At 54.0% G+C, this 107,944-nt stretch carries 102 protein-coding genes, 2 tRNA genes and 1 other RNA gene; 52 read left to right on the forward strand and 53 right to left on the reverse strand.

From position 1 onward, the window contains the following. Positions 1-255 precede the first annotated feature (255 nt). Complete coding sequence (gene folE, locus JI62_RS18620) at positions 256-807, reverse strand: GTP cyclohydrolase I FolE (RefSeq protein ID WP_088701599.1); 552 nt, start codon at positions 805-807, stop codon at positions 256-258. Positions 808-1,171: 364 nt separating this feature from the next. On the opposite strand from folE, the gene JI62_RS18625 reads away from it, so the two are divergent. Beyond that, entirely contained in the window at positions 1,172-1,732 is a 561-nt protein-coding gene (locus JI62_RS18625; protein ID WP_088701600.1) for a hypothetical protein, read from the forward strand. Between the two features lie 41 nt (positions 1,733-1,773). On the opposite strand, the gene JI62_RS18630 is transcribed toward JI62_RS18625, so the two are convergent. Both JI62_RS18630 and JI62_RS18635 read right to left on the reverse strand, forming a co-directional pair. After that, on the reverse strand, positions 1,774-2,748 hold the full coding sequence (locus JI62_RS18630) for a serine/threonine protein kinase (RefSeq protein ID WP_088701601.1): 975 nt from the start codon (positions 2,746-2,748) through the stop codon (positions 1,774-1,776). Between the two features lie 54 nt (positions 2,749-2,802). Beyond that, positions 2,803-3,507: a ComF family protein gene (locus JI62_RS18635; RefSeq protein ID WP_240513297.1), complete on the reverse strand. Its 705-nt coding sequence runs from the start codon at positions 3,505-3,507 to the stop codon at positions 2,803-2,805. A gap of 82 nt (positions 3,508-3,589) precedes the next feature. Between JI62_RS18635 and JI62_RS18640 the strand changes: the two genes are divergently transcribed. The 3 genes from JI62_RS18640 (at position 3,590) to JI62_RS18650 (ending at position 5,721) form a co-directional block, all read left to right on the forward strand. After that, positions 3,590-3,674 (forward strand) — tRNA-Leu (locus tag JI62_RS18640). Between the two features lie 349 nt (positions 3,675-4,023). After that, positions 4,024-4,683: a hypothetical protein gene (locus JI62_RS18645; RefSeq protein ID WP_088701602.1), complete on the forward strand. Its 660-nt coding sequence runs from the start codon at positions 4,024-4,026 to the stop codon at positions 4,681-4,683. A gap of 51 nt (positions 4,684-4,734) precedes the next feature. Then, positions 4,735-5,721, forward strand: a complete 987-nt coding sequence (locus JI62_RS18650; protein WP_088701603.1) for a hypothetical protein — start codon at positions 4,735-4,737, stop codon at positions 5,719-5,721. Between the two features lie 95 nt (positions 5,722-5,816). On the opposite strand, the gene JI62_RS18655 is transcribed toward JI62_RS18650, so the two are convergent. Then, the gene (locus JI62_RS18655) at positions 5,817-6,578 is read right to left on the reverse strand and encodes an SDR family NAD(P)-dependent oxidoreductase (protein WP_088701604.1); all 762 of its coding nucleotides are present in this window, start codon (positions 6,576-6,578) and stop codon (positions 5,817-5,819) included. Between the two features lie 181 nt (positions 6,579-6,759). On the opposite strand from JI62_RS18655, the gene JI62_RS18660 reads away from it, so the two are divergent. The 4 genes from JI62_RS18660 to JI62_RS18675 all read left to right on the forward strand — a co-directional run bounded on the left by JI62_RS18660 (position 6,760) and on the right by JI62_RS18675 (position 10,428). Continuing rightward, on the forward strand, positions 6,760-7,245 hold the full coding sequence (locus JI62_RS18660; RefSeq protein ID WP_088701605.1) for an FxsA family protein: 486 nt from the start codon (positions 6,760-6,762) through the stop codon (positions 7,243-7,245). 233 nt (positions 7,246-7,478) lie between these two features. Continuing rightward, the gene (locus tag JI62_RS18665) at positions 7,479-7,772 is read left to right on the forward strand and encodes a co-chaperone GroES (protein WP_027959273.1); all 294 of its coding nucleotides are present in this window, start codon (positions 7,479-7,481) and stop codon (positions 7,770-7,772) included. An 81-nt stretch (positions 7,773-7,853) separates the two neighbouring features. Beyond that, complete coding sequence (gene groL, locus JI62_RS18670) at positions 7,854-9,497, forward strand: chaperonin GroEL (RefSeq protein ID WP_041158428.1); 1,644 nt, start codon at positions 7,854-7,856, stop codon at positions 9,495-9,497. 199 nt (positions 9,498-9,696) lie between these two features. Beyond that, positions 9,697-10,428 carry an RNA methyltransferase gene (locus JI62_RS18675; RefSeq protein WP_088701606.1) on the forward strand — a complete coding sequence of 244 codons (732 nt, stop codon included), beginning with the start codon at positions 9,697-9,699 and terminating at the stop codon, positions 10,426-10,428. 66 nt (positions 10,429-10,494) lie between these two features. Here the strand turns inward: JI62_RS18675 and JI62_RS18680 are convergent, their stop codons facing one another. Then, the gene (locus JI62_RS18680) at positions 10,495-11,841 is read right to left on the reverse strand and encodes a Na+/H+ antiporter family protein (protein ID WP_088701607.1); all 1,347 of its coding nucleotides are present in this window, start codon (positions 11,839-11,841) and stop codon (positions 10,495-10,497) included. Positions 11,842-12,047: 206 nt separating this feature from the next. Here JI62_RS18680 and JI62_RS18685 point away from each other — a divergent pair, with 206 nt between their 5' ends. The 5 genes from JI62_RS18685 to JI62_RS22680 are packed head-to-tail and all read left to right on the forward strand — an operon-like array spanning position 12,048 to position 15,520. Next, a complete protein-coding gene (locus JI62_RS18685; protein WP_088701608.1) occupies positions 12,048-13,445 on the forward strand; it encodes a GntP family permease in 1,398 nt (465 codons plus the stop codon). Positions 13,446-13,504: 59 nt separating this feature from the next. Continuing rightward, on the forward strand, positions 13,505-14,713 hold the full coding sequence (locus JI62_RS18690; protein WP_088701609.1) for an MFS transporter: 1,209 nt from the start codon (positions 13,505-13,507) through the stop codon (positions 14,711-14,713). Next, positions 14,710-14,835, forward strand: a complete 126-nt coding sequence (locus JI62_RS23105) for a hypothetical protein (RefSeq protein WP_276206581.1) — start codon at positions 14,710-14,712, stop codon at positions 14,833-14,835. Before JI62_RS18690 ends, JI62_RS23105 begins: the two co-directional genes overlap by 4 nt. 56 nt (positions 14,836-14,891) lie before the next feature. Beyond that, entirely contained in the window at positions 14,892-15,311 is a 420-nt protein-coding gene (locus tag JI62_RS18695; protein WP_240513298.1) for an ion channel, read from the forward strand. Positions 15,312-15,346: 35 nt separating this feature from the next. Further along, complete coding sequence (locus JI62_RS22680) at positions 15,347-15,520, forward strand: hypothetical protein (RefSeq protein WP_170938594.1); 174 nt, start codon at positions 15,347-15,349, stop codon at positions 15,518-15,520. A gap of 35 nt (positions 15,521-15,555) precedes the next feature. On the opposite strand, the gene JI62_RS18700 is transcribed toward JI62_RS22680, so the two are convergent. From JI62_RS18700 to JI62_RS18710, 3 genes are read right to left on the reverse strand one after another with little or no spacing between them, the layout of a single operon-like run. Next, a complete protein-coding gene (locus JI62_RS18700; RefSeq protein WP_088701757.1) occupies positions 15,556-16,479 on the reverse strand; it encodes a metal ABC transporter permease in 924 nt (307 codons plus the stop codon). A 17-nt stretch (positions 16,480-16,496) separates the two neighbouring features. After that, positions 16,497-17,324: a metal ABC transporter ATP-binding protein gene (locus JI62_RS18705; protein WP_088701611.1), complete on the reverse strand. Its 828-nt coding sequence runs from the start codon at positions 17,322-17,324 to the stop codon at positions 16,497-16,499. A 6-nt stretch (positions 17,325-17,330) separates the two neighbouring features. Continuing rightward, complete coding sequence (locus JI62_RS18710) at positions 17,331-18,251, reverse strand: metal ABC transporter solute-binding protein, Zn/Mn family (RefSeq protein ID WP_088701612.1); 921 nt, start codon at positions 18,249-18,251, stop codon at positions 17,331-17,333. Positions 18,252-18,410: 159 nt separating this feature from the next. Between JI62_RS18710 and mntR the strand changes: the two genes are divergently transcribed. Beyond that, complete coding sequence (gene mntR / locus JI62_RS18715; protein WP_088701613.1) at positions 18,411-18,890, forward strand: manganese-binding transcriptional regulator MntR; 480 nt, start codon at positions 18,411-18,413, stop codon at positions 18,888-18,890. Between the two features lie 14 nt (positions 18,891-18,904). Here the strand turns inward: mntR and JI62_RS18720 are convergent, their stop codons facing one another. The 3 genes from JI62_RS18720 to JI62_RS18730 form a co-directional block, all read right to left on the reverse strand. Continuing rightward, positions 18,905-19,597, reverse strand: coding sequence for an RES family NAD+ phosphorylase (locus JI62_RS18720; RefSeq protein WP_205737549.1), 693 nt, complete (start codon positions 19,595-19,597; stop codon positions 18,905-18,907). Beyond that, positions 19,591-19,989 (reverse strand): antitoxin Xre-like helix-turn-helix domain-containing protein, encoded by a 399-nt coding sequence (locus JI62_RS18725; RefSeq protein WP_088701614.1) that lies wholly within the window; start codon positions 19,987-19,989, stop codon positions 19,591-19,593. Before JI62_RS18725 ends, JI62_RS18720 begins: the two co-directional genes overlap by 7 nt. 101 nt (positions 19,990-20,090) lie before the next feature. Beyond that, on the reverse strand, positions 20,091-20,849 hold the full coding sequence (locus tag JI62_RS18730; protein WP_088701615.1) for a DUF3750 domain-containing protein: 759 nt from the start codon (positions 20,847-20,849) through the stop codon (positions 20,091-20,093). Between the two features lie 317 nt (positions 20,850-21,166). Between JI62_RS18730 and pgaA the strand changes: the two genes are divergently transcribed. The 4 genes from pgaA to JI62_RS18750 are packed head-to-tail and all read left to right on the forward strand — an operon-like array spanning position 21,167 to position 27,189. Beyond that, the gene (gene pgaA / locus JI62_RS18735; RefSeq protein ID WP_088701616.1) at positions 21,167-23,593 is read left to right on the forward strand and encodes a poly-beta-1,6 N-acetyl-D-glucosamine export porin PgaA; all 2,427 of its coding nucleotides are present in this window, start codon (positions 21,167-21,169) and stop codon (positions 23,591-23,593) included. Further along, positions 23,590-25,551: a poly-beta-1,6-N-acetyl-D-glucosamine N-deacetylase PgaB gene (gene pgaB / locus JI62_RS18740; RefSeq protein WP_088701617.1), complete on the forward strand. Its 1,962-nt coding sequence runs from the start codon at positions 23,590-23,592 to the stop codon at positions 25,549-25,551. The genes pgaA and pgaB overlap by 4 nt, the downstream gene beginning before the upstream one ends. Continuing rightward, positions 25,548-26,798, forward strand: a complete 1,251-nt coding sequence (gene pgaC, locus JI62_RS18745) for a poly-beta-1,6-N-acetyl-D-glucosamine synthase (RefSeq protein ID WP_088701618.1) — start codon at positions 25,548-25,550, stop codon at positions 26,796-26,798. Before pgaB ends, pgaC begins: the two co-directional genes overlap by 4 nt. Continuing rightward, positions 26,788-27,189: a hypothetical protein gene (locus tag JI62_RS18750; protein WP_170938595.1), complete on the forward strand. Its 402-nt coding sequence runs from the start codon at positions 26,788-26,790 to the stop codon at positions 27,187-27,189. The genes pgaC and JI62_RS18750 overlap by 11 nt, the downstream gene beginning before the upstream one ends. Before the next feature lie 142 nt (positions 27,190-27,331). Here the strand turns inward: JI62_RS18750 and ffs are convergent. The 3 genes from ffs to JI62_RS18765 form a co-directional block, all read right to left on the reverse strand. After that, positions 27,332-27,428: signal recognition particle sRNA small type (gene ffs / locus JI62_RS18755), an RNA gene on the reverse strand. 77 nt (positions 27,429-27,505) lie between these two features. After that, positions 27,506-27,582 (reverse strand) — tRNA-Met (locus JI62_RS18760). Positions 27,583-27,681: 99 nt separating this feature from the next. Beyond that, positions 27,682-28,617, reverse strand: a complete 936-nt coding sequence (locus JI62_RS18765; protein ID WP_430750727.1) for a choline ABC transporter substrate-binding protein — start codon at positions 28,615-28,617, stop codon at positions 27,682-27,684. Between the two features lie 219 nt (positions 28,618-28,836). Between JI62_RS18765 and betI the strand changes: the two genes are divergently transcribed. The 11 genes from betI to JI62_RS18820 all read left to right on the forward strand — a co-directional run bounded on the left by betI (position 28,837) and on the right by JI62_RS18820 (position 43,685). Further along, positions 28,837-29,457: a transcriptional regulator BetI gene (gene betI, locus JI62_RS18770; RefSeq protein WP_205737550.1), complete on the forward strand. Its 621-nt coding sequence runs from the start codon at positions 28,837-28,839 to the stop codon at positions 29,455-29,457. Positions 29,458-29,485: 28 nt separating this feature from the next. Beyond that, complete coding sequence (gene betB, locus JI62_RS18775; protein WP_088701621.1) at positions 29,486-30,955, forward strand: betaine-aldehyde dehydrogenase; 1,470 nt, start codon at positions 29,486-29,488, stop codon at positions 30,953-30,955. Between the two features lie 222 nt (positions 30,956-31,177). Beyond that, positions 31,178-32,851, forward strand: coding sequence for a choline dehydrogenase (gene betA, locus JI62_RS18780; RefSeq protein ID WP_088701622.1), 1,674 nt, complete (start codon positions 31,178-31,180; stop codon positions 32,849-32,851). 217 nt (positions 32,852-33,068) lie between these two features. Next, a complete protein-coding gene (locus tag JI62_RS18785) occupies positions 33,069-35,564 on the forward strand; it encodes an acyl-CoA dehydrogenase (RefSeq protein WP_088701623.1) in 2,496 nt (831 codons plus the stop codon). Positions 35,565-35,784: 220 nt separating this feature from the next. Next, the gene (locus JI62_RS18790; RefSeq protein WP_088701624.1) at positions 35,785-36,882 is read left to right on the forward strand and encodes an ABC transporter ATP-binding protein; all 1,098 of its coding nucleotides are present in this window, start codon (positions 35,785-35,787) and stop codon (positions 36,880-36,882) included. Further along, a complete protein-coding gene (locus JI62_RS18795; protein ID WP_088701625.1) occupies positions 36,875-37,984 on the forward strand; it encodes an ABC transporter ATP-binding protein in 1,110 nt (369 codons plus the stop codon). The genes JI62_RS18790 and JI62_RS18795 overlap by 8 nt, the downstream gene beginning before the upstream one ends. Continuing rightward, a complete protein-coding gene (locus JI62_RS18800; RefSeq protein ID WP_088701626.1) occupies positions 37,977-38,864 on the forward strand; it encodes a carbohydrate ABC transporter permease in 888 nt (295 codons plus the stop codon). Before JI62_RS18795 ends, JI62_RS18800 begins: the two co-directional genes overlap by 8 nt. Before the next feature lies 1 nt (position 38,865). Further along, entirely contained in the window at positions 38,866-39,762 is an 897-nt protein-coding gene (locus JI62_RS18805; RefSeq protein WP_088701627.1) for a carbohydrate ABC transporter permease, read from the forward strand. Between the two features lie 12 nt (positions 39,763-39,774). Then, positions 39,775-40,047 carry a DUF2160 domain-containing protein gene (locus tag JI62_RS18810; protein WP_088701628.1) on the forward strand — a complete coding sequence of 91 codons (273 nt, stop codon included), beginning with the start codon at positions 39,775-39,777 and terminating at the stop codon, positions 40,045-40,047. Between the two features lie 108 nt (positions 40,048-40,155). Further along, positions 40,156-41,922: an ABC transporter substrate-binding protein gene (locus tag JI62_RS18815; RefSeq protein ID WP_088701629.1), complete on the forward strand. Its 1,767-nt coding sequence runs from the start codon at positions 40,156-40,158 to the stop codon at positions 41,920-41,922. 119 nt (positions 41,923-42,041) lie between these two features. After that, positions 42,042-43,685, forward strand: coding sequence for a glycerol-3-phosphate dehydrogenase/oxidase (locus JI62_RS18820; protein WP_088701630.1), 1,644 nt, complete (start codon positions 42,042-42,044; stop codon positions 43,683-43,685). 71 nt (positions 43,686-43,756) lie between these two features. Here the strand turns inward: JI62_RS18820 and glpK are convergent, their stop codons facing one another. The 4 genes from glpK to JI62_RS18840 form a co-directional block, all read right to left on the reverse strand. After that, on the reverse strand, positions 43,757-45,241 hold the full coding sequence (glpK, locus tag JI62_RS18825) for a glycerol kinase GlpK (protein ID WP_088701631.1): 1,485 nt from the start codon (positions 45,239-45,241) through the stop codon (positions 43,757-43,759). 110 nt (positions 45,242-45,351) lie between these two features. Continuing rightward, the gene (locus tag JI62_RS18830; protein ID WP_088701632.1) at positions 45,352-46,110 is read right to left on the reverse strand and encodes a DeoR/GlpR family transcriptional regulator; all 759 of its coding nucleotides are present in this window, start codon (positions 46,108-46,110) and stop codon (positions 45,352-45,354) included. A gap of 132 nt (positions 46,111-46,242) precedes the next feature. Next, positions 46,243-48,201 (reverse strand): SLC13 family permease, encoded by a 1,959-nt coding sequence (locus JI62_RS18835; protein ID WP_088701633.1) that lies wholly within the window; start codon positions 48,199-48,201, stop codon positions 46,243-46,245. A 384-nt stretch (positions 48,202-48,585) separates the two neighbouring features. Further along, positions 48,586-49,563, reverse strand: coding sequence for an NADPH:quinone reductase (locus JI62_RS18840; RefSeq protein ID WP_088701634.1), 978 nt, complete (start codon positions 49,561-49,563; stop codon positions 48,586-48,588). 226 nt (positions 49,564-49,789) lie between these two features. Here JI62_RS18840 and JI62_RS18845 point away from each other — a divergent pair, with 226 nt between their 5' ends. The 3 genes from JI62_RS18845 (at position 49,790) to JI62_RS18855 (ending at position 52,958) form a co-directional block, all read left to right on the forward strand. Then, the gene (locus tag JI62_RS18845) at positions 49,790-50,545 is read left to right on the forward strand and encodes a glycerophosphodiester phosphodiesterase family protein (protein WP_088701635.1); all 756 of its coding nucleotides are present in this window, start codon (positions 49,790-49,792) and stop codon (positions 50,543-50,545) included. Between the two features lie 43 nt (positions 50,546-50,588). Continuing rightward, entirely contained in the window at positions 50,589-51,431 is an 843-nt protein-coding gene (gene nfo / locus JI62_RS18850; protein ID WP_088701636.1) for a deoxyribonuclease IV, read from the forward strand. Between the two features lie 111 nt (positions 51,432-51,542). Continuing rightward, complete coding sequence (locus tag JI62_RS18855) at positions 51,543-52,958, forward strand: amidase (protein ID WP_088701637.1); 1,416 nt, start codon at positions 51,543-51,545, stop codon at positions 52,956-52,958. 70 nt (positions 52,959-53,028) lie between these two features. On the opposite strand, the gene JI62_RS18860 is transcribed toward JI62_RS18855, so the two are convergent. Continuing rightward, on the reverse strand, positions 53,029-53,463 hold the full coding sequence (locus JI62_RS18860; protein WP_088701638.1) for a hypothetical protein: 435 nt from the start codon (positions 53,461-53,463) through the stop codon (positions 53,029-53,031). 254 nt (positions 53,464-53,717) lie between these two features. Here JI62_RS18860 and JI62_RS18865 point away from each other — a divergent pair, with 254 nt between their 5' ends. The 6 genes from JI62_RS18865 (at position 53,718) to JI62_RS18890 (ending at position 60,614) form a co-directional block, all read left to right on the forward strand. Continuing rightward, positions 53,718-55,436 (forward strand): proline--tRNA ligase, encoded by a 1,719-nt coding sequence (locus tag JI62_RS18865; protein WP_088701639.1) that lies wholly within the window; start codon positions 53,718-53,720, stop codon positions 55,434-55,436. Then, positions 55,420-56,013 (forward strand): transglycosylase SLT domain-containing protein, encoded by a 594-nt coding sequence (locus tag JI62_RS18870; protein WP_088701640.1) that lies wholly within the window; start codon positions 55,420-55,422, stop codon positions 56,011-56,013. The genes JI62_RS18865 and JI62_RS18870 overlap by 17 nt, the downstream gene beginning before the upstream one ends. A gap of 114 nt (positions 56,014-56,127) precedes the next feature. After that, the gene (locus JI62_RS18875) at positions 56,128-56,817 is read left to right on the forward strand and encodes a Cupredoxin (protein WP_088701641.1); all 690 of its coding nucleotides are present in this window, start codon (positions 56,128-56,130) and stop codon (positions 56,815-56,817) included. Between the two features lie 50 nt (positions 56,818-56,867). After that, positions 56,868-59,237: a bifunctional diguanylate cyclase/phosphodiesterase gene (locus tag JI62_RS18880; RefSeq protein ID WP_088701642.1), complete on the forward strand. Its 2,370-nt coding sequence runs from the start codon at positions 56,868-56,870 to the stop codon at positions 59,235-59,237. Then, a complete protein-coding gene (locus JI62_RS18885; RefSeq protein ID WP_240513299.1) occupies positions 59,234-60,124 on the forward strand; it encodes a DUF3034 family protein in 891 nt (296 codons plus the stop codon). Before JI62_RS18880 ends, JI62_RS18885 begins: the two co-directional genes overlap by 4 nt. A gap of 10 nt (positions 60,125-60,134) precedes the next feature. Continuing rightward, positions 60,135-60,614, forward strand: a complete 480-nt coding sequence (locus JI62_RS18890) for a group I truncated hemoglobin (RefSeq protein ID WP_088701644.1) — start codon at positions 60,135-60,137, stop codon at positions 60,612-60,614. Here JI62_RS18890 and JI62_RS18895 read toward each other — a convergent pair. From JI62_RS18895 to JI62_RS18905, 4 genes are all read right to left on the reverse strand, one after another. Then, the gene (locus tag JI62_RS18895; protein ID WP_240513300.1) at positions 60,598-61,746 is read right to left on the reverse strand and encodes a GGDEF domain-containing protein; all 1,149 of its coding nucleotides are present in this window, start codon (positions 61,744-61,746) and stop codon (positions 60,598-60,600) included. The genes JI62_RS18890 and JI62_RS18895 overlap by 17 nt on opposite strands. Next, entirely contained in the window at positions 61,740-62,246 is a 507-nt protein-coding gene (locus JI62_RS18900) for a hypothetical protein (protein ID WP_240513301.1), read from the reverse strand. The genes JI62_RS18895 and JI62_RS18900 overlap by 7 nt, the downstream gene beginning before the upstream one ends. Positions 62,247-62,473: 227 nt before the next feature. Next, a complete protein-coding gene (ccoM, locus tag JI62_RS22685; RefSeq protein ID WP_170938589.1) occupies positions 62,474-62,629 on the reverse strand; it encodes a cytochrome c oxidase subunit CcoM in 156 nt (51 codons plus the stop codon). 109 nt (positions 62,630-62,738) lie between these two features. Continuing rightward, on the reverse strand, positions 62,739-63,257 hold the full coding sequence (locus JI62_RS18905; protein ID WP_088701645.1) for an FKBP-type peptidyl-prolyl cis-trans isomerase: 519 nt from the start codon (positions 63,255-63,257) through the stop codon (positions 62,739-62,741). A gap of 114 nt (positions 63,258-63,371) precedes the next feature. Here JI62_RS18905 and JI62_RS18910 point away from each other — a divergent pair, with 114 nt between their 5' ends. Beyond that, positions 63,372-64,733 carry an AmpG family muropeptide MFS transporter gene (locus tag JI62_RS18910; protein WP_088701646.1) on the forward strand — a complete coding sequence of 454 codons (1,362 nt, stop codon included), beginning with the start codon at positions 63,372-63,374 and terminating at the stop codon, positions 64,731-64,733. A 47-nt stretch (positions 64,734-64,780) separates the two neighbouring features. Here JI62_RS18910 and JI62_RS18915 read toward each other — a convergent pair whose 3' ends face one another. Beyond that, the gene (locus JI62_RS18915; protein ID WP_088701647.1) at positions 64,781-66,598 is read right to left on the reverse strand and encodes an SEC-C domain-containing protein; all 1,818 of its coding nucleotides are present in this window, start codon (positions 66,596-66,598) and stop codon (positions 64,781-64,783) included. Between the two features lie 144 nt (positions 66,599-66,742). On the opposite strand from JI62_RS18915, the gene JI62_RS18920 reads away from it, so the two are divergent. Next, a complete protein-coding gene (locus JI62_RS18920; RefSeq protein WP_088701648.1) occupies positions 66,743-67,336 on the forward strand; it encodes a GNAT family N-acetyltransferase in 594 nt (197 codons plus the stop codon). A gap of 21 nt (positions 67,337-67,357) precedes the next feature. On the opposite strand, the gene JI62_RS18925 is transcribed toward JI62_RS18920, so the two are convergent. Continuing rightward, complete coding sequence (locus tag JI62_RS18925; protein ID WP_088701649.1) at positions 67,358-68,596, reverse strand: ABC1 kinase family protein; 1,239 nt, start codon at positions 68,594-68,596, stop codon at positions 67,358-67,360. Positions 68,597-68,786: 190 nt separating this feature from the next. On the opposite strand from JI62_RS18925, the gene JI62_RS18930 reads away from it, so the two are divergent. Continuing rightward, a complete protein-coding gene (locus JI62_RS18930) occupies positions 68,787-70,736 on the forward strand; it encodes a DNA topoisomerase III (protein ID WP_088701650.1) in 1,950 nt (649 codons plus the stop codon). 21 nt (positions 70,737-70,757) lie between these two features. On the opposite strand, the gene JI62_RS18935 is transcribed toward JI62_RS18930, so the two are convergent. Then, a complete protein-coding gene (locus JI62_RS18935) occupies positions 70,758-71,702 on the reverse strand; it encodes an AraC family transcriptional regulator (protein WP_088701762.1) in 945 nt (314 codons plus the stop codon). Between the two features lie 208 nt (positions 71,703-71,910). Between JI62_RS18935 and JI62_RS18940 the strand changes: the two genes are divergently transcribed. Then, the gene (locus JI62_RS18940; RefSeq protein ID WP_088701651.1) at positions 71,911-72,651 is read left to right on the forward strand and encodes an SDR family oxidoreductase; all 741 of its coding nucleotides are present in this window, start codon (positions 71,911-71,913) and stop codon (positions 72,649-72,651) included. A 58-nt stretch (positions 72,652-72,709) separates the two neighbouring features. Further along, on the forward strand, positions 72,710-73,066 hold the full coding sequence (locus tag JI62_RS18945; RefSeq protein ID WP_170938596.1) for an Atu4866 domain-containing protein: 357 nt from the start codon (positions 72,710-72,712) through the stop codon (positions 73,064-73,066). A 53-nt stretch (positions 73,067-73,119) separates the two neighbouring features. On the opposite strand, the gene JI62_RS18950 is transcribed toward JI62_RS18945, so the two are convergent. After that, the gene (locus tag JI62_RS18950; protein WP_088701652.1) at positions 73,120-73,635 is read right to left on the reverse strand and encodes an MgtC/SapB family protein; all 516 of its coding nucleotides are present in this window, start codon (positions 73,633-73,635) and stop codon (positions 73,120-73,122) included. 155 nt (positions 73,636-73,790) lie between these two features. Further along, positions 73,791-74,696 carry a LysR substrate-binding domain-containing protein gene (locus JI62_RS18955; protein ID WP_088701653.1) on the reverse strand — a complete coding sequence of 302 codons (906 nt, stop codon included), beginning with the start codon at positions 74,694-74,696 and terminating at the stop codon, positions 73,791-73,793. Positions 74,697-74,815: 119 nt separating this feature from the next. Here JI62_RS18955 and JI62_RS18960 point away from each other — a divergent pair, with 119 nt between their 5' ends. After that, positions 74,816-75,517: an FMN-dependent NADH-azoreductase gene (locus tag JI62_RS18960; RefSeq protein WP_088701654.1), complete on the forward strand. Its 702-nt coding sequence runs from the start codon at positions 74,816-74,818 to the stop codon at positions 75,515-75,517. A 68-nt stretch (positions 75,518-75,585) separates the two neighbouring features. Here JI62_RS18960 and JI62_RS18965 read toward each other — a convergent pair whose 3' ends face one another. The 5 genes from JI62_RS18965 to JI62_RS18985 all read right to left on the reverse strand — a co-directional run bounded on the left by JI62_RS18965 (position 75,586) and on the right by JI62_RS18985 (position 80,318). Next, positions 75,586-76,221 carry a LysE family translocator gene (locus JI62_RS18965; RefSeq protein ID WP_088701655.1) on the reverse strand — a complete coding sequence of 212 codons (636 nt, stop codon included), beginning with the start codon at positions 76,219-76,221 and terminating at the stop codon, positions 75,586-75,588. 139 nt (positions 76,222-76,360) lie between these two features. Continuing rightward, positions 76,361-76,900 (reverse strand): GrpB family protein, encoded by a 540-nt coding sequence (locus JI62_RS18970; protein WP_088701656.1) that lies wholly within the window; start codon positions 76,898-76,900, stop codon positions 76,361-76,363. A 32-nt stretch (positions 76,901-76,932) separates the two neighbouring features. Further along, entirely contained in the window at positions 76,933-78,888 is a 1,956-nt protein-coding gene (locus JI62_RS18975) for a M48 family metallopeptidase (protein ID WP_088701657.1), read from the reverse strand. 18 nt (positions 78,889-78,906) lie between these two features. Further along, entirely contained in the window at positions 78,907-79,503 is a 597-nt protein-coding gene (locus JI62_RS18980; protein WP_170938597.1) for a LemA family protein, read from the reverse strand. Positions 79,504-79,619: 116 nt separating this feature from the next. Next, positions 79,620-80,318, reverse strand: a complete 699-nt coding sequence (locus JI62_RS18985) for a DUF3592 domain-containing protein (RefSeq protein WP_088701658.1) — start codon at positions 80,316-80,318, stop codon at positions 79,620-79,622. Between the two features lie 512 nt (positions 80,319-80,830). Here JI62_RS18985 and kynA point away from each other — a divergent pair. The 3 genes from kynA to JI62_RS19005 all read left to right on the forward strand — a co-directional run bounded on the left by kynA (position 80,831) and on the right by JI62_RS19005 (position 83,757). After that, positions 80,831-81,667, forward strand: a complete 837-nt coding sequence (gene kynA, locus JI62_RS18995; RefSeq protein ID WP_088701659.1) for a tryptophan 2,3-dioxygenase — start codon at positions 80,831-80,833, stop codon at positions 81,665-81,667. Between the two features lie 83 nt (positions 81,668-81,750). Further along, complete coding sequence (kynU, locus tag JI62_RS19000; protein ID WP_088701660.1) at positions 81,751-82,980, forward strand: kynureninase; 1,230 nt, start codon at positions 81,751-81,753, stop codon at positions 82,978-82,980. 12 nt (positions 82,981-82,992) lie between these two features. Then, positions 82,993-83,757 carry an alpha/beta hydrolase gene (locus JI62_RS19005; protein ID WP_088701661.1) on the forward strand — a complete coding sequence of 255 codons (765 nt, stop codon included), beginning with the start codon at positions 82,993-82,995 and terminating at the stop codon, positions 83,755-83,757. A gap of 82 nt (positions 83,758-83,839) precedes the next feature. Here the strand turns inward: JI62_RS19005 and JI62_RS19010 are convergent, their stop codons facing one another. From JI62_RS19010 to JI62_RS19080, 15 genes are all read right to left on the reverse strand, one after another. Then, entirely contained in the window at positions 83,840-84,325 is a 486-nt protein-coding gene (locus JI62_RS19010) for a VOC family protein (protein WP_088701662.1), read from the reverse strand. Positions 84,326-84,381: 56 nt separating this feature from the next. Then, complete coding sequence (locus JI62_RS19015) at positions 84,382-84,621, reverse strand: hypothetical protein (protein WP_035578737.1); 240 nt, start codon at positions 84,619-84,621, stop codon at positions 84,382-84,384. A 71-nt stretch (positions 84,622-84,692) separates the two neighbouring features. Beyond that, the gene (locus JI62_RS19020; RefSeq protein WP_088701663.1) at positions 84,693-85,994 is read right to left on the reverse strand and encodes a S8 family serine peptidase; all 1,302 of its coding nucleotides are present in this window, start codon (positions 85,992-85,994) and stop codon (positions 84,693-84,695) included. A 198-nt stretch (positions 85,995-86,192) separates the two neighbouring features. Then, positions 86,193-86,984 (reverse strand): type I methionyl aminopeptidase, encoded by a 792-nt coding sequence (gene map / locus JI62_RS19025; protein ID WP_088701664.1) that lies wholly within the window; start codon positions 86,982-86,984, stop codon positions 86,193-86,195. Continuing rightward, positions 86,977-87,183 (reverse strand): ParD-like family protein, encoded by a 207-nt coding sequence (locus tag JI62_RS19030; RefSeq protein WP_088701665.1) that lies wholly within the window; start codon positions 87,181-87,183, stop codon positions 86,977-86,979. Before JI62_RS19030 ends, map begins: the two co-directional genes overlap by 8 nt. Positions 87,184-87,270: 87 nt before the next feature. Beyond that, positions 87,271-88,641, reverse strand: a complete 1,371-nt coding sequence (locus JI62_RS19035) for a CHAD domain-containing protein (protein ID WP_088701666.1) — start codon at positions 88,639-88,641, stop codon at positions 87,271-87,273. A 53-nt stretch (positions 88,642-88,694) separates the two neighbouring features. Continuing rightward, a complete protein-coding gene (locus JI62_RS19040; protein WP_088701667.1) occupies positions 88,695-89,096 on the reverse strand; it encodes a DUF2784 domain-containing protein in 402 nt (133 codons plus the stop codon). Positions 89,097-89,105: 9 nt separating this feature from the next. Next, entirely contained in the window at positions 89,106-90,332 is a 1,227-nt protein-coding gene (locus JI62_RS19045) for a GGDEF domain-containing protein (RefSeq protein ID WP_088701668.1), read from the reverse strand. A 65-nt stretch (positions 90,333-90,397) separates the two neighbouring features. Further along, entirely contained in the window at positions 90,398-91,195 is a 798-nt protein-coding gene (locus JI62_RS19050) for a M48 family metallopeptidase (RefSeq protein ID WP_088701669.1), read from the reverse strand. A 278-nt stretch (positions 91,196-91,473) separates the two neighbouring features. Continuing rightward, complete coding sequence (locus JI62_RS19055) at positions 91,474-92,169, reverse strand: hypothetical protein (RefSeq protein ID WP_088701670.1); 696 nt, start codon at positions 92,167-92,169, stop codon at positions 91,474-91,476. A gap of 194 nt (positions 92,170-92,363) precedes the next feature. Next, a complete protein-coding gene (locus JI62_RS19060) occupies positions 92,364-93,584 on the reverse strand; it encodes a winged helix-turn-helix domain-containing protein (protein WP_088701671.1) in 1,221 nt (406 codons plus the stop codon). A gap of 171 nt (positions 93,585-93,755) precedes the next feature. Then, complete coding sequence (locus JI62_RS19065; protein ID WP_088701672.1) at positions 93,756-94,247, reverse strand: arsinothricin resistance N-acetyltransferase ArsN1 family B; 492 nt, start codon at positions 94,245-94,247, stop codon at positions 93,756-93,758. A 99-nt stretch (positions 94,248-94,346) separates the two neighbouring features. Continuing rightward, positions 94,347-94,934 carry an O-methyltransferase gene (locus tag JI62_RS19070; protein ID WP_088701673.1) on the reverse strand — a complete coding sequence of 196 codons (588 nt, stop codon included), beginning with the start codon at positions 94,932-94,934 and terminating at the stop codon, positions 94,347-94,349. Positions 94,935-94,987: 53 nt separating this feature from the next. After that, entirely contained in the window at positions 94,988-95,614 is a 627-nt protein-coding gene (locus tag JI62_RS19075; protein WP_088701674.1) for a LysE family translocator, read from the reverse strand. Positions 95,615-95,723: 109 nt separating this feature from the next. Continuing rightward, complete coding sequence (locus JI62_RS19080) at positions 95,724-96,095, reverse strand: DUF2306 domain-containing protein (protein WP_088701675.1); 372 nt, start codon at positions 96,093-96,095, stop codon at positions 95,724-95,726. Between the two features lie 116 nt (positions 96,096-96,211). Between JI62_RS19080 and JI62_RS19085 the strand changes: the two genes are divergently transcribed. Next, positions 96,212-96,739: a PadR family transcriptional regulator gene (locus JI62_RS19085; protein ID WP_088701676.1), complete on the forward strand. Its 528-nt coding sequence runs from the start codon at positions 96,212-96,214 to the stop codon at positions 96,737-96,739. Between the two features lie 80 nt (positions 96,740-96,819). On the opposite strand, the gene JI62_RS19090 is transcribed toward JI62_RS19085, so the two are convergent. Then, on the reverse strand, positions 96,820-97,572 hold the full coding sequence (locus JI62_RS19090) for a Crp/Fnr family transcriptional regulator (RefSeq protein ID WP_088701677.1): 753 nt from the start codon (positions 97,570-97,572) through the stop codon (positions 96,820-96,822). Positions 97,573-97,878: 306 nt separating this feature from the next. On the opposite strand from JI62_RS19090, the gene JI62_RS19095 reads away from it, so the two are divergent. Beyond that, positions 97,879-98,634 carry a phosphatase PAP2 family protein gene (locus JI62_RS19095; RefSeq protein ID WP_088701678.1) on the forward strand — a complete coding sequence of 252 codons (756 nt, stop codon included), beginning with the start codon at positions 97,879-97,881 and terminating at the stop codon, positions 98,632-98,634. A gap of 840 nt (positions 98,635-99,474) precedes the next feature. Next, entirely contained in the window at positions 99,475-100,020 is a 546-nt protein-coding gene (locus tag JI62_RS19100) for an invasion associated locus B family protein (RefSeq protein WP_088701679.1), read from the forward strand. Between the two features lie 110 nt (positions 100,021-100,130). On the opposite strand, the gene JI62_RS19105 is transcribed toward JI62_RS19100, so the two are convergent. Next, positions 100,131-100,925, reverse strand: coding sequence for a 2OG-Fe dioxygenase family protein (locus JI62_RS19105; protein WP_088701680.1), 795 nt, complete (start codon positions 100,923-100,925; stop codon positions 100,131-100,133). Positions 100,926-101,191: 266 nt separating this feature from the next. Here JI62_RS19105 and JI62_RS19110 point away from each other — a divergent pair, with 266 nt between their 5' ends. Continuing rightward, positions 101,192-103,060 (forward strand): putative bifunctional diguanylate cyclase/phosphodiesterase, encoded by a 1,869-nt coding sequence (locus JI62_RS19110; RefSeq protein WP_240513302.1) that lies wholly within the window; start codon positions 101,192-101,194, stop codon positions 103,058-103,060. Between the two features lie 213 nt (positions 103,061-103,273). On the opposite strand, the gene JI62_RS19115 is transcribed toward JI62_RS19110, so the two are convergent. Together JI62_RS19115 and JI62_RS19120 are read right to left on the reverse strand one after the other, a co-directional pair. Continuing rightward, positions 103,274-104,287: a hypothetical protein gene (locus tag JI62_RS19115; RefSeq protein ID WP_088701681.1), complete on the reverse strand. Its 1,014-nt coding sequence runs from the start codon at positions 104,285-104,287 to the stop codon at positions 103,274-103,276. Positions 104,288-104,402: 115 nt separating this feature from the next. Continuing rightward, on the reverse strand, positions 104,403-105,026 hold the full coding sequence (locus JI62_RS19120; RefSeq protein WP_088701682.1) for a hypothetical protein: 624 nt from the start codon (positions 105,024-105,026) through the stop codon (positions 104,403-104,405). Positions 105,027-105,353: 327 nt separating this feature from the next. On the opposite strand from JI62_RS19120, the gene JI62_RS19125 reads away from it, so the two are divergent. After that, positions 105,354-106,274 (forward strand): ketopantoate reductase family protein, encoded by a 921-nt coding sequence (locus JI62_RS19125; RefSeq protein WP_088701683.1) that lies wholly within the window; start codon positions 105,354-105,356, stop codon positions 106,272-106,274. A gap of 289 nt (positions 106,275-106,563) precedes the next feature. Here JI62_RS19125 and JI62_RS19130 read toward each other — a convergent pair. After that, a partial coding sequence (locus tag JI62_RS19130; protein WP_205737552.1) for a DUF4214 domain-containing protein occupies positions 106,564-107,944 on the reverse strand: 1,381 nt, incomplete at its 5' end.

Raw genomic sequence — 107,944 nt, forward strand, 5'->3', positions numbered from 1 at the left:
GCGGGGAATATCGCCAATCGCTTCGCCGGTTGCCGGGTTTAATACGGTAATTTGCTCGCCGCTATCTGCCGCAACCCAACTGCCGTCGATATAAGCAAAGGGGCAATACAGCTGTGTTTCTTTAAGCGCTTCCATGACAGGCTCCTGACCAAAAATGTTGGCCTCGTAGGCTCATTAACGTCTTCATGCTAAGACGAAACACCCCTTCAAACCAAGTTTACGGCATGATTCACCGGCCACTGACCACCGGCAAATTTAGCTAATGAGCATTAAAAATTCTTGCCGAGTCGCTTGGTTCTTGCGGAAGCCACCCAGCATTACTGACGAAGTCATGCTGGAGTTTTGTTTCTCCACACCACGCATCATCATGCAGAGATGTCGTGCTTCAATGACCACGGCAACGCCCTTTGCCTGGGTAACCTCCTGCACGGCCTCGGCAATCTCACGGGTTAGGTTCTCCTGAATCTGCATACGACGAGCAAACATGTCGACGATACGGGCAAACTTAGAGAGCCCTAACACCTTTCCGTCAGGCAAATAAGCAATATGGCATTTGCCGATAAATGGCAGCAGGTGATGCTCACACATGGAGTAGAGCTCAATGTCTTTTACCAGCACCATTTCATCCGTTTGCGACTCAAACACCGCGCCATTAATAATGTCGTCCAATGACTGAGTGTAGCCCGCATTGAGAAACTGCATGGCCTTGGCTGCACGCTTAGGCGTATCGCGTAACCCTTCTCGATTGGGGTCTTCGCCAAGTGCTGAGATTATCTGGCGGTAGTGCTCAGCGATATCATCGGACATATTTAGCCTCATCAATAACTATTTCAAAAACCACTTCAAAAACTGGCTCAAAAAGCCATGCGCAATCGCGTCCAGGCGGTTCGTAAGAGAAAATCCTTTTTTGCACGAGAAGTAACCCCATTACCAGAGCGGCAATAATCTCCGCCACTTCCTCTACGCATATTGTACAGAAGGTATACTTTCAGAAGATCCCGCACAACAAGTATTGAGCAAGTAGAGCATTTTACCGCATCTAGGTTGTCTGTGACTTGTTTACCTGCGACAGAGCGCCGCGTCGTTAACTTTGTAACCTAGGGGCCTGTGATATGATTCATGGGTTCAATTTTACTGCCTTTATTGCAGGCGCCAACATTGAGAGCTCGCTATGTCATTTAAACCAACGCCTTTTTGGTTAACCGCCCTCGCGGCCCCGTTTTTTGCTATGCCGCTATTGGCTACTGCTGCGGAAGCCACGCTTTCACTGCCCAATGAAGCAACCGTCGGCGTTGAGGTGGTGGAAGAGCTTACGTTTGAATCAAACCAAACACGCCTTAATGATATTTTGCTACACCCAACCCAAGCCGCCAACGCCTCGCACTCTTTACCTGAATACTGCGTGATTGTGGGCAGTGCGCAATTGGTTGATGAGCGCATTCGCGTTACCACCCAAGAGGCGACCTGTATTGAAACCCACGACGCCGACAGCAATATTTTTACTGGCGAATTTAGCGCCAGCGCTTATGACCAAGATGGCCAATACGCCATCGCCTGCGAGGGCCCCCCTTGCACGCTCTCCCCTGGCCAGACGTTCCTCCTAACACTTGACCAAGCCGTTGAGATTGAGGAGCTAGATAACCCTTCAGAGGAGCTTAATCAGCAGCGTCGTCAAGCGGACGGAGAAGGTATCGCCAACCCTGTGCCACGCGAAGAAGCTGTGCCTGATTGAGCTTAATCTACTATCGTTGCAACATGAGCGTTAACGCTCTCTTACGCCAGCCAGCGAGGGTTCTCTAACTGAAGGCACTGCTGCTCTAATTGGCGGATATGCTGATCCCAATAGCCACTATCCGCCAGCCAGGGGAACGCCCGAGGAAAAGCGGGGTCTTCCCAACGTGACACCAGCCAAGCCGAATGCCTTATCAGCCGATAACTTCTTAGCGGCTCAATAAGCGCCATCTGTTCAGTGGGAAATGGGCGCGCCTCTTCATACCCTTCGGTTATTTCACTTAAGTGGGATCGCCACCCCTGAGGATCATCGGTGGGCAGTAGCATCCAGATATCCTGAACAGCGGGCGCCATGGTGCAGTCATCAAAATCGACCAGGGTAAACTGCTCATCACGCCCAAGCACATTACCCAAATGGCAGTCCCCGTGGCAGCGAATCATGCTACTGGCAGGCACGTTATGTTTCATAAGCTGCTGAAGCACCTTTTCGATTGCACGGTCGTAGGCACGGCGCTGATGACTATTCATCCATTGGCTGGCTAGCACGCGCTGCTGAGCATCAACAATACCGCTCGCCATCTCTAAACGTGGGCGGTGCTGAAAGGCTTTTTTGGCCGACACTTGATGCAACCGACCCAGCAGTTCCCCCATGGCAAATAGGTGAGCGGGGTTATCCAGCTCCGGCGCCTGGCCGGGACAGTGGGGAAACAGCGTAAAACGAAACGCCTTGAAATAGTGCAACGACGCCCCCGCCTTATCACGCCAAGGGGCAACGACCGGCACCTGCTGCTCAGCCAGTTCCTGTAGAAAGTCGTGCTCTTCCTGGATCGCCTCATCAGACCAGCGGTCAGGTCGGTAAAACTTCACGATCCAGTTTTTGCCATCATCATCGCGAAACAACAGCACACGGTTTTCATAACTGTTCAGTGCAAAAGGCTCGCCTGCAGGCCAAATATCCAGCGACTCCACTGCAGACATCACCAAATCAGGCGAAAGAGAGCTAAACGGGTGTGACATAGGCCACTCCTGGGTTGGCGAAAGCGCTAATGAGTAAGCGAAAAAGCTATTCTATCAATCCTTGCCTAGCGGTGTCCGCGCTGCCGCCCAAATATCAACGCTCTTTGCGCCAGCATTCAGCGCGGCCCGCGCCAATGCTTGGCCAGTGGAGCCGGTGGTGACCACATCATCAATTATCAGCAAATGCGCCGGGGGCGGTGATTCAAAGACAAAGGCGCCCACCAGATTGGCAATCCGTTGACGGCGATTCAAGGTGCGCTGGAATGGGGAATCCTTTATTCGTTTAGCAGCCACCACTGGAACGCCCAGTGGGCGACTGAGCTGTTCGGCTAACCAGCGCGACTGATTAAATCCCCGGGTACGAGCATGCAGAGGCGTCATGGGCACCGGTAAAAAAGCATCGCCGAGAGTAGCCGGTGGAGTTAGCAGCATTAATTCAGCGAGCAGCGTGCCCGCCCGCGGAGAAGCATGGAACTTAAAATCATGCACCAGCTGCTTAATCGGCCCTTGATACAACAGCCCCGCTTGGGTAGTTGAAAATAGCGGTGGATCTATTAAGCAGTGCCCACACAAGCTCGCCCCATGGCGAATAGGGTCTCCGCACTGGCGGCAGGCATGTAGGTTCCACGGCAGCTCACCCAAACAGGTTGCGCACCACCCTCGCCCCGCCAATGCCGGTGCCAGGCAAAATGCGCAGTAGCCAGGCATGACTTGCTTGACCCACTCCCCTCCCCGCTGTAGCCACTGCTTTAATGCCATGCCCGCTCCTTACACTTTGTACATAAATATCAAATCATTGATTGACTTACGCCACAAAGTTGATAATATACGCCTCGTCTTAGCGGATGTGGTGGAATTGGTAGACACGCTAGATTTAGGTTCTAGTGCCGTAAGGTGTGGGAGTTCGAGTCTCCCCATCCGCACCAATTACTTGTTAGTTTTCAAGCAGTTCGCATTTCCTGTCTTACTTTTGAAAGCCTTCATATTGCTTGGTTTTTTTGGCCCTGAAATAAGCGGCCTTTTTATTAGCGCCATGCTCTATAGGTAGCTTCCAACACTTCTACTCTTGTTTTGAAATACATGAATGGCTCAACGCCATCTTTTTTTATGCCTGGCATTTGCTATAGCTCATCTTAGCAGCCGTCGGTTTGGCTGACTTGCTTCTGCTTTTCCGCTAGTCTCTATCTCCATAACTTATAAAAGTTCCCTCAATGGCTATCAACCAACGCTATATTGAGGGATGATCGCTAATAAAGATGAGAAGGATCTCATACTATGGAATGGCTTAACGATAACGCTCAAGCAATCTCGGCGGTAGCGAGTATTTGCACGCTTTTCGTGTGGATATTTTACGCCCAGCTTCTCTATAACGGCTATGTGCGGCAGCGTCGCCCTCGTGTGATTATTAATCGCGGCAAAGGAATCGGCGTGGACGCTATCTGCTTAATCAGCAATATGAGCAGTGAAGCCATCTATATTCAGCACCTTGTCGCGGCATTGCATACTCAAAAGGGTAGTTACTCCCTGGACGTGGTGGAGTATCAGCAGCACAGGGGTGAGGAACAAAGAGAGGCGCAGCAAAAAGGTGAGCCACCAGAAACCAGCTACCGCACCCATCAAGGCCCGCTAGCCTCTGGGGATTACCTGAACATTCAATCGTTTGGCGATATCGTCAATCAGGTTAAAGAGTATTGGGAAATCGATGACAAGCAGTTACAAGAGCAGAATATCCAGCTTGAAATTCGCGTTATCGCTATTTATGGATCCGAAGACATGCCGACCGGCGCATCGCGAACCTTTAATCTCGACTTGAATGCGTCACCCAATCATCAGCTTATCCCGGCGAGTGTCGATACGGATCGACTCAATAGCCGTGGCCAACGTAAGCGAGTGTTGGAGTGGGCAAAAGAGATCGAAACCCACAAAGCACGCTGAATTAACGCTATTGCTAAGCGGCGACGCGCCCCATTACCGAGACGACTGACGATGCATAAATTTGTAACCCTCTGCTGGCTTGGCATACTCACTACGGTGTCGACGAATCTGCACGCAGAGGAGGAAGATAGTGATTTACCTGAGTGGGCGGAAGAGCGTATTGAGCCCTTTCGTGAAAGTGTCGGCAGTTGGGTAGATAACACGTCGCGCCGCATCGATGGTTTCTTTGGCACTGACGAGCATATGCAGGTCAACAACGAGTCCTACCTGCGTTTCGGTCAAGAGATTGATTGGATGGAGGGCGACGGCACTAGCGGCGATACGACCCTTCGTTACCGTATTGATCTCCCGACCTCAGAGGATCGTCTGCGACTGGTCATTGAGAGCGACCCCGAAGAGTCTCAGGGCACCCTGGAAGAGCAAGGCTCTGGACGGCTCGCCAATGACCAGCGTGACCGCCGTAGCTCCACGCTTGGTTTGGATTGGCTGGAAAGCCGCGATAAACGCGAAAACTGGAGCAATCGAGTAGGTGCCGGCGTTCGCCTGCGCCTCCCTCTTGACCCTTACGTGCGTTTCACCAACGAGCGTCTCTGGCAACTGGGTGAAGGGCCATGGCAGCTGGAGTCGAATAACCGCGTTTCCTGGTTCAACAATGAAGGTTACTCAGCGCGCACACGCTGGGATGTCGGTCGGCCGTTGAGCGAACGCCGCCACTTGCGCTTTATCACTACCGTCCAGTGGCGCGAGGAGGAGGATAAACTTGAGTACAGTGAAGTTGCCGAAATCAATCACCGCATTAACCGACGTAGTGCACTGCGCTACTCGGCGATAGCCATTGGTGAAAGTGCCTCCAACCCCCGCATGACCAATTACTACCTGCAGACGCGCTACCGCCGCGATCTTCATAAAGGTATTTTATTTGCCGATGTGATCCCGGAATTACATTTCCCCCGCGATGTCAGCTACGACCCACGCTGGGCGATGACACTGCGCCTTGAGATGTACTTTCAGCGCAAAATTAATCGAGACTACTTCTAAGCTTCAAGCACACGAAGCCCATCTACTGGGCACCAGGGCGGCCATGCAGCCCTCCTGGTGCCTATCACATACCTTTGCCTTACCACGACAACAAGCTACAGCCGCAAACCGCCGTCACACTCAATGATGCGCCCAGTGAAGTAGTCGTTCTCCATAATAAAGGCAACACTTTGGGCAATATTATCGGGCTCCCCCAAACGCTTTAACGGTACGCTTGACGAGATACGCTCCAACATATCAGGGCGCATCGCAGCGGTCATTTCGGTAGCCACGAAACCCGGCGCTACGGTGCCGGTACGAATACCATAACGCGCCAACTCCTGGCTCCAAGTGACGGTCAATGCATGCACAGCCGCTTTTGCAGCAGCGTAGTTGCTTTGTCCCATATTGCCTGCCCGGGAAATACTCGAGATATTGACGATCACACCTTCATGTCCGGCTTCAATCATCTGAGTGGCGGCCTCGCGACCACATAGGAAAACGCCGGTTAAATTGACATTAATAACGTTTTGCCAAGCCTCAAAGGACATGCGTTTTTCTACTTTCCCCTCTTTGGCCTTTACCAACAGCGCATCCTGGGTAATACCCGCGTTATTGATACAACCGCTAATTGGCGCCATGCGCTGGGCAATATCAGCAAACGCCTGAATCACGGAGGTCTCTTCAGCAACATTGACCACAAATGCCTGGGCATCGACACCTTCAGCAGAAAGTTGCGATACCGCCTGATCAAGCGCTTCAGCGCTCATATCCAATAGCGCCATGCGCGCGCCCTGCTTGCCTAAACGTAGCGCCATGGCATAACCCAACCCACGCGCTCCACCCGTGACTGCAATTACTTTATCGGTAAGTACCATTCGTGACTCCTTACAGCGGATTAAACCAGCTTCATTGTGCGTTGCAGCATAGAAGAATTATGGTCATAAATCGAGCTACATTACCGCTGGAATACGCAATGCAAGCTGCTTGCTATTTATATTTATGTCACCATATTACGCAATTACGACGGTTATCGAGTCACTTTTTCTGGAGTTAGCCATGCCTATTCTTATTTTTATATCACTCTTTACGCTACTTGATTTTGTTGTTCTGTTTTCGATTGGCAGCCAGATCGGCCTATTCATGACGCTACTCCTAGTACTAGGAACCGGTTTTGTCGGGCTACATCTAATACGTAAAGAGGGTGTAACCACCTTTGCCCGGGCTCGCCAGCGGATGCAGGCCGGCGAACTCCCCTCCAGCGAGCTACTTACGGGCGCTGCACTTATCTTCGGCGGTGCCTTATTAATGGCCCCAGGCTTTTTGTCTGATGCGTTAGGCCTGGCGTGCTTGATTCCCAGCGCACGCCAGCTGATGTTCAAGGCACTTACCTGGCTGGGGCTTAAAAAAGTTGCCGGGCAGCAGCAAGGCTCAAGCGCTTCCTCAGCTCGACCTGATGACTATCCAAACAGTCAATCGTCACAACAGGATGGCCCGATTGAGGGGGATTTTATCAGCAGAGATGAGCCCCCTCGCCGTCGTTGAGGTTCACTTCAAAAGAAAATCAGCGGAAAAGCAATTTTTTATTACCTCCCCCCTTGAAAGGTCATCCGCAGCCCCCATTTTTCATCCAGCACACAAATTCGGCAGCGATCTTTACGGGAGCTGCCATTAACAATGAAGACTGTGAAGTCTTCACTTCTCGCGGGTTACTCCCTCGAGAACACTTTTAAGCTAACCGCCCTACCAGGGCTTCAACCATACTCAGGAGAACGTGAATGAATATCCGTCCTTTGCACGATCGTGTCATCGTCCGTCGCGTTGAAGAAGAGCAGAAAACTGCAGGCGGCATCGTGCTTCCGGGCAATGCAGCAGAAAAACCGACACGCGGTGAAATTCTCGCTGTCGGTAATGGTCGCATTCTGGAAAATGGCGATGTCCGTCCGCTAGACGTCAAAGTTGGCGATAACGTGATCTTTAAAGATGGCTACGGCGTTGAGAAGCAAAAAATCGACGGCGAAGAAGTCTTGATCATGAGCGAAGCCGATATTCTTGCCGTTGTTGAAGGCTAACAATCGTTGCTGCTCACCTTTTGTGAGCGCACCGAATCCATTACTTTCACGTTTTTGCATTCAATTTAGGAAGTAGCAGATATGTCAGCTAAACAAGTTAAATTTTCAGATGACGCCCGTAAACGTATGGCCCGCGGTGTTGACGTTCTGGCCAACGCTGTAAAAGTTACCCTCGGCCCGAAAGGCCGTAACGTGGTACTGGAAAAATCTTTCGGTTCTCCCACCGTGACTAAAGACGGTGTTTCTGTCGCCAAAGAGATCGAACTGAAAGACAAGTTCGAAAACATGGGCGCCCAGATGGTGAAAGAAGTTGCTTCACAGACTTCTGACGCCGCAGGTGACGGTACAACTACCGCTACCGTTCTTGCCCAGGCCATTATCGCTGAAGGCCTGAAAGGCGTAACAGCGGGCATGAACCCGATGGATCTCAAGCGCGGCATCGACCAAGCGGTCAACGCTGCAGTTAAAGAGATCAAAGCAATGTCTGTACCTTGCACCGACACCAAGTCGATTGCTCAAGTAGGCACCATCTCTGCTAACGGCGACAAGCGTATCGGCGAAATCATTGCCGAAGCGATGGAAAAAGTCGGCAAAGAAGGCGTCATCACCGTTGATGAAGGCCGTGGCTTTGAAGACGAGCTGGAAGTGGTCGAAGGCATGCAGTTCGATCGCGGCTACCTCTCGCCCTACTTCGTTACCAACCAGGACACTATGACGGTTGAACTGGAAGATCCTTACATCCTGCTAGTGGATAAAAAGATCTCCAACATTCGTGAGCTGTTGCCGGTCCTCGAAGCCGTTGCCAAGCAAGGCAAGCCGCTGGCCATCATCGCTGAAGATATCGAAGGCGAAGCCCTGGCAACACTGGTTGTGAACAACATGCGCGGTATCGTTAAAGTCGCTGCTGCGAAAGCACCGGGCTTCGGCGACCGTCGTAAATCCATGCTGCAGGATATCGCTATCCTGACCAACGGCACGGTCATTTCTGAAGAAGTCGGCCTTACGCTTGAGCAGGCGAACCTGGATCACCTGGGTACCGCTAAGCGTATGACCATGTCCAAAGAGAACACCACTATCATCGATGGTGCTGGTGCAGAAGGCGATATCGAAGCGCGCGTTAGCCAGATCCGCGCGCAAATCGAAGACACCTCTTCTGACTACGACAAAGAGAAGCTGCAAGAACGCGTTGCCAAACTGGCAGGCGGTGTTGCCGTTATCCGCGTCGGTGCAGCTACTGAAGTGGAAATGAAAGAGAAGAAAGCCCGCGTTGAAGACGCCCTGCACTCTACCCGTGCAGCCGTTGAAGAAGGCGTGGTACCTGGTGGCGGTACTGCACTGGTTCGCGTAATGGCCAAAGTACAAGGCCTGACTGGCGATAACGAAGACCAGAATCACGGTATCAACATGGCGCTACGCGCTATGCAGTCACCGCTGCGTCAAATCGTTTCCAACGCTGGTGAAGAGCCCGCTGTGGTCATCAACCGCGTGAAAGATGGCGAAGGTAACTTCGGCTATAACGCACAAACCGGTGAGTACGGCGACCTGTTCGAGATGGGCGTCCTGGATCCAGCTAAAGTAACCCGTACTGCACTGCAGTCCGCTGGTTCTGTGGCTGGCCTGATGATCACCACCGAGTGCATGATCGCAGAAGACCCGGAAGAGAAAGACGCTGCACCTGACATGGGTGGTATGGGCGGAATGGGTGGCATGGGCGGCATGATGTAATGCAACCCTGAGCCCTTCGCTCTATCGACGGCTAGCGTTTAGCTGTCACCAAGAACCCCGCCTTGTGCGGGGTTCTTGCGTTTTGAGGCGCCTACAGGCGTGAGGTTGTCGATAGCGTTTTGTCAGCCATTTTCAGGGCCGAACGTGCTACTATCTGCGCGATTTTTTAAGCTACATTTTCACTACTGGGCACCAGCGCATGTTGCAGCATATCCGTATCGTACTCGTTCAGACCTTCCATCCCGGCAATATCGGCGCGGCGGCGCGGGCCATGAAAACCATGGGCCTAACCGAGCTGGTGCTGGTTAATCCGCGCCTATTCCCCGATGAAGAAGCGACCCGCCTAGCGGCAGGCGCTACCGATGTACTGGAGAGTGCCCGTGTGGTTACCTCGCTGGAGGAAGCCGTTAACGATTGCGTTCAGGTCGTGGGTGCCAGTGCACGCTTACGCAACCTGCCCCTGCCCCACTTTGACGAACCTGATGAGATGGCAACAGACGTCATCCAGAATGCGCAAACGGCGCCAGTGGCACTCGTATTTGGGCGTGAACGCTCGGGGCTGACTAACGATGAGATCCGCTGCTGCACGCATCAGGTCAGCATTCCTGCCAACCCCGATTACGGCATTCTCAATTTATCCCAGGCGGTACAGATACTGGCTTATGAAGTACATCGCGCCTGGCGTAAAGGTGAGGAAAGCGGCTTTGCTTATCAGCGCCCGCTGGAGGCAATGCCGCCCAGCCGGGAACAGTTCTTACACTTTCAAGCGCATCTGGGCCGCTTAATGCAGGCAAGTGGCTTTTTAACCCAGCCCCATGCCCGCACTGAAGAGCAGCTTCAAGCCCTCTTCGCCCGTGCTCAACCCAGCCGGAAAGAGCTTTCGTTGTTAAGAGGGCTATTAAGCGCGTTTGAAAACCATCTACCTAAATAGTGATAGCGTTAAAGCAACTAAAAAGGGACAACCAAGTTGTCCCTTTTTAGTTTAAAGATAGGACTTTCAGAGCATCATCGCCGCTAGCCAACCAAAGCCCACTAACGGGATATTGTAGTGTAGAAACGTCGGCACCACGCTGTCCCACATATGATCGTGCTGGCGATCGACGTTAAGCCCAGAGGTGGGCCCCAAGGTTGAATCCGACGCTGGCGAGCCAGCGTCGCCTAGCGCCGCGGCAGTTCCCACCAGCACGACTGTGGCCATGGGAGAGAAGCCAAACTGTACCGCCAAAGGCACAAAAATGGCGGCAATAATCGGAATGGTTGAGAACGACGAGCCGATACCCAGGGTAATAAACAGACCTACCAGTAACATCACCAGCGCCGCTAAGCCGCGGTTATCGCCAAAGAGTGCAAAGGCCCCCGATACCAACGCATCAATCTCTCCCGTGGTTTTCATGACTTCGGCAAAGCCCGCCGCGGAGATCATGATAAAACCGATCAGCGCCATCATGCGCATACCGCTGGTAAACAGGTCGTCCGCTTCGCGCCACTTGAAGATGCCGCCCATTGAAAGCAGGCCAATCCCTACCAAACCGCCCAGTATCATTGAGCCGCTGTAAAGCTGCAGACCGAGGGCGGCGACAATAGCGACACCCGACATCACAAGCCCCAGGCTATGCGGCTTGGGAGGGGCATGGCCTTCAGTAACGTTGGCGTTAGCCATATCTTGAGCCTGGTACTCTCGCGGGCGGCGATAGCTCCAAAACAGCGCAACGATTAACCCCAACGCCATGCCACCCACCGGAACCGCCATGGCCATCGGCACCATGCCACGAGTAATTTCCAACCCTAACGGCTCCCCGGCGCTATTTAAGTTGGCCAGAAGAATGTCATTGAGAAAGATCGCCCCAAACCCTACCGGTAGTAGCATGTAGGGTGCCGTTAAACCAAAGGTAAGCGCACAGGCCACCGCACGACGATCCAGCTTTAAACGGTTCATCACGGTCAACAGCGGCGGAATCAGCACAGGTATAAAGGCGATGTGAACGGGGATAGCGTTCTGAGAAGAGATCGCCACCAACAACACAGCCGTTAGTAACAGCATTTTGACCCGCGCCTGATGCACGGCATTGGTCTCTTTGCCGAGCAGTGTAATTAAACGGTTAGCCAGCATATCCGGTAATCCAGAGCGGGAGATCGCCACCGCAAAGGCCCCCAAGGTGGCGTAGGCCAGGGCTACCTGGGCTCCGCCGCCAACGCCTTGATTAAAGGCGTCCAGCGTTTGCTCTAGCGACAACCCACCCACTAAACCGCCCACTAAAGCGCCGACGACTAACGCAAATACCACTGAGACACGCGCCAGCGATAGCGCCACCATCACGAGCACCGCAAGAATTACTGCATTCATGAAAATTCCTAGAGCTATTGAGAGGTCATTGACAGCAAAGGGGGCGGATTTTAGCAGATTAAATAGGTAAACCTAAGGCCGCGCTGCATGCTTAACGCTTTGCTACTTTAGTCACGACATCATTGCTGCATCGCACCATACTACCTACCATCACTCTTTCGCTTAATTTCAGCGTCGGCTACTTTATTGCTTGCTTAGGAGCTCGCATGAGCATACTTGCGATTGTCATTTCACTGCTGTTATTGATGTTCCTCGCTTATCGAGGCATTTCGGTGCTGCTGCTGGCTCCTCTTATGGCGTGTTTAGCGGTACTGCTCTCTGGCGATGCCGCCTTTTTATTACCGATCTACACCGATACCTTTATGCGCGCGCTGGGCAACTATGTGATTCAGTTTTTTCCGCTGTTTCTGCTAGGCGCGCTGTTTGGACAGTTGATGGCCGATTCCGGTGCCGCCCAATCGATTGCCAACGGGATTGTCAAACAACTGGGCACTCACCATGTCGTGCTAACCGTCGTCATGGCCTGCGCGGTACTCACCTATGGCGGCGTATCGCTGTTTGTGGTTGCTTTTGCCATTTATCCGATCAGCCGTGAACTGTTTCGCAGCGCCAATGTGCCCAAGCGGCTAATTCCGGCATCCATCGCGCTTGGCTCTTTCACGTTCACCATGACAGCCTTACCGGGGACACCTTCGATACAGAACGCGATTCCCATTCCTTATTATGAAACCAACAGCTTTGCAGCACCCGGTCTCGGTATTATCGCCGGGCTGATTATGCTTGGACTGGGGACTCTCTATCTTCAGTCACGGGTAAAAAAAGCGGCATCTAATGGTGAAGGATACGGTCAACATACTGAACGCGAAGCAGTGGCCAATGAAGAGGAAGAACAAGCACCCACCAGCCTCCCGCTGTGGCTGGCACTGATACCGATCATTATGGTGATTGGTTTGAACGCACTATTCACCTACGGTGTGTTTCCCGCCCTTGATTTAAGCTTTATCAGCGACGAGTTTGAAAACGTATCCCCATCGGGTCAGAGCGGGCTTTGGGCCATTTTGATTGCCCTGCTGAGCGCCTCTACATGGCTGATCATTACCCGCTGGAAGCATTGGCTGGATCTTAAGGAGAGCGTCAATAAAGGCTGCCTGGGTTCGCTGCTGCCGATTTTCAATACCGCTTCAGAGGTGGGCTACGGTGCGGTTATCGCCAGTTTGGCAGGCTTTGCCATTATCCGCGATGCCGTGCTTACGGCTTCACCTGGCAACCCATTGATTTCAGAAGCCATGGCGATGAGCGTGCTGGCGGGGATCACTGGCTCCTCTTCCGGCGGGCTCTCAATTGCGCTAGAAACTCTGGGCAGCGAATACTTAGCCATGGCACAACAAGCAGGCATTAGCCCTGAGCTAATGCACCGCGTCGCAACGCTTGCGGCAGGTGGCATGGATACGCTTCCCCACTCAGGGGCGGTTATAACCCTGCTGGCTATCTGCGGCCTTACCCATCGCCAATCGTATGGCAACGTTGCCATAGTCACCATCGCATTGCCGGTCATTGCGCTAATCAGTGTGATTACCTTAGGAACACTATTTGGCAGCTTCTAAAAGCGCACAACGCATGCGATAGTGAGCTAACTATTAGCCTGCCAATTAAAGAGAACATCATGGCCTTCGTTGTTCGCCACTCACTGCTGCTGATCATATTGGGAAGCCTGGTTATATCCACCGCCATGGGGTTGCGTCATGGCTTCGGGCTCTTTATGGAGCCCCTCAGCAGCGAGCTTGGCTGGGGGCGTGGGATCTTTGCTTTTGCACTCGCTTTGCAAAACCTGGTTTGGGGCTTATCGCAACCCTTTACCGGGGCACTGGCGGATCGTTTCGGTGCGGCCAGGATTATTGTGGTTGGCGGTTTGCTGTATGCCTTGGGGCTACTGTTCATGAGCCTCTCTACCTCGGTGCTTGGCATGACGGTCAGCGCGGGGCTGTTGATTGGCCTTGGCCTCTCCGGGACAACCTTCTCGGTGATCCTTGGCGCTGTTGGCCGTGCAGTGGCACCTGAAAAACGCAGTATGGCCATGGGCATTGTTAGCGCGGCAGGCTCGTTTGGGCAGTTCGCGATGCTGCCCGGCACACTTGGTTTGCTAGAGTGGCTAGGCTGGGCGGCGGCGCTAATGGCCATGGCCGCCATTGCCACGATTATCATTCCTTTGGGGGCCATGCTGCGTGATAAGCCGTCGGCCAAAACAGCGTCCGATTTAAGTCTAAAAGATGCACTCAATGAAGCAGCAGGCCAAAAAGGCTTTTGGCTACTCTGTTTAGGCTTTTTTGTCTGCGGCTTTCAGGTAGTGTTCATTGCCGTGCACCTTCCCGGCTATTTATTCGATAAAGGCTTGGCGGTGCAAGTGGGGACAACGGTACTGGCGCTAGTGGGGCTGTTTAATATTGTCGGCACTTATACGGCGGGCTGGATGGGCGGCATCTGGTCGAAACCCAAATTGCTCACCTGGCTCTACTTGATTCGTGGCGTGGTGATTACCGCCTTTGTTTATTTGCCGTTAAGCCCGGTTAGCGCTTATCTGTTTGGCATTGTCATGGGGCTACTATGGCTCTCAACGGTACCGTTAACCAACGGGATCGTGGCTTCGGTCTTTGGTGTTCGCCACCTATCGATGCTGGGCGGCATCGTGTTTCTGTTTCACCAGCTAGGCTCTTTTATGGGCGTCTGGCTGGGCGGCTACTTTTATGACCTGACTGGCAACTACAATACCGTGTGGCAAATTGCGATTGTGCTCTCCGTCATGGCTGCAGCGTTGCATTGGTTTATTAGTGAAAAGCCGCTTGAGCGCTCGCAGTCAACAACGGTGACTTCATGACAACCAATAACTCACTCAAGGCCATGGCGGCCATTTTGCTGCTTACCTGTTTAATGCTCGCATGGTGGGGCTGGCAGCATATGGATGCTGCCTTGCTACTGATGGGAACCCGGTTATGCTAATGAGCCAAGGTTGACTACTTGTTGAGATGACTATTCCCTACCCTGAGCATGTCGCCGTGGTGGCAACCACCTTTATTACCGTGGTCATTGCAGTGCTGCTTCACTATGAAGCCCTGTGGCTTATTTCGCGCCAAATAGAAAAATCTCGAAGGCCTCACCGGCAACGCATCCTGGGGATGGCATTTGGCGTGTTAATGACACACATTGCTGAAATTTGGCTGTTCGGGATTACTGGCTGGTGGTTAACCGACCAGTTAAGCATCGGCGCTTTACAAGGGTACGACAGCTTCAACGTCCTCGATTACATCTTCTTCTCTGCGGTGACCTATACCACCGTGGGCTATGGCGATATTTATGCCATTGGGCCGGTACGCTTTCTGTACGGCACGCTGGCCTTAACAGGCTTCGTTTTGATCACTTGGTCAGCATCGTTCACTTTTATAGAAATGCAAAAGCACTGGCGAGTTGGAAGATAATCAGTGTCGTTACGCGCTTTAGAGATTCGTCAAGCATGCTATTAGCGACAAAGCACCAAGTAGTCGAAGGCAAACTCGAACTACACGCCCTGCTCGGCCGAATGGTGATTGGCATATTAAGAGCTGCTGACGTTTCACTCACTGCCACCCTGGCGACTGTTTTTATTCGCGGCAAGGCAGAAGAAGAAGCGTTTAGTGGTTCCAAATAATGAACGACGACATTTAACGACATGAAAATCTGTCGCTAACCCACCTGGCGGTGGCGCCAAAAACGCGCCAGCACTCCCTGTTTGGGTGAGAACAGCAGCGCCATAAAGAACCAACTGGTAGCGACCAACACAATGGTGCCTCCCGAGGCGACGTCCAGCACTACCGAAAGCCATAGCCCAATGACCGCTGAGCTAACCCCAACCCCCACGGAAATCAGCATCATGGTTTTAAAACGGTCGGTCAGCAGGTGTGCCGTCGCACCAGGAGTGATCAGCATCGCCACCACCAAAATAATCCCCACTGTTTCCAAACTCGCCACGATGGTAAGGGTGAGTAGCAGGATCAACCCGTAGTGGATGACGCTGGTATTAAAGCCCAGCGCTTGGGCCTGCAGGGGGTCAAAGGCATAAAGAAGCAGCGGCCGATAGGCGAGCCAAACGACGAACAGGGCAATCACACTGGCGACCAATGTCAGCAACAGTGCCGACTGTTTAACGCCCAGGACATTGCCAAACAGAATATGCATCAGGTGAGTACTAGAGGCGATTTTGCTAATAATCACTATGCCCAACGCGAAGGCGCTCGTGAACATCAGCCCCATGGCCGCGTCGGACTTAATCCGCGTGTGGCGCTCAATAGCACCAATGCCCACCGAGGTTAAGGCGCCGGTTATAAATGCGCCTACAAAAAAGGGCCAGCCTAACAGGTAGGCAATCGCCACCCCTGGCAGTACCGCATGAGAGATAGCATCCCCCAGTAGCGACCAGCGTTTAAGCACTACATAGCAGGATAAAATGCCGCAAATAGCGCCCACTAGCACCGAGGTTAATAAGGCACGCTGCATAAAGGCGTATTGAAAGGCATCTGAGATGCCATCGGGTAATAGATTGACAATGAGCATCAGCGCAGCGATAAGCCCACTCACCAAGGCATCGCCAAACAGACTCAATGCTGTCATTAGTTCTGCCACTTCGCTTACCCCTGAGCTGCCATAAAGGAAGGTGATTCAGCGACGCGCACATCGTTCGCCGACTGTTCGATAGAGCTCACCGCCAGTTCAGCCAATTTGGCATCACTGAGCATTTCATCAGGCGACCCTACCCCACGGATAAAGCGGTTTATCAGCACCACATGGTCAACATGCCGGCGGGCACCGGGCATATCGTGAGTCACCATGATAACCGTACGCCCTGCCTCCCGCTCCCGGGCGAGTACGCCTAAAATCAAACGCTCACTGGGCGGGTCTACGCCCGCCAGAGGCTCATCGAGGAGCAAAATGTTGGCCTGCTGGGCGAGCGTGCGGGCCAGTAATACGCGCTTTTTCTGCCCGCCTGAGAGCGCGCCAATGGGACGCTCCGCCAGTGCCAGCATATCGACTGCCAGCAACGCCTCACGCACAGCCTCACCATGGCGGGAATGGTACCAGCGCGAAGGCAACAAGCGCCGCCACAGCGGATCACTGCGCATATGCCCGTAGCGGCCGCCCATAACGGTCTCCCATACGGAGACAGGAAAATCCCACTCAATCGCTTCCCGCTGAGCCATATAGGCAATGTGACCCGCTTTCCGGTGCGTCGCAATCGGCTCATTAAACGCCTGCACACTCCCCCGCAGCGCTTTCATGCTACCGGTAAGCACATGAAAAAGCGTCGATTTACCCGCACCATTCGGCCCCACAATGGCTGTCCATTTACCCGCCGGGAACTGCAAATTGATGTCTTCCAAGACGGGCTGGCGCTGATAGGCTGCGTAGAGTCCTTTGATATTAATCGCCACGGGGGCGCCGCCAAAAGTCGTTGCCATGATCGTTTACTCAGTTGCCAATGTTTGGCGCAACAGCTCAACGTTGTGGCGCATCATGGTGAAATAATCACCCGCTTCACCCTCTGGCTCGCTAAGCGAGTCCACATATAGCGGTCCTGCGACTTTAACGCCGGTATCCCTCGCTAAGCTGGTGACGTGGCGGTCGGAAATAGTGCTCTCCCAGAACAGCGCCGCCGGTTGTCGCTCATTAATCATATCCACCACGCGCATAAGCTGACGGGGTGAACCCTCGGTTTCGGCGTTGGTTCCCCAGATGCCGTCGTGTTCAAAGTGATAAGCGTCTGAGAAATATAGGAAGGCCGCTTCGCTACTCAGTAGCACGCGGCGCTCTTCCGGTATCGCTTCTAAGCGCTCCTGGAGTTCAATATGCAGGGCATGCAGCTCTTCTTGTAACGCTTCAGCACGCTGCTGAAACTCTTCAGCTCGCTGGGGAAGCAAATGCTCTAGCTCATTAGCGACGACCTGGACATAGGCTGACACCGCACGCGGATCCATCCAGAGATGAGGATCGACATCGCCTTCCATGTCGCCGGTAATAATAGTTTGAGTGGGGTATTCAGAGGCTTCGGCGACCGCCACCAGCGGTGTATCGTCGACAACTGTTGCCTCGACCTGGGGCATCCATTGCTCTAACTGGTAGCCGTTGTAAAACACCACGTCTGCTGTTTCTAACGCAGCGAAATTACTAGGAGTTAATTCCCATTCGTGCACCTCAGCGCCAATCGGCGTTAATACCGACACATTGGCATCCTCCCCTGCCACGCTGGCCACAATATCGCCAAGCACAGAAAAAGTGACGGCCACATTCAGGGGAGACACTGCACTCTCTTGCGCTTCGGCACTGGCTAGTCCAGTGCTCAACCATAGCGGTAGGCTTAAGGCCATACCCAGATTGCGCTTTCTCATTGTCTCTCCCTTTTTGTTCATGACCGATAAGTAGACTGTAGCTCAACAAGAAAGCATTGTGCAAACAGTTTAGCCTTGGCTAACAATATTGCACAAAAATACGTTACCATCCCCCGACTATCCAATGATTGTTCCCACTGCTTCCGATATAATTTACCAATGACTGATTTTAATCCGAACGCCTCATTGCCTGCCCCAAGCATTCCTGGAGATGCACTGCCCCCTGTGGAGCAGCATGCCCAGCAGTATGCAACGGTGCGAAATGCCCACGAAACCGAGCTGATTGAAGACTATGTTGAGCTGATTGGCGACCTACTGGCGCACCGCGGCGAAGCCCGCGCGGCAGACATTGCCAATCGTATGGCGGTAAGCCAGGCGACGGTTTCAAAAATGATTCGGCGTTTAAATGAGCTGGAGTTGGTCACCAGCAAGCCCTATCGCTCGCTGTTCCTAACTGAAGCGGGGCAGAAAATGGCAGAGACGTCACGCGCCCGTCACGATATCGTGCTGCACTTCTTACGTGCTCTTGGGGTGAGAGATGCGACTGCGCGTATTGACGCTGAAGGCATGGAGCACCACGTTAGCGACGAAACCCTCGCCATCATGCAGCGCTTCACTGAGCAGCAGCAAAAGAGCTAACCTGCTGCGCGTTATCAGTGAGAAAAACGCAGATAATTCACCTGAGTAATGGCACCGTTCCAAATCATCTCCAAATGAGTGGTCTGGATAATGTCGGTCACACAGCGTGGTGTCATCAGTGCCCAGCAGTTCGCATTCAACCGGCGAACTGAGTAGTAGCGGAGCCCGACACTGCATCGGCGTATGTCGGCACCAAAGGGTTGCGAGGCTGAATAATCATCGGCTGCGTAAATGGCATGTTCAAGGGGTAAAGCGAGTGCATCGCAGCAACTACCCTGATCAAAAGTGGCCTTTAATCCACGAAAGACAAACCTTTCATAGTGTAATCCCGGCACGTTTTGCCAATACACCTGCTGGTGATGCTTTACTTCGGCAATCGCCGTCTCAAGGGTATCGGCAATATAGAGCACCCCAAAACTACCATCGCTAAAGCGCGACCCCTGCGGATTTACATGGGTAAACGGCGCCACCGCATAAGAGCAGCCACGAATGCCGAACGGAATTTGTTCGTGTGGTAACAGCGCTAAATTACCCACTTCATTTTGTAGCCGCGGATTGGTTAACGCCTGCAGTGCATGGAGTGCAGCGAACTCTTCCGCGCTCGCCACATCATCGAACAGGTCAATCGGCGGAAACTTGCTATTGACCAAGCGATAACCAGTGACGCTTCCACTGGGTAGGGTCGGCAAGTCAGTAGGCGTTACCACTGGCTTCCCCGTAGGCTATCGATACGCTTAAAGGTTTCATAGAGCGCCGCAAAATCACCGCAACCCATTACTTCGAGCGGCGTACGGCCATTGAAAAAGGGATTGTGGTTCACCAGATTAACGAACCCATAAAGATTTTCCGGATTATCAAATATCATCCGCAATGCAGCATGGATATTGAGTAAGTAGCTGATCCGAGTTAGCTGATCGCTATCTAATTTGATCTCGTCAAGATCCCCACGCCGGGCACGTGCGTAAGTACTATGCGAAACACGTAAAATCGCCTCACCCTGCTCACCGGATGCTCGCCATTTGTCCAGAATGCGCACCGCCGCTTTCAAGCCCGCCGCTGCCGCTGCCCTATTTTGGGAAATGTCGTGTGCCGTTTGCATTGCGGCTCCTTAGCTAATAACCATAACCTCCAACCACTCCCCAAATACTAAATCAATAAAAAAGTATCTGCAAACACAGTTGCTCAGTAATACAAATGCGATTAACCTCCCAACACTTTTGCGGACATCCCTAACCGTCCTATACCTGGCAGTTTCAGAGCGGGCCGCATAACGTCGATACCAAAGCTCAATCCGAGGAGATTAAGTTCGAGCCCCTCCTCCAGTGCCAACATAATGCCTGCCACCCCGCCAAATGAGAGCTGATAACCGGTGCCGCTGGGCACCGCCGCAAAAACACCATTGAAAATGTAGTCCTTACCGATTGCCGTTACCGGAAGCGACACCTCAAAACCGGGTACTTCGCGTATTACCCAGGCAATAAAGCTATTGCTGTTCGGCCCAGGCCAGATTCGATAAAGCTCAGCCTGGGGATAGTTAACGGCGGCGACCTCTATCTGCGGTATGAGCTGGGCTGCCGCATCGCCGCGATAATCGGCTAACAGTGTGGGGGGATTGCCAAACCAAGCTCGATCGGGCGTATCAATGGAAGAGACCACCGTTGGGCGCCGCCAGCTCAACACTTGATGAAGTCGGTAGCTATCGGCATTTTCCGCTTTGGTCGCAATCCAGATATGTTCGCCAAACGCCCCACGCCAGTTATAAGCACGTGCGGAATAGACCTGAACCACGGCTTCCAAATTCTCCGTTGGATCAGGTGCTATACCAGCAGATGATCGATCTAATGATGACCAATGAGCATCAGTCACCACCTGATTACTCGCCAATATCCAAACAGGCCCCGCCAACAGCAGCGCTAATAGCGCCACAAGGCTAAGCATCCATCGCAGTAGCATTCTCATTGTTTTATCCGTCACTGAATAGTTATCGGGTTAGTACCGCTATAGCTCAACGAGCCAGACGAGTAAGAACCCCACCTTCTGCCTTGAGCCAGCTCATTACTTACCCCACGGAAGTTAAAGGGCATTTATTCTTAACAGCCATGTTGATAAGGCCATTCATCATAGTGTCAGGATGAGCTAACTAAGGCGTGAGACTGATGAGATTCCTGTTTAAGTTCACGTTTTAGTTCAATATTTACTTAAAGTAACTCCTATACACTGAAAGATACATTTTATTACAAACACACTGTCATAAGTTCCAGGGTGGGAATATCACCATGCAGAATCGTCCTAGCTCCCTACTGCCGATTTGCCTGCTCGCCTGCCTAACCACCAGTGCGGCGCATGCGCAAACAACGACTGATGCGCAACGCGAAGCACTGGTTATCCAGGCACGCCAGGGGGCATTGGAAACATCCATTGACGGTTTACAGTCACTGTATCACCAAACACGCGATGTGCGTGTTCGGGCTGATCTGGTAGCACTGCTGGTACGTGCCGCTCGCCATCAGGAAGCATTGGACGTGTGTCCCTGGTGCCAAACAGAAAATTACAGTGATTCGGAACTTGCCAACCTTGCTGGGGCCGCTCGAAGTGCGGGCGAATACGACAAGGCGCTGGATATGTTTCAAACACTTACCTATCGAAACCCTTCAAATGCACAGGGGTGGCTTGGCCAAGCGTTGGTTCATACCGACATGGGCAATTACACACTGGCGGATATATCGTTGCAGCAGTACAACCAAGTAGCTGGCACAACAACGGCAGGGCTTGAGGCAAAGGGCTACCTAGCAGCACAGACAACTAACGCCATGCAAGAGCTGGACGCCCGCCAAGCCCTGGTAGCTCAAGATCCAAGTAATACGGGCGAATTACAAGCACTTTATCGTCTGGCCGTCGGGCTTGGCGCCAGCTCGGCGGCACGCCGTATCATGCAGTCTAATCCCGATGTCTTCAGCGACAGTGACCGCCTGTGGCTTACTTACTATGAAGGGGTAACGGATATACGGCTAGGTATACATACCGACCAGCCGACAAGAACTGCGGGGGGATTGGCGCAATTGAACAGCGTTTTGAACACACCTAACGCCCCTCAAGAACTTATCACCATTGCTGAATACGACAAGGTGGTGGCGCTCGCAGAGCTGAGACGATTCTCTGAAGCGGAAGCACTAGCCATGAGGCTTGAAAACCAGCACGGCCAGCTACCAAGCTACGTAGCACGTGCCAGAGCCTATGCACTGCATGGCATGGGGCGTCCAGATGAAGCCATCGACCTCTACGAAAACCTGATTCGACAATCCCCTGCTCAGGCAACAAATCCTGACGACCCACTCAACGAAGGACTGTTTTACAGTTACACCGATGCCCAGCGATTCCGCGATGCGGATAGGTTATTGGCAGAGTGGCGCGCCAGCGAACCTGAACAACGTTTAGATTTCACGCGCACCGTTCGCATCGAGAACCCCAACTACCAAAAAGTTTTGCTGCTGGAAGTGCTACTGGATGCCTGGAGAGGCCGCACCGACGAGGCCAGCGAGCGTCTCGCTGAATATCAGAATCAAGCACCCGCGGATCCCTACCTTTGGCTTATTAAAGGGGATATTGAGCGTGAGAGAGGTTGGCCAAGAAAGTCAGAAGCCTCTTACCAACAAGCTGAGCAACTACTTCCACCTGACCAACAAACTGTCGCTCAGCACGGTGTGCTGCTAGCCCGATTGCAGCGGGGCCAGTGGCAAGGCACCACTGATGAAATTGCGAGAACGACTACTGAAGCGAGGCCTAGTGCCTCAAGGGACGACCTAGCGCGAGAGTGGCGCGAACAACGTGCCCCCCAACTCAGCAGTACGTTCGAGCGCAGCAAGGGACAAGGTAGCGGTACTCAAGCATCTCGCGAGTGGCGCTATGAAGTACTTCTTGAAGGGCCACGAAATAGCAACGGCTCCCGTCCTTTCGCACAACGGATTGGCCAATTTGGAGAGTTTGACGATGAGGATCTCTACGCCTCCTACAACATAGCAGGCTACGAATGGAACCTCCATCCAGCTACAGTCACTCTGGCTGCGGGCCACGGCTCACAGCTCAACGATGACTTCCTGGCCCTCGCCGAGCTGCAGTATGCCCCAACGGATCACATTACCACGAGGCTTGGCGTCGAGATAAATACCACCGACACACCGCTAAGAGCACTGAAAGATGGTGTCAACGCAGACCGTTACCGTGCTGAACTGGCTTATCGGCACGACGAGCGCGGAGCTGGCGCCATCGGCATAATGGCCACCGATTTTGACGATAGCAACCTGCGTCAATCCATTTACGGCTACTGGAATCAAACGCTTTATCATCTGGATCGCTGGCAGGTCAACGGAGAAGTGCAGGTATCCGCATCACGTAATGATGAGGTGGATGCCAGCTACTTCAATCCTCGGCGTGATGCAAGCCTGGCCGGTGTATTAACCGTCAACTACGAAACCCCGATTGACTATCGGCAGTCCTTTATCCAGTCCGTTTCTCTCGGTTCAGGACGCTACTGGCAAGAAGATTTCGACAGCGAGAACACTTGGTCAATTGGATACCAACACCGCTGGGAGCTAACCCCCACCGTAAATTTTGAATATGGCATTACCCGCGAACGAGCCGTCTACGACGGTGTTCCTGAATATGACAATGTTATTTCAGCCGGCTTTGTATGGAGATTCCTATGACACTCTGGCGCGTTATTGTAATGAGCGCGGTTCTGCTGGTAGTGGTCAACATTCAGCAGGCCCAGGCCGACCGCTTGCCGGGAGATTATGTGGTGATCAGCTATCACGATATTGTCGACTCCAGCGTCACCCCCGAGCTGGATATCTATTCGCAGACCATTACTCGCAGCCGGCTCATTGAACACTTCAACCTCATTGCGGTTGGCGGATACCAGCCAGTGAGTTTACAACAGATTCTGGATGCCAAAGCGGGGGGGCAACCTCTGCCAGACAAAGCCGTACTGCTGACTTTCGATGATGGCTATCGAAGCTTTTATGACATTGTGTTCCCGCTACTCAAGCTCTACAACTTCCCCGCCGTTCAAGCTGTGGTAGGCAGTTGGCTGGATGTACCCGCTGGCGGACGTGTGCCCTATGGCAACATCACCCTGCCCCGCGAACGTTTTCTCAGTTGGGAGCAGGTTAGAACACTGAACGAATCACCGCTGGTGGAAATCGCTTCCCACTCCTACGACCTTCATTATGGGGTAGTCGGCAATCCCATGGGTAACGAACAAGCAGCCGCGGTCACCAGCATATGGAACGCGCGCAGCGGTTATGAAAGCGAAGCTGCTTACCTTGAGCGAATTCGTAACGATATGGCTCGTACTCAACAGCGATTCCAAGAACAGGTAGGCCAGAGCCCTCGTATCATGGTGTGGCCCTACGGTGCCTACAGCGAGGCGACTCTCGATATCGCCGCCCAATATGGCATGGAGTACACTTTCAGCTTGCTCAGTGCTCCCAACCAACTCAATGACTCAATGCGCAGCATGAACCGCTACCTCATTGACCAGGAGACCACCCTGGAAACGATAGAGGAGATACTCTCCAATCGCGTATGGGAGATGGAAGAGTTACGCATTGTGCATGTTGACCTGGATTATGTGTATGACCCAGACCCCATTCAGCAAGAGCAGAACCTCGACCGCTTAATTGAGCGTATTTCCCGTTACGGTGTCAGCACAGTGTACCTGCAAGCTTACGCTGACCCGGATGGTAACGGAGTAGCCGATGCACTCTACTTCCCCAACCGTCATTTGCCCGTTAGGGCTGACCTTTTCAACCGAGTTGCCTGGCAGTTAAAGAAACGCGCAAACGTAAAAGTATATGCATGGATGCCAGTACTCTCGTTTGACCTGGGGCCTGGTTATCAGTATGTCACCGATGTAAGAACTGGCAACGAGTCACCCGATCACTACCGTCGCCTCTCGCCTTACGTGGAAGCGAACCGTCGTACCATTCGTGAGATTTACCAAGATCTTGGTCGACTGACTAAGTTTGATGGTTTGCTGTTTCACGACGATGCTTTCTTTACAGACTTTGAGGATGCCTCTCCTAACGCCCTGAACGCTTATCAGAGCGCGTCACTGCCAAGAGATATCAACGCGATCCGCAATGACGAAGCCTTGATGACTGCCTGGGTGCGTTTCAAGACCGAATACCTAACCGATTTCACTCTCGAACTGGAGCAGGCCGCGAACTACTATCGCCAAGCGGACAATAAGGTATTCACCACCTCACGCAACCTTTACGCCGTCACGGTAATGGAGCCGCGTAGCCAGCGTTGGTTTGCCCAGGATATGCAAAACTTTGCCAGTGGTTATGACTTCGTCGCCGTGATGGCTATGCCCTACATGGAAGAAGCCGAGAATCCCGATGCGTGGCTGAGAAGCCTTGCCCAGCGTTCGCTAGCTCAGGTAAGCGCCGACCAATTGGTATTCGAATTACAAGCACAAAACTGGCATACCCAAACCCCTATTCCCAGCGCTGAGATCGCTCAGTGGGTGCGCATTCTGCGTGAAGAAGGTATTAAAAACATTGGTTACTACCCAGATGACTTTCACCAAAATCATCCAGATATCAATGTGATGCGACCGGTCTTTTCCATCGGACGTCGTTTTAGGGCCACCCCATGAACATACTTGACCAACTCGCCGTCTTCACACTCGGCTACCCAAGCCTGATGGCAACCATCTGGATATGTGGGGGCATCTACTTCTACGTCCACTGGGAGCGCAAACAGCCTTGGCCTGCCACCTTCACGTGGGACGAGACCACACCTAAAGTAACGGTGATATTGCCCTGCTATAACGAAGAGGCAAATGTGGAAGAGACCATTCACCATCTTTTCAAGCAGAACTACCCGTATATGGATGTGATCGCCATCAATGACGGCAGCAAGGACGACACCGCCAGTCAGTTGGACGCCCTAGCACTCAAGTATCCTGCATTACAGGTATTGCACCAGACCAACCAAGGCAAGGCCAGCGCCATGAACAATGGATTGAGCCACGCCACAGGCGATATCATCGTGGGCATTGATGGCGATGCGATACTTGACTACGACGCCATCGGCTACATGGTCAGCCACTTTATCAGCAGTCCAAACGTCAGTGGCGTCACCGGCAATCCACGGGTAAGAACCCGTTCGACCGCCATTGGCAAGATTCAGACCGGCGAATTTTCCGCTATCATCGGCTTGATCAAACGCGCCCAGCGTATCTACGGAATGGTATTTACCATTTCCGGGGTTATCTGCGCTTTCCGGCGCAAGGCACTCGAAGAAATCGGTGGCTGGAATACCGACATGATCACTGAGGACATTGATGTCAGTTGGCGCTTACAGCTGAATGGCGGCCAGGTACGCTATGAACCCAGGGCCATGTGCTGGGTGCTGATGCCGGAAACTCTACGCGGACTCTTCAAGCAGCGTTTGCGCTGGGCGCAGGGTGGCGGTGAAGTTTTCCTGCGCTATTTTTCACAAACCATCCGCTGGAAGAACCGCCGCTTCTGGCTACTAATGCTGGAGTACATCGTCAGCGTGATGTGGTGCTATTCCGTTATCACGTTGATTGTGGCATGGCTAATATCTCAACTGTTACTGCCCATGGCATGGCCTATCACCACCAAGCTGCTCTCCTACTTCGGCAGCATCCTGATCGCCATCAGCTTCATCCAGTTCAGCGTTAGTTTCTATATCGACAGCCGCTACGACAAAGAGATATTCCGCTGCGTCTACTGGAGTGTCTGGTATCCATTCGCCTATTGGATTATCAATATGGCCACCGTCATTATCGCCTTCCCAAGAGCTATGCTGCGCCAAAAAGGGAGGCTTGCCACCTGGACTAGTCCTGACAGAGGGGAACAATTCAATGAACAATAAACTGATGCCCGTTATCATCGACAACCCCTGCCAGAAAAGCTGGGGCTATCGATCACGCGATACCTTGATCACACTAGCCACACTAGCACTGTGGGTTTTGGTGATGGCCAGACTGTACATGTTTTTCATAGTGGAGGAAGCGATCCTGGAACAACTCTACGCTTCAATCATGATCAAAATAGTGTTGGTGGGCTTCCTTGTTACCTTTCTGACATTCCACTGTTGGGCAGTTTATAATAAACACCTTTATACTAACTACTTAAAGCGCCAACTCAGCCAGCTTAAACAGCCAACGATTGAAAGAGATAATGACACCGAGAGCCAAATCGACACTGAACAGTCAATCCAAGAGCAGGAAATAGTCCTTATAACCAACCAAACCAATAACTGATGCTACAAGCGACACTCTATTGGGCGCCGCCACAAGGCGTGTCAGGATGGAGGCTCTCGGGAATCCGCAAGCTTTGCTATTACAAATTGGCGGAGGGGCAGTTGTTCAATATCTTCCAACTGCTAATCAGAAATGGAGGCGGCCCCAAAAGCCACATCCCGGCACACGCAGCCACCACTACCGTTGCTCCCTTCCGGGCCTGGCGGGGTTCGCAGTTTAGCGTTGCGGGAGGACCTAAGGGGCCACCATAACGGCACACTCTGTTGTTTAAAAACTGTTTCTATTAAAAACAGTCGCGAGTGTGCTAATGCTGATGTGGTGGCTACGCCCTGATTTGAACAGGGGACCCCATCATTATGAGTGATGTGCTCTAACCAGCTGAGCTACGTAGCCTTTCCCTCATCAACGGGTGCAGATTATGCCTACCTTAATGACGAAAGGCAAGCCGGATTCCGGCTTGCCGCGACTATAGAAAGGCGTGGCAAAGCTGCCTTATTGAATGGCTGCACGCACAGCAGGAGCGCCAGGCTCGCCGTCGCGAGTGGTGACACCCTCTAACCACTCATCCAGAATACCTTCATTGGCTTTTAGGTATTCACGGGCCGCATCACGGGGATTTTCGCCATCATCCATGATCGCGCTCATCAGTTGATTCTCCATCTCCAGGGTAAAGGTCATATTACGCAGCAAGGTACCCACATTCGGGCACTCATCCACGAACCCCGCTCGAGTATTGGTGTGCACGGTCGCGCCGCCTAAATCCGGGCCAAAATAGTCATCGGCATCAGAAAGATAGGCCATCTCGAAGTTAGAGTTCATGGGGTGCGGCTCCCAACCCAAAAACACCATCCACTCTTCATTGGGCACCCGAGCACGCAGCTCTGCCAGCATGCCAGCTTCGCTGGAATCGATTACCTGCCAATCGCCTAACCCGTATGCATCGTCATCGATCATCTGCTCAATGAGCTCGTTGCCATCGTTACCCGCTTCGATGCCGTGCACACTGCTATCAAACCGTTCAGCATACTCAGCTAAATCGTTAACCGACGTCACACCCGCATCGTAAACGTACTGAGGCACTGCCAGGGTATACTTCGCCCCTTCCAGGTTGGCTACCAAACGCTCAACTTCACCGCGCTCGATATAGGGATCGCTGATAGAGGCCATGGAAGGCATCCAGTTACCCAGGAAAACATCGAAATCATTGTTACGCATACCGGCATAGGCAATCGGAACGGAAACGGTATCGACGCTTGGCTCATAGCCAAGCCCTTCGAGGACTTCGCTAGCGAGCGCAGTAGTAGCGGTAATATCCGTCCAGCCCACTTCGGCAAAGCGCACGCTGCTGCACTCGTTTGCATAGGCAGCCGTGGGCAGACCCGCTGCCAGCAATAAAACACCTGCATAGCGTGAAGAAGTTCTGCTCATCATCGTTGTCCCCTTTATATAAGCTGATTGCCAATACGTATTGCCAAAACATGGATACGAACACTCAGTTACTGCCGTGGTCGCAGTGCGTAGAAATCATCGCGTCTTTTTATTGATTGAACGTTCAATAAAAAAATGCCATCATTGTTAGGTAATCATGTCTACGCTCGGGTTTCAAGCAACGACCCTGTTAGGCATTCAACGAATTAGGAGAACGTCGTGCCAAAGGTGGGAATGGAACCGATACGCCGCCAGCAGTTAATCAACGCGACCATGGCAGCCATTGATGAGGTCGGTTTAGCCGAAACTACCGTGATGCGCATTGCCCGCCATGCGGGCGTTTCAGCAGGCATCATCAGCCACTACTTTGGCGGTAAAGATGGCTTGCTGGAAGCGACGATGCGGCAAATCCTGACCGACCTGTCCGGGGCCGTTGCGGTGCGTCGCAATGCGCTGGAAGACGACTCTCCCCGCGCCCATATCGGTGCCATCATTGAGGGTAACTTTGACCGCACGCAGGTCACCGGCCCCGCCGCCAAGACATGGTTAGCGTTCTGGGCCAGCAGCATGCATAAGCCCATGCTGCAGAGGCTGCAAAACGTCAATGATCGCCGGCTTTACAGCAATTTATGTCACCAGTTCCGACGTGTTATGCCCCGTGCAGAAGCCCGCAACGCAGCACGCGGCTTAGCCGCCATGATTGATGGCCTATGGCTGCGCGGCGCACTAACGCCAGAAGGCCTCGATGCTGCAGAAGCACGCTTTCTTGCTCACACCTATCTCGATCAACTTTTTGCTCACTATGGATGCCCAAAGACCGAATCCAACACTTACAGCTAATTTCATTACCTTACTGGAGGAGACCTACATGGCCGCTCAAGACGTACAGCCACTTTATATTGATGGTCGCCAGGTAAATGCCACTTCAGGCGATACTTTTACCGTTACCAACCCCTTCGATGGCAGCCTGCTGGCCACTATCGGTCAAGCCAGCCAAGCGGATGTTGACACCGCGGTTGCTGCAGCTCAGCGCGGCCAACGCGAGTGGGCCGCGATGAGCGGCATGGAGCGTTCACGTATAATGCTGCGCGCCGTCGCGCTGTTAAGAGAGCGCAACGACGAGCTTGCCGAGCTTGAAACCCGCAATACCGGCAAGCCGATCAGCGAAACGGCCAGTGTCGATATTGTGACCGGTGCAGACGCATTGGAGTATTACGCAGGCTTGGCACCGGCTATCGAAGGTAGCCAGATTCCCCTGCGCGATAGCTCCTTTGTCTACACCCGCCGTGAGCCGTTGGGCGTGATCGGCGCGATTGGCGCCTGGAACTACCCGATTCAAATTGCCTGCTGGAAAGCTGCCCCGGCCCTGGCGGCAGGCAACGCGGTGGTGTTTAAGCCCAGCGAAGTCACCCCGCTCACCGTGATGAAACTAGCGGAAATCTTCACTGAGGCAGGCCTGCCCAACGGCGTCTTTAACGTGGTGCAGGGCGACGGCCGCGTGGGCGCCATGCTCACCGAACACCCTGGCATCGCCAAAGTCTCGTTCACTGGCGAAGCCGGCACCGGCAAGAAAGTCATGGCCGCCGCCGCAATTTCGACGCTCAAAGACGTCACCATGGAACTGGGCGGCAAATCGCCGCTGCTGGTCTTTGCAGATGCCGACCTTGATCGCGCTGCCGACGCCGCCATGATGGCCAACTTCTACTCCAGCGGCCAAATCTGCACCAACGGTACGCGGGTATTTGTCGAACGCAGCATTAAAGACGCCTTCGAAGCCAAGCTGGTAGAGCGCGTTAAGCGCATCAAAGCAGGCGACCCAATGGATCCCAGCGTCAACTTTGGCCCCCTGGTCAGCTTCGAGCATCAGGAGAAAGTGCTCTCCTATATTGCCCTGGGCAAAGAGCAAGGCGCCCGTCTGCTCGTGGGTGGCGACGACTGGAACAGCGGCAGCTTTGCCGATGGCGCCTGGGCGGCTCCTACCGTGTTTACCGACTGCACTGATGAGATGCGTATCGTGCGCGAAGAGATCTTCGGCCCGGTGATGTCAGTACTCGCCTTTGATGACGAAGCGGAAGTCATTCGCCGCGCCAACGACACCACCTATGGCCTTGCCGCCGGTGTCTTCAGCGAAAGCCTAAACCGCGCCCACCGCGTGATACACCAGCTGGAAGCGGGCATTTGCTGGATCAACACCTGGGGCGAGTCACCTTCCGAAATGCCGGTAGGCGGCTACAAAGAGTCGGGTATTGGTCGCGAGAACGGTATCGAGACGCTTAATCACTATACCCAGACCAAGTCAGTTCAAATCGAGATGGGGCCGTTTGAGTCAGTGTTTTAAATCAAAGCACCACTTTTCTGCGCACTAACTGACCAGGGCACTGGGGGTGGCTTGTAGCGAGGGTCTTTTCCCATGGCCGAAACCTGATCCATTCAGTTTCGGCATTCCCGCCATCCGTGGCGGTCAGATGGGAAAAGTAGCGCCCAGGGATGGGTTCACAGCGCCCTCGCGTAAAGCTACCGCCAGGAAGCCCCGCCCCATCTTCAGCCTCGGTAATTCACTATGTCTCAACCACGCGAATTTGATTACATCATTATCGGCGCAGGCTCGGCGGGTAATGTGCTCGCTACCCGCCTCACCGAAGACAGCAGCGTCAGCGTACTGCTGTTAGAAGCTGGCGGCCCTGACTACCGCTTCGATTTCCGCACCCAAATGCCCGCGGCCTTAGCTTTTCCGCTACAGGGGAAGCGCTACAACTGGGCGTTTGAAACCGACCCCGAGCCTTATATGGATGGCCGCCGCATGGAGTGTGGCCGCGGCAAGGGCCTGGGCGGCTCCTCGCTGATTAACGGCATGTGTTATATCCGCGGTAACGCACTCGATTATGACAACTGGGCCAAGCAGCCCGGCCTCGAAGATTGGGACTACCTAAGCTGCCTGCCCTACTTCAAAAAGTGCGAAGCCCGCGACATTGGGCCCAACAGCTACCACGGCGGCGACGGCCCGGTCAGCGTGACCACGCCTAAAGCGGATAATAACCCGCTATACCGCACCTTTATTGAAGCCGGCAAGCAGGCGGGCTACCCGGAAACCGAAGACGTTAACGGCTACCAGCAAGAGGGGTTCGGCCCCATGGACCGCTTCGTTACGCCCAAAGGTCGCCGCGCCTCCACGGCCCGTGGCTACCTGGATATTGCCAAACAGCGCCACAATCTCACCATCGAAACCCATGCCGTCACCGACATCATTGAGTTTGAAGGTAAGCGGGCGGTGGGCGTTCGTTATGAGCAGAAAGGCGAAAAACAGCAGGCCTACGCGCGCCGCGAAGTGCTACTGTGCGGTGGCGCCATCGCCTCGCCGCAGATTCTTCAGCGCTCCGGCATCGGCAACCCGGAACTGCTCAATGAGCTCGACATCGAGACGGTTCATGCCCTGCCCGGCGTAGGTGAAAACCTCCAGGATCACCTGGAAATGTACATCCAGTACGAGTGCAAAGAACCTATTTCGCTCTACCCCGCGCTTAAGTGGTACAACCAGCCCAAAATTGGCGCCGAATGGCTGTTTAAGGGCACCGGCGTGGGGGCCAGTAACCAGTTTGAATCCTGTGGTTTTATCCGCAGCCGCGATGAAGAGGAGTGGCCCAATCTGCAATACCACTTCCTGCCCATTGCCATTAGCTACAACGGCAAAAGCGCGGTACAGGCCCATGGCTTCCAGGCCCACGTTGGCTCTATGCGCTCAGAAAGCCGCGGGCGTATTCGACTGACATCAAAGGATCCACACGCGGCGCCTAGCATCCTGTTCAACTACATGGCCAAAGAGAAAGATTGGCAGGAGTTCCGCGACGCCATTCGCCTCACCCGCGATATCATCGCCCAGCCAGCGTTTGATAAATACCGCGGTCGCGAGATAGCGCCCGGCCCCGACGTGCAGTCGGATGACGAACTCGACGCCTTTGTAAAACAGCACGCCGAAACCGCCTACCACCCTTGCGGTAGCTGCCGCATGGGCGAGGGTGAAATGGCCGTCACCGACGGCCAGGGACGCGTGCATGGGATTGAAGGCCTTCGCGTCGTAGATGCTTCACTGTTCCCGGTGATTCCTACCGGCAACCTGAACGCCCCCACCATTATGCTGGCGGAGAAAATCGCCGACCGCATTAGAGGCCTTGACCCACTCCCCCGCGCCAGCGTTGACTACTACGTCGCTAACGGCGCACCGGCCAAACGCACCTGAACATTTAGTCGGTTTTCTACTCCAAACGCCATGGCCTCTCGCTATGGCGTTTTTTTTGGTGAGGAGATCGCATTTGCAGCGCTAAACATGCCTAAATACTTGCACGAGGCGGGCACCATCTGCCAATATTCAAACAAGTGTTCGATTAATCATTTTAACCAACACTTTACTAACAACAGCTGGCCAGCAATCAAGGCCACCAACTGAGAGAGACACTATGCTCACCCTACTTCTTATCGTGCTCGCCATTGCTGGCCTGCTCGTCGTGATGCGTCGCGAGGCGGGCGCCCCCGCGGCAATAGCGGTGCTTGGCGTATTGGGCCTTGTTGGCCTGCTGTTTGACGCCGAAGTCATTGGCGTGCTGCTGCTGATTGGCGCAGCCGCTGTGGCAGTCGCTGGCTTGCCCGCGCTGCGTCGCAAGTGGCTCACACCGCGCCTATTCGCCACCTTTAAAAAAGTCGCCCCCAAAGTGTCTGCCACCGAGCGCACGGCCCTGGAAGCAGGCAGCGTTTCCTGGGATGGCGAACTATTTTCTGGCAAGCCCCAGTGGGAAAAGCTGCTCGCCTTTAAGGATGACGGCCTGCGCGACGATGAAAAAGCCTTCTTGGCCAATCAGTGTGTCAAAGCCGCGGGTATGTGCAACGCCTGGGATATCGCCCAAGAGCGCGCCGACCTGCCCCAGCAGCTGTGGGATTTTCTGAAGCAAGAGGGCTTCTTCGGCATGATCATTCCGAAGGAGTACGGCGGCCTGGGCTTCTCAGCCAAAGCGCAGTCCATGGTGCTTCAGAAGCTCTCCGTCAATGAAACCCTGATGGTGACCGTGGGCGTACCCAACTCTCTCGGCCCTGGCGAACTGCTGCTGAAGTACGGCACCCAAGAGCAGAAAGATCACTACCTGCCGCGTTTATCCGATGGTCGTGAAATCCCTTGCTTCGGCCTCACTGGCCCTCGCGCCGGTTCTGATGCCACCTCGCTGCCCGACACCGGCGTCGTCTGCAAACAAACCATTAACGGCGAAGAAGTGCTTGGCCTGCGCCTTAACTTCGAGAAGCGCTGGATCACTCTGGCACCCATCGCCACTGTGGTGGGCTTGGCCTTCCGTCTGTTTGACCCGGAAAAACTGCTGGGTGACGAAGAAGATCGCGGTATTACTCTGGCGTTGATCCCCCGCGACACCGACGGCATGGAAATTGGCCGCCGTCACCACCCTATCGGCAGCCCGTTTATGAACGGCCCGATTATCGGTAAAGATGTCTTCGTACCGCTGGACACCATCATTGGCGGCCCGGACATGATCGGCCAGGGCTGGCGAATGCTGGTGGAGTGCCTGTCTATCGGCCGCTGCATCACACTGCCGTCAGGCGCCACCGGTACTGCACGTTACGCCCTGGGTTGGAGCGGCGGTTTCACCCGCGTTCGTCGCCAGTTCAACGTGCCGGTTGCCGAGATGGAAGGCGTGCAGGAGCCCCTCGCTCGTATGGCGGCACTGGCCTATATCTCCCAAGCTACCGTGTATCAAACCGCCAATATGATCGACCACGGCGAAAAACCCGCGGTGCCCTCGGCCATTCTGAAAAGCCAACTGACCGAGTTCCAGCGCGTGCTGCTTAGCGACGCCATGGACGTTCACGGTGGCAAAGCGGTTACCCTTGGCCCACGCAACTACCTGGGTATCGGCTACAGCGCCAACCCGGTGGCGATCACCGTGGAAGGCGCCAACATCATGACCCGCAACCTGATGATCTTTGGTCAGGGCGCGATCCGCTGCCACCCTTATGTGCTGGAAGAACTGGCCGCCAAAGACGCCAACGATATGAAGGCGTTCGATAAAGCCTTCTTCGGCCACGCGGGCTTAATCTTTGGTAACGCAGCGCGGGCCTTTACCCTGGGCTTTGGCATCGGCAAAGCCAGCGTGCCCTTCGATGGCCCCGCTGCTACCTATGCCCAGGATATTGCCCGCCTCTCCGCTGGCTTTGGCCTGTGTGCCGACGCCGCCATGGCGAGCCTGGGTTCAGCGCTGAAGAAACGCGAAATGATCTCTGCGCGGCTGGGGGATGTACTCTCTAATCTCTACCTCGCCTCAATGGTGCTCAAGCAGTGGCAGGCCGGTAGTAAAGTAGAAGGCGAAGAAGCGCTGCTGCACTACAGCTGCCGCTTCCTGCTCCAGCGTGCCGAACAAGCGTTCGTGGAGATTTTCGATAATCTTCCCAACCGCGCCCTGGGCAAAACGCTTAACGCTGTGGTAATGCCCACCGGTCGCCGCTGGAATAAACCCCACGATGACCTGGCCCGCGATATTGCTAAGCGTGTCTCTACCCACAGCGCACTGCGCACCAAGCTGTTGGAAAACACCTGGGACGCAGATGACGGCGAACAGCGCAACCCTCTGGCCCGCTACAACGCCCTGCTAGTGGATTATGACCGAGCTGAAGCAATCTACCGCACGGTGAACAAGGCGTACGCCAAAGGCGAGCTGCCGCAAACGGCGCTGCACCCTGAAGCTCGGGTCGAGGCAGGCTTGGAAAAAGGCTTGGTCAGTGCCGAGGATGCCGAATTTATGCGCACCTTCGAGGCTGAAGTGTTGGAAATGCTCACCGTGGACGACTTTGCCTACGATGCCTTTGCCAAGAACAAGTCCACACTGATCAATCACAATGAAAAATCTGCAACAGCGTCCAGACAGCCAGAGCAGGAGGAGGAAAACGTTAAGTAATCCCCCTTTTTCAAAGCGTTACCAGTAAAGCGGCCGCCCCCTGCGTACCAGGGGGCGGCTTTTTTGTGTTCACTTTCTACACCTAAATGCGTAGATAAATGCGCCAAAAACGCGTTGCAAGTTCGCAAACGATCAACTAGCCTTTCGTAAACGAAAACGATCTGCACTATTCAATAAATCTACAAAACTTTCCAACAACAATGACGCTAGCGAGATCGGCATGTCCTTACATTTACAAAATATCGATCACATCGTTAACGGTGTGCCGCATATCAGCGGAATAGACTTGGCTCTTGAGCCAGGCTCTTTCAACGTGCTGTTGGGTCGAACGCTGGCCGGGAAAACCACGTTAATGCGCTTAATGGCTGGACTTGAGCCCCCCACCCGCGGCAAAGTAATTATGGATGGCAAAGACGTCACAAACGTCTCAGTGCGTAAGCGCAATGTCTCCATGGTGTATCAGCAGTTTATTAACTACCCCAGTCTTACCGTTTACGACAATATTGCCTCACCACTGAAATTAGCCAAGCAGCCTAAAAGCGAAATTGATAAGCGGGTTGGCGAAATCGCTGAAATGCTGCATATCGAACAGCTACTTAATCGTTACCCTCAAGAGCTTTCCGGAGGTCAGCAGCAGCGTACCGCCATGGGGCGGGCACTGGTTAAAGACGCCGACTTAATCCTGTTTGATGAGCCGCTGGTTAATCTAGACTACAAACTCCGCGAAGAGCTACGCGATGAACTGCGCGAGCTGTTTAAGGCGCGTAACTGTATCGCCGTATACGCCACTACCGAACCCAATGAAGCACTGGCACTAGGGGGTAATACGGCGGTACTTCATGAAGGAAAACTACTTCAATACGGCCCTACCGAGCAGGTCTATCGCGAACCGAATGGCCGCTTTAGCGCAGAAATGTTCTCAGAGCCGCCAATTAACATAGTCCCCGGTCGGCTTACCGACAGCGAAATCACCTTCGACCAATCATTACACTTTCCCTGCGATGACAAGCTAAAGCGCCTCGAACCAGGGGATTACGATTTTGGTGTCCGAGCTTCACACCTCACCCTACAGCCGCAAAGAGCCGATGACTTAGCGCTGGATGTCCATGTGGATGTTGCGGAAATCAGCGGTTCAGAAACCTTCCTGCATGTTCATCACGAACGGTTTCCTCTCGTTCTGCACTTGGCGGGCATTCACCAGTTTAGTGTTAATCAGCCCTTGAAAGTGTACTTCCCTACCCATCAACTTTACGCCTTCGACAAGCAGGGCCAGACGGTACATATTCCTGCGCGTCAGGGAGGAGTTGCCCATGGCTGAGATCACCTTGAAAGGCTTGGCGCACTCCTACGAAAAAACGCCCAAGGGCGCGGCGGATTATGCTATCCGTCAGATGGATCACGTATGGCATCAGGGCGGCGCCTATGCGCTTTTAGGCCCATCAGGATGCGGCAAGTCGACACTCCTAAACATTATCTCTGGCCTGCTTGAACCCTCAGAAGGTGACGTACTTTTCGACGGGCATCGGGTCAACGAACTGCCCCCAGAAGAGCGCAATATTGCCCAGGTTTTCCAGTTTCCGGTGATCTACGACACCATGACGGTGTTCGACAATCTCGCCTTTCCCCTGCGCAATATGAATACCCCAGAGTACCGGGTGAAACCCAAGGTACTCGAAGTCGCCGATATTCTTGAGCTGACCCCGCTGCTGGATCGCAAAGCCAAAAACCTGACCGCCGACGAGAAGCAGAAAGTCTCCATGGGCCGTGGCTTGGTGCGAGATGACGTTACGGCGATTCTGTTTGATGAACCGCTCACCGTGATCGACCCCCAACTTAAGTGGAAACTACGCCGCAAACTCAAGGAGATTCACGAACGCTTTAACATCACTATGATCTACGTGACCCATGATCAGCTAGAGGCCTCTACCTTCGCGGATAAAATTGCCGTGATGTATGAGGGCCAGGTGGTGCAGTTCGGCACGCCCCGAGAGCTGTTCGAGCGCCCTGCGCATACCTTTGTGGGTTACTTTATTGGCAGTCCGGGCATGAACTTTATGGCCGTAGAATACCGCGACGGTCAGGTAATGTTCGGCACACAGCCGCTTCCGATTAGCGAGCAGATGAAGCATGCAGTCACCAGCGCTGCCAATGCTAGCTCTAGCAACATAAAGCTGGGTATACGTCCCGAGTTTATCGCCATTGCTACAAGCCCAACGGCCAATAGCGTGCCGATTAGTGTGACCAGCGTGCAAGACCTGGGCACCTACTCTCTGCTCACCTTTAAGCTCAACGAACAGACATTTAAAGCCCGCCTGCCAGAAGGACATCAGCCGGTAGGTGAAACGGCGTTTGCGCACTTCGATGATGCGCACTTGGCGCTGTATATCGATGAATACCTGGTGGAGGCTGGCAATGAATAACAAAGTACCCAATAACAGAGCCTGGCTACTGGTGCTGCCCATGCTGGTATTGGTGGCGTTCTCCGCCATCATTCCGCTGATGACTGTGGTCAACTACTCGGTGCAGGACGTGCTTGGGCCCTACGCGACATTTTTTACCGGTACCGAGTGGTTTAAAACCACGCTTAACGACCCGGCATTGCAAGCAGCTTTTCTGCGCCAAATTTCATTCTCGCTGATTATTCTCGCTATCCAGATTCCGCTGGGGATTGGCATCGCGCTCATTATGCCCAAACGCGGGTGGCAGGCCTCGGCGGTGCTGATTTTAATTACCCTGCCACTGCTGATTCCATGGAACGTGGTCGGCAGTATTTGGCAAATATTTACCCGTGGTGATATCGGCCTAATGGGCTGGGGCCTGCGCGAGCTCGGCATTAACTACAACATTACCCGTAATGCCGGTGATGCCTGGGTAACGATCATTTTAATGGACGTATGGCACTGGACCCCGCTGGTGGCCATGCTCTGTTACAGCGGCCTGCGCTCGATTCCCGAAGCGTATTATCAGGCAGCGCGCATCGACCGGGCGTCTAAGTGGGCGGTGTTCCGCTATATCCAGCTCCCCAAGCTCACCAATGTGCTCGTCATCGCGGTACTACTGCGTTTTATGCACTCTTTCATGATCTACGCCGAGCCCTTTGTACTCACCGGCGGCGGGCCGGGTAGCGCCACTACCTTTCTAAGCCAGTCGCTGGCCACCATGGCGATCGGCCAACAGGATCTCGGACCGTCTGCAGCCTTCTCGCTGATCTACTTCCTGGTCATTCTGCTGGTGAGCTGGGTGTTCTACACCACCATTATGAATATGCAGAAAGACAAACCGCCGCACGGAGGTGCCTAACATGAGCTATCAACTCGAAAACACTCAGCGCGGTGAAAAGTACAACACCATTTTTAGCAAGGTTTCACCGGCCAAGCGGCGTAACCGGACTGCCCGTGCGCACTGGCGTTCACGTCTCCTGCTTGGTCTTTATCTGGCGCTAATGATTCTGCCCATTTACTGGCTGATCAATATGTCGCTCCAGACCAATAGCGAAATTCTGGGCTCCATGACGCTGTGGCCCCAGAACCTCACCTTTGACAACTACATCGGCATTTTCACCAACTCAAGTTGGTACATGGGTTACGTCAACTCGATAATCTATGTGGCGATGAACATGCTCATCACCATCTGCGTCGCATTACCGGCCGCCTACGCCTTTAGCCGCTACACCTTTATTGGCGACAAGCATCTATTCTTCTGGCTGCTGACTAACCTGATGGCCCCGCCTGCGGTATTCCTGCTGCCCTACTTCCAGCTCTACTACTCGGTAGGCCTGTTCGACACCCACATTGCGGTAGCACTGGCTCACTGCCTGTTCAACATACCGCTGGCAATCTGGATCCTGGAAGGCTTTATGAGCAGCGTACCTAAGGAGATCGACGAAACCGCCTATATCGACGGCTATAGCTTTCCGCGCTTTTTCGTCAAGATTTTTATCCCCATGATCCGCTCAGGCATCGGCGTCACCCTGTTCTTCCTATTTATGTTCTCCTGGGTAGAACTACTGCTAGCACGAACATTGACCGCTACCAGTGCCCAGCCAATCGGCATGATCATGACGCGCACCTCTACCGCCTCCGGGATTGACTGGGGCACCCTGGCAGCCGCCGGTGTACTCACCATTATCCCCGGCATTCTGGTGGTTTACTTCGTTCGTAACCATATCGCCAAGGGCTTTGCCCTGGGCCGTACCTGAGGGGATCTCGCTATGTCTTGGATGGTATGGACCGTACCCACCGCCATATTCTTTTCATCAATTGCCGCCATGCTGGCAGGCATGACGATTTGGGAGATTTTGTCGCCCACCATTGAACGCAAAGGGTTTTTACCCATTGCCACCACGCGCGGGGATCGGCTGTTTATCGGCCTGCTCTCTGCAGCCTTTATCCATTTGGGGGTGATTGGGTTCACGTCACTCTCCATTTGGATAGCACTTGCGGTATCAGCCTTATGGCTGCTGGTTTTAATGCGCTGGGGATAGCCCTTAGAGCTAGCCCTTGGGACTAGTCTTTGGGAAAGACCACCAGCGTTTAATCGGTATCAAGGACGGCAAAGCCATCAAGGAAGAACACAACAAAACGAGGTTAACATGCAAAAGCACTACAACAAGTCCAGACTGACTAAGTTCAAACTGACCACCCTCGCCGCCAGTTTGCTGCTGGCATCGGGCACGCTGTCAGCCCAGGAAGAGGATACCCGTGCAATCGCTGAACGCTTGGTCGACGAGCACTTCCAGAACTCAACCCTGAGCCGCGAAGAGCAGATCGAAGAGTTGATGTGGTTTGCTAAGGCTGCCGAGCCTTTCCGCGGCATGGATATTCAAACCGTGGCTGAAGGCCTCACAACTCACGTTTATGAAAGCGAGGTGCTTGCGGAAGCCTTTAGTGAGCTGACCGGCATTAATCTGACCCACAACATCATTGGTGAAGGTGATGTGGTAGACACCATGCAGAATCAAATGCAGTCAGGTAACAGTATCTACGACGGCTTCGTCAACGACACCGACTCCATCGGCACACATATCCGCTACGGCACCACCATCAACCTGACTGAGGCAATGGAGAACGAGTGGGCGGACTACACCCTACCTACCCTCGACCTGGATGATTTCATTGGCCTGCAGTATGGCACCGGGCCAGATGGCAGCCTCTATCAACTGCCTACCCAGCAATTCGCGAACCTTTACTGGTTCCGCTATGACTGGTTCCAGCGTGAAGATCTTCAAGATCAGTTCCGGGAAATTTACGGCTATGACTTAGGCGTGCCCACCAACTGGACCGCTTATCAAGATATTGCCGAGTTCTTCACCGAGCACGTGGGTGAAATAGACGGCACCAAGGTGTATGGCCATATGGATTACGGCCGCCGCGATCCGTCACTGGGCTGGCGTTTCCACGACTCCTGGCTCTCCATGGCGGGCATGGGCAGCCCTGGCGTTCCCTCAGGCAACCCGGTAGATGACTGGGGTATTCGCGTCAACGAAGAGAGCCAGCCTGTTGGTGCAAGCGTTAGCCGCGGCGGTGCAACTAACTCACCGGCCTCGGTGTTTGCCATGCAAAAAGCGGTCGACTGGCTGCGTGATTTCGCTCCACCCGAAGCGCAAGGCATGACCTTTGGTGAAGCCGGCCCCGTGCCTGCTCAAGGCCATATCGCTCAACAAATCTTTTGGTACACCGCCTTTACCGCCGACATGACCGATCCTGCCGTCGCAGTGACCGACGACGAAGGCAATCCACTATGGCGCATGGCGCCTTCCCCTACCGGCCCGTACTGGGAAGAAGGCATGAAGGTGGGTTATCAGGATGTGGGCGCGTGGACGTTCTTTGACTCAACGCCGGAAGATCGTCGCACCGCGGCATGGCTGTTCGGCCAGTTCACCGTGTCAAAAACGGTGTCTTTGGAAAAACTCATGCACGGTTTAACGCCGATTCGTGAATCTGACATCTTCTCCGAGCAGATGACCGAGATGGCGCCCAAACTGGGTGGCCTGGTGGAGTTCTATCGCAGCCCCAACGAGTCAAACTGGACACCTACCGGTACCAACGTGCCTGACTATCCGCGTATGGCCCCGCTATGGTGGCAAAACCTGGCACCTGTCATGAGCGGTGAAATCACTCCTCAGGAAGGCCTCGATAAACTGGCGGCGGATATGGACAGCACGATGAATCGTTTGGCTCGGGCCAACGTTTTTGACAGCTATGCCCCGGTGCTCAACGAAGAGCGGGATCCGCAATACTGGCTGGATCAAGAGGGATCACCCAAACCCAAGCTGGATAATGAAATGCCCCAAGGCACCACCGTTCCTTATGACGAAATGATGGAAGCCTGGATGGCAGCCGGTACGCGCCAAAAGTGACCACGCGTAACGCTTGCAGGGTGGGCAACCGCCCTGCAAGGGTTTCATTGGCGGCAGGCCATAGCACAAGAGAAAACACCCACTGCAACAGGGCTATTTATTGGTTAATTGGATCCGCTATGAAACTGCGAAATCGAAATATCGAAAAATTACCTACCGAGACTTTTGATGCCCTGATTATCGGGGGCGGCATTAATGGCGCGGCCACTGCGGCGGCGCTGGCGGGTAAAGGTGCCAAAGTCGCGTTGATTGATCGCGGCGACTTCGCTGGCAGTACCAGCATGCACTCCTCCAACTTAGTATGGGGAGGCATTAAGTACATGGAAAGCAAGGATTTTGCGCTGGTTCGAAAACTGTGCAAAAGCCGCAACCATTTGATAAAGAGCTACCCTTCCACGGTGCAGGAGATACGCTTCCTGACCACTATTTCGAAAGGTTTCCGCCACTCACCACGCTACCTGTGGGCGGGCACCTGGCTTTACTGGCTGATGGGCAACGGCTTTACCAAACTGCCGCGCCTGCTCTCGCCAAACAAGATTAAGCAGCAAGAGCCCATTATTGATGTTGAGGGCGCTGTGGGAGGCTTCGAATACTCCGACGCCTACCTCCACGATAACGACGCACGGTTTGTGTTTAACTTTGTGCGCCATGCGCTCAACTATGGAGCTATTGCCGCCAACTACGTTGAGTCACTCGGCGCGGAGCGGGAGGGGAATGTGTGGGTAACCAAAGCGCGTAACGTGATGGATGGCACTACCTTCGACATCCGCGCCAAAGTGCTGATCAACGCCGCAGGCCCCTGGGTAGATCAGCATAACGAGCTGACCGGTCAGAAAACCACCCATCATCACCTCTACTCCAAGGGCATTCACCTCATCGTTCCGCAGCTAACCGACTCTCAGCGGGTGCTGGCATTTTTTGCCGACGATGGCAGGCTGTTTTTTGTCATACCCATGGGTAATCGCACCTGTATCGGCACCACCGATACCCACATGGAGCACCCTGAGGTGGACGTTACCGCCGAAGATATCGCCTTTGTGCTGGAAAATATCAATAAACGCCTCACCCTGGATAAACCACTTAGCCAGGATGACATTATCTCAACGCGTTGCGGCGTAAGGCCCCTTGCCATTAAAGATAGCCAGGGCAATGACCGCGATTTTCTACAGCTTTCACGCAAGCACGTGATTGATACCAATGCTGAAAGCGCTCACATCAGCATTTTTGGCGGCAAGCTTACCGACTGTTTGAACGTTGGCGATGAAATTGCCGAAGCGGTGAGCCAACTGGGCGTTACACTATCAGACCCCAATTTTCAGTGGTATGGGGAACCCCCCAAGCCCGTGAAACAGCAGTTTATGGATCAAGCCAAGCGCATGAACCTGGATGCCATGACCGCCTCTACGTCATCAGAGCTACTCTCTACTCGGCTGTGGCGGCGCTACGCCGACCAGGCTATCCAGATGCTTGAGAAAATTCGCCAGGATCCCGCTCAGGGCGAAATTTTAATTGAAGGCACTGAGTACATTCGCTGTGAGATCGAGCATGCCCGCGACCATGAGATGATTACCCAGCTTGAGGATTTCCTGCGCCGCCGCGCCAAAGTCTCATTGGTGGTACCGCATGAGCAGTTACGCCAATCCAGTGGCTTAAAGGAGGCGTGTCGGGTGCTATTTGGCGACGACGCTGACGACCGTTTTAACCACTATTTTGAACAGAATCGCGATACCGCACTGCCCCCTACTTCTTCACCAGTGGTTTAACATAGGCAGTCATTAAACATTAAAAAGCCCTCTCAACTGAATGAGAGGGCTTTATAGTTACAGAGCCTTATTTAGGTAGAGCGCACACGTGAAACGGCGTCCAACCAGCCTTGATAGAGCTGCTCGCGGGCAGCCTCTTCCATCTTCGGCATAAAGCTCTTCTCGCAGCGCCATAGTTGCTCGATCTCTTCCAGCGTTTGATACCAGCCTAGACGCAACCCGGCCAGATATGCCGCTCCTAGCGCCGTGGTTTCCAGAATGGTGGGGCGATCAACCTGGACACCCAGCATATCGGCAAGAAACTGCATCACCCAGCTGTTCTTCACCATGCCGCCGTCGACGCGTAGCGTACCTGGCGGAGCCTCCATATCGTCGTTCATACAGTGCTGCAGATCGCGGGTTTGGTAGCAGACTGCTTGAAGGCCAGCAGCCACGATTTCAGCAATCCCCGTGTCACGGGTTAATCCAAAAATAGCGCCGCGCGCTTTCGGATCCCAGTGGGGAGCGCCCAAACCGGTAAAGGCGGGCACCAAATAAACGCTGTGCCCGCTGCGGGTCTCCTGGGCCAAGGCTTCAGTCTCTGACGCGTCGGCAAACAGATTCAAGCCGTCGCGCAGCCACTGTACTGTCGCCCCCGCCACGAAGATACTGCCCTCCATGGCATAGGTCGGTTTGCCGTTAAGCCGGTAGCCAATGGTGGTCAATAGACGATTGCGCGACAGCGATGGCGTTTCACCCGTATTCACAATCATAAAACAGCCGGTGCCATAGGTGCTTTTACCCATCCCCGGCTGAAAGCACGCCTGCCCCACCAGCGCCGCCTGCTGATCCCCCGCTACACCAGCAATGGGCAGCGCGGCACCAAGCCAGTGCACGTCGGTGGTGCCAAAATCGTCGCTGGAGTCTTTCACCTCGGGCAGCAGATTGGCGGGAATATTAAACAGCGCCAGCAGCTCTTCATCCCACTCCTGGGTATGAATATTAAAAAGCGCCGTACGCGAAGCATTGGTGGCGTCGGTCACGTGCTGCTGACCACCGGTCAGCCGCCAGATTAAAAAGCTATCGACCGTTCCAAACGCCAGCTCGCCCCGCTCCGCGCGCTCCCTGGCGCCCTCAACGTTATCCAATATCCAGGCAAGTTTTGTAGCCGAAAAATAGGGATCGATCAGCAGGCCCGTTTTCGCTTGAACGACATCGGTATGACCTTGATCGCGCAGCGACTGGCATAAATCCGAAGTGCGGCGATCCTGCCAAACGATGGCGTTATAGAGTGGTTTACCCGTTTTACGATCCCACAGAATAGTGGTTTCCCGCTGGTTGGTAATGCCGATGCCAGCTATTTGGTCAGCGGAAACCTTAGCGTTGTGCATGACCTCCCGACAGGTCGCCACCACCGTATCCCAGATATCTTCAGGGTTGTGCTCAATCCAGCCATCGTGGGGAAAGTGCTGAGCGAATTCTTGCTGGGCAACAGCGGCCACCTGCCCTTGACGGTCAAACAGAATAGCGCGGGAGCTGGTGGTACCTTGATCAATGGCGAGTATAAAAGAGGACATATCGAGTTCGCTTTGTTGTATTGTCTTTCGATTTTGTATACTTACTTTCGCTTTATTATCATCTAAGGCTACTCTAGCCACCCAAAATGCTCAAGGCTGAAACTACCTCATTATGCAATGTAGAGCGCCACATCGTGTTGCGTCAGCAAACGCTGAATCGCTTCCGGGGGTTTGCGATCCGTAAATAGCGCATCCAGCTGTTCCAGATTACCCTGCCGTACGACCGGATTACGATGAAACTTAGAGTAGTCCGCCGCCAAATAGATGCGCCGCGAATTGGCAATAATCGCCTGAGCAACGCGTACTTCCTGGTAGTCGAACTCCAGCAGCGAACCATCTTCATCGATACCGCTGATGCCAATAATGCCGTAGTCCACTTTAAACTGGTTGATGAAGTCGATCGTCGCTTCACCAATGATCCCGCCGTCCCTAGAGCGCACCTGACCGCCGGCAATAATCACGGTAAAATCCTCTTTATGCTGCAGAATGGCGGCAACATTCAGATTATTGGTAATTACCTCCAGGCCCTGGTGCTCTAATAGCGCCTGAGCAATCACTTCATTGCTGGTACCGATATTAATAAACAGTGAAGAGTGGTTAGGAATGTGCTGGGCTAAACAGCGCGCAATGCGCTCCTTCTCTTCAAGGTGCAGCGTTTTGCGCGTGCTGTAGGCGGTATTCACTGTACTCGACTCGATTCCCACACCGCCATGCACCCGCCTCACCCGCCCCTCGTCGGCCAGAGTGTTTAAATCGCGGCGAATGGTTTGCGGGGTCACGGCAAAATGGTCGGTGAGCTGCTCGATACTCATATAGCCGTGCTGACGAACCAGCTCGACAATGGCATCCTGACGAAATTGTTGATTCATAAGCCCGGCCTGTTCGATTTTTGTTGGTATATGAACATAATTTAGCAAAATTTTCGAAATCTAATAGTGCTTTTCGAACACGTCGACAGCTGCCCCCCACAGACCCTGCGCCCGATTTGGCTATTTTTGCTATTAAAGCGGCCACACCAGCAGGATCATTGGAATAGCGACTACCAGCACCACCAGCGACAACGGCAGGCCCAATTTCCAATAATCGCCAAAGCGGTAGCCGCCAGGCCCAAGCACCAGCGTATTGGATTGGTGCCCGATAGGGGTTAAAAACGCACAGGAAGCGCTGACGGCCACCACCATCAAAAAGGGGTCTAGTGAGACATCAAAGCCTTTCGCCAAACTCACCGCAATAGGAGCCATCAGCAGTGCAGCCGCTGCATTATTCACCACATTCGAGAGCAGCATAGAGAGTAAAAACAGACCCACCATAGTGACGACCACCGGCCAATCGCTGCCAAAGCTAAGCAGCGCGTTAGCAATCAAATCCGCACCACCGCTGGTTTCTAATGCTTCACCCACGGGTATCATCGCCGCTAGCAGAACGATCACCGGGCCATCAATCGCTTGATACCCTTCGCGTAGCGGTAACACGCCAATCAGTAGCGAAATCAGTGCCGCGGTGCTCATGGCCACTGCGGCCGGAAGTAGATCAAACAGCATGGCCATAATCGCCAAAGCAAAAATTGCAATCGACACGGCGAGCTTGCGCGGCTGTCCCAGATGCAATTCTCGGCTAGCCAGGGGCAGACAGCCCAGCGAAGCGAGGCTATCTGATATCTCATTTTCGCTGCCCTGGAGGAGCAAAACATCACCGTTTTTAAAACGAATATCCCGCAACCGCTGCTTCAAGCGCCCCCCATCCCGTGCCACGGCCACCAAGTGCAGTCCAAACTGATGGTTCAAGCGCAACTGGCGAACGCTGCGGTTAATCATCATAGAGTCATTGCGCACCACGGCTTCGATCAGCTGCAGGCCTTCGGTATCAACGGGCTGTTGATCCTGTGCAGCGTTTTTCTTTTTAGCCTTATTGGCATCTTTGTCACTGGCTGGATGCTCAGCGTCTTGCACTTCTGGATCGTCCTCGAGCTCTTCCTCAAGTTCAGCAATCGCGCTAAGCCCCACTTTGTCTTCCAGCATTTGGAGCTCTTCAGGCCCTGCCTCTAATAGCAGTATATCGCCCTCTTCCAGGGCGCCGTGGAAGTTATACCCCGCACGACGATTGTCATCACGCACTACCGCTAACACGGGGATGGTTTCGTCCAGCTCGTCGCGCAACTGCTGTAGCGTTAAGCCTTTTGCTTTCGACTCTTCGCCTACTTTCAGTTCGACCAAATAGTTGGCGGTATCGAACATTTCATCCGTAGAGGCCTGACCGCTACGCTTGGGCGTCAAACGCCAGCCCACCAGAACAATAAAGGCCAGCCCCGCCAGCGCCACTGCGATGCCGACAGGCGAGAAGCTAAACATACTAAATGCTTCGTCCGTCACCTCTCGGCGATAACTGGAAATAATGATATTGGGCGGGGTGCCAATTAACGTTGTCAGCCCCCCAAGTAAAGAGCCAAACGCCAGGGGCATAAGCAGTAAAGAAGGCGAGGTGTTGTGTTCGCGGGCAAGCCGCATAGCTACTGGTAGTAGCAGTGCCAGGGCACCCACGTTGTTCATAATACCCGATAGCAGCACAATGGTACCCACCAGCACCAGGAGCTGGAGTAGCAGATTCTCCCCCACCTTAAGCACTTGGTTGGCAATAATATCGACCACGCCCGAGCGCTCGAACCCCCGGCTAAGTACCAGCACGGCGGCCACGGTAATCACCGCCGGATGACCAAAGCCTGTAAACGCGCTTTCGGCCGGCACAAGCCCCAGCATGACTGAACCCAGCAATGCCGCCAGCGCCACTAGGTCATAACGAAAGCGACCCCATATAAACGCGGCAAGCGTCAGACCCAGCACGATAAACACCAGTGTGCTGGGAGTAAGCGTTAACCCGCCAAGATCCAATGCTTCAATACTTACATTCTCAATACCGGAGCCCTCAGCGCTTGAGCCCTCAACACTTATGTCCTCAGCCGACATCCTTTTCCCACTCCCTTGCTGGCGTTTGAAAGTTCACCACGCGACCAATGCACGCCACGCTTTAACATGGCTATTTCTTCTGCACATTAGACGTTTACTATACAGAGGTATAGACCCTGCATATACCAAGCCTATAAACACTTAGCCAAAAGGTAAAAAAGCTCGGCAAAGCCGAGCTTCATAACGGTAGTGTAATGAAGAGTAAAACGGGCTAATAAAAGCGCTTACTTTTGGTACTCAACAATAACGAGAACATCAACCATCTTATAGCGGTGCGCGCAGCCTTCGAGGTATCGGGCACTTCCCTGCCCTGGCGAAAGCCACCGCTTCAGGTTGAACTCGGCTCCTCATCTCAAAAAATTATCGTCGGCTAAAGTGAACTCGCTACGGTAAAAGAATAGTAGAACCGGTGGTTTTGCGGCTTTGCAGGGCGTCTTGTGCTTTGCCCGCTTCGGCAAGTGGGTAGCGGTTGGCGATATCGATTTTGACTTTACCGCTTTCAATCATGGCGAAAAACTCTTCGCACATCTTCTCCAAACGCTCGCGGGTGTCGGCGTAGCCATTCAGGCTGGGACGGGTCACGTAAAGCGCGCCTTTCTGGTTAAGGATACCGATATTGACGCCATCCACCGGGCCAGAAGCGTTGCCAAAGCTGACCATCAGCCCACGGGGTTTTAGGCAGTCCAGTGACATTTCCCAGGTGTCTTTACCCACCGAGTCGTACACCACATCGCACATATCGCCGTTGGTAAGCTCGCGTACGCGATCCACCACGTTCTCTTCGCTGTAATTAATTGTCGCCCAGGCGCCGTTGGCCATGGCTAGATCCGCTTTTTCCTGAGAACTGACTGTGCCGATCAGCTTAACGCCTAACGACTTCGCCCACTGGCAGGCAATCGAACCTACCCCGCCCGCTGCGGCGTGGAACAGAATGGTCTCGCCACCTTGTAGTTCATAGGTTTGGCGCAGCAGATACTGCACGGTAAGGCCCTTGAGCATACTCGCCGCTGCGGTTTCGAAATCAACGAAGTCGGGGAGTTTGACCACTTTAGCCGCTGGCAGCGTATGCAGCTCTGAATAAGCGCCCAAAGGGCCTTGGGCATAGGCCACGCGATCGCCAACCTGAATGTGTGTGACTCCTTCGCCAACCGCATCGACCACGCCTGCACCTTCGGTGCCTAGACCAGAAGGCATGGAAGGGGCTGGATAGAGGCCGGTACGAAAATAGATGTCGATAAAATTAAGGCCAACGGCTTTATTAGCAACACGCACTTCACCCTGACCAGGTTCAGCAGGGGTAACGTCGACCAGTTCAAGTACCTCAGAACCGCCGGTGCGGGCAAACTGAATACGCTGAGACATTAGGACTCCTTCTTGTGTAATTTGCTAATTATTCGGTTGAGACGCCATCTCTGAATAATGCTAAGCATGGCAACAGGTGCTGCTATACAAGCGCGTCGCGGCGTTTAAATCAAGCTAGCACGCTAGCGTATTTTTACCCATTAGAACGCAAGGCAATGCAATCCTGCTGTCATGCGCCCATGCTAGTATTAGCGCTTCTTTATCGTCTAAGGCTTAGAGATTTGTCATGACGCATCCCGCTATTCAACTCCCTGCGCTGATTGCTCACCGCGGCTACTCCGCCGCTGCCCCTGAAAACACCCTCGCGGCGGTGCGCGCCGCCCATGAAGCGGGAGCCACATGGGTAGAGCTGGATGTGCAGCTACTGGGTGATGGCACCCCAGTGATTTGGCACGATGGCGATGTCGCTCGCTGCTCAAACGGACGTGGTGGGCTCGCCTCCATGAGCTGGGCCAAGGCGCAAACCCTGGATGCCGGGGGGTGGTTTGACGACCGTTTTTCAGGTGAGAAGATGCCTAGCCTCAGCGAGATGTTGGCACTGCTTAACGAGCTGGAGATGGGCGTCAATATGGAAATCAAGGTCAATAAAGGCCGCGACCCCATCGCGCTGGTGGAACGTGCACTGCCGGAGATGCTCGACACCCTCCCCCCCGAACGCTTGATAATCTCCTCCTTCAATGCCGCCGCTCTTGGCCACTGCCGTCAATTTGCCAGCAAAGAGCGGCTGGCTCTGGGCGTACTGTTCGGAAGCGTGCCCAAAAGCTGGCGTGAGCAGTGCGAGGCCATTGAGGCGTTTAGCGTGCACCCCCACTGGCCGCGTTTGAAGCGCGCCCAAGCCGACGCTATACAGCGCGATGGCTATCAAATATTGTGCTATACCGCCAATGACCCCAGCGCTTTCCATAGCCGCTGGGAGTGGGGTATCGGCAGTGTCATCACTGATGAACCCGCCGCGTTCAAACGTTTTTTAGACAGCCATTGACCAGTAACGCGTGATACGTTCAAACACTGACAAGGAGTCCACCGTGAAGTACCTAGGAGCCCACGTGAGCGCCGCTGGCGGAGCAGACCAAGCCGTGCAGCGAGCGGTGGAAATTGGTGCGGATGCGTTTGCGCTATTCACCAAAAATCAGCGTCAATGGAAAGGTAAACCGCTCACCGATGAGGCCATTCAAGCCTTTCGCGACGCCTGCGCCGAGCATAATTTTGCCCCTGAACAGATTTTGCCCCACGACAGCTATCTGATTAACCTCGGCCACCCCGAGCAGGAAGGCCTACGCAAATCCCGGGATGCCTTTCTGGATGAGATGCAGCGCTGCGAGCAGTTGGGACTGACGCTGCTTAATTTTCACCCTGGCAGCCATTTGAACAAAATCAGCGAAAGCGACTGCTTGAAACGTATCGCTGAATCCGTCAATGAAGCGCTAACGCATACCCAAGGGGTTACCGCAGTCATTGAAAATACCGCCGGGCAAGGCACTAACCTGGGCTGGCGCTTCGAGCATTTGGCCGAAATCATCGCCCACGTGGACGACAAAACTCGCGTGGGGGTGTGTATTGACACCTGCCACGCCTTTGCGGCGGGCTATGATTTACGCACGACCGAGGCCACCCAAGCAACGCTCGATGAGCTAGGCAGCGTTGTCGGCTTTGAGTATCTGCGCGGCATGCATTTAAACGATGCTAAAAGCAACCTTGCCAGCCGCGTGGATCGCCACCATAGCCTGGGCAAAGGCAACATCGGTCTGCCCGCCTTTACCGCTATCATGCAGGAACCACGGATTAACGCTATTCCCATGATCCTGGAGACCATCGAACCCGAGATATGGGCCGATGAAATAGCGTGGCTGCGCGCTCAAGCCTCCTGAACAGTGGATACAAAGAGTCAGCCTACGATGCAGCGTTTTTTGCACGGCCGGTAATGCTTGCCTACGCTTAAACTCCTTTACCCAAGCCCCTGCCTACGTAAGGAGTGTGCAATGAGCGATACCGATCTCGGCAGTTTAGATGCCCAGACCCTAGCTCACTTGTTTGAAAGCCGAGAGGCCCCCCCGCTAGAAGCGACTCGTGCCGCTCTTGAGCGAATCGAGCGCTTCAACCCAGACGTTAACGCCTATGTATATATAGATGCTGAAGGCGCAGAATCGGCGGCCAAAGCCTCGGCACGGCGCTGGGGGCAAGGCAAGCCGCTAAGCCCCATCGACGGGGTGCCGGTATCACTTAAAGACCTGACTCAAGTGGCGGGCATGCCCTGCCGGGAAGGCTCGCTAACCTCTTCTGATGCGTTATGCGACACCGATGCGCCTCCCGCTCGCATGCTGCGTGAAGCGGGCGCCGTCCTACTAGGCAAAACCAACACGCCCGAATTTGGCTGGAAAGCCGTGACCGATAACCGCGTCTTTGGCGCCACGGCTAACCCCTGGGATACGCGCTTAACCCCCGGCGGCTCTTCCGGCGGGGCCGCCGCGGCCGCCGCGCTCAATATGGGTGTGCTACACCAGGGTGGCGACTCCGGCGGTTCCATCCGCATCCCCGCGGCGTTCACTGGTGTTTTTGGCTTCAAACCCACATTTGGCTGGACGCCCCAATGGCCACCGGCTAAAGAGCCCAGCCTATCGCACCTGGGGCCGTTAACGCGCACCGTGCGCGACGCCGTCAGCATGCTCAATGTGATGGGCCGCTACGACTACCGTGACCCTTACGCCACCCGCGGGCAGCCTGAGTGCTGGGGGATGGATTTGGATAAAGGTTTAACCGGACTACGGATTGGCTACTCGGCTGATCTTGGCTACGCCAAGGTAGATCCACAGGTTGCCGAGCGCGTGCGAGAAGCAACCGGCAGACTGGAGGCGTTGGGCGCTGAAATCGTCGAAGTACATCCCGGCTTTTCGTCACCGCTGGATACCTTCCGCAAGCTTTGGTTTACCGCCTCTTTAGAGCAGTGGTCACAAATGGATGATGACCAGCGTACGCTGCTGGATCCCGGCATGGTGGCCAATGCCCGTGAGGCCGAACCCTGGAAAGCCGTTGAGCTGTTCCGTGCCTTGGCAGACCGCGCAGAGTTAACCCAGCGCCTGGAGCACTTTAACCAAGAGTACCACCTGCTAATGACACCCTCGGTGGCGATACCGCCGTTTGAAATAAATCAGGAAGTCCCCCCCGGCAGCGACATGCGGGACTGGGAGGAGTGGGCGCCCTTTAGCTATCCTTTTAACCTTAGCCAGCAGCCCGCCGCCTCGGTGCCCTGCGGATTTACCGATAAAGGATTGCCGGTAGGCTTTCAGCTAGCAGGAGGCAAATATGATGATGCTCGCGTTCTGCGCGCCTGCCATGCCTACATGGAAGCGCATCCGCCGCGCTTTCCCAGCGTACCTAACCCTGCCCAGTATGCTTAACACTTGTACCACATGAAAAAACCCAGCCAGGTGTAATGCCTGGCTGGGTTTTAACGATCAAAAGCGAACGTTACATCGCTGAGAGTTTCTCTTGGTCTAACACGCCCGACATGCGCACCATCGCCAGCGCTTCATCCAAGTTGCTCATCTCTTCAATCATGACCAACTCGCTCTCTAAGCTCACCGGCTGACCGGCTGTTTCAGACAGCAATTTTTCCAGAGAAGCCACGTCCATAGCGTCGTCTAAGTGGTGAACATCCACTGAGGCGCTGTTGCGGCCCGGCAGGTAGATGGTGCCATTAGAGAAATCCACGGCGTAAGCAATCACTCCAGGTACGATAAAGAACAGCAAACCGACCCCATTGGCGACAGCAATAACCGGATCAATATCACCGCTCAATTGTCCTTTACGCTCAGGATGAAAAAGCGTACCACAACCACTCAGTGACACGATGGAAACGCCAACCACGGCGCCAGTCAACCAGCGACGAACTGCTTGATGCATGAAGGTTCCCTCAAACAAAAAAGTAACGATAGTCGATATAGCGTATTGCGCTTGCGTTTTTTGCCGACTATCGCGCCACAAAACTCGATCAGTTTAGCACAACCATCCAAAAGCATAGATCATTTGAACATAAGCACTATTTTGCCGCTTTAACCGCTAGACCGTACAATGTCCCCATTCAACGCTTCCAAGCACTTTTTCAAGAATCCAGTTTTCAAAAACCTGTTTTCAAAACCTAAGGAATGCTCACGCCCATGCGCGCCAGCCAATTACTGATTGCCACACTCAAAGAAACCCCGGCTGACGCCGAAGTCATTAGCCACCAGCTAATGCTTCGTGCCGGAATGATTCGCCGTTTGACATCGGGGCTTTACACTTGGCTGCCTCTTGGCCTGCGCACACTGCGCAAAGTGGAAGCCATAGTGCGCGAAGAGATGAACCGTGCCGGTGCTCAAGAGGTACTAATGCCCGCCGTGCAGCCCGCTGAGCTTTGGCAGGAGTCTGGCCGTTGGGAGCAGTATGGCCCTGAGCTGCTACGCCTCAAAGATCGCCATGACCGAGACTACTGCGTCGGCCCGACCCACGAAGAAGTGATTACCGATCTGGTACGCAAGGAGATTGCCAGCTATAAGCAACTGCCGGTCAACTTCTACCAGATTCAGACCAAGTTCCGGGATGAGATCCGCCCACGTTTTGGGGTAATGCGCTCACGTGAGTTCATCATGAAGGACGCTTACTCCTTCCACCTGGATGAAGACTCGCTTAAGCAGACCTACCAGGATATGTACGACGCCTACACGCGCATCTTTACGCGCCTAGGCCTCGACTTCCGCCCGGTCATCGCCGACAACGGCTCCATCGGCGGTACCGGCTCTCACGAATTCCACGTGCTGGCCGAGTCTGGCGAAGACGACATCGTCTTTTCCAACTCTTCTGACTACGCCGCAAACATGGAAAAGGCCGAAGCCTTGCCTGCTCCCCTGGGCAGCAACATACAGCGCGAAGCACCTACCCAAGAGATGCACCTGGTAGATACGCCTAACGCCAAGACCATTGCCGCCCTGGTTGAGCAGTTTGATCTGCCGATCGAGAAAACGGTCAAGACTCTAATCGTACGTGCCGCCGAGGGTGGCTTGATTGCCCTATTGGTGCGCGGCGACCATGAGCTGAACGAGGTAAAAGCCGAGAACCTTCCCCAAGTGGCGGCCCCGCTGACCATGGGCAGCGAAGAGGAAATTCGCGCAGCCGCTGGTGCTGGCTTTGGCTCGCTTGGCCCTGTGAACCTTGATATGCCCATTATTGCCGACCGCAGCGTTGCCCTGATGAGCGACTTTGGCGCAGGTGCCAATATTGAAGGCAAACACTACTTCGGCATTAACTGGGAGCGTGACGTTGCCCTGCCCGAGGTGGCCGACCTGCGCAATGTGGTGGAAGGCGACCCCTCGCCGGATGGCCAAGGCACGCTCTCTATCAAACGTGGCATCGAGGTGGGTCACGTATTCCAGCTTGGCCAAAAGTACTCCCAGGCGATGAACGCCAACGTGCTGGGCGACAACGGCAAAACCAGCCATCCTTGGATGGGTTGCTACGGCATCGGCGTGACCCGCGTGGTCGCCGCCGCCATTGAGCAGAACCACGACGAATCCGGCATTATCTGGCCCAACGCTATTGCCCCCTTCCAGGTGGCACTGGTGCCGATGAATGCACACAAATCCCAGCGTGTTCGCGAAGAGTCTGAACGTCTTTACCAAGCGCTCACCGGCGCTGGCTTAGACGTCTTGCTGGATGACCGCGACACCCGGCCCGGCGTTAAGTTTGCCGATTTGGAGCTGATGGGCGTTCCTCATCGTCTAGTGATCGGCGACCGCAGCCTGGACAACGGTGAGCTGGAGTATAAAGGTCGCCGAGATAGCGAAGCCACCATGGTGCCTGCTGATCAAATCATCGACTTTTTGCGTGAGAAAGCTAGCTAAGGCAGTAACGCTTAGCGGGGTATTGCTGAGCGGCGCTGGGCTTGTAGCCACAAGCCTAGTAGCTGCTCAGCCGTTACCCCAAACCCTGCGTCCCACCCTTGAGTCTGCCAATCAGCAGCATCAGACGCCTCAACAGCAGTGGGCAGCGCGTCAGTGGCGTGAGAGTATGGACACGCCGCTAGCACGTTTTATGGATGATGCCGTACAGCGCCAGACACTGCTCACGCGCATCTACCAAGAAGCCAGGCTGGCAGGCTTACCGCCAGAGTTAGTGTTAGCCTTGATTCAAGTGGAGAGCGCTTTTAAAGCCGAGGCTATCTCCTCGGCAGGCGCCGTTGGCTTGATGCAAATCATGCCGTTCTGGGTCAGCGAGTTAGGGCTACCGATTGATGACTTAACCTACCCGCCGCGCAATCTGCGCTATGGCTGTACGATTTTGGCGCACTACCTAGCCCTTGAGAATGGCGACTTTACCCGTGCGCTAGCGCGCTACAATGGCAGCTTGGGCGAAACCTGGTACCCAGAGCGGGTCATGCATGCCTGGCGGAATACCTGGCGTCGCTCAGCATTGCATTAAGTGTTGGCTTACCGTTAAGCCAAACGCATGACTTTCTTGCACAATCCATTCACTATTAAGCTTAACGCTACGCGGGCTAACAAAGAGCCAGCTTAATACGGGATGCCGACCTCAATGCCAAAGCCAACACGACTACGTCACTCTTATATGGGTTTTATCAGTCTATACCCACTCCCGTTATTGGCACTGGCGATCATCAGCCTCCTTATCCCTACCGCTAATGCCGCACAAATAACCGTTAGCACTGCTGATGGTCAGCCGCTTGAGGATGCAGTCGTTGAGGTTTACTACGATTCGGCGGCGGGCAATCCTCCTCAGGAAGAGAACATCTATCAGCGGGATGCTGCCTTTCACCCCAAGGTACTGGCCGTACCGACCGGCAGCTATGTGGCATTTCCCAACCAAGACACCACTCGCCACCACGTCTACTCCTTTTCACCGGCCAAAACCTTTGATTTAAACCTCTATTTGCAAGAAACGCCGCCACCGGTTCAATTCGACCAGGCCGGTGTTGTCGTCTTAGGGTGTAATATTCACGACCATATGCAGGCGTTTATTGTCGTCAGCGATGCCCCTTACGCGGCGATAACGGGCGCTGAAGGCATGCTTTCCCTCCCCACGCTGCCCGCTGGTGAGCATCGTGTGCGGGTGTGGCACCCGCAACTTGATGACAGCCAGCAAGTGTGGTGGGAAGGCATCATTACCGATAATGACCAGTTGGAAGTCAGTTTAGAACTCAACGCACTGCCACCTCCAGTGCCAACGCTCTCCCCCCTCCAACAGCGCTTTAAAGATGCCACTTAAGCCCTTACCCGCATTCAAGAGATGGCGATCAGCCACTTAGTGAGGTTGCTATGCGTTTTAGAACGCGCCTGATGCTCGTACTGCTGACCGTGGTGATTGTCTCGCAACTCGCCACCGGAGTGGCATTCCTTCGCGCGACCCAAAACGATGTCATTGCCAAAGGATCCCAACGTTTAGAAGTGGGGGCCAATGTATTAGCACAGTTGCTGGATACGCGCGGTGAACAGTTAACCAATAACGTTGCTATTCTCGCCGATGACTTTGGTTTTAAAAGCGCCGTTTCCACCCAGGATACCGAGACGCTCTACTCCGTGCTGGCCAACCATGGTGATCGAGCCAAGGCAGATATCGTGTTACTCAGCGGTCTGGATGGGCATATCCTGGCGAGCAGCCATCATCCACAAAATAGCCCGATGCCTTTCCCGCAGCTCTTCGACCGGGCTCGCCAAGAGGGCCAAGCTGTTAGCGTCGTCATCGCAGAGGGTCAGCCTTATGAATTCGCCCTGCTCCCGGTGCGCGCCCCCAACCTGATTGGCTGGGTTGGAATGGGTTTTTTAATCAATGAAGCAGTGACGGAAGAGATTAATGCGTTAACCGGGTTGGACATTAGCGTGGTTAACTATGGCGATAACGGCGAGATCAGCTACCTAGCCAGCTCTCACCCTGGGCAATTGGCTCTGGAGTTAATGAGCGAACGTGGTGACGAGTTAATCGAAGGCGAGTATGCCCTACAAAGCCAGATGACGCCGGATGCAGAATATCTAACCTACGCGAGCCAGCTCTATTCAGACGACGCCAACCATACCTATGCGCTGTTACAACTCTCACGCAACGAGCTGCTTGGCGCATACCGCTCATTGCAATGGCAACTGCTGGGCATCATCGCCCTGATTCTACTGTTTACCGTGCTCATTGCCATGTGGAGCGCGCGCAGCATGAGCAAGCCGTTAATGGAGCTGGCCCAGGCGGCTCAGCGCATTGGGCGCGGCGAGCGCTTCACTGAGCTGCCGGTCGGTACTGAGCGGAGCGAAACCGGACTGTTGGCATCGACCCTGCTTGCCATGCAGGAGGGCATCGCTCAGCGCGAAGCGACACTGCATCACCAATCTCGCCACGATTTACTCACTGACCTGCCCAATCGAATGAGTGCTCAAGAAGATATTAGCCTTTTAATCAAACGCGGTGAGCCGTTTACCCTTCTGCGCCTGGCAATTAACAACTTTCGCGACATTAACGACACCTTCGGCTATGCGCTGGGGGATCACGTGCTGGTCACCCTGGCCAAGCGCTTGCAGCACTTTGATGGCTCGGAGAGCACGGCCTACCGGCTTGACGGTGACGAGCTGCTACTGGTCGTCAAGCAGTCGAGAAGCGACTTTGCCTGGCGTACCCGACTGTTCACTACGCTGCATCACCCTATCGATCTTGATAAATCACCCATCACACCCTCACTTTCAGCAGGGGAAACCAACTACCCCGACCATGGCGACAGCCCACAACTATTGCTGCGGCGATCCGATATAGCACTGGATATGGCGCGACGTCACCGGCACCCTCATCAACGCTATCTGGAGGGGCAGGATGAGCACCATTTGCGCCAGCTCACCCTGATTCGCGATCTACAGGATGCGGTGGGCAACGGTGAACTGTGGATGGCCTACCAGCCCAAAGTAGACACCCGTAATGGCCGCGTAGAGCAGTGCGAAGCGTTGATGCGCTGGCGTCACCCGTCGTTAGGATTTGTGCCCCCCGATGAGTTTATTAGCTTGGCCGAGCGCTCGGGAAGTATCGGCATGCTTAGCCACTGGATGTTAGCCAATGTCTGCGCTCAATTGCATGCCTGGCAGCAGCGTGGCTATCACTTATCGGTAGCGGTTAATCTATCCGCCAGTGATGTGGTGGATCGCCAATTGGCGACTTATTTGGCCAGTTTACTTGAACGCTATCGCCTTGCCCCTGCCCGCCTGAGTATCGAAGTCACTGAAAGTGCCGTTATGCAGGACGTTGATGCCGCTATGTCCACGTTGATGGCGCTCAACCAACTGGGGCTACGTATCGCAATCGATGACTACGGCACCGGCTACTCCTCTTTGGCGCAAATCAAACGACTACCCGTGGATGAGCTCAAGATTGATAAGTCTTTCGTGTTGGCCATCGACTCGCAAAAAGATGACTTAACCATCGTCAGCTCGACTATCGAAATGGGCCATAGCTTAGGGCTGCGTTTAGTGGCCGAAGGTGTTGAGAATCGCGCCAGCGCCGAGCTGTTAAGCAAGCTTGGCTGTGACTATTTACAAGGGTATTGGGTTGCTAAACCCATGCCCGCGGATGAGCTCCCTGCATGGTTGGATAACTTTACCCCACTGTCACTTCCCCACCCGATGTCTACCATACTCAAGACGCTCCAGAGAAAGCCATGAGGGTATTTCAATCTATGTTTTCACCGCCCCACTCAACCTCTCGGCACTCCTTCTCTGGTTGTCTTGCGTCCTGCTTAGCGGTCTGTTTAGCGTTTGCAGCCACTCCCTCCTCTGCAGGAAGCCGTATTTTAGGTACGGGTGGCGTAAGTGCTATTGAAGGAGCTGCTGGCGGTGGTTTATCACCTTGGGCCGTGCTTTCCAGCACCGCAAGCGATCAGGAAATAGGCGCCACTGCCGCCGCTACGCGTGCGTGGGTAGACGACTATCGATTGACGGTGACCGGCGCCAGTCTGAATGTTTATGATCGTGTTGAAGTCTCCGTGGCCCGTCAAACCCTTGATTTAGAAACCCTGGGAGGCGAACTAGGCCAGGATATTTATGGCGCGAAAGTACGCTTACTCGGCGATGTGCTCTATCACCCTTGGGGCATTTGGAGCTTTGGGGTGCAACATAAGCGACTGGTTGATGGCACTATTCCCACCGCCCTGGGCGCCGATGAAACAAGCGGCACCGACGTGTATCTGAGCGGCAGCAAGCTGCTATTTAGTGCGGTTGCTGGGCGCAATGTGCTGCTCAACGCGACCCTGCGTAATACCGATGCCAACCAGGGCGGTTTACTTGGTTTTGGCGGTGACCAGGGGGGGCGCTCGTGGGTGGCCGAGGGGAGCGTGGGCGTCTTTATTACCCCGCAATGGATTGTTGGCGCCGAGTATCGCCAGAAACCCGATAACCTAAGCGTTGCCGAAGAGGATGATTGGCAAAGCCTCTATACTGCCTACTTCTTCAATAAGCACTTATCACTCACGGGCGCATGGTTGGATTTAGGCGATATTGCCGGCCTACCCTCCCAACGCGGCGGCTATCTTTCACTTCAGGCAGCTTTTTAAGCGGGGCGCAATGATCTATCCACGCACACGCAAACACTCTCCCACACGCCGCTGTTTAATAGCGCTTACCTTTATAGCGGTAGCGTTTTCGCTCCCAGGCTGCGCGTATCAATCAGCAACTCAATCAACAAATACAACACTCTATGAACGCCTGGGCGGGAAAACAACGATTGATGCGGTAGTGGAGAACCTGTTATACCGAATTGCCGATGATCCCGAAGTAGTGGTGTTTTTTGCTAACACGAATATCGATCTATTTGCCGAATCCCTGGCCAGCCAGCTATGCGATGTAAGCGACGGCCCCTGCCGTTATGAAGGCCCGCCGATGGATCGCGCGCATCAACATATGGGGCTGACAGATGTGCATTTTAATCGTGTCGTTGAATACCTTGATGCCGCAATGCAGGCAGAAGATATTCCCCTGGGCGCACGGAATGAGCTGCTGGGCAGGCTTGCCCCAATGTACACAGACATTATGCGTCTTCAGTAACCTGCCAGCCGTCACGGCCCATCGTTTTTACCTGGTAGAGTGCTTTGTCTGCCGCTTCATAAGCGTAGGGAAACGTTGCTTCATCGGCCACAAAACAACTGCCACCCACGCTTAAGGTAACGCCTTTTTTATCCGGATGGGCAGGGTGTGGAAAGTCAGCTTCCCGCAACCCCTCCATTAACTGATGGCAGTAGCGTTTAAGCGTGGCTACGTCTGGGCAGTCGAGTAGTGCCGCGAACTCATCGCCTCCCAAGCGGTAGAGCTTCGCCTCCTCAAGCGTTTCACCAATCAGTGTCGCCAACTGGCGCAGCAGGGTATCGCCTTGAGGATGCCCACAGGCATCGTTGTACTGTTTAAAAAAGTCGATATCGACCAGAATCAGTCCAAGTGTTTGGTGCTGCTTCGCCAACACATCTTGGTGCAACGCGCTGCGGTTGCCGATCCCGGTGAGCGGGTCGCGCATGGCGCGCTGCATCCACTCAAAAGTCTCTTGGGTGGCACGATCAGCGCGCCGCAACTGGCGTTCGTGAAGCCACCAAAACACCAACCCCATCACAAAGATTAATAAGCTGGAGTAAGTCAGCACCTGACTATGCTGGCGCGTACTTTCTGAAAAATCATTAATCGCCGCGCCCCGGCGATCAAGCTGATCCATCTCAATATGGGTCAGGCACTGAATAGGCGCAAACAACATCGACACTGCAGCGAAACGATCAATGTTCCGTGCCGCTAACTGAACCCCTAACCGATCTAAATCCGCCAAGCTAGACTCGGCACAAGCATACTCACGTCGATAGATGTGCATATCGGCTAAACCATAGGCCAACTCAATGTCCAGGAGTGCAGCATCCAGCGCATCTTGCTCGGCCTGATCGCCCAATAATTCGGCTTGAGCATCTTGCAAAAAGACCCGTGCCCGGGTTGAAAGCTGTTGACCGGTAAGGTTCCCCGTTTGACTGAAGTAAGCCTGTATTTCGGGGTAGACCCAGCGCGATTCATAAACCATTAGCACCATAAGCGCCAAAAAGCTCATCAAGCTCAACGACAACCATGTAACGTAGCGATGTTGACGCGCAAGCGCACGGGGCTGCATTGACGGCTGATCAGTAGGCTTGGGTTTGGATGTCACCACCTCGCCTCTATACTGCGGATCATCCAGATCCAATCGTTAAAATCACGCAGGTTCTCAACATCGCGATTATCGTTAGTATAATCTCGCTCAACGAGCCGAGCTGGGCCGCGTGTGCGAATGGTTAGCGGATCCCCCTCTTCCGCAGTAATCAAGTACCAGCTGGGGTCATCCCACCCCTCAAGCGTCACTTCATAGTCATCCCAGGCAGTAAAGTGAAGTGCCGGGGGGACTTCACCAAACTGTTCAATCAGAAAGGTGCGAAACGCCAGGCCCTGCATCTCCACATCGCGCCCTTGATAGGGATCGTAGAGCGTAAACGTCTCGTCAGACATGGCACGCAAATCACTTAGCGCGACCTTTTGAGTGACATCGCCATTGATTATACTTAATGCTTGGGCGAAAGCAGCCGTAGGGAGCATGATGCCCACGACCATTAACACGCTCGCTAACTGATCACGTGCACGACCCCATGGGCTGCGGTGTAAAGCAACTGCGTTCATGGCATAGCTTCCTGGTGTGTTCACTCTTTTAAATAATTTTACCAAGAACTCTACCAGAGCACGCCTTGTATTGCTCCTTAACGCACGTTAAGGAATTTCAACTTATCAGCACATTTCAGGCAAAAAAAAGCCAGCCCAAGGTGGGCTGGCAACAGGAGGCTTACTAGGCTGGTAAAACTAAGCCAGCAAACCCCCTCCCCTGACAAGGTTTACATGAACTGGGAAAGCTACTTCTTGCGATCATTTTTACGTAGATGATCGCGAATCACGAAGCCCACCCAACCCACCATAAATGCGATTACTAACGCGACGGTGGCTAAACCAAAGATAATTGTGTTATCCCAATACATGGTGAATCCTCCCGCCGTGATGTATGCGTTCATACTAGTCACTCAATGGCGGAAGAATGCTGACCTGGGTCAAGTTACGGAAGGCGGGGGTAAGCGGTTAAACAGGAAATTGATACCGATCAATTTTTGGGCGTGATGAGCGCTACAACACCTTGCGGTCTTCAACTTTGCTGTGCTCGGTGCCTGGCGGTAACGGGTGACCTTTGGCTAATTCTGCACGGGTAGCTTCGCGCACGTCTAAAATGGTCACTTTATAGTTCAGCGTACGCCCGGCCAGGGGGTGGTTGGTATCTACGGTGACGCGGTCGCCATCGACTTCGAGTACCGTGACAATTTGCGGCCCGGCTTCACCTTCGGTTTGAAAGCGGCTGCCCGGCTCCAACTCAGCGTTACCAAAAGAACCGCGGCTGACTTCTTGCACTAGGGCTTCGTTGCGCACACCATAGGCATCCGCGGGCATTAGTTGAACACTTAACTCGGCCCCAGCCGTTTGGCCTGCTAAGGCACTCTCTAGCCCTGGCACGATATTGTCGTGACCATGCAAGTACTCTAGCGGCTTATTGCGCGCCTGGGAGTCGTCCAATACCTGCTTGCTGCCATCGTTGAGCACGTCGCTAAGAACATAGTGCAAGGTAACTACCTGATGCGCCGTAATCGACATGGAAAACTCCTCTCCGGTAAGCTGTCGGTTTTGTGATAGAACTTTGTGATAGAAACACTGCTTCAGTTTATCACTTGGCCGTTGCCAGCGTCTTTCCACCAGGAGTAGCGTTTAATGTTAAGCCCCACCCCCCAGCGCAGTTGGCTTGCCGCGCTGGCTGTCTATTGTCGTGCGCCCGTTATTACCATGCTGTTTTTGGGGTTTTCCGCTGGCTTACCTTTTCTACTGGTATTTTCAACGCTCTCGGCTTGGCTGCGCAGCGATGGCGTTGAGGTCGCGGCGATTGGTTTTTTTGCCTGGATCGGCATGCTCTACTCGATCAAGTTTTTCTGGGCGCCCGTGGTGGATCGTTTAGCGCTCCCGATATTGACCCGCGCATTCGGACAGCGCCGTGGCTGGATGCTGTTAGCCCAGGGGTTGATCGTTGCGGGGTTATTGGGCCTCGCCGGTTTGAGTCCAGTGGGAAATCTCGGCTGGGTCGCTCTGTTTGCACTGTTAGTAGCTTTTGGCTCAGCGACGCAAGATATTGCGATCGACGCCTACCGTATTGAGTCCGCCGACGATGATGTTCAGGCCGCCATGGCCTCGACCTATATTATTGGCTATCGCGGTGGCCTACTTGCCGCCGGTGCCGGCGCGCTGTATATCGCGGCGTCGGCCTCTTGGGATGTGGCGTATATGAGTATGGCGGCGCTAATGGGCATTGGCGTACTTACCGTGCTGCTACGCCCCGAGCCAAAGCGCGCCTCCCTCTCTATTCAACTTATACACGAACCTAAGGTGCGGGCGTTTATTCGTGCCAGCCGGGGCAAACCTAAAATAGTGCGCCGCCTGGGTGCCTGGAGTATTGGTGCACTGGTCTGCCCGTTTACCGACTTTTTTAGCCGCTATGGGGTAAAAGCGCTATGGATTTTAGTGTTTATTGCGGTATTCAGAATTAGCGATTTGGCCATGGCTTCCATGGCCAACCCGCTGTATATCGACCTGGGCTTTTCGCTGGCAGAAATAGCTAACGTGACCAATATATTTGGCATTGCGATGAGTATTACCGGCGGGATTTTAGGCGGGCTATGCGTAGCACGCTACGGCATTGGCCCGCTGCTAATTTTCGGCGCGGGGCTGGTGATGGTGACTAACCTGCTGTTTGCCGTCCTTGCCCTGGTGGGTAATCAACTGCCCATGCTGGTGGTCACGATCATCGGCGACAACCTTGCCAACGGACTAGCCAGCGCGGTGTTTATCGCCTTTCTCTCTAGCCTCACATCCCGCGCCTACACCGCCACGCAGTACGCGCTGTTCTCGTCATTAATGACGCTACCGGGAAAATTTCTAAGCGGTTTTGGGGGGCTGGTCGTCACCGCTCAGGGCTACCCGAGCTTTTTTGTCATCGCCACACTGCTGGGTGTACCCGCGATTGTATTGGCGATCTGGATCAGCCGAGACAAACAATTAGTGCCCACCCCCAAGTCTGCTTGAACAGGCTTGAGGCCAGGCTTGAAGGATTAGCCGAGTGAAGGTTTAGACTAGCGGTGAGCTTCTAACCACTCCAACGCCCCAGGCGTCGTGCGCCACTGATCGCGCATCAAGGTGCGGTACTGCCACGCTTCCGCCCGGGTGCCGGGGTCAACCTGGCCATCCGGGTGGGGCATAGAGGGACGGGGATTTTCGGCACAAATCAGCTCTAATGCGTAGCGGTTATGGCCAAGCACATCAACAAGCGCGGCTTCGGCTGCCTCATGCTGCTCTAAACGATAGAGCGCCAGGGTTTTGCCCATTAGCAGTCCGAGCACTAGCGAGCCATCGTCGTCACTCTCTTCAGCCAGCGCTAACGCCTCTTCATTGCGATCATCGCGCAGTAGCTGGTCGAGCACCAGTTCACGCAGGCCCAAGCTATCCTCCTGGTCGATCAGCAGTAGCTCCTCGGCGAGTTCCCGTGAGTGCTGGCGAGCACCGCGCTCCATACCCACAACCAAGGCTAACCCCGTGCGAAGCAGCATGGCGTTGTCGGCATCGTCCCAGCACAGATTACCGCCGCCTTCTGCACGGGCTTGTTCCAGCCAGCGCGAAAGGCGCAGTGCCAGCGGTTCCAGCAGGCTGGGGGCCATCCAGGGCAGGCTGCCAAAACGGCTGGTGAGTGCCAAGGTTACGTCTTGCACTACCTGGGGCGCGTCCAGCCACTCGGGATGCGCGCAGAGTGCCGACATCCACTCAATGGCGTTGCCCCAAGGGTCATCACGAAAGCCCAGCGCTACGTCTTCATCCACCAGCACCTGAAAGTGCTCATGCCAAGCGGCAAACAGCGTTGCCTCCCGGGCACTGGTGTTATAAAACAAACGCCCACTTTCAGGGTCAGCGCTGACATCGATTTTGGGGGCAGTCGGCAGCGCAGCCAACAATGCCTGAAGCGCCACCAGCGGGGTGGCCAGATCTTCTTCCGCACTGAGCAACTGATCGGCAAGCGTCGCACCGGGGTTATCCGCCAACGCGGCGAGAAACTCCAACTGATCTTCATCCAGCTCGCCCTGGCGCACCAGGCGGCGGTACCAGAAGTTGGCACGCTCTTTAGCCTCCTGCTCGTGACCTTCATGCAGCAATAGCATGGCTTCAATGTAGGCCAATGTGGGCGAATCAGGCAGCGCCTGCTGAGCCTTAACAAAGGCGCCCCGGGCACTGTCCAGGTCATCGTTGTCCAGATGCATTAAACACAGTCGCTCAAGCGCCACACCGCGTAAGAACAGCGGCCCGCGCTCCATCACATCGTCCAGCAGGTCGGCGCGTTTACGGCTAAAGCCGCGCTCTTGGTAAATATCCAGCAGGATTTCAAAGGCGGGTTCGGCCTGCTCGGGCAGTCGTGACCAATCGCTACCATCGAACAGCGATTCAAGGATTTGCATTGCGCGCCCCGTCTGGCCGCTTTCAGCGGCGATCAACCCGGCTTCCAGCAGTGCTTGAGCCGGTGCCCGCTGGCTCTCCAATGCGGCTTTCAGGGTCGCACCCTTCCATTCGCGCAGCGAGAGCATCCACATCATCTGGTCGGGTATGTCGGTGGGAAACTCAACCTGGTAGCAGCACTGCTTGAATTTACGCCCAGAGTCACACCAGCAGGGTTCATTACGTCCCGGCGTGGCGAGGGGCTCGCAGGCGAAATCGAGCCGCTCCAGCGGGGTTTGCGACCATAGCACCGGTGCCAGCGCCTGGGCCATGGCCACATCGCCTTCAAAGGCGTCCGCGCCTTGGGCGCGCACCCAGGTCATAAAATCCGGATAGTGTTCTTGTTGCCTGATTGCCGAGAGTGCCCCGGAGGCGAATCCCAGCAGCTGATCGACCCATACCGCCAGCATTGCCGTCTCCACTGTGTTAAAAGCGGCATAGTTTAGCATGTCCCTTAGGGTTCACGCAGAGAGGATTGGCGACGATGTTAAGGGCTGCTAGAGTGCAGCGATTTGAGCAAACCATAAAGCGTTCGAGTCGACTGGAGCGATGCAATGAGCGAACTGACCGTTAGTCTCTGCCAAGGTTCGGCGATAGCCCCCCATTTGCCAGCGCTTGCCCGCCTTCGCATTCGAGTATTTCGTGACTTTCCCTACCTTTACGATGGCGAACTCAGCTACGAAGCGGATTATTTAGGTCGCTATGCTGAGAACCCGAATAGTTTATTCGTACTGGCCTTCGACAGAGAAGAGCTGGTGGGGGCAGCAACCGGACAACCTCTTCAGGATGAGGTCGACGAATTCCGCCAACCGTTTATAACCAACGGCATCAATCCCGAGCGCGTTTTCTACTATGGTGAATCCGTGCTGCTTCCCACCTATCGTGGCAGTGGAACGGGTAAACGCTTTTTGGCCGAACGAGAAGCCCACGCCAAACAGCAGGGATTTGATATAGCCGCTTTTTGCGCGGTAGAGCGACCCGCAGATCACCCCGCTAAACCTGCCGACTACCGCTCGCTTCACGGTTTCTGGAACGCCCATGGCTACCAGCGCCACGGCGAGCTTGCCACCACCTTCGCTTGGCGAGATATTGGCGAGCAGGCGGAAAGCCATAAGCCCATGGTGTTTTGGCTGAAACCCCTTGGCTAGGGAGTCACTCGCCTGGATGGTTTACGCCCAATCAAGCAGTGGTCGGGTTCGCTCATGCATATCCAACCGCGCGCCCAAACGTACCAGATTCCAGTAGTGGCCGTTCAGCGCCCGGGAGAGCAGCAGCGTATCGGCGGGGGGCTGCAGGCGATCCATCGCCGCCCATACTTTCGGGGTCAGCTCGCGCAGACGGCGGTGTACCCGTACATCGCTAAAATCCTGCTCCCCCGGTTCAAACAGCGGCGCGATACATTCAGCGGATTCACGATAGAGCGCCAGCGGGGCCCCCTGCCCCTGGCGGCCACCCATTTGCATCAAGGCTTCATCCATCCCCATTGGATCATGTTTTAGCGTGGCATCAAGCAGTTGCATCATTGCTTTCAAGCGCGCATCTGGCACGGCAATCACCGCACCTAAATCGTAAATCACCAGCCGCCCATGGACATCGGCGGCGAAATTGCCCGCATGGGGGTCGGCGTGTAGTTCGCCGTAAGTAAACAGCTCTTGGGTAATCCAATCGGCCAGCGTTTGGGCAATACCCTGGCGCGTCGCGTCATCTGCATCGGCTAATTCACGCAGAGGAGTGCCCTCCACGTAGCGCATCGCCAAGACATGGGGGCCGGAAAGCTCAGTCAGCGGCTCGGGAATTACCAGCCGAGGGTCATCCTTATAGCGCTCACGGTAACGGGCCAGCGCAGCGGCTTCTGCGTGGTAATCCAGCTCACCACGCAGGCTTTCGGCAAGCTCTTCAAACAGAGCGTCCAAGCGCGCCTGGGGCACTTTAAACCAGCGGCCTAAACGCATAATGCGCCGCACCTGAATCAAATCGCTCTCCAGCACCTCGGCAAGGCCAGGGTACTGCACCTTGAGCACGACAATTTCGCCCTCATGGGTCGTGGCGCGGTGAACCTGCCCCATGGAGGCGCTGGCAAAGGGCCGCTCTTCTACTTCGCTGAAGTAGTGGTCAATATCGCCATACTGCTGAATCAGCGCTTCATGAATACGCGGCCAGGGCATCGGTTCGGCCTGCCGCTGTAGGCGGGCAAGCTCCTCGGCGAGATCAGGCGGCAGCAGGTCGTCCCACTGGGACATAATTTGGGCCAGCTTCATGGCCGGGCCTTTCAGCTCTGAAAGCCCCTCAAACAGCGCTTCACCCAGGGCGCGCCAGTCCGCTTGGCCACCTAAACGGGTTTTAAGCAACGCCCCACCGGTACGTGCCCCCAATCCCATTAAACGACGCGTTCTGCCGTGATCACGCATTTGCTGCCTCTCCTGGTTACTCAACTCACCACTTAACTAAGCCGAATTATTTATACAAAATTGATACATCAAAAATATTTTGAAAATATCTAGCATCACTATACATCCCCCTACGAGACCATGCTCTATATAGATCGATGTGTCTGCTACCATAGGCGCCATTAAAGGATACGATGAAGGCTTCGCTGCTATGCGCCTGATAATTGCCGAAAAACCCAGCCTCGCCCAAGCCATTGCCGAGGCGTTACCGGGCACTAGCAAACGTCAGGAGGGCGCGGTGGTATGTGGCGATACCACGGTCACTTGGTGCCTGGGGCACCTGTTAGAACAAGCGCCGCCGGAAGCCTACGACCCCGCCGACAAACAGTGGCGGCTGGATCGGCTACCCATTGTGCCGCAGCAGTGGAAACTGATGCCGCGATCTAAGGCGCGGGGCCAACTGGCAGTGATTCGCAAGCTGATCAAGCAAGCAACGGATGTGGTGCACGCCGGCGATCCCGACCGAGAAGGCCAGCTACTGGTGCAGGAAGTCATTGAGTACATGAAGTATCGCGGCCCGGTGCAGCGGCTACTGATTAGCGATCTTAATAAACCGGCAGTGAGCCGAGCGCTGGCAAAACTGCGCTCTAACGTTGAGTATCAACCGCTGTTTCAGGCAGCCCAGGCCCGCTCCCGTGCCGACTGGCTGTATGGCATTAACCTAACCCGCGCCTGGACGCTCACCGGCCGCCAGGCAGGCCACGACGGTGTGCTTTCTGTCGGCCGCGTGCAAACCCCGGTGCTGGGATTGATCGTGCGCCGCGATAACGCCATCCGTGACTTTGTGCCCCATCCGTTCTATCCGCTATGGGTGGATCTCAAGGTTGCCCAAGGCCAACTGCGAGCCTGGTGGGCGCCCAAAGAGCACCAACCTCTCGATGACCAAGGCCGTTTGATTGACCGCAGGCCCGCCGAAGCCCTGGCGGCGCAGTTACCCGGTGCATCAGGGCAACTCACCAAGCTCGATCAGCAGGAGAAACGCCAGGCACCACCACTGCCCTACTCGCTCTCTGCCCTTCAGGTAGACGCCGCCCGCCGCCACGGGCTTTCCGCGCAGATGGTGCTGGATATTTGCCAGCGGCTTTATGAGCGGCACAAACTGATTACCTACCCGCGTTCAGACTGCCGCTACCTACCCGAAGAGCATCTTCAGCTTGCCCAGCGCAGCCTCACCGGTGCCTGCCAAAACGACGAAACGCTTCAGCAGTGGCTGAATGGCGCAGACTTCACGCTGCGCTCCAAAGCCTGGAACGATAAACAGGTCGGCGCCCACCACGCGATCGCCCCTACCGGCAAGCCCGCTGATTTCAGCCAGCTCTCCGCTACCGAAGGCCACGTATTCCGGCTGATCGTACGCAACGTCATGGCCCAGTTTTACCGCCCGCTGCGCACCTTCGAAGTCAAAGCCGAATTTACGCTGCTTAATGAAGCTTTCCGCGCCCGCGGACAAAGCATTCTCGATCCCGGCTGGAAACCGCTATTTACTACCCGCGATGAAACCCCACCACTGCCACCGCTCACTCAAGGCGAGCCCTGCCAGGCACTCGGCGCAGGTGTTGAAGAGAAAGAAACCCGCCCGCCGGAGCCTTTCACCGACGCCAGCCTGATCAAGGCGATGATGAACATCGGCCGCTATGTGGACGACCCGGAAGTACGCCGTACGCTACGCGACACCGATGGCCTGGGCACCGAAGCCACCCGCGCAGGCATTATCGAAACCCTGGTACAGCGTGGCTATTTAGTGCGCCAGCAAAAGGCCCTGCGCGCCACCAAGCTGGGCAGTGCCCTGATCGCCGCCCTGCCCAGCGCGGTAAGCACCCCGGAGCGTACCGCCTTATGGGAGCAGCGTCTGCGCGCCATTGCCGAACAGCAGGACGACCCCGACGCCTTTCAGCAGGCACTGCTGGAGGATCTGCGCGGCTTGCTCTCCCACAGTAATGCAGGAAAGCTCAGGCAGAGCCTGCAAACCGCCCAGGGAGAGGCCGGTGGCCCGCCGAAACGAACGAACAAGTCCAGAAGGAGCTATACGAAAAGGAAAAGTACGGGAACCCGCACGGGCACGAAAGGCAAGCGTGGCAAAGGGTATTCGAGTAATAATTGAGGGGTATTTTTAGACTTAAAATCAGTGAGGCACAGCGATATCGACCAGGTGAGTCGGCGGCAATAAATCAAGGCTCGCTTTCATGGTGCGCACTTCCTCTGCTGGCGGGCGGCCAAAGAAGCGCTTAAATTCGCGACTAAACTGGGAGGGGCTCTCATAGCCGACCCGGCTAGCGGCGGACGCCGCCGTCACCCCATCACGGATCATTAACAGCCGCGCATGGTGCAAGCGGGTGGATTTAATGTACTGGATAGGCGAGGTCTGCGTGACCGCCTTAAAGTGAACGTGAAAGGCTGGCGCACTCATGCCTGCGTCATTGGCCAAGCTTGCCACTTCCAGCGGCTCGGCATAGTGGGCATGAATACGGTTGAGCGCCTTAGCGATTTTGCCAAATTGGCCATAATGGGAGAGCGCTGTTCGAACACTGCCCCCCTGCTCTCCCGTCAATACCCGGTAGCAGATCTCCCTGACGATAAAAGGGGCGAGTATATGCGCATCCGTTGGGGAGGCAAGCGCACTCAGTAGCCGTAGCGTTGCATCGGCTAGCGACGCTTCCAGGGGGCTGGAAAGCATGCCACGCGGCGCCTCTAATGGCGGCTCACCCGATGCTTCCAGCATCGTCACCAACTCAGCGATCACTACCGCATCCAGGCGGATCGCAACCCCCAGCATGGGCTCTTCAGGGCTGGCTTCTGTTTCCGATGTAAATGGCAGGGGAACCGATAACACCAAGTAGTGCTGTGCATCGTAGATATACACCTCATCCCCCAAGTAACCACGCTTGCGGCCCTGGCAGATAATGACGATACTCGGCTCGTAAAGCACCGAGGTATTTTGCAGTGGGCGGTTAGAGCGCATAAAACGTACGCCATCCAATAGCGACTGGGTATAGCCTTCGTGAGGTGCCAGTTGGTATAGGCACTCCACGATCTTACGGTAAACCACAGCATCACTCTTCAATGTCATATTAACCACCTCTGTCATACGTGCCGCACCTGAATAAACTCGCCGAGTCGGTCACGCCTTAAGAGTAATATACATGCTGGGTGGCTTAACGCGCCGCACGCCATTAACAAACAAATAGGATTAGGCAATGATGCAATAGGATCACCTATACAGATGCCCGCCTCGGTAGCTTAGTCTTCTCAAGGTCAATTACTGAGAGGATTACTCAATGACGACGTTATCAACCCCATCTTCTAAAGTTGTTTTATTAACCGGTGCCAGCAGCGGTATCGGTGAAGCCACTGCCCGCTGGTTGGCAGGCCAAGGGCACCGCTTGGTCATTGGTGCACGCCGCACCGACCGACTGGAAGCATTAACCCACTCCCTGCGTGAAGCAGGCGGCAGAGTGGATTTTCAGGCATTGGATGTCACCGATCTTGAAGACATGCAAGCGTTTGCGGATTTTGCGATCCATACCCATGGTCGCATTGATGTGATCATCAACAACGCAGGCGTAATGCCACTCTCCCCTTTAGCGGCGCTCAAGGTTGATGAGTGGAACCGCATGATCGACGTCAATATTCGCGGCGTACTCAATGGTATTGCCGCCGTTCTGCCGACGATGCAGGCCCAGCAGAGCGGTCAGGTGATCAATATTTCTTCCATCGGCGGCCTCACCGTTATGCCCACCGCCGCCGTTTACTGCGCCACCAAAAATGCGGTTCGCGCTATTTCCGATGGCCTACGCCAGGAAACCGACACTATACGAGTGACCTGTGTCTACCCAGGTGTGGTGGAATCGGAACTGGCCCATACCATCACCGACGCTGAAACCGCAAAAGCGATCGACGTATTCCGCCAGATTGCCCTCAAGCCCGAGGCGATCGCTTCCGCCATAGCCCATGCCATCAACCAGCCCGATGACGTCGATACCAGCGATATCGTGGTGCGACCTACCGCCAGCCAATAACACCTCATGCGTCACACCCGAGCTATTCGGGTGTGCACTTGAGCACAGGAGCTTTCACATGCAAGAAACCAAACCTCCCATTTATTGGACACGGGCACTGGTGGTCGCGGGCATTATCACTATTTTTCCAGCGGCCACCTCTGCTCAAACAACACCGAACGAAGGGAATGCCCCCATGACAGACCATCCGTATGTTGGAATGTGGGTCACTAAAGATGGCCGCATTCGTCATCAACTTTTAGCCAATAATCGGTACGACGAGGCCCGCGGTGAGCGTGAAAGCGCTTACCAAGGGCGCTATCAGGTGACGGATAACTATATCGAATACTGGGACGACACCGGCTTTACGGCAGATGGCGAGTTTATAGATGGCGTGCTATATCACGCCGGTATGGTGCTATATCGCAAAGAGTAATCTTTAATTCGAGTGAGTCGCTATCAATAAACCACAACACTCCTATAGCGCCATCAAACATCGGCACTATCTTCATCATGCCCTGAGCGGGAAGCTTTTTTCTTGCTGATTGAATCAGAAAAGAAAGGCACTACGTAGAGGACTACCCAGGCCAGCAGCGTACACAGAACCGCCGTCTGCTCGCGTCCCAGGCCGACGGCTATGCCAATTGCCGCCGTCAACCAAACCCCTGCTGCCGTGGTAAGCCCAGACGTACCTTTTTCATCTTTACGGGTGATGATGGTGCCGGCACACAGAAAACCGATGCCTGCAATCACGCCTTGGATGACCCGGCTCATTTCCGCGTCAGAGATCCCCGTTTGCTGAGGGATAAATATAAAGACAGCAGATCCCATGCAGACCAGCATATGGGTGCGTATTCCAGCGGCCTTGCCTCTCTGCTCTCGCTCGAGCCCCAATAGCCCGCCCAGCACAGCGGCCAACAGCAAGCGAATCACCACAATGACGAATTCACTCAGATCATTAAAATCCGAAAACTCGGATATTACAGTATTAATAACTACTTCCATCGTTTCGTTCCTTGACTGCCAGAGTAACGGCGCTTAAATAGTGACCAACCGCGAAGCTTCGAAGGGTATCCAACAGCGAACCCTGTTAACCAACTCAGCAGGAGAGTAGCTTGTTATCAAACCTCACAAGATAACGGTATAAAAGTTTGCAACGGTCAATTCATCAACGTACACAGCCCTCCCGGTACCGCCAACACCCAGTCACGAATAGCCTGTATCGTCGGGTCATGCCGTCGGCTTTCGGGGTAGACCAGAAAGAACGGCTTACCTTCAAATTCCGGGCCGAAAGGTTGCACCAAGCGCCCCTCCTCCAGCTCATCCATAATCAACTGACGACTCATCAGCGCGACGCCCTGCTCACCTACGGCGGCAGAAATAGCGTGGGTCTCATCAGAAAATACCAGCCCGGCACTCACGTCCAGCCCCGGCACTTTTGCCTCTTTCTGCCACGCCGCCCAATCCAGTGGTGATGATATGGCTCCCTGACTGCTGAAATGAATCAATGGGTGCAAAGGTAGCTGGGCTACCTCGTGTAGGCCAAGGTGTGGGCTACAGGTCGGGATAAAGGTGTTATCAAACAGCTTTTCCGCGACCAACCCAGGCCAACGGCCATCGCCGTAACGAATAGCGATGTCTGCCGTTACCCCATCCAGCGGAACCGGCTCATGTGAAGCATGGATACGCAGATCAATATCTGGATGGGAATCGCGCAGCATACACACCCAGGGCAGCAACCAGCGCACCGCAACAGCTGGCGTGGTAGAAAGCGTAACGGTTTGGCGAATAGGCACTGCGCTCAGCCGCTCGACGACACTGCTGATGCTATCAAAGGCAGTTTCCAACACCTGCTGTAGCTCACGGCCTTGAGGGGTCAGCTCCAGCTGACGCGGCTTACGCAAAAACAGCGAAACGCCCAGCGCCTCTTCGAGTCCGCGTACTTGGTGGCTGATGGCCGTGGCAGTCACCGACAGCTCCTGCGCAGCCTGCTTGGCGCTCTCATGCCGGGCAGCCGCTTCAAAAGCGCGAAGCGACGAAAGAGAGGGTAATCGGCGATGGCTCATGAATGAGATCTACTCATCTATAGCGGCAAGAAAAGATCGTTTGTTTAGGCTGAAAGGCTCGGCCTAAGCTAAGCCTGTTGTTAATCATAGATGAGATCAACTCAGATTAGGAGGCTATCATGACACATATTCTGCACATAGACGCTAGTGCCCGACCCGGTATTGCGGGAACAGATAACCACGGTTCGCATAGCCGCCATCTAACCTATCAGTTTGTCAGCCAGTGGCAATCAGGACGACCTCAAGACACGGTCACCTATCGCGATATAGGTCAAAACCCGCCGTCGATTATTAATCACGACTGGATTGCGTCTGCCTTCACCCCCGAAGAACGGCTAGAACCCTGGATGAGGGAAGCACTGGCTGAAAGCGACCAACTGGTCGATGAGCTGATGGCAGCGGACATTCTGGTGATCGGCACGCCGCTCTACAATTTCGGCATGCCAGCTGCCCTAAAGGCATGGGTCGATCAAGTGGTACGAGCGGGCCGAACGGTGGAGATCGATGAGAGCAACCCGACCGACCCTTACATTCCAAAACTGAATGATCGGCCAAGGCATGCCGTTATTCTCACTGCCAGAGGCGGCGTAAATATGTCGCCTGGCGAAGAAATGGCCCATATGAACCACCTGGAAACACATCTGGCCACGGCACTGGGATTTATCGGTATTACCCGCCTTCATTCCATTGCGATCGAAGGCCAGGAAGTAGGCGGTGAGTTACTGGCCGCGTCCGTTGCCGAGGCAGTAGATAAAGTCGAAGCGCTGGTTAATGAATTGCAGGTGGCGTTTCGGGACGCTTCGATTCCCGAACCAGCCTAAAGGCTATGTGAACAATCCGCATTTAAGGTACGGAAATCGCTGACTCAGGAAATCCGTACCTTGCGTATCTATCTAGCACTAGCCGCCAGCCGTGCGCCTAAAGCCACAAACAGTGCCCCTAGGCCTCTATCCATCCATACACCAACGCGCGGTTTTCTCTTTAGAAAAGCCCCCAGTTTCGCCCCCGCGATTACCAGAGGGGGCTCTATGACAGCGGCGACCGCAATAATCAGGCTGCCATGCAATAACAGCTGAGCCTCGGCAGGGCCAGCGCCTTCCACGATAAATTGCGGCAGGAAAGCCAGAAAGAAGATTGCTACTTTGGGGTTTAGCGCTGATACCAACACGCCCTGCCAGTAAACAGCGGAGAGGTTCTTGTTGCCCGGATTGTCTGCTGAGACAAATTGATCCCCTTTGGAGAGCAGCATATTAATACCGAGCCATATCAGGTAGGCAGCCCCCACCCATTTAACAATCGAGAACGCCAGTGCGGAGGTCGCCAGAACGGCTGAAAGACCAACGGCAGCCATCACGACGTGCAGCACCGCCCCTGTCCAAATCCCTAACATCGCGGCGACACCATGTCGTCGTCCACTGCGTAACGTTTGCCCCAGTATGTAGGCGATATCTGGCCCCGGTGATAGGTTCAAAAGCACAGCCGCGGTGAAAAACGACATCCAGTGAAGCAGCGAGTAATCAAACACCGTTATTTTCCTTAATTATTTAGCTGTCAAAAACGCCAGGTTTTAATGACTGTGATCCAGCAAGAACGCGGCTGTGCCTTCATCTTTAGGCCTTACAAGGCTCTTAACTAGCATCCTATTTGTCCCGTAACGGCACTGACTAAAGGCTATCTTTCAACGCCTCGTTAATAAAATCCCCCTTTGCAGCCGTGTAAGCTTCTCGGTCTGAAGGGAACTCTGTTGCCCATAGGTGCTTCTGCTTCTCATACTGTTGCGCCAGTTTAGTATCAGCACGCAGCTTATTGCGAAACGCCAGCCGACGGTGCCACTCCTCGCTGCCATACACCATAAGATGCAGATGATGCGTCCTACGCCCCTCAGCCCAGCGCATTAACCAACGCCGCCCGACCAAAGAAGCGTTGTACTCCATTGATGTAGCATATTTGGCACGGCACAACGGCTCCAATAACTCATCGGCCCGGGATATTGAGTCTACGCCAGCCAGAATATCGATGATTGGCTTGGCCGATAGACCAGGAACAGCGGTACTTCCGATGTGCTCAATGGCTAGAAATTCATCTGGAAATAAGTCCAGCAGCCTGTCTCGCTCCTTCTCAAAGAGCGTTGGCCAAGTCGGATCATAGGGAAATAGTGCGACCTCCTCATGGATGGCTCGATTTAAAGATTCCGTTTCATCCATGGTTGCGGTTCCCCTGTGGCGCGAATTGTTGGCTATGCATCATCTGATAACAATGGCGGCATGGGGCAATCGAGAATATCGGCCATAGCACGGAACAGCTCGGCTTCGGCAGGCAAAATACGTCCGCTGTGCTCAATACAGCGCGCCATCGCTTGCAACAGGGCAGGCTTATGCAAAGGCTTTAAACGCCGCAAACGCTCAACCGCTAGGCTGAGTGCACGCATATCACTTATATCGTCAGTGACCCTCAATGAGAACGGCAGCTCACTCTCAGCGGCATTGAGCGCGGCGCTTATCTCAACCGGGTCATCTTGCCCGGCGGTGGCAAGCACCGTCAGTAGCAGCTGACACTCCCGTTGCAGGTCGTTTATCTTGAGGTTTGCAGGCCCACTGCCTTGCTTGCTGATGTTGTTCAACACCAACTGATATAGCGTCCACTCCAACAGGCTGACCTGACCATCCGCCTCGATCAACCGTTCCATACAGAGGCGAAAGTGTTGGGCCTGCTCCATTGAAAGCGAACGTAACGCTGGCAGCGCCAGTTCAATCAGTGGCAAGCGTAACTGTACATCCAGCCTCAACATTTCCGGGCCATACTCCATCAGCGCTCGGTAAACATCTGGCAGTGCAACTTGATGCAACGCCTTAAGCTGATGCCTACGCATTGTCTTATCCTGGCTGAGTAGCAGCGAATAGACCAAAGCACGGGCAGCATGAGGCTCGTGGGCGGCGGTTTTAATCCGCTCAGGCAGCGCCTCTAGCGTTGCTCTAGCTTGGGCAAGGTGGCGCTGACCAGGCTGACCCATGGTGTTAATGGCCGCTTGTGCAGAGGCTCCAGTTAACACAGCCGCTGTTGCTCCCAATCCGGCTCCTCGCCCAAGCGTCGGATCCGCGCCAGACCGCTCATCGTTGTATTCTGGTTCTGGTGCGTCACTCTCGGCTTGCGGGGTGGGCAAAGTGGCTTCGAAGCGGCCATTCCAGTCCGGCATTACCCGCTTGATGCGATCTTTAAGTGGCGGGTGGGTGGCCATCATTTGGCTAACCCCCTGCCGCACGCCTTGACCGAAGAAAAGATGACTGAATTCCGCGGCCTGTGTCGCTTGCAGGTAAGAGCCCTGGGTATGCGAGCCGATTTTAACCAGCGCGTTACCAATCCCCTGAGGGTTGCGGGTAAATTGCACCGCAGAGGCATCCGCCAGATATTCACGCTGCCGACTGACCGCCGACTTGATCAAGTTACCAAAGAAGGTACCCGCGTAGCCGATCAGCATTAGCGCCGCCCCCAGCGCTAAAACGACAGCGCCTGAGTTGTCGCGTTTTCCACCGCCGACCCGCCGAAAGCGCATACTACGCAGCAATGTTCCGCCCAATAAGCCAATGATTAGGATGCCATGCAGTATGCTGATCAGGCGCATATTCAACCGCATGTCGCCATGCAGAATATGGCTAAACTCATGAGCTACGACGCCCTGCAGCTCATCCCGTGTCAGGTGACGAATCGTGCCGCGAGTAATCCCGATCACTGCATCATTGGTTTGATAACCGGCGGCGAAGGCATTGATGCTCTCCTCCTCCAGCACATACACGGAGGGCACTGGCGTTCCAGAGGCAATCGCCATCTCTTCAACCACATTGAGAATACGCCGCTCATCAGCATCACGGGTATTAAGATTGATCTCGCGTCCACCCAGGGCTTCGGCCACTACCCGGCCACCACGCTTTAGTTGACTGCGTTTGAATAGCCCACCCAACACCACGACGGCCAGCACGGCAATTGCAACGCCAGTGACAAGCTCAATCGAGAGTGCTGACCACATACCCTGAGCAGAAAGATTGGTTTGTGTAGCAGATTGCTCCCCCATTAGATGCAGCGCGATGGCAATTGCCAACGTGGTAACAGCAATCAGGGCGAGCACTGCCAGTACCATCAAAACAACCAGACGCCCGGTTTTACGCCGGGCGTGATCCTGCGCGGTAAAAAAATCCATGTCGCGTTTTCCCTGAGCTTAGAACGACACCTTCGGCGCCTCTTGAATCTGGGCGCTGTCTTCAAACTCTAACAACGAGGCATCTTGCCCATGGCCGAACATGCCAGCCACTGCTACCGGCGGGAAGCTCTGCCGATAAGTGTTGTAGTGCATCACCGCGTCATTAAATGATTGCCGCGCAAAGGCCACCTTGTTTTCAGTACTGGTTAGCTCTTCTGACAACTGCTGCATATTTTCTGAGGCTTTCAAATCCGGGTAGGCTTCCATGACCACATTGAGCCGTCCCATCGCCTGTGTCAGCGCGCCCTCTGCGCCGCCCAGGTCTGCCATCGCTTTGGCACTGCCCGGGTTTGCCGCGGCCGCTTTTAGCCCAGCGGATGCGGTATTACGTGCTTCGATGACTGACTGCAGGGTCTCCCGCTCATGGCTCAGATACCCCTTGGCAGTTTCAACGAGGTTAGGAATCAGGTCATGCCGCCGTTTAAGTTGTACTTCGATTTGGGCAAAGGCGTTCTCAAAGCGATTTTTCAACGACACAAGTCGGTTGTAGACACCGATGACATAAAAGGCAATAACGGCGATGATCGCCACGATGATGATAAGCGTAAGCAGCATGGTGCTTCCTTTTAGTAGCTATTCGTCAGTAAAAAGCCGGTCTATGAAAAGCTAGACAATGAACGCCTAGCCCGTGAAAAAAGTAGCCAACAAACTCAATATCGTACGTTCATACATCACGTTGCAAGCTTAGGGAGAAAGGAAATGTCGACATAGTATTGTTGAAGATCACCTTTCTCATAAAACACGGTGATCGTATCAGTATGAATGTAATTCGATGGATCAAACCAGATATTCTGGCTTTTAAACATATGCACTTCCGAGGTGGCAGGGTTCTGCCATTGGGTGATCACCTGGAATGGGTGCCTGCCATTCACGGAGAAGCGTGTATTTAACTCTACCCCCTGATAGTGGGTATCGATAGGCACACCATTTTGCTTTAAAGATTCGCCTTTGCGACGCCTAAACTCAGGCACGAACATAAGAATGACGCCTGCCAGCAAGAACACGACGCCTATACCGGCAAGAATCGCCTCTGCTCCCCACAGTGAAAAAAAGCTATTGATTCGGGGACTATTTCGCTCGCCGGGCTGGTATAAAACCTCCACCTGCTGACCTGGGGAGTAGCTGGGCGGATTGCTACTTGTCGATGATGTAAAACTCACTAGCTGACCGCTTTCATTTGTGAATTGAACCACAGGGCGATAAGTAATCGAGTCACTTGAGCGAGACTCAACCAGCTCAAGCACCGTACCTTCAGTGATAACGGCTTCTGAAAGAAAGTCTCTTGTATTAAGCAATAGAAATGCAGAAGCGACTAGCAAGGCAATACCAACCACTAACGACGTTAGCTTTACAAAGAAAAGTGTTTTCACTTCCGCTCCTTGGAGAAACTGGGCTTGACGTAGCAAACTAGAACAGCTTTTATAGACGAAACAGTCTATTAGATTAAGCTTAAAAAAAACTAGCCCACGCGTCAATTAGGAATAGTTATCGAATAAGAAATGACTCTATACGGTGCATACACAGAGAAGCATTAACTGCTCCTCTGAATAAAACGATCTCTGGGTTAGATAACAGCTTTAACCAGACAGTCTTTAACGTAGCGGGCTTCACCGACAGCTTTTATGCCAAATACGTTAGCGACCTAATTTACCGTTGCTTCGATAATAATGACCCAGACATCAATATGCGCCCAGGGTGTGGCTGCCTCACTCCTATGCATCGTGCGATCAGCACGCCCCCGATGAACACCTGCTCGAAACGATTATCGAGCAGGGTCTGAAGCTCGCCGCCGGTATACTCTGGGACTTAGGTGAGCCAAAAGAACAGACTTTCAAACCAACGACAACAACCACACATCGCACAGCCACCAAGGCAGAATAAAATGACGACTCCTGAAGAAAACAGCGTCGATAATGAAGCCATTCATTGGGATCAGGATATAAGCTACGGCCAGTACCTGGATCTGGAACCCTTGCTTGCTTGCCAAAATCCCGCGTCTGATGAACACGATGAATTACTCTTTATCGTTATCCATCAAGTATCGGAGCTATGGATCAAACTGTGCCTTCACGAAGCTCATGGCGCCGCAGCGCATATTCAAGAAGATAACCTGCGCCCTGCTTTCAAGATGCTATCGCGGGTTTCCAGAATTCAGGAACAGCTTATCAAGGCCTGGGAAGTGTTGGTCACCATGACCCCCGCCGACTATGCCAGCTTCCGAGACAGCCTTGGCCAGAGCTCTGGATTTCAGTCCTATCAATATCGGGAAATGGAATTCCTGCTGGGTAACAAGAACGCCAAGCTAATCGAAGCCCACCGATCAAAACCCAAACACTACCAAAAACTTCAGAAATCCCTCCACTCGCCCAGTCTTTACGATATCGTGCTGCAACTGCTTGCCCAACGCGGTTTCAACATTCCTGAAAGCACAACCGAACGCGATTGGAGTATCCCCTACACCGCCAGTAACGAGGTGGAAGCGGTCTGGACGGAAATCTACCGCAACAGCGAACAGCACTGGGATCTTTACGAGCTGGCTGAAAAACTGGTGGATGTCGAATTCAACTTTCAGCGCTGGCGATTCAGCCACATGAAAACAGTCGAACGTATCATTGGCTATAGACGCGGCACAGGGGGAACGGCTGGGGTGAATTATCTGGTCAAAGCGCTAGATCTTCAGTTCTTCCCTGAACTCTGGAGTGTTCGGACGACGATATAAGCACTTGGCGCGCTGCTGCGCACCCAGTTTAACTACCGTCTTGATATTCAAAACAGCGACATACAATTTTTCGGAGCAGCCATATGCCTGTAAGCCTGGATAGTGTTCGTGAGCGTGACCGCCAAGACCCATTAGCAGACTTTAAAAGCCATTTCGCCCTGCCTGAAGGCGTGCTTTATCTTGATGGCAACTCACTGGGCGCTCAACCGAAGGCTGCCAAACAGGCGGTCGGTGAGACTCTGGATCAATGGCGCGACCAGTTGATCAAAGGCTGGAACCAGGGCTGGTTCGATGCTCCGGAACGCTTGGGCAATCTGCTAGCCCCGGTGATTGGTGCGCAACGCGGCGAGGTGAGCGTCACTGACAATATCACGCTAAATATCTTCAAGCTGCTGGGGTATATCCTCGGCCAAGGCAAGGAGGGTCGCCAGGCGGTTCTTAGCGAAGGCGGCAACTTTCCGACCGATGGCTACATCGCCCAAGGCTATTGCCGGGTGAGTGGCGCCGAACACCGCTTCCTGCCCGAAGGAGGCAACTTGGCCGAACACCTCGACGGTGTAGCCGTGGTGGTACTGAGCCAAGTTAACTACCGTACTGGCAAATTACGCGATATGGCCACCACCACGAAATTGGTGCACGACCACGGCGCGGAAATCATCTGGGATTTGGCCCATTCCGCAGGCGCACTGCCCATTGATCTAAACGGCTGCGGCGCTCGCTACGCCGTAGGCTGTACGTACAAGTACCTTAACGGCGGCCCTGGCGCGCCAGCTTTTTTATACGTGCATAGCGATCACCAAGACAAAGGTTGGCAGCCGCTTTCCGGCTGGCACGGCCATGCATCGCCCTTCGCTTTTGAAGCGGACTACACCCCAGCGGGGGATATTTCCCGCTTTCGCACTGGCACCCATTCGGCACTGGCATACGCCGCTCTGGAAGCCTCGCTCGACCTATGGAGCGAGGTGGACATGCAGGCGCTGAGAGCAAAAAGTCTGGCCATGAGCGACCTGTTTCGAGAGTGTTTAAGCGATATTTTTACCACTCATCATATTGACGATATAACCCCATCAGCCAGTGAGCGCGGCAGCCAGGTATCACTGGTGGATAGTCAAAACGGCTACGCTATCGTTCAAGCCTTGATTGCCCGCGGTGTAATCGGCGACTACCGGGAGCCCGGCTTAATGCGTTTTGGTTTTACCCCGCTATGCCTCAGTTTTGAAGATGTTTGGCAGGCCGCCCAGCACTTCCGTGAGGTAATGGAAAACGGTGAGTACCAGGATCCGCAGTTTCATGTGCGTGGTGCCGTTACCTAATAGAGGTACGTGATGACTGAAACACCCCTGAATCTCGCCTACTCGCCGAGCTATTTCGCTCGGGATTATGAAGCCACTTTAAGGCGCCAGGCAGCTTTAGGTATCGACCTGGTGGCAAGCCACCAGCCGACTGCCCTGCGCTACGGTGAAGATCCGGCGGCCCGCCTCAACCTGTTTGTTCCGGAAAGTACCTCGGGCCCCTGGCCATTGATGCTATTCATTCACGGCGGCTACTGGCAGGCGCTGGATAACACCGCGACGGACTTTCTGGCTGAACGCTACCTGGCCCGAGGCATGGCCTTCGCCTCCCTGGGTTACGGCTTAGCACCGGAAACGTCCATTCACACCATGGTGAACCAGTGCATTGAGGGGATTGCGGCGGCATGCAACGCCCTCGCGGATAACGGTGGCGTGTGGTCGATTGTATTAGGCGGCCATAGCGCCGGTGCCCAGCTGGCTTACTGGGTAGCCGCCAGTGGTGATATACCCATTGATAAATTGATACTGGTGAGCGGCGTTTATGACCTAACGCCATTGGTGGATACCTACGTTAACGAAGCGCTGGAGCTCACCCCAACCCAAGTGCTTGCGTTAAGTCCTATATTTGCCGATTCGAGCAAACTACCCCCATGCCAAGTGGTGATCGCCGAAAATGATCCGCCCGCTTTTCGCCAACAAGCGCACGATTTTGTCGCAGCATTAAAGACTAGCCATATCCAAGTCGAGTTAGTGGATATAGCTAACTGCGATCACTTTGATGTGTTAGATGCGTTATAAAACTTGAAGAGGTAATTAGCCGTAGTAAATACCCCACTGGCCAGCACCAAGCGGATGATGATCGTCTAGCTTACTCAATATCTTAACCGTGAATTGCTGCTTCGATCTCAGCAATGTTGATTTTTCTCATCTGCATCATTGCGTCGAATGCTCGCTTTGCGACGGCAGGATCGGGATTGGTAACGGCGTTAATCAGCACCGCAGGCGTTATCTGCCACGATATTCCCCATTTATCCTTGCACCAGCCACAGGCGCTTTCCTTGCCACCATTACTAACAATGGTATTCCAATAGCGATCTGTTTCGGCTTGGTCATGCGTTGAGACCTGAAAAGAGAACGACTCATTGTGCGTAACCCCAGGCCCGCCGTTGAGCCCAAGGCATGGAATGCCCATCACGGTAAACTCGACGGTCAATACATCCCCCTGCTTACCCGATGGAAAGTCTCCCGGTGCGTGATGAACCGCCCTGACAAACGAATCAGGAAAGGTATCAGCGTAAAAGCGCGCTGCCTCTTCTGCACCACCATCGTACCAAAGGCAAACAGTGTTCTTTGCGGGGGTTGCCATATCACATCTCCACTAAAACCATCGCGTCATCAAGCCCAGTGAAATATTGACTGAACTTACCAAGTCTCCTCAGAGCCCGGTGGCCCCATATCGATCTGCATATCAGGCGCTATATCCACTACGCCTTTGATCTTTTTCAGCCGTTCCGCCGTGGCATCGTCAGCCGAGCCGGTAATACAGCCAATCTCCTCCAGCACCTCCTGGATGGTTAACCCTTCAGCGCTGAGGCGCGTGGCCATCTCATTTATCGGTTGATCGCTGGAAATAGTGATCAACCATAGCGCTACCGTTGGCATCTGGCATATCTCCATAGTAAGTGCACTGGGCGGCCTGAAATGAGCGCCTGCCCAGCGCGCGTCGTCCAGCATCAGGGAGCTTGCACCAACCCTGCTCCCACGCCGGATTCCGGTGATGGCAGCTCTTGCACCGAAGCCACCAGCTGCTCCCAGAGTTTCCTTCCCCGCAATGAGGCATCCGACTGCGCCCACAGTGCCGCGCAGCCTGCCACATGTGGTGCCGCCATGCTGGTGCCACTAATCGTCTTATGGCGAGTGGGCCGGGGCCATGAGGAGAAAATATCGCGCCCAGGCGCGGCAATTTCAATCTTGCCATGATTGGAAAAGCTGGAGGGCTTCAGGTTCGGATCCAAAGATGCCACCGACATTACGGTAGGCGAGTTGGCAGGCGCCCCTGTATTGGTTGCTGAATTACCTGCCGCAGCGATAACGAGGCACCCATTACGCAGTGCCGCTTCACCAGCATGGGTGTAAGCGGCCTGCACAGGACTCTGGCTGCCAAGCGACATCGAGATCACTTCACACCGGTTGGCGATGGCCCAGTTCAGGCCAGCGAGCACCCCCGCCCCGGTACTGCTGCCCGAGTTGGTCAGTACCTTGCCGACGAAGACCTGCGCTTCATACGCGACCCCGTAACGGGGCGTGTGGCCACCGGGTGATTGGGGGCCACAGGCCGTGCCGATACAGTGTGTTCCGTGCCCGTTGATATCCTGCACCGGCTCCCCGACGAATGAGCGGGTTACGAGCTCCCTTCCCTCAAAATCCGGGTGACCGAGATCCATCCCGGTATCCAGCACGGCAACTTTTATACCCGCGCCACTCCAGCTACTTTGCGGCACCTTACAGCGGTTTAGCCCCCAAGTTGGCCGAAGGGCGTCCTCTTCAAGGTTCTCTTCGCCCTCATCAAGCTCAACGCCAAGGTCACGGGCGATAGTGCTGGCTGCCCGCAAAAAACCCCGTAGGTATTCAGAATTTTCAGAAAAGGCGAAATACTCTGGCTCAATAATTTCGATAGGGCTATCCGCAGGAACCTTGCCCAGCGCACTCATGCCATGCTGCTGTAGGGCATCGCCGCCTACCAGTGCCACTCCAAGCTCCGGAAATACCATTGCCTCAGCATCTCCGGCATCTTCCAGGCTAACGGCTTGGTCGGTGAAATCTCGCGCATCAGCGACCCGAAATTTTTGGGCCTTCAGCGCTCTGATCCCCTCTTCAACTCTTCCCTCACGGTAACTGATCAGGAAGCGCCCGGTTTCAAGGCAGCTACCACCCCGCTCGAGAGCTGCCAATAACAGTTGTTCGATTCCGCATGAAACGGTGGAGAGTGGCTCACCCGCTGGCGTGTTGCCGTTACCTGTCGGTTTTTTCGCCATCGTAGACATCCTTTTCGTTTAGCTGTTAAGCGATATGATGAGGTGCCTTACATAGACACCATGTGATTGAAAACATGACGGTCTATGCAGCGCACATCATTTCAGCTTAACGCACCTGAGATGCTTCGCCAGATGAATTTCAGACTACGATTCTTAAACGAATAGAGCGCTAAAGCTAAGAAAGAGGGAATACGATTGTTATTCGTTAATATCGTTTGGGGGACGCTCTTCATCACGCAGTGTTAGCACTTCGAAACCAGAGGATGTGACGGCAATCGTATGCTCCCACTGAGCCGACAGTTTCTTGTCACTGGTCACTACTGTCCAGCCATCCCGTTTGGTTTTTATTTTGGCCTTGCCCTGATTAATCATGGGCTCGATGGTAAAAACCATCCCTTCTTTTAAAACCAAGCCCCTGCCTTTCTTTCCGTAATGCAAAACCTGGGGCTCTTCATGCATTTCTCGGCCTATTCCATGGCCACAATACTCACGTACAACAGAGTAGCCGTACTTTTCGGCATATTGCTGAATTGCGTAGCCTACATCACCCAACGTGGCACCGGGCTTAACCGCTTGTATTCCTTGCCACATGGCCTCGTAGGTTTTATCGACCAGTCGCTTGGCATAGGGAGTCACATCGCCAATCAGATACATCTTGCTGGAGTCAGCAATAAAGCCGTCTTTCTCCAGGGTAATATCGACATTGACGATATCGCCTGTTTTGAGTATTTGCTTGTCGGATGGAATGCCATGGCACACCACGTGGTTGACTGAGGCATTCAATACGTACTGGTAATCGTATTGCCCCTTGCTGGCCGGGCGAGCCTGCAATTGATCGACGATATAACGCTCGGCCCAATCGTTAATAGCCATGGTGGATACGCCGGGCGCTATCCGTTGGTCGAGATGACTGAACACCAATCCGAGTAGCCGTCCGGCTTCCCGCATCAAACGCAACTCCTCCTCGCTTTTTAGCGTCAGCTCACTCACCGACCACCTTCCTTACTTCAACGTCGGCTTGCTTCATTTGCTCACGCATGATGTCAGAGAAGGTCATGCCTGGATTGGCCTCGGCAAGCATGCCCACCTTTATCCAGTACTCAGCCTGGGCATTGATAGAACGCACCATCACCGAGCTGGCTTTGCGAATGTCTTCATGCAACTGATCATTGATTTTTACGATACCCATCACACCACCAATATATGAAACGAATATGAAGCATATACGAATCATATATCGCGTAACGATTGGCGGCAAGGCTATCTGATTACGTTGTTACGGGGACACGTTGGCCAGAGCTTCCAACGCCAATACTTCTTTGCGCAGCACCAGCTTCGGCTTCTCTAACGAATCGCGCCACTGAACACACTCCTGCTGTTGCTGCGGGTCGTTATCGGGGCTTGCGCCAAAGGCATCCAGCCAGGCCTGACGAGAACACAGGTCTTGATACTCCCCGAGCAGGCGCTGGCGGTGCTTCAATTGGGACAGAAACGGCTCAGGGATCTCTGGATTCAGATCAGCCAGGTAACGAATCCGCTTCACGCCCTTCCGCAGTTCATGGAACCCGGTGTCATGGGTATCCAGCGAGAGTGCCGCCAGGTCTTCATCGTGGCGTGCGATACGCGCATTCAGTACCGTACGGATACGCTTTGGCGTAAGTTTCGAAAGTGCCTTACCAACGTCATCGGAAGCGATAAAGTGCTGCCATGACTCCATCTCCTCAGCATATGCCGGTGCATTTAACTGCTGACACAGTGCCTGGTGGCGCTCCCGCTGGCAAGCCAGCAGCCACTGCATCAATCCCTGGCGACTACCAGAAGTGAGCGGTGGAGGCGTCTTGACCATATCCTCCAGAAACACATCAATATCACGCAGGTCACTGGTAGCCTGGGCACGTTGCTTGAGCCGCTTAAGCATCTTTTTCAGGCCAGGCACTCGGGTAATGGTGCGCACGGATTCACCCACTGCCCGGCTACGACGCAGATTGACCCGGTACTGGTGCAGGAACTCAGGGTCAACACCTGCGATAACACCAGCTTCCAAGGCACGGATCATCTGATACAGGTGCTCTAGCATGTCACGAATGCGGCTGGCGGTGTCGTTATTGCTTTTGGGTGGTTGGGGGGCAAGGCGCTGAAAAAGCGGATAGCTGGCCATTTCCGGGGTCAGGCACCCTGCCAGTTTGGCTCCGTTATGCCCCGCGCTTTTCCAAGAAGAACCGGACAGCGTGAAATGCAGAACGCTCCCGGTGGGCAGCGAATGCGGCGCTGTCTGGTCGAGGCAACGAGCCAGATCATGCAGCGCCGGGTTATGCCCAATCACCAGGACTCTTTCGGCTTCGTTTGGCAACGATTCGACCCAGGCCTGCAGCCCGCCACCATCGAACGTATAAAGGTTTTCATCAAAGTGAACCTGGCTGACCAGGGTATGATCAGGTAGTTGGCCTGCGATCTCATCGAAGGTTTCCCGTGTGCGAGCCGCTGTACTGACGTAAATCCCCCCTTCTAACGCTTGCCAGTGCTGAAGCACATGCGCCATCGCCGCTGCCTGACGTTTACCACGCTTTCGCAACGGCCGTTGATGGTCGGTCATATCGCCACTGGGCTGTTTAGCCTTGGCATGCCGCATTAGGTATAGGTGTCGCATGGGTTCGCTTCCAAGCACAGTGTGATACACAAAGTTTAGTACACGCCCATCTTCTAGCGAGAGTGCTGACAAGGCTTCACCACAAACCAACTGGCCAACACCAAGCCACCGAATAGTGTGTAAACCACCACAAACACCCACTCAGGCAAGGTAAAATAGAGCAGGCTATGCAGCCAGTACTGAATAAATGAGCCCGAATAAGTAGCGGCGCCCGCCTCTGCCCTCAGCGACATTTCCCAGGTAGTTAATGGACAAACCACCCCGAACCAAGCCTGAACCACCACATAGCCAATGGCGCATAGATGTACGATGCGAAAGACTCTATTACGCACCCACTGCCAGTTCCAGAAATAGCCTGCGTAAATGGCGACCAGGCCTAACACCACGAAGGCCACAAACAGCACGTGGAGAATTAAAAGGGTATCGGCGAGCATTAGCAGCAGTGATGGGGGCATAGGAAAGCGCTACTTGTTGCCAACGGGTGAAGCTGGTGCTTCGACAACATCGCTGCAGACGACGACTTGGTTCCTCCCCCCACGCTTGCCAACATAAAGCATTTCATCCGCTCGTTTAATCAAAGACTCCAGATCGGCTTCCTCTGAATCGGTAGCCGCCACGCCAACGGTGACGCTTGGGCGCAGTTTGCCCATCTCTTCTGTTAATGAAAGCTCAGCCACCTTCTTTTTCAAACGCTCTGCGACCAGTTGCGCATCGCCCGAGCTGGTGTCCGGGAGGGCGACGACAAACTCTTCACCACCAAAGCGCCCTATCACATCCGTTGGGCGCAGCGATTCCGCACAGACTTCAGCAATCTGGGTCAGCACCCAATCCCCATGGCTATGCCCCCAGGTATCGTTAATACGTTTGAAGTGATCCACATCGATCATAAACAGGCTGAACGGCTCCTTGTGTGATTGCGAGCGTTGCAGCAGTTCTTTAGCCAGTGTTATGAAGTGGCCGCGATTATTCAGGCTGGTCAACGCATCCCGCTCAGCGACCACCCTCAGTTGCTCCTCAAGTGACTTCCGGTGCGCGATTTCTTTGTGTAATAAGTGGTTCTGCTCACGCTCTTCATGGAGCATTGCATACTGCTTGCGCTGCAGGCATTCCAGGCGCAGCAGGGCGAAAAACCCTACCACGCTGCCCATAAGCAGCAACAGTGCGACCAGCAGCGTCGCTATCGGCGCTAGCCCCGCGAACAGCACCGCAGCCACTAAAAAACCAATATTCAAATAGAGGCTGGCCGCTGTCACGACTGTTAGCGGATTGGGAATCAGAAGATAAAACGCCATGGTAGCCACCACCACCGCGGTGATTTGCGTGGGGAGGCTTTCGGGTCGTAGGGGGACAATCAATATAATACCCGTGGCAAATATCCACAGAGGTAAGGCATGCAACCAAGCACGATAATCATTACCACCCCAGCGCCGCACCACGAGTGCCACCAACAGGCAAATGCTCACCACCACTATTCGCATGGTAAGCAGCAGATAGAACTCCCTGGTAAGGCCCAGTAGGTAGTAATCCGAAATCGCGAACATGCCGAAGACACAGGCTGCAACGCTCACGGCAAGGCTAAACTCACGCCGAACGCTTTCCTGGATAGAGCGGCGATACATCAACTCACGGCTGGCATCGCAAAACTGCCCGGTTAACCCATGCACCTGATACTGTTGTTTCTGTAATGGCACAGCCCCACACTCCCGACGTCACGTGGCAATTTTCTTATTTTATCAATAACGCGATACCACTCATCTCAACATTCAGCAGGCGTAACCGCACGATAGCTGGCCGTGGCCCTTTCCAACCCTTGCTGTAATGCCCGAATGCGGGATTCATGGGCAGGATGCGTAGAAAGAAATTCAGGGGGCTGACCACCACCGCTAGCAGCCATGTTGCGCCACAGGGCCACGCTCTCCTGCGGGTCAAACCCCGCACGAGCCATAATTTCCAAGCCCATCAAATCGGCCTCTTCCTCATGGGTGCGGCTGAAAGGCAGGCTAATGCCCAACTGGGCACCAATACCCAAGGCCTGCATCAATTGCTGGTTGCCAAATTCCTCTTCCCCTAATAACCCCACCACCAATAACACGGCTTTAATGCCAAGCTGCTGAGTAAGCCGCTCATTGCCGTGATCCGCCAACACATGCCCCACCTCGTGCCCAATCACCGCCGCTAGCTGGGCTGGCGTTTCAGCTACTCGCAGTAGCCCGCTGTGCACTCCGATGCGCCCACCCGGCAGAGCAAACGCATTGGGGGAAGCATCCTCAAACACCACCACTTCCCAGCGTTCAGGGAAAGCGAGCCCTGGGTAGCTTGCCTCAGCGCCAGCCACCACTTTCTCAGCCACGCACTGCACCAACTGATTAGCCTGCGTATCGCGATGGATCGGCTGGCTATTGCGTAGCTGATTAAAGGCGTCTTCCCCCATGTCAGCCATTAACGCGTTCGGTACTAACGCCAACTGGGAGCGCCCGGTGGGCGTTTCTCCGCAGCCAGACAAAGAGGCCATCAGCCCCAAGAGAAAAACAGGTAATAGAAATCGCCGATGCATCGGATGGTGTCGCCTAGATTAAGAAACGTGCATGAGGAGAGTGTAAGGTGCTTCGCAGGCGTGGCGCTCGTCGCGTTTATCAACGCTACCCAGCCCAAGGTGCCGGTCGTTATCGTCGGTCACAAACAGGCGGACATAATCCAGCTCGGTATGAAGCTCTAGCGAACCTACCACTCCTTGGCGGAGCGGTAGATATCGTCGAGAACCTCCCCGTTAAAGTATCGGGGAAAAACGTCTAGATCTCTTCGCTGCGAGGTATTATTCGTTAAGGCTGTAAATCACTCAGGCGTTTGCGCTTCGTCGCGCATCACTTCGAGCGAGGTGATTTCAACGGTGAGCGCTTCACGGGTCTCTTCTAAATCACTTATCTGTTCTCTCACCGCGGCAAGTTGAGTATTGGCCTCTTCAATCTCGGCGTTGAGCGCTTCAAGGTCTGCTTCAGCCTCGCTGCGGGCGTCTTCGGCGTCTTGCCGAGACTGTTGAGCGGCATCGCGGGCGGCTTCGGCCTCTTCTTGCGCTTTTTCTACCTCGGCGTAGGCCTCATTCAGCTCTTCAAGGCTGTTCTGCCGTTCGTCGATCTGCTCATTGAGGGTCTCCACTTCTTCTTCGCGGGTTTCACGCTCACCCCGTAAAGCGGTCAAGTCTTCTTCAGCATTGGCGATATCTGCGCGCGTTGAAGCAAGTGTGGCTTCAGCTTCAGCTTGCTCAACCTCAAGGCCGCTCATTCTCTGCTGCAGTGTCGCCAAGCCCAGCTCCGCGGCTTCCACTTCGGACATCTGCGCCTGAATCTGCTGATGCTCTCGCTCAGTTTCGGCCAACCGCGCTTCGAGCGCTTCCATGCTGTCTTGTCGTGACCCTGCAATGTTGTGCGCCAGAACGGCCCAGACCACCGCAATAATCGCGATGACCAAGAGCCCCTTCACCCGGTTATCGCTCAACAATGCTGTCGTTGATGGTTCATTAGTCCCTGTCATTGGTGCAATCCTCTCGCTTAAGCGCTATCGATAATATGATAGCTAACGTTTGTACGTCAGCGGGTCGTCCACTGAGCCGCTGTTAATTCACAGCCAATAAGCCTATACCACGAAGGCCTCAAACAGCACATGAAGAATTAGGAACTCACCCGCCAAAAAGCAAAAGGGTAATCCCCCCAACCCTGCCTTGATTCTCACCCTAGGGATTTTAACGCACTGCGCAACCGCTGCGTCAGGTGTTCAGGCTGGACTGCATTCAAAGCCACTGAGTCAGATTTTTGAAAATGGCAAAACTGAACAATGGCTTCCACAAAAGCAGTAACGACTCTATTTTCATCAAAAGCGTGTGGTTCGAAATGTAAATTCTTGATCTCTAAGTGGCTGGTTTTGCGATGGACTTTACAATCCATCCGGCCAACAAACGCATCGCGATACAGTAGCGGCAGGCAAAAGTAGCCGTACTGACGCTTGGCTTCGGGCACATAGCACTCCAACTGATAGTCGTATTTAAATAGCGCTTTGAGCCGCTCCCGCTGAATGACACTGTTGTCGAAGGGCGAAAGAATCAACATGCGCTCTTTTAAACGAGGAAGGGGGCGTTCGAGCGCGCCCCTTTCCAATATAAACACATCGCCACTACTCACCTTCACTCTCTCTAAGTCACCTTGCGCTAACCTTTCATTGACCAGGGCATTCACAGCTTTGCGTAACTGAGCATTTCGGCGCAGATAAGTCAGCCCTTTGAGTGAAGCAAAGCCATGACAGCGCAATTGTTGGTCTACAAGATGCGCTGCGAACTCCTCCATAGAGGGCATTTGCACATTTACGTGGGATGGCAATACCCGCTCGGTTAGATCATATGTCTTTTGAAAGCCGTCGCGGTCGCTGACCATCAGATCGCCCTGCATATACAGCTGTTCAAGTGCCTTTTTGGCTGGCTTCCAGTCCCACCAGCCTGCGCGTTTTATGGTACTAGTGCCTACATCTCGGGAGCGCAGCGGGCCATCTGAACGTATGCGAGCCAACAACTCTCCCATTAGCTTTTTATCAAGTGATCTAAACCAATGCGTTTGCCCACTTTTGATAGCGTTTTTGTAGGGCAAGGAAAAGCGAAAATCGGTAATGGGTAAAAATGCAGCCGCGTGCGACCAATACTCAAAAATGTCTTTATTGATCAACAGCTGGTTCAACATGTGTGGCTCAAACCCAGGTACTCGGGAGTGAATAACATGATGATGGGCTCGCTCAACCACAGATATGGTGTCTATCTGAACATAACCCAGGTGATTAATCGCTTCACGGGCTCCGGCTAAGCCACGTCCATAAGGTTGATTCTGCAGCAAACCTTGCGCAGCCAGAGCAAGGCGACGCAAACGCGACAGCTCTTGTGGGCGTTTAATTTCAGTGACTGTCATTTTTTCCCCAAAGCTCGCCATAAACAGTGCGAGATACGAGCGCTGGATGGCTTAACATCATGACCATGCGTTTATTGCGCGTTACCCAATAGCGGCACGCCTAGAAGAGGCAATTGCTCTCCATACTTTATCCACTTACATCAGTCTTAATTTTCGCGTATTGAGTCACCATCAGGCATTCAGATTTAGCTGCCAGTAGCCAACGTCGTGCCACTGATCGAACTTAAACCCTACCTTTTCAAAATGGGCCACTTTTTTCATGCCCATTTTTTCATGCAGTGCGACACTGGCGGGGTTGGGAAGCGTGATGCCGCCCATCACCGCATGAATCCCGCCCTCTTTGAGCGTGGAAAAGAGCGTTTCGTAAAGTTTTGCGCCCAAGCCCCTACCGTGCGCCTGATTGGAAAGGTAGACGCTGGCTTCGACTGAAAATCGATAAGCGCTTCTTTCCTTCCATTTGGTAGCGTAGGCATAGCCCACCACAGCATCATCTTCCACTGCCACCAACCAAGGCAACCCGGCACCCTGAACGTTTTCAATCCGGCTTTGGATGCCGGAACCCAATACTGGCTTTTCTTCAAATGAAATAGCGGTATTTTCGATGTAGTGGTTATAAATGTGCGCTATGGCTTCCGCATCACCCTTTATCGCATCTCTGACCATGGTTTATTCCATTTATATTCTGACTGTTTAGGTTCACTGATTAAAAAATCGACTTCCGCTTTCTTGGTCAGCCAGGGCGCCTTTAACGCTAAGCAGGTGTTACCCACACCGCGTTGCCAGAAACTCGCCATTGCCAACAGGTACAGTGCACGTGGTGAAATCGGGGTCTGCCGATACCAGCGCCATAAAATCAGCCATTTCATCTGCGTGGGAAGTGGCGTTATCCACCACAAGCAGCCCGCCCTTGCGTAAAACACGCTGGATATTCGGCCACCACTGCACATAATCAGAGCGTTTTGAGTCTAAAAAAACCAGGTCGAAACAAGCATCTTCCAGCCTCTCAAGCAGACCACCCGCCTCCCCTTGATGCTGGGTGATGAAACCAGAGAGGCCTGAGCGCGCAAAATTTCTCGCGGCCATCTCCAGCTTGAATTCGGAAAGCTCTACGGTGGTAACGTGCCCTCCAATCCTCTGCACTGCCTGGGCCAGCCACAAGGTGGAGTACCCATTCGAGGTGCCAATTTCCAGCACTCTTTGGGCATTGGTTGCTTGAACTAGTACCGATAGGAACTCCCCCGTATCGCGGGTGACATTCAGCATTCGTCTTGGGCGTTCAGAAATGGCGGCATCGTTTTGTTGGCCAAATTGCTCAAGTTCCGTTAGCAGTTCTTTAAGGGGTTCACTCACAGTTGTCTCCCGCTAGGTACCGCATTTCCATCATCAAATTTACCGGCCTTTGCTTACGCAGGCCGCTTAGCAAGCAGCGCCCAGACACCCGCTGAAGAGAGTAACGTTCCGCCAACCAAGTTGAAGCGACGCTGGGCACGACGCGATGCCAGTATCTTGCGCACCGATGTTGCGAATACGGCGTAGAGAGTGGCATTGAGCGTTGCCAACACCACGAATGTAACCGCAAGAATCCACAGTTGATGCCCAGCATCGGCGTTCGGGGTGACAAATTGCGGCAAAAAGGCGACAAAGAAGATAATGCCTTTCGGGTTAAGCGCAGTCACGAGATAGGTATTGGTGAAGAGCTTCCAGCGCGAACCTGATACCGCTGGTGTTACCGGCTGCACCGACGATATACCGGCTCGCAACAGTTTAATGCCCATATACAGCAGGTATAAACCGCCGATCCATTTGATCACGGTGAACCAGAATGCCGAGGTGGCTAACACCGCTCCCAGACCAAGCAGTGAAAAGAGCAGCGCGGTTGAATCACCCAATGCCACCGCAGCGACAAGCGGAATATTGGCGCGCCTGCCTTGTGCAATGGAGTAGCTAACCACGGTCAAAATCGTTGGCCCAGGGATAGCGAGCAACGCCACGGACGCCAGGGCAAAGGCGAACCAGATTTCAATAGACATGGAAAGCCACCTCACAGGTTGTTAATGCTAAGTTAGCATAAGCTCAATAATGATTGGAGTGGTCTGCTAGAAGCTCGGTGGCTCTCTCTATCACGCTTGCTTTTAAGCATCACCACATACCTAGCTGAACGGCTAGCCAGCGCCCTGGTGCCAGGGTACCGATAAAAGCACCAACCAGTCCCAGGTAGGCGCCAGTCATCCAACTGCGATGCTGCTCTACCCTGCCCTTCAAAATAGCTGACACCGCAACAGCAAGCGCTACTAACACCCATAACGAAAGCAGATGAACCGGCCCAAAGTGCCCTATCAGCGGCAGCACGCCGCCGCCAAACCAGAGGGAGCTCAAAGCTGAAAGAGCCATGGCCAGCACCCAAGTACTGCCCATTATTCGATGAGTCACAGTGCCCTTGGTCAAGAGCAGTACAATAGCCCCAAGCCCCAGGGCCAGAAGAGACGCGTAGAGATGCAGGGTAAACGCCATGAAACCTCCGAGAGCCAAGTCAATCGTCTGTCAAATGCAACTTGTTGCATAAGGCTAGTCTCTGTCATTTCATTATGCAACTATGTGCATAACGTTCTCACAACACACGGTTCCCTATGTCCCTACGCGCCGTTTTATTAATTACCCTGCAGCGTGAACCCGGCACCGGCTACGATATTCTGCAACGCTTCAAAGCGGGCCTTGCCCATGTTTGGCAGGCCAGCCACCAGCAGCTCTACCGCGAACTTGACCGCATGCGCGGCGATGGCCTACTGACGTGCGAGACACTGCCACAAACCGAACGCCCTGACCGCAAGGTTTACCAACTGACCGAAGCGGGCCGTCAAGCGCTGGATACCTGGCTCGCCGAGCCCTTGTCCACCAGCCCTGTTCGCCAGCCATTGTTCGCCAAGTTTTTCGCCTGGGAACGCTGGCCTGAAGAGGCCCGCCGCAAAGAGTTCACTGCCTTCAGGAAGCAACTCCAGGAACGCCTAACGACCTACGCTGCCATCGAACGGGAGTGGTTTAGTAACCCAGAGACGTTAACGCCTGCCCAGCGCGCGCCCTGGCACACACTTCGGCTTGGCAAACGCTTGACCGAAACGTGGGTGGAATGGGTCGAGGAAGTGATGGAGGAAGATTAGCTATGGGTGAAACCAGCTTCTTGTGGAAGCTGGGGGTTTTGGTCGGGGCTGTTACCAGCCAATATGAGGCTATCGGCGCTTTATGGGCTAGCTTTTAAAAGTTCAGAAAACGAGGGAGGTAGGAATTCATCGATATAGCTATCATTGAATTCGACTAACCGCGCCAACGCTTCGGGGTCGGGCAACTTCACGTGCTGGCGGTTTCGGATCACCAAGCCCTCCTCACGCAGCATCGAGAAAGTCCGGCTCACGTGTACCGGGCTCATCCCTAGCGCATCGCTAATCAGCTCCTGCGTGAGCGGCATGAAAAAGCTATTATCCCTAACGGCATTGATCCGTTTCAGTCGCAGATAGATTTCGTAGAGAAAGTGCGCCAGCTGCTCATGGGCCGCATACTTGCCGAGGTAGATCAGCCGTTCGGAGAGCTGCGCCTGCTGACGCGTTGCTGTGGCCACGATACCGGCAGCTAGGCTTGAACGCCCAAAGAGCTCAAAAAGCTGCTGATAGGAGAATGGACAAATCACACCTTTATTAATCATTGCCGCACTTGCCAGGCGGCGGGTGAAGCCAAAATCACGAATGCCGATGATATCGCCAGGAAGGTAGAACTTGAGGATCTGCTTTGAACCATTTTTCAAGTTACGATAGGAGTATGCCCAGCCCTCCTTAACCACGCAGAACAGATCAGCATCCTCGCTCTCCTGCCAGAGCACCTCGCTAGCTGACATATATCTAGGGCTGAGCTCAAGGCCCAGCAATAGCGCTTTGTCTTCTTGAGACAGCGCGCCTTGAGTACTAAGGCCCCGCATCACTTCTGTATCGATGAGAGACACTCTGTTACCCCTCAGGCAAATGGTTTTATTAGCGTTATTCTAAAACAATCACCTGCTTTACCAACCTAACATAGGTTATGAATTACCATTATTATCAAATGGTTGCATGAATCATATAAGATAATCCGGCTCAGAAATGACACACGCCAACTTCGTTTCGACAACACTTCAGGCAGTATCATCAGGACAGCCCCCGCGCCTAGCGCTAGACCTTCGGCGACAATGCCTGACTATCCTGCCAAACTTCTCCAGTCAAAACGTCAGAATTGGCGCTGCGTACCCCTTCTCAAAGCAAAGGAGTTGCAAATGAAGCACCATGAAAAACTGGGACAAGTTGGGCGCAAAAGCTTTTCCCTACTGGCTCGGCTCGGCCGCTACGAACTAGCGATGCTGCTATGCGTCGCGGTACTTTCCGGTGGGATTTGGGGGTTCGTCGCGCTGGCCGAAGAAGTTATCGAGGGAGACACCCATAGCATCGATGAGAGCCTGCTGCTCGCCCTTCGCAACCCCGCAGATCTTAGCGACCCCATCGGGCCGGGCTGGGTTGAGGAAATGGGCCGTGACTTTACCGCACTGGGCGGTGTCGGCGTGCTGGTACTCATCACATTGGGCGCCCTGGGCTACCTGTTACTTGCCAGGCACTATCGCGCGGCCCTCTTCGCCTCAATCGCGGTGCCCGGCGGCATACTTCTCAGTACCGTAATGAAGCTGGGCTTTGATCGCCCTCGCCCAGATCTCGTGCCTCATGAAGCCATGGTCTACACCGCGAGCTTTCCCAGTGGCCACTCAATGATGTCTGCCGTAACCTACCTCACCCTGGCCGCGCTACTCATTCGCGTACAGCCCGCGCTGAGGCTAAAGGCTTACCTTCTGATACTGGCGATATTGTTGACCCTGCTGGTGGGCATAAGCCGCGTCTATCTCGGCGTTCATTGGCCAACCGATGTGCTTGCCGGCTGGACAGCCGGGGCGAGCTGGGCAGCGCTGTGTTGGATCGTGATGCAATGGCTACAGCGGCGTGGGCAGCTAGAGCCGGAAGAGAGCAGCTCGGGCACCGAATAACGTGGCTCAAGCAGAGGTGGGCAACGCAGTGAGTTGCCCCGCCACCTGAAAAAATGAATATTTGGCTTGTAGCCGATTAAAAGAGGCTGATGACATCCAGACTAGCCACACCAGTGCACTACAGGCTAGGGTGGGGCCAGCTTTTACGTTTTAGTAGGGTATTAACTATATAACAATGCGCGTCGACACTTTATGCGCTAACATCAGCTTTCGGACGCTGGTTTCATACAGCTTAATGGGTCAACTAATGAATCAATAGAGGTAAATAGCATGAGCAAAGGAAAAGACAGTAAAAAAGACACTAAAAAGAAACCCCTTCTAACAGCCAAAGAAAAGAAAGCGGCTAAATCATCAAAGAAAAGCGAAACCAATGTACTAGGGAACTAAGCGAGTCTAACTACCTAAGCACTACCGCCCTCTGCTAGGGTAATAGCAAAATGCAGTAGTGTTAGGCACAGCTTATGATAGAACGAAAACTTTGTTACCTTACAGAATTTCAAACACCCCCTTCACCCTCTTGCCTTCCACTTTTAATTGACCAATATACAAACCACGCCAATAAGAACTGCAAAGGTAAGCGGGCATATAAATAAATCCTGGGCATATCTTAATATTGCTCAAGGTATAAGGTCATATTTATATCGTCAGGATAAACAGCAGCCTTGAGAGCGTTCAAACCGCCCTATCTCTTGAATAAAAAACGCTCAGGAAGACTGGTTGGTGAGGAAGGTAAAACCGCCCAACCACGCTTTCGTACATCGAGGGCTCGACCTCAAGCGAACAAGCAGGCATGGTAAGTATCATTATCCACCATCAGCGAACCAACAGGAGGTTGCGCCAATGCCGAACTCTCTTACTCAAAACCTGTCTCAAAACCTATGCAGGATGGGGCTACTATCGCTCTTGGCGTTGTCTCCCAATGCCTTCAGCCAACAACAACCGGGGGCCGCCTCCGGTAATGATTTCACCACCGAGTCGTTCCAGGACTGGGAAGTTCGGTGCCAGCGTAATGCCGAGGGCCCGAGCCCTTGCGCAATGTCGCAATTGATCACTCAACCTGACAGCGACCAGCCCTTGATGCAGGTAGTTCTCGACTACCTGCCCCAGATCGATGACCCGGTGATGAGCTTCTTCGTACCGCTGGGGGTACGTCTGGCCCCGGGCTTGCAATTCAGTGTGGATAACGGTGAGCCAGTCCAGTTCCCCTATCAGGTCTGCCAGGAGCAAGGGTGCCGCGCTGACGTGCCCATTGAGTCTTCGATGTTGCAGCAACTCCGCAGTGGCAATACGGCCACCCTTAGCATGATTAGTCCACGCGGTGAACGCATGGATATAGATATTTCGCTGATCGGCTTTACCGATGCCAGTACCCGCATCGCTCCCTGACCTCACTCTCAGCACCACCGGCGGGAACATCGCCAGTCAGGCTCACAACCAAGACGCCCCCGGAGTTCCGGGGGCGTTGGTGTTGCTAGGTTTTCAATTGACCGAGAGTATCAGTAGCTCCCATTGAGGATCGCTTCCGGGAAGTGGCGACGCAACATCCGGTTCTGGAAGTCGTCCACGAAGCGGCTGTTGATGATGATGATGAACCGCTCGAAGGGTGCCTTGCTGTCGAGCTGTTCGATCCCGTCGACACTGTGGAATAGCCGGTCATCGCGCAGATGAAGGATATCACCCGGATCCAGGGTGATATCGACCAAAGGTTGCGTTCCAGCCTTGTCTGCGTAGAGATGGTTTTCACCCCCCGCCACGTTTTCTCGATTGAGGATCAGAATGCTTAAGGCCTTGCAGCCATCGGCATGAATCCCCTGCCCCTGAAGGGGGTCGACGCTGCCTTCTCCGCGAACCCCGGTGATCTGCATCAGAATGGGTTCGTGCGCACCGATACTCCAAAGCCTTGCCCAGGCGCGAACGAAGGCCTTCACATCGGGGCGTGCCATGAATTCCCGAGTCAGCGGATCATAATACCGCAGGCGATCCGCCATGCTTTCCGCGTCATTGAAGGCCCCCCCCTGAGCCATGGGGCATTGGCCCATATCCTCGACATCTCCCTGGTCGTTCAGGGCGAGCCATGACATCCGCTTCCATCGCTGATTGACATAGGGGTCGCGCGGCAGGTCAGCGACAAACCCCTGCCAGGCGGTCAGATCGATTCGCTCCCGAATATCGGTTTTTGCCCAATCCTGATGCCTCAGCGCCTCGGTCACTCCCGGATTCCAATAACCGGCGAGTGAATTGGCAGGCAAGCAGGTGAGGTCGAAACCATGCTTGAGAGTATCTAGTTTCATGTGGGTATTCTCCTGTTAACTGGGCGAAATTGCCCGGTGTTGCCGGTGTAAACATTGCGGTCAACAGAAGGAAAATGAAAAGATTTGAAAGGATATGTCAAAGGAATGTTCTTGAAACGAGTAATTATGTTAAAAAAAGGATCAGGCCGCTGGTGACGTATATGTGTAGGTTATCTCCTACAGATAGGTGTAGGATAATCACAACAAAGTGCCTAACGTCGCCATTATGGCGGCTCTTGACAGTGTTTTTTCTTTAAGTGGATCCCATGACTGCCAGCGATTCCCGACATCACAGAGATTCGGAACGCCTTAAGGAGAACCGTAGAAAGTTTTCCAGTAAGCTCGTATCGAAGGTATCTAAAACACCTTCAACGGGCGGCATCGATTCGCATGACGCCGGCAAGGAAGAAGTCGAGTTAGTACGTCGCCAGTATCTGGAGAGTGAGCAGCGATTCCGCGCCCTGTTGGAGAGTCTGCCGAAAGTGGCGGTTCAGGGGTATGATCGCGATCGGCGAGTGATTTACTGGAATGAGGGTAGCACTTGTCTCTATGGCTATACCGCTGAGGAAGCCCTGGGACAGTTACTGGAAGATCTGATCATTCCTGCCTTCATGCGTGACGAAGTGATCCAGGCGCATGGTGCCTGGATCAAAGAAGGGGTCGATATACCCGCCGATGAGCTCGAACTCAAGCACAAAACCGGTGAACTGGTATCGGTCTTTTCGCAGCATCTGATGCTCAATGAGCATACCGAATCACCCTTGATGTTCTGCGTGGATGTCGATCTTTCCGACCAAAAGCGCGCCCACCGCGACCTGGAATTCGCCACCCATTTCGACAGGCTCACCCATCTACCTAACCGCCAGACCTTCGAGGTCGACCTGGACAGTCTGTTGGATTCCTGTCGACGCCAGGGCAATGGCCTGGCAACCATCTACCTGGACATCGATCACTTCGTCGAAATCAATGATGCCCTTGGCTATGATCAGGGTGATCACCTGCTCGTTGAGCTGACTCGGCGACTGAGAGAGCGCCAGCGAGTCACCGACCTGGTGTCTCGTGTCTCTAGCGATGAATTCGTACTGGCCTTTCCCGGCGTCCACTTGGACTCCGATGTCAGACGGGTCGTTCGTCATGTCCAGAATGTCTTTCGGGAACCTTTTGTCCTGGATGGTCGGGAGCGTCAGGTCACAGCCTGTCTGGGCGTGGCACTCTTTCCCGAGAATGGTGAATCGTCACGCGAATTGATCCGTAATGCCGATGTTGCCAAGAATCGTGCCAAACTGGATGGTCGGGGTGCTGTTCGCTTCTTCCAACAGAAGCTCCATGATGAGCTGGTTCGCCAGCACTATCTCTCGGCGCGACTCGAGGAAGCCCTGGATAACGGTGAATTCTCCCTCCACTACCAGCCCCAGGTCTCGGCGGCCAGTGGGCGAATAGAGAATCTCGAGGCCTTGATACGCTGGGAGCCTGCCGACGGCCCGACGATCTCGCCTGCCGAGTTTATCCCGCTGGCCGAGCGCTCCGGTTTGATCCATCGTCTGGGCGACTGGGTCATCGAAGAGGCTTGCCGCCAGCAGGTAGAATGGCGTGCCAAGGGATTTCATCAGCACCGCCTCGACATCAATGTCTCGGGTCGTCAGTTGGTGCGTCCCGATGCACTCAAGAGCTTCGAGGACTCGCTGCAGCGTCACGGCTTAGGCCCGCGGGATATCGGCATCGAATTGACCGAGAGTGTCCTGATCGAAGCCGACGAGACCGTCCTCGAGGATCTGCGGCGCCTCTATCATCGCGGTTTTCATATTGCTATCGACGACTTCGGGACGGGCTATTCCTCCCTGAGCTACCTCAAGCACTTTCCAGCCACCGCCCTGAAGATCGATGGTTCCTTCATCCACGACGCTCCCACACAGCCGAAGGATAGGGCCATCATGGAGGGTGCCATCTTCATCGGTCATCGGTTGGGATTGGAGGTGGTGGCCGAGGGCGTCGAGAACGCCGAACAGTTGTCATTGCTTCGCGAAATGCATTGCGACCTCGTCCAGGGGTTCTTCTTCTACCGTCCGATGCCCGCCAAGGAAATCGACCGCCTGCTGGGCGGTTTCGTGCCTGGTCACGAAGGGCTGTCGAGCTGAGCCTCGTCGTGATTTGGCGTCCAATGCCTGGGGTTGCCATGACCTGGAGAACTTGTGAACGATCCTGATGCTCATTGATCGCTGGGGCTGACACTGCTGGCCCTAGCTGGATTGCCGTTATCGGCAAGGGGCGGAGATTGAGGCAATGCTGATATAACGCCACCACAATTTGCCGCCCGAAGTGCAGCGAAAGGAAAGTAAATTATGGCCTTGTTAGCTGCTGGACGATGTATCATCTAGCCCCTCTGGATCAATAGATGCCACTCGCTCGAAACCCTTAGTTTTTTTGAACGACATATTATGTTTAAAGTTATCCATAGAGTCTGATGGATCAATAGTTTCCAAATTAAGATTCTCTATCGTGCTACGTGACATCGCTACAGACAAAATCGGAGCCTCTTCTAAATGACCCGTCTTAGAATTAAGCAACTTGTCTATCGCTGTAACAATAACAAGATTATCAGGAATAGCTGAAAACAACTCATTGCCTACACGCAACACACAACTGCATACATAGTCTTGATATATTTCGTTAAATTTTCCTTTTGGCATTTTTTTAACAGACAACTTACCGCTTTGAAGTAAACTTTTCGTTTCAGATGGTACTATTTTAGCTCCATGAACATTTATTGTTGCCTCTAAAATTCCATTTCCGTAGACAGCGACTGATAGACTTGACCCAAGATTAGAGATTTCTGCGAATGGCTGCAGATTGTCAATTACTTCAATTTTTGCTTCCGCTTTGCCATCTAAAAGGGCATTGGCCATGCCGACACTTTCTGTCCACTCCTCTGTATCTTTCTCCCACCTTGAAATGCGAGATTTATAGTTGACCTCATCTTTCCTTATGGCCTCATCAATTTTTTGAATAAGAAACTCTCTTTTCTTTTCTTCTCGCTTGAATAGACGATCTATAAGCCCAGGCTTATAAGACTCCAGTGATTGACGCGCCTCCGACTCATTATCATTACTTATTTTGGGTTTGACAGGCTGCTTAGATGAAGCAACTTTATGCCAGTCTATTGGAGGACTGCCCTCTTTGTGAGTTGATTGAATAACATCAATATGATTTTCATAGACTTCCACTTCATATGCAGCCTGTTCTAGTTCCTGCATTTTTTCATATTGCTGTTGGCGCCTTTCAAGATCCCTCTGCCTTCTTTTTGCATCTCGTTCGGCGGCGCGGACTGCTGCACCAATAGAACGAACTGTTCCTTTCCACCCCATCTTCGACCCTCCTCTAATTAGTTACATCTAAAGCCCCAACAACCGACATCTGAAACGAAGAGCAGAGAAAGCTGTCCGGCGCCACATAAACGCAGTTGATTGTTTTTATGGCTTTTTAATCGGCTGTGTCATTACGCGCTTCTAGTGCCGAGGATATTTTTAACAAATTCTTATTTATCGCTTCTAATTGATTATTAGTTTTCAGAAAAATTGTATTATTACGCCCCTTCATCGCATCCGCCAAATCATATGCGGGACTATTAGATGAGTGCATACGCCCCATGTATGCGACATCAAGGATGGAAGTTTCTTTTCCCTTCTTTTTTATACTAAGGGGCGTTCGATACGTATATGATACAGTTACGGGAACACCGTCACCGATTTGCTTTGATAATCCCCCATACTGGCCAGCTTGCCACCTCAACTCTTTGCCCGGAGATAAATGAGGAATCTTTATTTCGAGAAACCCTGGTTGTTCATTCTTCAAGGGTTGTTCGATGCCCCAGCAGCTGACAGGAATCGCCTCAGAAAATTCCATGTCTCTGGCAGTCCCACCCCCTGTATTGCAGATTACTAAATCGATCACGGACGCAACATCATTACTTGGCTCGTAATGCAAAGATACACAGGGTTTTGACTGTCGGTAGATCGCAAGATAGGCAATAGCAACCGCCAAAAATGTTATAACAGGGCTAATGATGTAAAAAGCTATTTGAAAATATTCTGAATCATTAATCATCTGAACTGTACGTCCTTTTTTCTGATCGCATAATAATGATTAGTTAAAATACCCTGATACCATATGAACGTGACGGCTGTATTTGCCGGGATGACCGCTCAGGGTCGAAAGCAGCCATGTAATAATGCCTCATGACAACATCGGGCATCACACGCCGTCACGCATTGACCACTTCTTTCACCAAATTCACTTAGCTTCAAACTATCAGACATTGTTTACCACCGTCACTAGCCATTAGTCCCCTTTGCTTGGCTTTTTTCACCTTCGCTCCCCTAAAACAAACGAGGTAAGCTTGGCGACAACGACGCTGCTGAGTACGTGCTTGATATGACAACACACTGGATACTCGGCCCAGGTGCCATTGGCCGCCTGCTGGCCCATTCACTGTCTCCAATAGCGACTACCACGCTGCTTGGCCGCCGTTCGCTGCCTGCGCGGCAGATGCTGACCACGCCAGAGGGTGAACAGCGTGTGGTGCCGTTAAACTCGTTGACGATAGCTCAACTGGCATCAAACCCGCCTGAACCGCCCGCCTTTGTGCATATCACTACCAAGGCCATGGTGGCTGAGTCGGCGCTGGCTGGCATTACTGACTGTATTTCCCCTGCTACCCCGCTGGTGCTGTGGCAGAACGGTTTTTTGGCGCAGCCGCGTATTACCCAGGCATGGCCTGGGCCGGTGTTATGCGCGACAACAACCGAAGGTGCTTATCTAACCGGTGATGATGGCGTGGTGCATGCGGGGCATGGACATACCTTTGTTGGCGATTTGCATAACCAGCACGGTGCGCTGGCAGAAGAACTGGCGCAAACATTAACCCAGGCAGGGCTTGCCGCTACAAAGGTGTGTGATATTCGCCAGCGCTTGTGGCAGAAGCTGGCGGTGAACGCGGCGATTAATCCTTTAGTGGCGTTAAATGGTGTGCGTAACGGCGAGTTGCTCGATCAAGCTTATGCGGGCCGTGTGGAGGCGGTGGTAAAGGAAGTCGCGGCGATTATGCTTGCCGAGGGCATTGCGCCGCCCAATGATGGCAACGGTGAGGGTGCGTGGTTGGCGTTGGTTTGGCAGGTGGTGGAGAACACCGCGAACAATAAGGCTTCGATGTTGCAGGATGTGGAGGCTAAACGCCCCACCGAGCGCGGGGCGATCTTAGGGCCGTTGATTGAGAGTGCTCAGCGCCATGGGTTGGCGTGCGAGGTATTGCAGGCGCAGGATAATGAGTTGGCGGAGGTTGAGGCGAGCTTTTAGGCATTACCTGGGGCAGCTTCGCTGTCCTCCCGAGTGTGCCTCGTTTCTCGCTGCGATCTAGATGGGTGCGCGGCTGCCAGGTTAAGCCGATATGTCATAAGTTGTATGATAAAGGGTGCAACGACCATATCGCCCAGGCCAAAGTCATTGCCCGAGAAGAAGGCTCGCTGAGCCACCATCCCCAGGAGCAGCGCCGGTTAAGGCGCTGCGCGTCCTGCCTGGCGCGCACAAAAAATCCGGCACCAATATCTGGTGCCGGAGCAGGTGTTTTAATACATCTCGCTAAATATTAAGCGATAAAATCCCACTGCGTATGCGCGAGATCATGTGCGCGCATTTCGTCAGACGCCATAAAGCCCTCGGCTACATCGCGCAGCGATACCCCGTTTTCTAATTGGTTAGCCCAATAGGCCTTACCTTCTGCATCAGCTTCACGATCAAGGAGCGACTGATAGAGAATATCTAGTATGGCTTCTATACTTTGATCCTGGGTAGTGAGCTGCTCCCCAGCTTCCACTGAATTGATAAACAGCAGAGCCATCTCTGATTTGCTCATTCCCTCTTCATGGCGCTGAGCCCAGTACTGAACTCCCTCAACATCTCCTTGACGTCCTAGTACTTGGGCATATAAGCCGGTAATCCACCCAAGATCGTTAACGTAGCTGATACTTTCTTCATCATCGGTGAAGCGAAGCGTCTCAATATTGATCAGTGTATCCACATCGCTGGGGTCATCTATACGGCTCACAGTAATGACGCTATGCACCTGCGTAACAACATACTCTTCACGATTGCCTTGATAGCTGGCCACATCCACATCGCTACCACCATGTAACAGGTCAGCCCCTGCACCGCCGAAGAGCTCGTCATTACCGTTGCCTCCGAAGAGACGGTCATCCCCCCCTTCAGAGCCTATGACATCATCCCCGCCACCGCCATACAACACATCATCACCCTCGCCTAACACAATGGACTGTGCGGCATCATCGCCTATCACGATATTATTTCCGCTCCCGCCCGTAATGACAGCATTGCCGACGATACTGGCGAATTCGATATTATCCAGTTGGAGCGACGTTCCAACTGGTAGAGCAGAGGTGTCAATAACAAACGCTTCAATATGAGAAGACAGACTGTTGTTACTGGCATTACCCGTTAGGACAATGGGCGTGGCAATAGGCTCGATAGCGCTAAAAGTTAGCGTACGAATATCCAGAAGAGCCCCTTCTGCGAGCGAAGATAGCCACTGTGAAGCAACATTCGTTTGCTCAGGCATATTGGCTGGAGATTTACCAACAATACTTGCGATTAAGTCAGCCATCGCACTATCTTGATCGATTGCAGTACGTGAGCCATCGTGTTGCAAACTTACTCTTCCCGGCAACGTAGCGGTCACAATATTGGCATTACCGGTATTTTCTACTAGGCGGACAGACCCTGGACTCGTACCATTATTAGTAATGATCTCGCTAATAGAAATGTTTCCTGACGGTGTATTGGGTTGAGAAGCCCCTGGAGTTACAGCAATCGAACCAGGAACAGGGAATGTGGGTGGCTGAGGCTCTTCAGGAGGTATTATTGGCGGCGTCGTTGGAGACGTCTCATTGACGTCGGTGACGGTCACTTCCAAGGTAAGCGGTGTGCTGCCGCCTTGGCCGTCACTGGCGGTC

The organism is Halomonas campaniensis (assembly GCF_002211105.1).
Classification (GTDB): Bacteria; Pseudomonadota; Gammaproteobacteria; order Pseudomonadales; family Halomonadaceae; genus Vreelandella; species Vreelandella campaniensis_A.

Coding starts and splice junctions, on each gene's coding strand:
- JI62_RS18925 (WP_088701649.1), bottom strand. CDS start 68,596: ATGCGTGATCACGGCAGAACGCGTCGTTTAATGGGATTGGGGGCACGT.
- JI62_RS19120 (WP_088701682.1), bottom strand. CDS start 105,026: ATGATTAATGATTCAGAATATTTTCAAATAGCTTTTTACATCATTAGC.
- JI62_RS19035 (WP_088701666.1), bottom strand. CDS start 88,641: ATGCGACACCTATACCTAATGCGGCATGCCAAGGCTAAACAGCCCAGT.
- JI62_RS18930 (WP_088701650.1), top strand. CDS start 68,787: ATGCGCCTGATAATTGCCGAAAAACCCAGCCTCGCCCAAGCCATTGCC.
- JI62_RS19110 (WP_240513302.1), top strand. CDS start 101,192: ATGACTGCCAGCGATTCCCGACATCACAGAGATTCGGAACGCCTTAAG.
- JI62_RS18970 (WP_088701656.1), bottom strand. CDS start 76,900: ATGGATGAAACGGAATCTTTAAATCGAGCCATCCATGAGGAGGTCGCA.
- JI62_RS19030 (WP_088701665.1), bottom strand. CDS start 87,183: ATGGGTATCGTAAAAATCAATGATCAGTTGCATGAAGACATTCGCAAA.
- JI62_RS18805 (WP_088701627.1), top strand. CDS start 38,866: ATGAGCTATCAACTCGAAAACACTCAGCGCGGTGAAAAGTACAACACC.
- JI62_RS18710 (WP_088701612.1), bottom strand. CDS start 18,251: ATGAGAAAGCGCAATCTGGGTATGGCCTTAAGCCTACCGCTATGGTTG.
- JI62_RS18975 (WP_088701657.1), bottom strand. CDS start 78,888: ATGGATTTTTTTACCGCGCAGGATCACGCCCGGCGTAAAACCGGGCGT.
- JI62_RS18875 (WP_088701641.1), top strand. CDS start 56,128: ATGCCAAAGCCAACACGACTACGTCACTCTTATATGGGTTTTATCAGT.
- JI62_RS18785 (WP_088701623.1), top strand. CDS start 33,069: ATGCTCACCCTACTTCTTATCGTGCTCGCCATTGCTGGCCTGCTCGTC.
- JI62_RS18800 (WP_088701626.1), top strand. CDS start 37,977: ATGAATAACAAAGTACCCAATAACAGAGCCTGGCTACTGGTGCTGCCC.
- JI62_RS18945 (WP_170938596.1), top strand. CDS start 72,710: ATGCAAGAAACCAAACCTCCCATTTATTGGACACGGGCACTGGTGGTC.
- pgaA (WP_088701616.1), top strand. CDS start 21,167: ATGCAGAATCGTCCTAGCTCCCTACTGCCGATTTGCCTGCTCGCCTGC.
- JI62_RS19055 (WP_088701670.1), bottom strand. CDS start 92,169: ATGACAGGGACTAATGAACCATCAACGACAGCATTGTTGAGCGATAAC.
- JI62_RS18815 (WP_088701629.1), top strand. CDS start 40,156: ATGCAAAAGCACTACAACAAGTCCAGACTGACTAAGTTCAAACTGACC.
- JI62_RS18725 (WP_088701614.1), bottom strand. CDS start 19,989: ATGCAAACGGCACACGACATTTCCCAAAATAGGGCAGCGGCAGCGGCG.
- JI62_RS19040 (WP_088701667.1), bottom strand. CDS start 89,096: ATGCCCCCATCACTGCTGCTAATGCTCGCCGATACCCTTTTAATTCTC.
- pgaC (WP_088701618.1), top strand. CDS start 25,548: ATGAACATACTTGACCAACTCGCCGTCTTCACACTCGGCTACCCAAGC.
- JI62_RS18685 (WP_088701608.1), top strand. CDS start 12,048: ATGAGCATACTTGCGATTGTCATTTCACTGCTGTTATTGATGTTCCTC.
- JI62_RS19020 (WP_088701663.1), bottom strand. CDS start 85,994: ATGGCGAAAAAACCGACAGGTAACGGCAACACGCCAGCGGGTGAGCCA.
- JI62_RS18645 (WP_088701602.1), top strand. CDS start 4,024: ATGGAATGGCTTAACGATAACGCTCAAGCAATCTCGGCGGTAGCGAGT.
- JI62_RS18880 (WP_088701642.1), top strand. CDS start 56,868: ATGCGTTTTAGAACGCGCCTGATGCTCGTACTGCTGACCGTGGTGATT.
- JI62_RS18955 (WP_088701653.1), bottom strand. CDS start 74,696: ATGAGCCATCGCCGATTACCCTCTCTTTCGTCGCTTCGCGCTTTTGAA.
- JI62_RS18655 (WP_088701604.1), bottom strand. CDS start 6,578: ATGGTACTTACCGATAAAGTAATTGCAGTCACGGGTGGAGCGCGTGGG.
- kynA (WP_088701659.1), top strand. CDS start 80,831: ATGACGACTCCTGAAGAAAACAGCGTCGATAATGAAGCCATTCATTGG.
- JI62_RS18750 (WP_170938595.1), top strand. CDS start 26,788: ATGAACAATAAACTGATGCCCGTTATCATCGACAACCCCTGCCAGAAA.
- JI62_RS19115 (WP_088701681.1), bottom strand. CDS start 104,287: ATGGGGTGGAAAGGAACAGTTCGTTCTATTGGTGCAGCAGTCCGCGCC.
- JI62_RS18690 (WP_088701609.1), top strand. CDS start 13,505: ATGGCCTTCGTTGTTCGCCACTCACTGCTGCTGATCATATTGGGAAGC.
- JI62_RS18765 (WP_430750727.1), bottom strand. CDS start 28,617: ATGAGCAGAACTTCTTCACGCTATGCAGGTGTTTTATTGCTGGCAGCG.
- JI62_RS18830 (WP_088701632.1), bottom strand. CDS start 46,110: ATGAATCAACAATTTCGTCAGGATGCCATTGTCGAGCTGGTTCGTCAG.
- JI62_RS18810 (WP_088701628.1), top strand. CDS start 39,775: ATGTCTTGGATGGTATGGACCGTACCCACCGCCATATTCTTTTCATCA.
- JI62_RS18795 (WP_088701625.1), top strand. CDS start 36,875: ATGGCTGAGATCACCTTGAAAGGCTTGGCGCACTCCTACGAAAAAACG.
- JI62_RS19015 (WP_035578737.1), bottom strand. CDS start 84,621: ATGCCAACGGTAGCGCTATGGTTGATCACTATTTCCAGCGATCAACCG.
- JI62_RS19010 (WP_088701662.1), bottom strand. CDS start 84,325: ATGGCAACCCCCGCAAAGAACACTGTTTGCCTTTGGTACGATGGTGGT.
- pgaB (WP_088701617.1), top strand. CDS start 23,590: ATGACACTCTGGCGCGTTATTGTAATGAGCGCGGTTCTGCTGGTAGTG.
- JI62_RS19050 (WP_088701669.1), bottom strand. CDS start 91,195: ATGCATCGGCGATTTCTATTACCTGTTTTTCTCTTGGGGCTGATGGCC.
- JI62_RS23105 (WP_276206581.1), top strand. CDS start 14,710: ATGACAACCAATAACTCACTCAAGGCCATGGCGGCCATTTTGCTGCTT.
- JI62_RS18840 (WP_088701634.1), bottom strand. CDS start 49,563: ATGTCTCAGCGTATTCAGTTTGCCCGCACCGGCGGTTCTGAGGTACTT.
- JI62_RS18730 (WP_088701615.1), bottom strand. CDS start 20,849: ATGAGAATGCTACTGCGATGGATGCTTAGCCTTGTGGCGCTATTAGCG.
- glpK (WP_088701631.1), bottom strand. CDS start 45,241: ATGTCCTCTTTTATACTCGCCATTGATCAAGGTACCACCAGCTCCCGC.
- JI62_RS18980 (WP_170938597.1), bottom strand. CDS start 79,503: ATGCTGCTTACGCTTATCATCATCGTGGCGATCATCGCCGTTATTGCC.
- JI62_RS18660 (WP_088701605.1), top strand. CDS start 6,760: ATGCCTATTCTTATTTTTATATCACTCTTTACGCTACTTGATTTTGTT.
- JI62_RS18845 (WP_088701635.1), top strand. CDS start 49,790: ATGACGCATCCCGCTATTCAACTCCCTGCGCTGATTGCTCACCGCGGC.
- JI62_RS18890 (WP_088701644.1), top strand. CDS start 60,135: ATGATCTATCCACGCACACGCAAACACTCTCCCACACGCCGCTGTTTA.
- JI62_RS18650 (WP_088701603.1), top strand. CDS start 4,735: ATGCATAAATTTGTAACCCTCTGCTGGCTTGGCATACTCACTACGGTG.
- JI62_RS18675 (WP_088701606.1), top strand. CDS start 9,697: ATGTTGCAGCATATCCGTATCGTACTCGTTCAGACCTTCCATCCCGGC.
- JI62_RS19095 (WP_088701678.1), top strand. CDS start 97,879: ATGAAGCACCATGAAAAACTGGGACAAGTTGGGCGCAAAAGCTTTTCC.
- JI62_RS18900 (WP_240513301.1), bottom strand. CDS start 62,246: ATGAACGCAGTTGCTTTACACCGCAGCCCATGGGGTCGTGCACGTGAT.
- JI62_RS18960 (WP_088701654.1), top strand. CDS start 74,816: ATGACACATATTCTGCACATAGACGCTAGTGCCCGACCCGGTATTGCG.
- JI62_RS18950 (WP_088701652.1), bottom strand. CDS start 73,635: ATGGAAGTAGTTATTAATACTGTAATATCCGAGTTTTCGGATTTTAAT.
- JI62_RS18630 (WP_088701601.1), bottom strand. CDS start 2,748: ATGTCACACCCGTTTAGCTCTCTTTCGCCTGATTTGGTGATGTCTGCA.
- JI62_RS18915 (WP_088701647.1), bottom strand. CDS start 66,598: ATGCTGGCGGTATGGGTCGATCAGCTGCTGGGATTCGCCTCCGGGGCA.
- ccoM (WP_170938589.1), bottom strand. CDS start 62,629: ATGAACGCATACATCACGGCGGGAGGATTCACCATGTATTGGGATAAC.
- JI62_RS19060 (WP_088701671.1), bottom strand. CDS start 93,584: ATGACAGTCACTGAAATTAAACGCCCACAAGAGCTGTCGCGTTTGCGT.
- groL (WP_041158428.1), top strand. CDS start 7,854: ATGTCAGCTAAACAAGTTAAATTTTCAGATGACGCCCGTAAACGTATG.
- JI62_RS18910 (WP_088701646.1), top strand. CDS start 63,372: ATGTTAAGCCCCACCCCCCAGCGCAGTTGGCTTGCCGCGCTGGCTGTC.
- JI62_RS19125 (WP_088701683.1), top strand. CDS start 105,354: ATGACAACACACTGGATACTCGGCCCAGGTGCCATTGGCCGCCTGCTG.
- kynU (WP_088701660.1), top strand. CDS start 81,751: ATGCCTGTAAGCCTGGATAGTGTTCGTGAGCGTGACCGCCAAGACCCA.
- JI62_RS18625 (WP_088701600.1), top strand. CDS start 1,172: ATGTCATTTAAACCAACGCCTTTTTGGTTAACCGCCCTCGCGGCCCCG.
- JI62_RS18855 (WP_088701637.1), top strand. CDS start 51,543: ATGAGCGATACCGATCTCGGCAGTTTAGATGCCCAGACCCTAGCTCAC.
- JI62_RS18835 (WP_088701633.1), bottom strand. CDS start 48,201: ATGTCGGCTGAGGACATAAGTGTTGAGGGCTCAAGCGCTGAGGGCTCC.
- betB (WP_088701621.1), top strand. CDS start 29,486: ATGGCCGCTCAAGACGTACAGCCACTTTATATTGATGGTCGCCAGGTA.
- JI62_RS18920 (WP_088701648.1), top strand. CDS start 66,743: ATGAGCGAACTGACCGTTAGTCTCTGCCAAGGTTCGGCGATAGCCCCC.
- JI62_RS22680 (WP_170938594.1), top strand. CDS start 15,347: ATGCTATTAGCGACAAAGCACCAAGTAGTCGAAGGCAAACTCGAACTA.
- JI62_RS18665 (WP_027959273.1), top strand. CDS start 7,479: ATGAATATCCGTCCTTTGCACGATCGTGTCATCGTCCGTCGCGTTGAA.
- JI62_RS19085 (WP_088701676.1), top strand. CDS start 96,212: ATGTCCCTACGCGCCGTTTTATTAATTACCCTGCAGCGTGAACCCGGC.
- JI62_RS18705 (WP_088701611.1), bottom strand. CDS start 17,324: ATGGCAACGACTTTTGGCGGCGCCCCCGTGGCGATTAATATCAAAGGA.
- JI62_RS18820 (WP_088701630.1), top strand. CDS start 42,042: ATGAAACTGCGAAATCGAAATATCGAAAAATTACCTACCGAGACTTTT.
- JI62_RS18935 (WP_088701762.1), bottom strand. CDS start 71,702: ATGACATTGAAGAGTGATGCTGTGGTTTACCGTAAGATCGTGGAGTGC.
- JI62_RS18905 (WP_088701645.1), bottom strand. CDS start 63,257: ATGTCGATTACGGCGCATCAGGTAGTTACCTTGCACTATGTTCTTAGC.
- JI62_RS18865 (WP_088701639.1), top strand. CDS start 53,718: ATGCGCGCCAGCCAATTACTGATTGCCACACTCAAAGAAACCCCGGCT.
- JI62_RS18885 (WP_240513299.1), top strand. CDS start 59,234: ATGAGGGTATTTCAATCTATGTTTTCACCGCCCCACTCAACCTCTCGG.
- JI62_RS18680 (WP_088701607.1), bottom strand. CDS start 11,841: ATGAATGCAGTAATTCTTGCGGTGCTCGTGATGGTGGCGCTATCGCTG.
- JI62_RS18700 (WP_088701757.1), bottom strand. CDS start 16,479: ATGACAGCATTGAGTCTGTTTGGCGATGCCTTGGTGAGTGGGCTTATC.
- JI62_RS19065 (WP_088701672.1), bottom strand. CDS start 94,247: ATGGTCAGAGATGCGATAAAGGGTGATGCGGAAGCCATAGCGCACATT.
- mntR (WP_088701613.1), top strand. CDS start 18,411: ATGACTGATTTTAATCCGAACGCCTCATTGCCTGCCCCAAGCATTCCT.
- betA (WP_088701622.1), top strand. CDS start 31,178: ATGTCTCAACCACGCGAATTTGATTACATCATTATCGGCGCAGGCTCG.
- JI62_RS18790 (WP_088701624.1), top strand. CDS start 35,785: ATGTCCTTACATTTACAAAATATCGATCACATCGTTAACGGTGTGCCG.
- JI62_RS19105 (WP_088701680.1), bottom strand. CDS start 100,925: ATGAAACTAGATACTCTCAAGCATGGTTTCGACCTCACCTGCTTGCCT.
- JI62_RS19080 (WP_088701675.1), bottom strand. CDS start 96,095: ATGGCGTTTACCCTGCATCTCTACGCGTCTCTTCTGGCCCTGGGGCTT.
- JI62_RS18940 (WP_088701651.1), top strand. CDS start 71,911: ATGACGACGTTATCAACCCCATCTTCTAAAGTTGTTTTATTAACCGGT.
- folE (WP_088701599.1), bottom strand. CDS start 807: ATGTCCGATGATATCGCTGAGCACTACCGCCAGATAATCTCAGCACTT.
- JI62_RS19005 (WP_088701661.1), top strand. CDS start 82,993: ATGACTGAAACACCCCTGAATCTCGCCTACTCGCCGAGCTATTTCGCT.
- JI62_RS18860 (WP_088701638.1), bottom strand. CDS start 53,463: ATGCATCAAGCAGTTCGTCGCTGGTTGACTGGCGCCGTGGTTGGCGTT.
- JI62_RS19100 (WP_088701679.1), top strand. CDS start 99,475: ATGCCGAACTCTCTTACTCAAAACCTGTCTCAAAACCTATGCAGGATG.
- JI62_RS18635 (WP_240513297.1), bottom strand. CDS start 3,507: ATGGCATTAAAGCAGTGGCTACAGCGGGGAGGGGAGTGGGTCAAGCAA.
- JI62_RS19075 (WP_088701674.1), bottom strand. CDS start 95,614: ATGTCTATTGAAATCTGGTTCGCCTTTGCCCTGGCGTCCGTGGCGTTG.